This is a genomic window from Mycobacterium asiaticum, from assembly GCF_001673315.1.
GTDB lineage: Bacteria > Actinomycetota > Actinomycetes > Mycobacteriales > Mycobacteriaceae > Mycobacterium > Mycobacterium asiaticum_B.
Window position 1 is genome coordinate 57,672 of the sequence record NZ_LZLQ01000024.1, and the last position, 113,146, is coordinate 170,817.

The 113,146-nt window shown below is 64.4% G+C and carries 117 protein-coding genes, 2 pseudogenes and 1 riboswitch (1 of these 120 running past the window's edge); of the genes and pseudogenes, 56 read left to right on the forward strand and 63 right to left on the reverse strand.

The window, feature by feature from the left end; translation table 11 throughout:
* Positions 1-297: 297 nt before the first annotated feature.
* The 3 genes from A5636_RS04000 to A5636_RS04010 form a co-directional block, all read right to left on the reverse strand.
* Complete coding sequence (locus tag A5636_RS04000; RefSeq protein ID WP_065157401.1) at positions 298-1,302, reverse strand: glutathione S-transferase family protein; 1,005 nt, start codon at positions 1,300-1,302, stop codon at positions 298-300.
* Between the two features lie 9 nt (positions 1,303-1,311).
* Positions 1,312-3,258: an acyl-CoA dehydrogenase family protein gene (locus A5636_RS04005; RefSeq protein ID WP_065157402.1), complete on the reverse strand. Its 1,947-nt coding sequence runs from the start codon at positions 3,256-3,258 to the stop codon at positions 1,312-1,314.
* An 80-nt stretch (positions 3,259-3,338) separates the two neighbouring features.
* Positions 3,339-3,758 (reverse strand): cold-shock protein, encoded by a 420-nt coding sequence (locus A5636_RS04010; RefSeq protein WP_065157539.1) that lies wholly within the window; start codon positions 3,756-3,758, stop codon positions 3,339-3,341.
* A gap of 161 nt (positions 3,759-3,919) precedes the next feature.
* On the opposite strand from A5636_RS04010, the gene A5636_RS04015 reads away from it, so the two are divergent.
* The 4 genes from A5636_RS04015 (at position 3,920) to A5636_RS04030 (ending at position 7,109) form a co-directional block, all read left to right on the forward strand.
* Complete coding sequence (locus A5636_RS04015) at positions 3,920-4,321, forward strand: YccF domain-containing protein (RefSeq protein ID WP_065157403.1); 402 nt, start codon at positions 3,920-3,922, stop codon at positions 4,319-4,321.
* On the forward strand, positions 4,318-5,397 hold the full coding sequence (gene moaA / locus A5636_RS04020) for a GTP 3',8-cyclase MoaA (protein ID WP_065157404.1): 1,080 nt from the start codon (positions 4,318-4,320) through the stop codon (positions 5,395-5,397). Before A5636_RS04015 ends, moaA begins: the two co-directional genes overlap by 4 nt.
* Positions 5,390-5,665, forward strand: coding sequence for a MoaD/ThiS family protein (locus A5636_RS04025; protein ID WP_065157405.1), 276 nt, complete (start codon positions 5,390-5,392; stop codon positions 5,663-5,665). Before moaA ends, A5636_RS04025 begins: the two co-directional genes overlap by 8 nt.
* Positions 5,666-5,903: 238 nt before the next feature.
* Positions 5,904-6,086, forward strand: a riboswitch (cyclic di-AMP (ydaO/yuaA leader).
* Positions 6,087-6,095: 9 nt separating this feature from the next.
* The gene (locus tag A5636_RS04030) at positions 6,096-7,109 is read left to right on the forward strand and encodes a transglycosylase family protein (RefSeq protein ID WP_065157406.1); all 1,014 of its coding nucleotides are present in this window, start codon (positions 6,096-6,098) and stop codon (positions 7,107-7,109) included.
* 24 nt (positions 7,110-7,133) lie between these two features.
* On the opposite strand, the gene A5636_RS04035 is transcribed toward A5636_RS04030, so the two are convergent.
* The 4 genes from A5636_RS04035 to A5636_RS04050 are packed head-to-tail and all read right to left on the reverse strand — an operon-like array spanning position 7,134 to position 8,739.
* Complete coding sequence (locus A5636_RS04035) at positions 7,134-7,559, reverse strand: molybdenum cofactor biosynthesis protein MoaE (RefSeq protein ID WP_065157407.1); 426 nt, start codon at positions 7,557-7,559, stop codon at positions 7,134-7,136.
* On the reverse strand, positions 7,556-8,035 hold the full coding sequence (locus tag A5636_RS04040; protein ID WP_065157408.1) for a MogA/MoaB family molybdenum cofactor biosynthesis protein: 480 nt from the start codon (positions 8,033-8,035) through the stop codon (positions 7,556-7,558). Before A5636_RS04040 ends, A5636_RS04035 begins: the two co-directional genes overlap by 4 nt.
* Positions 8,032-8,535 carry a cyclic pyranopterin monophosphate synthase MoaC gene (moaC, locus tag A5636_RS04045; protein ID WP_081287591.1) on the reverse strand — a complete coding sequence of 168 codons (504 nt, stop codon included), beginning with the start codon at positions 8,533-8,535 and terminating at the stop codon, positions 8,032-8,034. The genes A5636_RS04040 and moaC overlap by 4 nt, the downstream gene beginning before the upstream one ends.
* Before the next feature lie 9 nt (positions 8,536-8,544).
* Complete coding sequence (locus A5636_RS04050) at positions 8,545-8,739, reverse strand: hypothetical protein (protein ID WP_065157410.1); 195 nt, start codon at positions 8,737-8,739, stop codon at positions 8,545-8,547.
* Between the two features lie 63 nt (positions 8,740-8,802).
* Here A5636_RS04050 and A5636_RS04055 point away from each other — a divergent pair, with 63 nt between their 5' ends.
* On the forward strand, positions 8,803-11,058 hold the full coding sequence (locus A5636_RS04055; RefSeq protein WP_065157411.1) for a helicase-associated domain-containing protein: 2,256 nt from the start codon (positions 8,803-8,805) through the stop codon (positions 11,056-11,058).
* Positions 11,059-11,076: 18 nt separating this feature from the next.
* Positions 11,077-12,726, forward strand: a complete 1,650-nt coding sequence (locus A5636_RS04060; RefSeq protein ID WP_065157412.1) for a DNA repair helicase XPB — start codon at positions 11,077-11,079, stop codon at positions 12,724-12,726.
* A 77-nt stretch (positions 12,727-12,803) separates the two neighbouring features.
* Here A5636_RS04060 and A5636_RS04065 read toward each other — a convergent pair whose 3' ends face one another.
* The 3 genes from A5636_RS04065 to A5636_RS04075 all read right to left on the reverse strand — a co-directional run bounded on the left by A5636_RS04065 (position 12,804) and on the right by A5636_RS04075 (position 15,626).
* Positions 12,804-13,949, reverse strand: coding sequence for a thiolase family protein (locus tag A5636_RS04065; RefSeq protein WP_065157413.1), 1,146 nt, complete (start codon positions 13,947-13,949; stop codon positions 12,804-12,806).
* Between the two features lies 1 nt (position 13,950).
* Positions 13,951-14,376, reverse strand: a complete 426-nt coding sequence (locus tag A5636_RS04070; RefSeq protein ID WP_065157414.1) for a Zn-ribbon domain-containing OB-fold protein — start codon at positions 14,374-14,376, stop codon at positions 13,951-13,953.
* A gap of 266 nt (positions 14,377-14,642) precedes the next feature.
* Complete coding sequence (locus tag A5636_RS04075) at positions 14,643-15,626, reverse strand: LLM class F420-dependent oxidoreductase (protein WP_065157415.1); 984 nt, start codon at positions 15,624-15,626, stop codon at positions 14,643-14,645.
* A 134-nt stretch (positions 15,627-15,760) separates the two neighbouring features.
* Here A5636_RS04075 and A5636_RS04080 point away from each other — a divergent pair, with 134 nt between their 5' ends.
* Positions 15,761-16,624, forward strand: coding sequence for an LLM class F420-dependent oxidoreductase (locus A5636_RS04080; protein ID WP_065157540.1), 864 nt, complete (start codon positions 15,761-15,763; stop codon positions 16,622-16,624).
* Between the two features lie 62 nt (positions 16,625-16,686).
* Here A5636_RS04080 and A5636_RS04085 read toward each other — a convergent pair whose 3' ends face one another.
* Positions 16,687-18,831 (reverse strand): 3-hydroxyacyl-CoA dehydrogenase NAD-binding domain-containing protein, encoded by a 2,145-nt coding sequence (locus A5636_RS04085; RefSeq protein WP_065157416.1) that lies wholly within the window; start codon positions 18,829-18,831, stop codon positions 16,687-16,689.
* Between the two features lie 17 nt (positions 18,832-18,848).
* A complete protein-coding gene (locus A5636_RS04090) occupies positions 18,849-20,060 on the reverse strand; it encodes an acetyl-CoA C-acetyltransferase (protein WP_065157417.1) in 1,212 nt (403 codons plus the stop codon).
* A 214-nt stretch (positions 20,061-20,274) separates the two neighbouring features.
* Between A5636_RS04090 and A5636_RS04095 the strand changes: the two genes are divergently transcribed.
* Positions 20,275-21,441, forward strand: coding sequence for a pyridoxal phosphate-dependent aminotransferase (locus A5636_RS04095; protein ID WP_065157418.1), 1,167 nt, complete (start codon positions 20,275-20,277; stop codon positions 21,439-21,441).
* On the opposite strand, the gene A5636_RS04100 is transcribed toward A5636_RS04095, so the two are convergent.
* From A5636_RS04100 to A5636_RS04120, 5 genes are all read right to left on the reverse strand, one after another.
* The gene (locus A5636_RS04100) at positions 21,438-21,872 is read right to left on the reverse strand and encodes an SRPBCC family protein (RefSeq protein WP_065157419.1); all 435 of its coding nucleotides are present in this window, start codon (positions 21,870-21,872) and stop codon (positions 21,438-21,440) included. The two genes, A5636_RS04095 and A5636_RS04100, sit on opposite strands and share 4 nt — an antisense overlap.
* A 63-nt stretch (positions 21,873-21,935) precedes the next feature.
* Positions 21,936-22,307 carry a hypothetical protein gene (locus tag A5636_RS04105; RefSeq protein ID WP_253900489.1) on the reverse strand — a complete coding sequence of 124 codons (372 nt, stop codon included), beginning with the start codon at positions 22,305-22,307 and terminating at the stop codon, positions 21,936-21,938.
* A gap of 36 nt (positions 22,308-22,343) precedes the next feature.
* A complete protein-coding gene (locus A5636_RS04110; protein ID WP_065157420.1) occupies positions 22,344-22,802 on the reverse strand; it encodes an SRPBCC family protein in 459 nt (152 codons plus the stop codon).
* Between the two features lie 56 nt (positions 22,803-22,858).
* Complete coding sequence (locus tag A5636_RS04115) at positions 22,859-23,938, reverse strand: CaiB/BaiF CoA transferase family protein (RefSeq protein ID WP_065157421.1); 1,080 nt, start codon at positions 23,936-23,938, stop codon at positions 22,859-22,861.
* 4 nt (positions 23,939-23,942) lie between these two features.
* The gene (locus A5636_RS04120) at positions 23,943-24,386 is read right to left on the reverse strand and encodes an SRPBCC family protein (RefSeq protein ID WP_065157542.1); all 444 of its coding nucleotides are present in this window, start codon (positions 24,384-24,386) and stop codon (positions 23,943-23,945) included.
* A gap of 83 nt (positions 24,387-24,469) precedes the next feature.
* Here A5636_RS04120 and A5636_RS04125 point away from each other — a divergent pair, with 83 nt between their 5' ends.
* A complete protein-coding gene (locus tag A5636_RS04125) occupies positions 24,470-26,146 on the forward strand; it encodes an alpha-keto acid decarboxylase family protein (RefSeq protein ID WP_065157422.1) in 1,677 nt (558 codons plus the stop codon).
* Here A5636_RS04125 and A5636_RS04130 read toward each other — a convergent pair.
* From A5636_RS04130 to A5636_RS04155, 6 genes are all read right to left on the reverse strand, one after another.
* The gene (locus tag A5636_RS04130) at positions 26,143-26,355 is read right to left on the reverse strand and encodes a (2Fe-2S)-binding protein (protein WP_065157423.1); all 213 of its coding nucleotides are present in this window, start codon (positions 26,353-26,355) and stop codon (positions 26,143-26,145) included. The two genes, A5636_RS04125 and A5636_RS04130, sit on opposite strands and share 4 nt — an antisense overlap.
* A gap of 12 nt (positions 26,356-26,367) precedes the next feature.
* Complete coding sequence (locus A5636_RS04135; protein ID WP_065157424.1) at positions 26,368-27,000, reverse strand: fatty-acid--CoA ligase; 633 nt, start codon at positions 26,998-27,000, stop codon at positions 26,368-26,370.
* Positions 27,001-27,101: 101 nt separating this feature from the next.
* On the reverse strand, positions 27,102-27,902 hold the full coding sequence (locus tag A5636_RS04140) for a hypothetical protein (RefSeq protein WP_065157425.1): 801 nt from the start codon (positions 27,900-27,902) through the stop codon (positions 27,102-27,104).
* 341 nt (positions 27,903-28,243) lie between these two features.
* Positions 28,244-29,647, reverse strand: coding sequence for a FadD3 family acyl-CoA ligase (locus A5636_RS04145; protein ID WP_065157426.1), 1,404 nt, complete (start codon positions 29,645-29,647; stop codon positions 28,244-28,246).
* A gap of 89 nt (positions 29,648-29,736) precedes the next feature.
* Positions 29,737-30,927, reverse strand: coding sequence for an amidohydrolase family protein (locus A5636_RS04150; protein ID WP_065157427.1), 1,191 nt, complete (start codon positions 30,925-30,927; stop codon positions 29,737-29,739).
* Between the two features lie 178 nt (positions 30,928-31,105).
* Positions 31,106-31,525, reverse strand: a complete 420-nt coding sequence (locus A5636_RS04155) for a lipoprotein LpqH (protein ID WP_065157428.1) — start codon at positions 31,523-31,525, stop codon at positions 31,106-31,108.
* A gap of 107 nt (positions 31,526-31,632) precedes the next feature.
* Here A5636_RS04155 and A5636_RS04160 point away from each other — a divergent pair, with 107 nt between their 5' ends.
* Positions 31,633-32,388, forward strand: a complete 756-nt coding sequence (locus A5636_RS04160) for an enoyl-CoA hydratase/isomerase family protein (RefSeq protein ID WP_065157429.1) — start codon at positions 31,633-31,635, stop codon at positions 32,386-32,388.
* Complete coding sequence (locus A5636_RS04165; protein WP_065157430.1) at positions 32,388-32,807, forward strand: hypothetical protein; 420 nt, start codon at positions 32,388-32,390, stop codon at positions 32,805-32,807. The genes A5636_RS04160 and A5636_RS04165 overlap by 1 nt, the downstream gene beginning before the upstream one ends.
* Here A5636_RS04165 and A5636_RS04170 read toward each other — a convergent pair.
* The gene (locus A5636_RS04170; protein WP_065157431.1) at positions 32,723-33,424 is read right to left on the reverse strand and encodes a TetR/AcrR family transcriptional regulator; all 702 of its coding nucleotides are present in this window, start codon (positions 33,422-33,424) and stop codon (positions 32,723-32,725) included. The genes A5636_RS04165 and A5636_RS04170 overlap by 85 nt on opposite strands.
* A gap of 207 nt (positions 33,425-33,631) precedes the next feature.
* Between A5636_RS04170 and A5636_RS04175 the strand changes: the two genes are divergently transcribed.
* Positions 33,632-34,933, forward strand: coding sequence for a cytochrome P450 (locus tag A5636_RS04175; protein ID WP_065157432.1), 1,302 nt, complete (start codon positions 33,632-33,634; stop codon positions 34,931-34,933).
* Here the strand turns inward: A5636_RS04175 and A5636_RS04180 are convergent.
* Genes A5636_RS04180 through A5636_RS04195 form a run of 4 tightly spaced genes read right to left on the reverse strand, consistent with a single transcriptional unit; the run spans position 34,926 to position 37,382 of the window.
* Positions 34,926-35,204: a cytochrome C oxidase subunit IV family protein gene (locus A5636_RS04180; protein ID WP_065157433.1), complete on the reverse strand. Its 279-nt coding sequence runs from the start codon at positions 35,202-35,204 to the stop codon at positions 34,926-34,928. The genes A5636_RS04175 and A5636_RS04180 overlap by 8 nt on opposite strands.
* Entirely contained in the window at positions 35,201-35,788 is a 588-nt protein-coding gene (locus A5636_RS04185) for a cytochrome c oxidase subunit 3 family protein (RefSeq protein ID WP_065157434.1), read from the reverse strand. The genes A5636_RS04180 and A5636_RS04185 overlap by 4 nt, the downstream gene beginning before the upstream one ends.
* Positions 35,785-36,615 (reverse strand): hypothetical protein, encoded by an 831-nt coding sequence (locus tag A5636_RS04190; RefSeq protein ID WP_437339799.1) that lies wholly within the window; start codon positions 36,613-36,615, stop codon positions 35,785-35,787. The genes A5636_RS04185 and A5636_RS04190 overlap by 4 nt, the downstream gene beginning before the upstream one ends.
* 5 nt (positions 36,616-36,620) lie before the next feature.
* Positions 36,621-37,382, reverse strand: a complete 762-nt coding sequence (locus tag A5636_RS04195) for a hypothetical protein (RefSeq protein WP_065157543.1) — start codon at positions 37,380-37,382, stop codon at positions 36,621-36,623.
* 174 nt (positions 37,383-37,556) lie between these two features.
* Here A5636_RS04195 and A5636_RS04200 point away from each other — a divergent pair, with 174 nt between their 5' ends.
* Positions 37,557-38,105, forward strand: a complete 549-nt coding sequence (locus A5636_RS04200; RefSeq protein WP_065157544.1) for a TetR/AcrR family transcriptional regulator — start codon at positions 37,557-37,559, stop codon at positions 38,103-38,105.
* Between the two features lie 53 nt (positions 38,106-38,158).
* Here the strand turns inward: A5636_RS04200 and A5636_RS04205 are convergent, their stop codons facing one another.
* Entirely contained in the window at positions 38,159-38,554 is a 396-nt protein-coding gene (locus tag A5636_RS04205; RefSeq protein ID WP_437339795.1) for a hypothetical protein, read from the reverse strand.
* A 209-nt stretch (positions 38,555-38,763) separates the two neighbouring features.
* Between A5636_RS04205 and A5636_RS04210 the strand changes: the two genes are divergently transcribed.
* The 3 genes from A5636_RS04210 (at position 38,764) to A5636_RS04220 (ending at position 40,923) form a co-directional block, all read left to right on the forward strand.
* Entirely contained in the window at positions 38,764-39,633 is an 870-nt protein-coding gene (locus A5636_RS04210; protein ID WP_065157437.1) for a hypothetical protein, read from the forward strand.
* Positions 39,630-40,280: a hypothetical protein gene (locus A5636_RS04215; protein ID WP_253900490.1), complete on the forward strand. Its 651-nt coding sequence runs from the start codon at positions 39,630-39,632 to the stop codon at positions 40,278-40,280. The genes A5636_RS04210 and A5636_RS04215 overlap by 4 nt, the downstream gene beginning before the upstream one ends.
* Positions 40,281-40,401: 121 nt before the next feature.
* On the forward strand, positions 40,402-40,923 hold the full coding sequence (locus A5636_RS04220) for a hypothetical protein (RefSeq protein WP_065157438.1): 522 nt from the start codon (positions 40,402-40,404) through the stop codon (positions 40,921-40,923).
* Positions 40,924-40,995: 72 nt separating this feature from the next.
* Here the strand turns inward: A5636_RS04220 and A5636_RS04225 are convergent, their stop codons facing one another.
* The 9 genes from A5636_RS04225 to A5636_RS04265 form a co-directional block, all read right to left on the reverse strand.
* Complete coding sequence (locus A5636_RS04225) at positions 40,996-42,801, reverse strand: MCE family protein (RefSeq protein WP_065157439.1); 1,806 nt, start codon at positions 42,799-42,801, stop codon at positions 40,996-40,998.
* Positions 42,802-44,145, reverse strand: a complete 1,344-nt coding sequence (locus A5636_RS04230; RefSeq protein WP_065157440.1) for an MCE family protein — start codon at positions 44,143-44,145, stop codon at positions 42,802-42,804.
* Positions 44,142-45,566, reverse strand: a complete 1,425-nt coding sequence (locus tag A5636_RS04235; protein WP_065157441.1) for an MCE family protein — start codon at positions 45,564-45,566, stop codon at positions 44,142-44,144. Before A5636_RS04235 ends, A5636_RS04230 begins: the two co-directional genes overlap by 4 nt.
* Positions 45,563-46,681: an MCE family protein gene (locus A5636_RS04240; RefSeq protein WP_065157546.1), complete on the reverse strand. Its 1,119-nt coding sequence runs from the start codon at positions 46,679-46,681 to the stop codon at positions 45,563-45,565. The genes A5636_RS04235 and A5636_RS04240 overlap by 4 nt, the downstream gene beginning before the upstream one ends.
* Complete coding sequence (locus A5636_RS04245; RefSeq protein WP_065157442.1) at positions 46,681-47,703, reverse strand: MCE family protein; 1,023 nt, start codon at positions 47,701-47,703, stop codon at positions 46,681-46,683. Before A5636_RS04245 ends, A5636_RS04240 begins: the two co-directional genes overlap by 1 nt.
* On the reverse strand, positions 47,700-48,959 hold the full coding sequence (locus A5636_RS04250) for an MCE family protein (protein WP_065157443.1): 1,260 nt from the start codon (positions 48,957-48,959) through the stop codon (positions 47,700-47,702). Before A5636_RS04250 ends, A5636_RS04245 begins: the two co-directional genes overlap by 4 nt.
* A 30-nt stretch (positions 48,960-48,989) precedes the next feature.
* A complete protein-coding gene (locus tag A5636_RS04255; protein ID WP_065157547.1) occupies positions 48,990-49,835 on the reverse strand; it encodes an MlaE family ABC transporter permease in 846 nt (281 codons plus the stop codon).
* A gap of 12 nt (positions 49,836-49,847) precedes the next feature.
* Entirely contained in the window at positions 49,848-50,657 is an 810-nt protein-coding gene (locus tag A5636_RS04260) for an MlaE family ABC transporter permease (protein ID WP_065157444.1), read from the reverse strand.
* A gap of 329 nt (positions 50,658-50,986) precedes the next feature.
* Positions 50,987-52,192, reverse strand: coding sequence for a CaiB/BaiF CoA transferase family protein (locus tag A5636_RS04265; protein ID WP_065157445.1), 1,206 nt, complete (start codon positions 52,190-52,192; stop codon positions 50,987-50,989).
* A gap of 369 nt (positions 52,193-52,561) precedes the next feature.
* On the opposite strand from A5636_RS04265, the gene A5636_RS04270 reads away from it, so the two are divergent.
* The 6 genes from A5636_RS04270 to A5636_RS04295 all read left to right on the forward strand — a co-directional run bounded on the left by A5636_RS04270 (position 52,562) and on the right by A5636_RS04295 (position 57,367).
* Complete coding sequence (locus A5636_RS04270; protein ID WP_065157446.1) at positions 52,562-53,263, forward strand: SDR family NAD(P)-dependent oxidoreductase; 702 nt, start codon at positions 52,562-52,564, stop codon at positions 53,261-53,263.
* A 15-nt stretch (positions 53,264-53,278) separates the two neighbouring features.
* Positions 53,279-53,473 carry a ferredoxin gene (locus tag A5636_RS04275; protein WP_065157447.1) on the forward strand — a complete coding sequence of 65 codons (195 nt, stop codon included), beginning with the start codon at positions 53,279-53,281 and terminating at the stop codon, positions 53,471-53,473.
* 20 nt (positions 53,474-53,493) lie between these two features.
* Entirely contained in the window at positions 53,494-54,873 is a 1,380-nt protein-coding gene (locus A5636_RS04280) for a cytochrome P450 (protein ID WP_065157448.1), read from the forward strand.
* A 127-nt stretch (positions 54,874-55,000) separates the two neighbouring features.
* A complete protein-coding gene (locus A5636_RS04285; protein ID WP_065157449.1) occupies positions 55,001-55,456 on the forward strand; it encodes a hypothetical protein in 456 nt (151 codons plus the stop codon).
* 397 nt (positions 55,457-55,853) lie between these two features.
* On the forward strand, positions 55,854-56,711 hold the full coding sequence (locus A5636_RS04290) for a hypothetical protein (RefSeq protein ID WP_065157549.1): 858 nt from the start codon (positions 55,854-55,856) through the stop codon (positions 56,709-56,711).
* A 35-nt stretch (positions 56,712-56,746) separates the two neighbouring features.
* On the forward strand, positions 56,747-57,367 hold the full coding sequence (locus A5636_RS04295) for a hypothetical protein (protein ID WP_437339800.1): 621 nt from the start codon (positions 56,747-56,749) through the stop codon (positions 57,365-57,367).
* A gap of 49 nt (positions 57,368-57,416) precedes the next feature.
* On the opposite strand, the gene A5636_RS04300 is transcribed toward A5636_RS04295, so the two are convergent.
* Positions 57,417-58,592, reverse strand: coding sequence for an acyl-CoA dehydrogenase family protein (locus A5636_RS04300; protein ID WP_065157450.1), 1,176 nt, complete (start codon positions 58,590-58,592; stop codon positions 57,417-57,419).
* Positions 58,576-59,574 (reverse strand): acyl-CoA dehydrogenase family protein, encoded by a 999-nt coding sequence (locus A5636_RS04305; protein WP_065157451.1) that lies wholly within the window; start codon positions 59,572-59,574, stop codon positions 58,576-58,578. Before A5636_RS04305 ends, A5636_RS04300 begins: the two co-directional genes overlap by 17 nt.
* Before the next feature lie 102 nt (positions 59,575-59,676).
* Between A5636_RS04305 and A5636_RS04310 the strand changes: the two genes are divergently transcribed.
* The 11 genes and pseudogenes from A5636_RS04310 to A5636_RS04360 all read left to right on the forward strand — a co-directional run bounded on the left by A5636_RS04310 (position 59,677) and on the right by A5636_RS04360 (position 69,263).
* Positions 59,677-60,177, forward strand: a complete 501-nt coding sequence (locus A5636_RS04310; RefSeq protein WP_065157550.1) for a nuclear transport factor 2 family protein — start codon at positions 59,677-59,679, stop codon at positions 60,175-60,177.
* A complete protein-coding gene (locus A5636_RS04315; protein WP_065157452.1) occupies positions 60,174-61,274 on the forward strand; it encodes an NAD-dependent epimerase/dehydratase family protein in 1,101 nt (366 codons plus the stop codon). The genes A5636_RS04310 and A5636_RS04315 overlap by 4 nt, the downstream gene beginning before the upstream one ends.
* Positions 61,271-62,260, forward strand: coding sequence for an NAD-dependent epimerase/dehydratase family protein (locus A5636_RS04320; protein WP_065157453.1), 990 nt, complete (start codon positions 61,271-61,273; stop codon positions 62,258-62,260). Before A5636_RS04315 ends, A5636_RS04320 begins: the two co-directional genes overlap by 4 nt.
* Before the next feature lie 12 nt (positions 62,261-62,272).
* On the forward strand, positions 62,273-63,400 hold the full coding sequence (locus A5636_RS04325; RefSeq protein ID WP_065157454.1) for a phosphotransferase: 1,128 nt from the start codon (positions 62,273-62,275) through the stop codon (positions 63,398-63,400).
* Positions 63,401-63,526: 126 nt separating this feature from the next.
* A complete protein-coding gene (locus A5636_RS04330) occupies positions 63,527-63,967 on the forward strand; it encodes a DUF4189 domain-containing protein (protein ID WP_065157455.1) in 441 nt (146 codons plus the stop codon).
* A gap of 232 nt (positions 63,968-64,199) precedes the next feature.
* Positions 64,200-64,580, forward strand: coding sequence for a carboxymuconolactone decarboxylase family protein (locus tag A5636_RS04335; RefSeq protein WP_065157456.1), 381 nt, complete (start codon positions 64,200-64,202; stop codon positions 64,578-64,580).
* 7 nt (positions 64,581-64,587) lie between these two features.
* Positions 64,588-65,496, forward strand: a pseudogene (locus A5636_RS04340) (NAD(P)-dependent oxidoreductase); the annotation flags it as partial.
* A gap of 232 nt (positions 65,497-65,728) precedes the next feature.
* Positions 65,729-66,811 carry an amidohydrolase family protein gene (locus A5636_RS04345; protein WP_065157551.1) on the forward strand — a complete coding sequence of 361 codons (1,083 nt, stop codon included), beginning with the start codon at positions 65,729-65,731 and terminating at the stop codon, positions 66,809-66,811.
* Between the two features lie 16 nt (positions 66,812-66,827).
* A complete protein-coding gene (locus A5636_RS04350; RefSeq protein WP_065157458.1) occupies positions 66,828-67,973 on the forward strand; it encodes an amidohydrolase family protein in 1,146 nt (381 codons plus the stop codon).
* 1 nt (position 67,974) lies between these two features.
* Positions 67,975-68,379, forward strand: coding sequence for a Rieske (2Fe-2S) protein (locus A5636_RS04355; protein ID WP_065157459.1), 405 nt, complete (start codon positions 67,975-67,977; stop codon positions 68,377-68,379).
* A gap of 17 nt (positions 68,380-68,396) precedes the next feature.
* Complete coding sequence (locus tag A5636_RS04360) at positions 68,397-69,263, forward strand: alpha/beta fold hydrolase (protein ID WP_065157552.1); 867 nt, start codon at positions 68,397-68,399, stop codon at positions 69,261-69,263.
* Between the two features lie 17 nt (positions 69,264-69,280).
* On the opposite strand, the gene A5636_RS04365 is transcribed toward A5636_RS04360, so the two are convergent.
* Positions 69,281-69,766 (reverse strand): hypothetical protein, encoded by a 486-nt coding sequence (locus A5636_RS04365; protein WP_065157460.1) that lies wholly within the window; start codon positions 69,764-69,766, stop codon positions 69,281-69,283.
* 33 nt (positions 69,767-69,799) lie between these two features.
* Between A5636_RS04365 and A5636_RS04370 the strand changes: the two genes are divergently transcribed.
* Genes A5636_RS04370 through A5636_RS04385 form a run of 4 tightly spaced genes read left to right on the forward strand, consistent with a single transcriptional unit; the run spans position 69,800 to position 73,128 of the window.
* Positions 69,800-71,089, forward strand: a complete 1,290-nt coding sequence (locus A5636_RS04370) for an NADH-ubiquinone oxidoreductase-F iron-sulfur binding region domain-containing protein (protein ID WP_065157461.1) — start codon at positions 69,800-69,802, stop codon at positions 71,087-71,089.
* Positions 71,090-71,096: 7 nt separating this feature from the next.
* On the forward strand, positions 71,097-71,393 hold the full coding sequence (locus A5636_RS04375) for a ferredoxin (protein WP_065157553.1): 297 nt from the start codon (positions 71,097-71,099) through the stop codon (positions 71,391-71,393).
* Positions 71,390-72,175 carry an SDR family NAD(P)-dependent oxidoreductase gene (locus A5636_RS04380; RefSeq protein ID WP_065157554.1) on the forward strand — a complete coding sequence of 262 codons (786 nt, stop codon included), beginning with the start codon at positions 71,390-71,392 and terminating at the stop codon, positions 72,173-72,175. Before A5636_RS04375 ends, A5636_RS04380 begins: the two co-directional genes overlap by 4 nt.
* Positions 72,163-73,128 (forward strand): phosphotransferase family protein, encoded by a 966-nt coding sequence (locus A5636_RS04385; protein ID WP_065157462.1) that lies wholly within the window; start codon positions 72,163-72,165, stop codon positions 73,126-73,128. The genes A5636_RS04380 and A5636_RS04385 overlap by 13 nt, the downstream gene beginning before the upstream one ends.
* Here the strand turns inward: A5636_RS04385 and A5636_RS04390 are convergent.
* Both A5636_RS04390 and A5636_RS04395 read right to left on the reverse strand, forming a co-directional pair.
* Positions 73,125-74,423, reverse strand: a complete 1,299-nt coding sequence (locus tag A5636_RS04390; protein ID WP_065157463.1) for an acyl-CoA dehydrogenase family protein — start codon at positions 74,421-74,423, stop codon at positions 73,125-73,127. The two genes, A5636_RS04385 and A5636_RS04390, sit on opposite strands and share 4 nt — an antisense overlap.
* A gap of 91 nt (positions 74,424-74,514) precedes the next feature.
* The gene (locus A5636_RS04395; RefSeq protein WP_065157464.1) at positions 74,515-75,300 is read right to left on the reverse strand and encodes an enoyl-CoA hydratase/isomerase family protein; all 786 of its coding nucleotides are present in this window, start codon (positions 75,298-75,300) and stop codon (positions 74,515-74,517) included.
* A gap of 69 nt (positions 75,301-75,369) precedes the next feature.
* Here A5636_RS04395 and A5636_RS04400 point away from each other — a divergent pair, with 69 nt between their 5' ends.
* From A5636_RS04400 to A5636_RS04420, 6 genes are all read left to right on the forward strand, one after another.
* A complete protein-coding gene (locus A5636_RS04400) occupies positions 75,370-77,064 on the forward strand; it encodes a thiolase C-terminal domain-containing protein (protein WP_172827151.1) in 1,695 nt (564 codons plus the stop codon).
* Positions 77,061-77,189: a hypothetical protein gene (locus A5636_RS27535; protein ID WP_301336678.1), complete on the forward strand. Its 129-nt coding sequence runs from the start codon at positions 77,061-77,063 to the stop codon at positions 77,187-77,189. Before A5636_RS04400 ends, A5636_RS27535 begins: the two co-directional genes overlap by 4 nt.
* The gene (locus A5636_RS04405) at positions 77,186-78,079 is read left to right on the forward strand and encodes an alpha/beta hydrolase (RefSeq protein WP_065157466.1); all 894 of its coding nucleotides are present in this window, start codon (positions 77,186-77,188) and stop codon (positions 78,077-78,079) included. Before A5636_RS27535 ends, A5636_RS04405 begins: the two co-directional genes overlap by 4 nt.
* Positions 78,079-78,891 (forward strand): NAD(P)-dependent oxidoreductase, encoded by an 813-nt coding sequence (locus A5636_RS04410; protein WP_065157467.1) that lies wholly within the window; start codon positions 78,079-78,081, stop codon positions 78,889-78,891. Before A5636_RS04405 ends, A5636_RS04410 begins: the two co-directional genes overlap by 1 nt.
* Before the next feature lie 108 nt (positions 78,892-78,999).
* Positions 79,000-80,208 (forward strand): cytochrome P450, encoded by a 1,209-nt coding sequence (locus A5636_RS04415; RefSeq protein WP_065157468.1) that lies wholly within the window; start codon positions 79,000-79,002, stop codon positions 80,206-80,208.
* A 2-nt stretch (positions 80,209-80,210) separates the two neighbouring features.
* The gene (locus A5636_RS04420) at positions 80,211-80,408 is read left to right on the forward strand and encodes a ferredoxin (RefSeq protein ID WP_065157469.1); all 198 of its coding nucleotides are present in this window, start codon (positions 80,211-80,213) and stop codon (positions 80,406-80,408) included.
* An 8-nt stretch (positions 80,409-80,416) separates the two neighbouring features.
* Here A5636_RS04420 and A5636_RS04425 read toward each other — a convergent pair whose 3' ends face one another.
* The 8 genes from A5636_RS04425 to A5636_RS04460 all read right to left on the reverse strand — a co-directional run bounded on the left by A5636_RS04425 (position 80,417) and on the right by A5636_RS04460 (position 87,416).
* Positions 80,417-80,722: a DUF1330 domain-containing protein gene (locus A5636_RS04425; protein WP_065157470.1), complete on the reverse strand. Its 306-nt coding sequence runs from the start codon at positions 80,720-80,722 to the stop codon at positions 80,417-80,419.
* Between the two features lie 25 nt (positions 80,723-80,747).
* Positions 80,748-80,936: a ferredoxin gene (locus A5636_RS04430; protein WP_065157471.1), complete on the reverse strand. Its 189-nt coding sequence runs from the start codon at positions 80,934-80,936 to the stop codon at positions 80,748-80,750.
* Positions 80,933-82,207, reverse strand: coding sequence for a cytochrome P450 (locus A5636_RS04435; RefSeq protein ID WP_065157472.1), 1,275 nt, complete (start codon positions 82,205-82,207; stop codon positions 80,933-80,935). Before A5636_RS04435 ends, A5636_RS04430 begins: the two co-directional genes overlap by 4 nt.
* 184 nt (positions 82,208-82,391) lie before the next feature.
* Positions 82,392-82,895 (reverse strand): hypothetical protein, encoded by a 504-nt coding sequence (locus A5636_RS04440; protein ID WP_065157473.1) that lies wholly within the window; start codon positions 82,893-82,895, stop codon positions 82,392-82,394.
* A gap of 62 nt (positions 82,896-82,957) precedes the next feature.
* Complete coding sequence (locus tag A5636_RS04445) at positions 82,958-83,563, reverse strand: TetR/AcrR family transcriptional regulator (RefSeq protein WP_065157474.1); 606 nt, start codon at positions 83,561-83,563, stop codon at positions 82,958-82,960.
* Between the two features lie 91 nt (positions 83,564-83,654).
* Positions 83,655-84,806 carry a thiolase family protein gene (locus tag A5636_RS04450; RefSeq protein ID WP_065157475.1) on the reverse strand — a complete coding sequence of 384 codons (1,152 nt, stop codon included), beginning with the start codon at positions 84,804-84,806 and terminating at the stop codon, positions 83,655-83,657.
* 42 nt (positions 84,807-84,848) lie between these two features.
* A complete protein-coding gene (locus tag A5636_RS04455) occupies positions 84,849-86,015 on the reverse strand; it encodes an acyl-CoA dehydrogenase family protein (protein WP_065157555.1) in 1,167 nt (388 codons plus the stop codon).
* A 102-nt stretch (positions 86,016-86,117) separates the two neighbouring features.
* On the reverse strand, positions 86,118-87,416 hold the full coding sequence (locus A5636_RS04460; RefSeq protein ID WP_065157476.1) for an amidohydrolase family protein: 1,299 nt from the start codon (positions 87,414-87,416) through the stop codon (positions 86,118-86,120).
* Between the two features lie 372 nt (positions 87,417-87,788).
* Here A5636_RS04460 and A5636_RS04465 point away from each other — a divergent pair, with 372 nt between their 5' ends.
* From A5636_RS04465 to A5636_RS04495, 7 genes are read left to right on the forward strand one after another with little or no spacing between them, the layout of a single operon-like run.
* Positions 87,789-88,349 carry a carboxymuconolactone decarboxylase family protein gene (locus A5636_RS04465; protein ID WP_065157477.1) on the forward strand — a complete coding sequence of 187 codons (561 nt, stop codon included), beginning with the start codon at positions 87,789-87,791 and terminating at the stop codon, positions 88,347-88,349.
* A 2-nt stretch (positions 88,350-88,351) separates the two neighbouring features.
* Positions 88,352-89,641 (forward strand): aromatic ring-hydroxylating oxygenase subunit alpha, encoded by a 1,290-nt coding sequence (locus A5636_RS04470; protein ID WP_065157478.1) that lies wholly within the window; start codon positions 88,352-88,354, stop codon positions 89,639-89,641.
* Positions 89,616-89,939 (forward strand): hypothetical protein, encoded by a 324-nt coding sequence (locus tag A5636_RS04475; protein ID WP_065157479.1) that lies wholly within the window; start codon positions 89,616-89,618, stop codon positions 89,937-89,939. Before A5636_RS04470 ends, A5636_RS04475 begins: the two co-directional genes overlap by 26 nt.
* Positions 89,940-89,941: 2 nt before the next feature.
* On the forward strand, positions 89,942-91,210 hold the full coding sequence (locus tag A5636_RS04480) for an amidohydrolase family protein (RefSeq protein ID WP_437339801.1): 1,269 nt from the start codon (positions 89,942-89,944) through the stop codon (positions 91,208-91,210).
* A complete protein-coding gene (locus A5636_RS04485) occupies positions 91,182-91,616 on the forward strand; it encodes a nuclear transport factor 2 family protein (protein WP_065157480.1) in 435 nt (144 codons plus the stop codon). The genes A5636_RS04480 and A5636_RS04485 overlap by 29 nt, the downstream gene beginning before the upstream one ends.
* Entirely contained in the window at positions 91,613-92,710 is a 1,098-nt protein-coding gene (locus A5636_RS04490; RefSeq protein ID WP_065157481.1) for an acyl-CoA dehydrogenase family protein, read from the forward strand. The genes A5636_RS04485 and A5636_RS04490 overlap by 4 nt, the downstream gene beginning before the upstream one ends.
* Before the next feature lie 53 nt (positions 92,711-92,763).
* Positions 92,764-93,507 (forward strand): acyl-CoA dehydrogenase family protein, encoded by a 744-nt coding sequence (locus A5636_RS04495; RefSeq protein WP_081287602.1) that lies wholly within the window; start codon positions 92,764-92,766, stop codon positions 93,505-93,507.
* Positions 93,508-93,583: 76 nt separating this feature from the next.
* On the opposite strand, the gene A5636_RS27815 is transcribed toward A5636_RS04495, so the two are convergent.
* The gene (locus tag A5636_RS27815) at positions 93,584-94,108 is read right to left on the reverse strand and encodes an acyl-CoA dehydrogenase family protein (protein WP_437339802.1); all 525 of its coding nucleotides are present in this window, start codon (positions 94,106-94,108) and stop codon (positions 93,584-93,586) included.
* Positions 94,106-94,759: pseudogene (locus A5636_RS27820) on the reverse strand (acyl-CoA dehydrogenase family protein); the annotation flags it as partial. The pseudogene A5636_RS27820 and the gene A5636_RS27815, both read right to left, overlap by 3 nt.
* Before the next feature lie 271 nt (positions 94,760-95,030).
* On the opposite strand from A5636_RS27820, the gene A5636_RS04505 reads away from it, so the two are divergent.
* From A5636_RS04505 to A5636_RS04520, 4 genes are all read left to right on the forward strand, one after another.
* Entirely contained in the window at positions 95,031-95,684 is a 654-nt protein-coding gene (locus tag A5636_RS04505) for a TetR/AcrR family transcriptional regulator (RefSeq protein WP_065157484.1), read from the forward strand.
* Positions 95,685-95,927: 243 nt separating this feature from the next.
* Positions 95,928-97,130 carry a cytochrome P450 gene (locus tag A5636_RS04510; protein ID WP_065157485.1) on the forward strand — a complete coding sequence of 401 codons (1,203 nt, stop codon included), beginning with the start codon at positions 95,928-95,930 and terminating at the stop codon, positions 97,128-97,130.
* Between the two features lie 19 nt (positions 97,131-97,149).
* A complete protein-coding gene (locus A5636_RS04515; RefSeq protein WP_065157486.1) occupies positions 97,150-98,001 on the forward strand; it encodes a mycofactocin-coupled SDR family oxidoreductase in 852 nt (283 codons plus the stop codon).
* A gap of 10 nt (positions 98,002-98,011) precedes the next feature.
* Entirely contained in the window at positions 98,012-98,848 is an 837-nt protein-coding gene (locus A5636_RS04520; protein WP_065157487.1) for an SDR family NAD(P)-dependent oxidoreductase, read from the forward strand.
* 21 nt (positions 98,849-98,869) lie between these two features.
* Here A5636_RS04520 and A5636_RS04525 read toward each other — a convergent pair whose 3' ends face one another.
* The 10 genes from A5636_RS04525 to A5636_RS04570 all read right to left on the reverse strand — a co-directional run bounded on the left by A5636_RS04525 (position 98,870) and on the right by A5636_RS04570 (position 109,594).
* On the reverse strand, positions 98,870-99,673 hold the full coding sequence (locus tag A5636_RS04525; RefSeq protein WP_065157488.1) for an SDR family NAD(P)-dependent oxidoreductase: 804 nt from the start codon (positions 99,671-99,673) through the stop codon (positions 98,870-98,872).
* 31 nt (positions 99,674-99,704) lie between these two features.
* A complete protein-coding gene (locus A5636_RS04530) occupies positions 99,705-102,146 on the reverse strand; it encodes a CaiB/BaiF CoA transferase family protein (RefSeq protein ID WP_065157489.1) in 2,442 nt (813 codons plus the stop codon).
* Positions 102,086-103,054 carry an enoyl-CoA hydratase/isomerase family protein gene (locus A5636_RS04535; RefSeq protein WP_065157490.1) on the reverse strand — a complete coding sequence of 323 codons (969 nt, stop codon included), beginning with the start codon at positions 103,052-103,054 and terminating at the stop codon, positions 102,086-102,088. Before A5636_RS04535 ends, A5636_RS04530 begins: the two co-directional genes overlap by 61 nt.
* Positions 103,055-103,057: 3 nt before the next feature.
* Entirely contained in the window at positions 103,058-104,176 is a 1,119-nt protein-coding gene (locus A5636_RS04540) for a M24 family metallopeptidase (RefSeq protein WP_065157491.1), read from the reverse strand.
* Complete coding sequence (locus tag A5636_RS04545) at positions 104,166-105,335, reverse strand: M24 family metallopeptidase (RefSeq protein ID WP_155763589.1); 1,170 nt, start codon at positions 105,333-105,335, stop codon at positions 104,166-104,168. The genes A5636_RS04540 and A5636_RS04545 overlap by 11 nt, the downstream gene beginning before the upstream one ends.
* Positions 105,336-105,391: 56 nt before the next feature.
* Positions 105,392-106,558: an amidohydrolase family protein gene (locus A5636_RS04550; protein WP_065157493.1), complete on the reverse strand. Its 1,167-nt coding sequence runs from the start codon at positions 106,556-106,558 to the stop codon at positions 105,392-105,394.
* Positions 106,559-106,594: 36 nt separating this feature from the next.
* Complete coding sequence (locus A5636_RS04555) at positions 106,595-107,833, reverse strand: cytochrome P450 (RefSeq protein ID WP_065157557.1); 1,239 nt, start codon at positions 107,831-107,833, stop codon at positions 106,595-106,597.
* Between the two features lie 2 nt (positions 107,834-107,835).
* Positions 107,836-108,030, reverse strand: a complete 195-nt coding sequence (locus tag A5636_RS04560) for a ferredoxin (protein WP_065157494.1) — start codon at positions 108,028-108,030, stop codon at positions 107,836-107,838.
* Positions 108,027-108,698: a helix-turn-helix domain-containing protein gene (locus A5636_RS04565; RefSeq protein WP_065157495.1), complete on the reverse strand. Its 672-nt coding sequence runs from the start codon at positions 108,696-108,698 to the stop codon at positions 108,027-108,029. Before A5636_RS04565 ends, A5636_RS04560 begins: the two co-directional genes overlap by 4 nt.
* Before the next feature lie 89 nt (positions 108,699-108,787).
* Entirely contained in the window at positions 108,788-109,594 is an 807-nt protein-coding gene (locus tag A5636_RS04570; RefSeq protein ID WP_065157496.1) for an SDR family NAD(P)-dependent oxidoreductase, read from the reverse strand.
* A gap of 92 nt (positions 109,595-109,686) precedes the next feature.
* Here A5636_RS04570 and A5636_RS04575 point away from each other — a divergent pair, with 92 nt between their 5' ends.
* Both A5636_RS04575 and A5636_RS04580 read left to right on the forward strand, forming a co-directional pair.
* Positions 109,687-112,464 (forward strand): helix-turn-helix transcriptional regulator, encoded by a 2,778-nt coding sequence (locus A5636_RS04575; RefSeq protein ID WP_253900496.1) that lies wholly within the window; start codon positions 109,687-109,689, stop codon positions 112,462-112,464.
* An 88-nt stretch (positions 112,465-112,552) separates the two neighbouring features.
* Positions 112,553-113,146: the 5' portion of an SDR family oxidoreductase gene (locus A5636_RS04580; RefSeq protein WP_065157497.1), read on the forward strand. Its footprint extends 174 nt past the window's final position; the window shows 594 of its 768 coding nt (coding positions 1-594); its start codon is at positions 112,553-112,555; its stop codon lies off the right edge, out of view.

Genomic DNA, 113,146 nt, shown 5'->3' on the forward strand with positions numbered 1-113,146 from the left:
GCCTCGGGCCTGAACACGCCGAGAGTGCATTCAGGGCTTTGCCTGTGCGCTCAGGGCTTTGCCTGTGCGCTCAGGGCTTTGTCTGTGCATTCACGGCTTTGCCTGTGCGCTCAGGGCTTTGTCTGTGCATTCACGGCTCTGTCTGTGCGCTCACGGCTTTGCCTGTGCGCTCACGGCTCTGTCTGTGCATTCACGGCTTTGCCTGTGCGTCCTGGGTGGGAAAATCACTGATTTCGCGGCCGTATCTGCACTCTCAACGCCCAGGGCGCACACTAGGTACGCGTGGCGCAGAGGCCGCTACGCGCCGTGACCGGCCGGCACCCGCTCCCCTTCGGGAGTGGGTCCGGGCGGGGTACCATCGCCAAACGGTCTGCCGCCCAACTCCTCCCGCCCATGTGCGGACAACCAGCCCGACAGGTCCGGCCCCTTCGGAACGATCCCGGTGGGGTTGATGTCGGCGTGCACGATGTAGTAGTGCTGCTTTATCTGCACGAAGTCGGTGGTGTCCCCAAAACCCGGGGTCTGGAACAAGTCTCGGGCATACGCCCACAGCATCGGCATCTCGGACAGCTTGGTGCGATTGCATTTGAAGTGCCCGTGATACACCGGATCGAAGCGTGCGAGCGTGGTGAACAACCGCACATCCGCCTCGGTAATGGTGTCCCCCACCAGGAAACGCTGGTTGGCCAGCCGATCGCTCACCCAGTCCAGTGCGGTGAACAACCGGTCATAGGCCGCCTCGTACGCTTCCTGTGAACCGGCGAAGCCGCAACGGTAGACCCCGTTGTTGATCTCGGTGTAGATCCGGGTGCTCACCTCGTCGATCTCGTCGCGCAACTCTTCGGGATACAACTGCGGCGCACCGTCGCGGTGGTAGGCGGTCCACTCGGTGGAGAAGTCGAGCGTTATCTGGGCGAAGTCGTTGGTAACCACTGCCCCACTCGGGACATCGACGATCGCCGGGACAGTGATGCCCTTTTTGTAGTCCGGGAAGCGCTTGAAGAACGCGTCTTGCAACCGCGGGATCTTGAGCACCGGGTCCACGCCACCGGGATCGAGGTCGAAGGTCCAGCTGCGCTGGTCGTGGGTTGGGCCGCAAAATCCAATGGAAAGAACAGATTCCAGGCCTAGCAAGCGGCGAACGATGATGGTGCGATTCGCCCATGGACATGCCCGGGCGACAATCAACCGGTAGCGGTCCGGCTCCACCGGGTAACCGTCTCGCCCGTCCGCGGTGATCCGGGTGGTGATGTAGTTGGTGTCGCGATTGAATTCGCCCGTTCCGGCAACATAAGAGCCCATTACTCCGCCTCAGAGGTTGGATGCGGTCGGTTGTGAAGAGGTGAACCGACGGGCCAGGTTCGACTCGGTAGACGGACCAGGTTCCCACGGCGCAATCCATGGCCCAGTCCCCTCCGACTGGTCGATTATTCCGTCTTCCAGCCAGCTGTAGCGACCGTCCAGCACGTCGTTCGTCAGCCGCACATCGCCGCTGTCGGTGTTGGTCCACAACTCCTCGAACAGCGCTTCAACTCGCAAAGTCGCTTGCTGGCAGAACAATTCGGCTAGTTCGTAGGCTTGCTGACCGACCACGGGATCAGCTGTGCGTTGCGCCTCCGCGCGAACGCATACCGCAGCCATTGCGAACAATTCGGCGCCGACGTCGACAATGCGGCCGAGGAAACCCTGCTTCTGCTCCAGCTTGGCCTGCCAGCGTGCCATCCCATAGAAGGTGTTGCGGGCCAACTTTCGGCTGGAGCGTTCGACGAACCGCAAATGCGATGCCAGCGGACCGAACTCACGGTACGAAGTCGGCCGTTGGCCCTCACCGAAGACCAACTTGGGCAACCACTTTGCGTAGAAGCCGCTGGCACCCACTGCGGCAGCGGCCTTCTGCCGCAAGTCGGCGTCCGCCTTGGCGAGGTCACCGGCGGCATTCAAGTGCGCGTCCACCGCCTCCCGGGCAATGAGCAACCGCATGATCTCGCTGGCACCTTCGAAGATGCGGTTGATCCGCAGGTCGCGCAGGCACTGCTCAACCGGCGCCGCGCGTTCCCCGCGCGCCGCCAGCGACTCCGCCGTCTCGTACCCGCGGCCGCCGCGGATCTGCATCAGATCATCGGCTATGACGCAGGCCATCTCGCTGCACCACAGCTTGGCCAGCGCCGCTTCGATCCGAATGTCGTTGCGGCCCTCGTCGGCCATCTGCCCCGACAATTCGACCACCGCATCCAGGGCGTAAGTGGTCGCGGCCATGAATGCGATCTTGCGGGCCACCGCCTCGTGCTTGCCGACCGGCTTGCCCCACTGCACGCGTTCACTGGACCACTCGCGCGCAATCTTCAACGACCATTTGGCCGATCCCGTCACCATCGCGGGTAACGCCAGCCGCCCAACGTTGAGGGTGGTCAACGCGATCCGCAGACCGTCGCCTTCACGGCCGATCAGATTCTCGGCGGGAACGCGCACCCGATGCATCCTGGTCACGCCGTTCTCGATGCCGCGCAGCCCCATGAACTGGTTACGCCGCTCCACGGTGATCCCGGGTGAATCGGCTTCCACGACAAAGGCACTGATGCCCCCTCGATGTCCGTCGCTCTTGGGAACGCGGGCCATCACCACCAGCAGGTCGGCGACCACCCCATTGGTGGTCCACAGCTTCACGCCTTCAAGTTCGTAGGCCTGGCCGTCGTCGACGGGTGTCGCGGTGGATCCCAGCCGCGCCGGGTCGGATCCCACGTCCGGCTCGGTGAGCAGGAACGCCGAGACCGCCCCGGCTGCACACCGCGGCAGGAACTTCCGCTTCTGCTCCTCGCTCCCGGCCAACTTGAGCGGCTCGGGTACCCCGATCGACTGGTGCGCCGACAGCAACGCCCCAAGGCTGGGGTGCACGCTCGACACCAGCATCAGCGCGCGGTTGTACGCGACCTGCGACATGCCGAGGCCGCCGTACTCCGTCGGGATCTTCATGCCGAAGCAACCCAGTTCGGCTAAGCCCTTGACGTATTCATCGGGAATCCGTGCCTCGCGCTCGATCACGCTGCCTTCGACGCCACCGAGAAAGTCCTTCAGTTTCTGCAGAAACTCCCGGGTGCGTGTCTCATCGGCGGCTGCCGGCGTGGGGAAGGGGTGGATCAGCTCCAACGGGAAGCGGCCGAGAAACAATTCCTTGGCAAAAGATGGCTTATCCCAACCGCTTTCGCGGGATTCCTCCGCGACGGCTCTGGCCTGTTCCTCGGTGACCTCTTGCTGTGCCATTTGCCGCCGCCTCCTTGCTGACGCATCCCGATGTGACCGGAATACCCGCTGGGCGTGAGGATACGCCGGCAACTGCGCGCCTAAGCGTCGAACTCCCGGGCCACGGCCTTCACTACTTCGCTGATTTGGCGCGCCGTCTTGCGATCCGGGTAACGACCCTTGCGAAGTTCCGGCTGCACGGTGCTTTCCAGCAGCGTGATCATGTCCTCGACCATGCCGTGCAGTTCGTCGGGACTGTGCTTGTGCTCGGCCGGCGCCTGGCGGGAGGCCTCGCGGCGAGTCCGGACAAGGCTCGGCGGCGGATCGATCAGCTTGAGGCTCAATGCCTGTGGACCCCGCCGGCCGGAAGCGATGCCGAACTCGACCCGCTGTCCCGCTTTGAGACCTTCGACACCCTCGGGCAACGCCGACGAGCGGACGTAAACGTCTTCGCCGTCCTCCTGCGACAGGAAGCCAAACCCCTTTTCGGAGTCGTACCACTTCACTTTGCCGGTCGGCACTGCTCTCACCTGCTTGTCTGACGGATCACCGGTACACAACATAAAACGCGTCCCGCATGCGCAGGACGCGATGACGATCTCAGATCCTACTCGGGTGGTCGTCGACCGAGCACCCCGGTTTAACCGCGGATCGGTACGCTGGTCTTACCGCTGGAGGAGATATGCGCCTGATTCTGAATGTCATCTGGCTAGTCTTCGGTGGCCTCTGGTTGGCCCTCGGATACCTGCTGGCTGCTCTCGTCTGCTTCGTGCTGGTCATCACCATTCCATTCGGGTTCGCGTCGCTGCGCATAGCGTCGTACGCGCTGTGGCCATTCGGCCGAACGATCGTGGAGAAGCCAGGTGCCGGGACCGGCGCCTTGGTCGGCAACGTGATCTGGGTGATTCTGTTTGGGGTGTGGCTGGCGATAGGGCATCTGGCGAGTGCGTTGGCGATGGCCGTCACGATCATCGGAATTCCGCTGGCGCTGGCCAACCTCAAATTGATTCCGGTGTCGCTGCTGCCGCTCGGCAGGGAGATCGTTCCGGTCGCCTCCCCGGGTAGGTACGGGGTCTCGGCATGACACTGACCCCGCTGGGTTTACCGAAGATGCCCCGCCCGCAGCAGGATGCTGAGGCTTCGCCGGCCCCCGGCAGCGGACCGCTGATCGATACCTACGGCCGGGTGGCCACTGATCTGCGGGTGTCCCTCACCGACCGCTGCAATCTGCGGTGCACCTACTGCATGCCGGAACAGGGCTTGGACTGGCTACCGAAAGACAAACTGCTCACGCGCGAGGAGCTGGCAAGGCTGATCCGCATCGCCGTCACCCGACTGGGAGTCACCAGCGTGCGGTTCACCGGCGGCGAGCCGCTGCTGGTTCCCCACCTCGAAGAGGTGGTCGCGACGACCGCAGGTCTCACCCCCCGTCCGGAGATCTCGCTGACCACCAACGGGGTGGGATTGGCACAACGTGCGGCCGCGCTGGCCGCAGCGGGCCTGGACCGCGTCAACGTGTCATTGGACAGCGTGGACCCAGCCCGCTTCGCCGCCATCACTCGCAGAAATCGCCTCGACGAGGTTCTGGCGGGGCTGACGGCTGCCAAAGAGGCCGGCCTCGGGCCGGTGAAGGTGAATGCCGTCCTGGACCCTACGACCGGCCGCGACGACGTCGTCGAGTTGTTGCGGTACTGCCTCGAGCTGGGGTACCAGCTGCGGGTCATCGAGCAAATGCCGCTCGACGCCAGCCATCAGTGGCGTCGCGGCGCAACGTTGACCGCCGACGACGTGCTGGCCGCGGTGCGGCCGCATTTCCGGCTCCGGCCCGACCCGACTCCTCGCGGATCGGCGCCGGCCGAGCTGTGGCTGGTCGACACCGGACCGAATACACCGGCCGGGAAATTCGGCGTCATCGCTTCGGTCTCGCACGCCTTCTGCGCCGCTTGTGACCGCACGCGGCTGACTGCCGACGGGCAGATCCGCAGCTGCCTGTTCGCCACCGAGGAAACCGATCTGCGCGGTCTGCTGCGCGGCGAGGCCGTCGACCAAGCCATCGAGGCGGCGTGGCGCGTCGCCATGTGGGGTAAGCCCGCCGGCCACGGCATCAACGACCCCGGGTTCGTCCAACCCGCCCGACCGATGAGCGCCATCGGTGGCTGAGACGTCGGGCACGGACCAGATCGCGGTGACGGTGCGCTACTTCGCCGCTGCTCGCGCGGCCGCGGGCACCGAGTCGGAAACGCTCACATTACGAAGCGGCACCACAGTCGCCGAATTGGTTAAGGAACTCGCCAACCGGGGTAGCCAGCTCGCAACGGTCTTGAGTCGATGCTCTTATCTGCGGGACGGGATTGCCGTCCGAGATGAGACGTCGGTGTTATCCGCCGGCAACACGGTTGACGTACTCCCGCCCTTTGCCGGCGGCTAAAACTGTGACATATCTCACGTAACGGAAAGATAACAACCCGGCCACGCTCCGATTTCGGGTGCTATGAGCTGGGCAAACGCTGGCCGTTCCTGGCATTTTGCCCGGGCGCTGTGACCAAAACGCCCGTTTCGCATAGAGGTGACGAGACCGCCCGAACCCGCTAGCGTCTCGGGGGGTTCGTCAACACAACCCGAATGACGAGTCCTCCCTTACCTATAACGCGCCTAGCTCCATCCGATAGGTAGGGATTCCGACCCGCGGATGGAGGCGGGGGACCCACCAGGTCCGCCGAGTTCGGACCGGGGCCTTCTGGCTCCTTGGGGTGAAGCCGCCGTTGTGTCAACGGAGACCGATGCGGCCGGGTGACCTCTTCCACCCGAACCCGACAGCTGACCTCGCAGGCGTGTACACGAGAGGAATTCTTCAGCGTATGAGCGGACGTCACCGTAAGCCCACTACCTCGAGCGTCAGCGTCGCCAAGGTCGCCTTCACCGGCGCCGTGCTCGGCGGCGGCAGCATCGCCATGGCCGCCCAGGCAGCCGCCGCAACCGACCAGGAATGGGATCGGGTTGCTGCGTGCGAGTCCGGCGGCAACTGGTCGATCAACACCGGTAACGGCTTCTACGGCGGCGTTCAGTTCGCAGCCGGCACCTGGGCGTCGCACGGCGGCAAGGAGTTCGCGCCGTCCGCCCAGATGGCCACCAAGGACCAGCAGATAGCGATCGCAGAGCGAGTGCTGGCCAGTCAGGGCCGCGGCGCCTGGCCGGTGTGCGGCACCGGCCTGTCGAGCCCGTCGCCCCGCAACGTACTTCCCGCGCCGGCCGGCCTCAACGCGCCGCTGGATGCGCCCGGGCTGAACGGGGAACTGGCCCCGCCGCCCGCAGACGTGCCGCCGCCCGCCGAAGCGCCCGCCCCCGAGGTGCAACTGGCCGGAAACGACCTGCCCGCGCCCGCCGAGTTGGCTCCGGCTCCTGTCGGGTTGCCTCCTGCTCCCGAGGAGCTGGCACCCGCTCCGGTCGAGTTGCCGCCCGCTCCCGAGCAGCTGGCACCCGCTCCGGTCGAGTTGCCGCCCGCTCCCGAGCAGCTGGCACCCGCTCCGGTTGAGTTGCCGCCCGCTCCCGAGGAGCTGGCACCCGCTCCGGTCGAGTTGCCGCCCGCGCCGGCCGAACTCCCTGCGCCGGCCGAACTCGCGCCTGCGCCGGCCGAGCCCGCTCCGGCACCCGGCGACATTGCGCCCGCTCCTGAGGTCGCCCCACCGGTCGTTGATGCTGGCTTCCAGCCGGGCGAGTTGCCGGCGCCGGCACCGGCTGAGGTGCCCGACCCCGTGACCATCCACGAGGTCTCGACCGTCGGCTACACCCAGCAGCTGTGGCAGGCAATCGTTGACCAGGGTGTTGCCGGCAACGACGCGCTCGACGCGTTCGCCCAAGGCCCGATCAGCTGAGGTGGCGGCCTGAGCCCACCGGGTTCAGGCCGAACCCACCCACTCTTCGTCCCCGTCTTCGAAGAATTGGTGCTTCCACACCGGTAGCCGTTCTTTGATGGTGTCTACCAGCTGTGCACAGGTAGCGAACGCCGCCTGGCGATGGTCGGCCGCCACCGCGGCCACCAGCGCCGCCTCGCCGATGTGCAGCACCCCGACGCGGTGGCTGGCGGCGACTGCCCGCACACCGCTGGCCCGCTCGGCAACCTCGGCAACCACCTCGGCGAGCACCTGTTGCGCCGACGGGTGCGCAGAGTATTCGAGCCGCACTACCTGCCGTCCCCCGTCGTGATCGCGGATCACGCCGACAAAGCCGACCACGGCTCCGGCGGACTGGTGTCCGACCAGGGCCTCGTGTTCGTCCAGGGAGATCGGTTGCTCGGTCACTGCGGCGCGCAGGACCAGCGTCATCGTCGGTGGTCTTTCCCGGCGAGCTGATCCAGCGCGTGGTTGAGGACGTCGGCCAGTACCCCGAGGCCGTCGCGAACACCGCCGGGCGAGCCCGGCAGGTTGATGATCAGCGTCTGGCCGGCCACCCCGCAGACCCCGCGGGAGAGCACCGAGGTGGGCACCTTCGACTCGCCGGCGCGGCGTATGGCGTCAGCAAGCCCGGGAATGACGAAATCCAGCACGGCCACGGTCTGTTCCGGGGTGGTATCGGTGGGCGAGATACCGGTTCCACCGGAGGTGATCACGACGTCGACGCCGTCGTCGAGCGCGTCGTTCAACGCCTCACCGACTGGATTACCGTCGGCAACCACCTGCGGCTGTACGGGCAGGAACCCGTACTGCTCCAGCCATTCCGCGATCATCGGCCCGGTTTCGTCGGTGTAGGTACCACTCGCGGCGCGCGTGCTGGCGATGATGACTCGTGCGGTCCGACTCATGAGCGCACCCAGCTTCCGCTACGGCCGCCTTCTTTGCGAAGCACCCGGATGTCGTCGATGCGCGCGGCCGGGTCGACCGCCTTGATCATGTCGTACAGGGTGAGGGCCGCAACGCTCACGGCAGTCAACGCCTCCATCTCCACTCCCGTTCGGTCGGTGCTGCGCACCGTCGCTTCGATCTCGATAACTGACTCGCCGACGGAAAAGTCGACGTCCACTCCGGTGAGCGCCAACTGATGGCACAACGGGATGAGGTCGCTGGTGCGTTTGGCGGCCAGGATGCCGGCCACCCGGGCGGTGGCCAGGGCATCGCCCTTGGGCAGGCCGCCGCTGGATATCAGCGCCACTACCTCCGCGGAGGTGCGCAGGGCACCGGACGCGACGGCGGTGCGTCGCGTGGTTCCTTTATCGGTGACGTCAACCATGTGCGCCGCCCCCCGGTCATCCAGGTGAGAGAGCGCGGTCCCCGGGCCTTTAGACGGCCCGGCCGCCCCGGACATGCCGACGACCTACCAGGTCGCGTCGGTCACCGGATGGACATAGGGCAGCTCATGAGCGGGCAATGGAAACACCACTTCGCCGAAGGGGGAGAGCGCACCCGTGCGGTCTGTCACGAGTTCGCTCACCGCGTGGTCGTCCGGGTCGGTGGTGGGCCAGCCGTTGTCCACGTACTTTGCTTTGCCTGTGTCAGCCACGCGATCCATTCTGACAGGTGCTGTTAACGTCCGCGGCGGAAGGTTGCCGGTCGCGCCTAGGCTTGATCAGCAATGACCGAACACTCCCCGGATATTCCGCTGGGGTCCTGGCTGGCCGACTTGCCTGACGAGCGGCTGATTCTGCTGCTGAAGCTGCGACCGGACCTCGCCCAGCCGCCGCCCGGCAGCATCGCGGCGCTGGCAGCGCGCGCCCAGGCGCGGCAGTCGGTGAAGGCTGCCACCGATGACCTCGACTTCCTGCGGCTCAGCGTGCTCGACGCACTGCTGGTCTTGCAGGCCGACGCCGAACCCGTTCCGGTCGCCAAACTGCTGACGCTGATTGGCGACAACGCCCCCCAGGATGACGTGGCCGCGGCGCTGGACGACCTTCGGGATCGCGCGCTGGTATGGGGTGAGAGCACGGTCCGCGTCGCCGCCGACGCCGGCACGGCACTGCCGTGGCATCCCGGCCAGGTCACGCTCGAGGACCGTACGCATACCGGGGACGAGATCGCCGCGATGATCGCGTCGGTCGACGACGCGCAGCGCGACGTGTTGGAGAAGCTGCTCGAAGGGTCGCCGATGGGGCGCACCCGCGACGCGGCCCCGGGAGCTCCGCCGGACCGGCCGGTGCCGCGGTTGTTGGCAACGGGTCTGCTGCGACGCATCGATGCCGACACCGTGATCCTGCCCCGCCATGTCGCACAAGTGCTACGCGGTGAGAACCCAGGCCCGCGGCAACTCACCGAACCCAACCCGACCATCTCGACCACCAAACCCGCGGATGTCGACGCGGCGGCCGCCGGTGCGGTCATCGATCTGCTGCGCCAGGTCGACGTCCTGCTGGAGAACCTCGGTACCGCACCGGTGGCTGAGCTGCGCAGCGGCGGGTTAGGAGTTCGTGATCTCAAACGACTCGCGAAGGTGACCGGCATCGACGAGCCGCGGCTCGGGCTGGTACTCGAGCTTGCGGCCGCGGCCGGACTGATCGCCAGTGGCACCCCAGAACCCGAACCCTCCCACGGCGACGGGCCCTACTGGGCGCCGACGGCAACGGCCGACCGGTTCACCACGCTCGGCGCCGCTGACCGCTGGTACCTATTGGTCAGCACCTGGCTCGACCTGCCGGGCCGACCGGCGCTGATCGGCACCCGCGGCCCTGACGCCAAACCCTATGGAGCGCTATCCGATTCACTGTTTTCCACTGCCGCGCCGTTGGACCGGCGCCTACTCTTGAACATGTTGGCCGGATTGCCACCGGGCGCCGGGGTAGATGCGACGAGCGCATCCGCCGCCTTGATCTGGCGCCGCCCGCGCTGGGCGCGACGGCTCCAGCCGGAACCGGTCGCCGACCTGCTCTCCGAGAGCCACGCGCTAGGTCTGGTGGGGCGCGGAGCGATCAGCACGCCCGGTCGCGCCCTGCTCGAAGACGATGTCGACGCGGACGCTGTCGTCGACGCGATGACGCGGGCACTACCCAAACCGATAGACCACTTCCTGGTGCAAGCCGACCTGACTGTCGTGGTGCCCGGACCGCTGGAGCGAGACCTCGCCGATGAACTGGCCGCCGTTGCCACTGTGGAATCGGCCGGTGCGGCAATGGTTTACCGGGTCAGCGAGCAGTCGATCCGGCATGCGCTGGACATCGGCAAGACCCGCGACTGGATGCATGCATTCTTCGCCGGTCACTCGAAAACACCGGTACCGCAAGGACTCACGTATCTCATCGACGACGTCGCCCGACGCCACGGCCAACTGCGGATCGGCATGGCCGCCTCCTTCGTGCGCTGCGAAGATCCAGCGTTGCTGGCCCAGGCGATCGCAGCGCCGGCGGCCGAACAGCTACACCTGCGCGCGGTCGCACCGACGGTGGCGGTGTCGCCGTCCTCGATCGCCGACGTGCTCCTGGCGTTGCGCTCGGCCGGCTTCGCGCCGGCCGCCGAGGACTCCACCGGGGCGATCGTGGACATACGCAACCGTGGCGCCCGAGTGCCCGTGCCGCAGCAACGACGGCCGTACCGGCCGGTATCGCGCCCCAACAGCGAGACCCTCCATGCCGTGGTCTCGGTGCTGCGCAAGGTGACCGCCGCGCCGTTCGGGAACAATCGCGTCGATCCCGCCGTTGCAATCTCGTTGCTGCAACAGGCCGCCAAGGACCAGGAGACGGTGCTGATCGGCTACCTCGACGCCGCGGGGGTCGCCACTCAGCGAGTAGTGTCCCCGGTCGTCGTCAAAGGTGGTCAGTTGGTGGGCTTTGATTCGGCGTCGGGGCGGCTGCGGGACTTCGCGATTCACCGCATCACGTCGGTGATGGCGGCAGATGAATAATGAGGGAGGAGTCGCGTTATGTCTGACGGGCCGCTGATCGTGCAGTCGGATAAGACCGTGCTGCTCGAAGTGGACCATGAACTGGCCGGGGCAGCGCGCGCTGCCATCGCACCGTTCGCCGAACTGGAACGCGCCCCTGAGCACGTGCACACCTACCGCATCACGCCACTGGCACTGTGGAATGCGCGCGCCGCGGGCCACGATGCCGAGCAGGTGGTCGACGCCCTGGTCAGCTTCTCCCGTTACGCCGTCCCGCAACCGTTACTGGTCGACATCGTCGACACCATGGCCCGCTACGGGCGGCTGCAACTGGTCAAGCATCCCGCGCACGGCCTGACGTTAATTAGCCTGGACCGCGCGGTCCTCGAGGAAGTGCTGCGCAACAAGAAGATCGCCCCGATGCTGGGTGCGCGCATCGACGACGACACCGTCGTGGTGCATCCCAGCGAGCGTGGTCGGGTCAAGCAGATGCTGCTCAAGATCGGTTGGCCTGCAGAGGATTTCGCTGGCTATGTGAACGGCGAGGCGCACCCGATCAGCCTGCAGCCCGACGGGTGGGAACTGCGCGACTACCAGCAATTGGCCACCGACTCGTTCTGGGCCGGCGGATCCGGGGTGGTGGTGCTCCCCTGCGGCGCCGGTAAGACCCTCGTCGGCGCGGCTGCCATGGCCAAAGCCCAAGCCACGACGCTGATCCTGGTCACCAACATTGTCGCCGCGCGGCAGTGGAAGCGTGAGTTGGTGGCGCGTACATCGTTGTCCGAGGACGAGATCGGCGAATACTCCGGTGAGCGCAAAGAGATCCGGCCCGTCACCATTTCGACATACCAGATGGTCACCCGGCGCACCAAGGGCGAGTACCGGCATCTGGAACTGTTCGATAGCCGCGACTGGGGTCTGATCATCTACGACGAGGTGCACCTGCTGCCTGCGCCCGTGTTCCGGATGACCGCCGACCTCCAATCCAAGCGGCGACTCGGCCTGACCGCCACGCTTATTCGCGAAGACGGCCGCGAGGGCGACGTCTTTTCGCTGATCGGTCCCAAACGCTATGACGCACCGTGGAAGGACATCGAAGCGCAAGGCTGGATCGCCCCGGCCGAGTGTGTGGAAGTACGCGTCACGATGACCGACAGCGAGCGGATGATGTATGCCACCGCCGAACCGGAGGAACGCTACCGGCTGTGTTCGACGGTGCACACCAAAATTGCGGTGGTGCAGTCGATTCTGAAGAATCACCCCGGTGAGCAAACGCTGGTGATCGGCGCCTACCTCGATCAGCTCGACGAGCTGGGTTCCGAGTTGAATGCGCCGGTGATCCAGGGCGCCACCAAGACCCAGGAACGCGAAGCGCTCTTCGACGCCTTCCGCCGCGGCGAGATCTCCACCCTGGTGGTGTCCAAGGTTGCCAATTTCTCTATTGACCTCCCGGAAGCCTCTGTGGCAGTGCAGGTTTCGGGCACATTCGGCTCCCGCCAGGAAGAGGCTCAGCGGTTGGGCCGGTTGTTGCGCCCGAAGGCCGATGGCGGCGGCGCCATCTTTTATTCGGTGGTCGCACGCGACAGCCTGGACGCCGAATACGCCGCACACCGGCAACGCTTCCTGGCCGAGCAGGGCTATGGCTACATTATTCGCGACGCCGACGACCTGCTGGGTCCCGCTATCTAGCGCTGTGCCCGCGAGCAGACGCAGACTCGCACATAATCCCTTTGGTTTGTGCGACTCTGCGTCTGCTCACGCTGGAATTACAGCGACAAGATCGTCGCGGACGCGGTGCCCGGCGCACCGTAGACCTGGGCCAAGCCGACCCGCGGGTTGCCTGGCACCTGGCGCTCGCCGGCCTCCCCACGCAATTGACGCACCAACTCGTGCATCTGGCGCAGCCCCGACGCGCCGATCGGTTCACCGTTGGCGATCAGCCCGCCATCGGTGTTAACCGGCATCGAGCCGTGGATCTCGGTGGCGCCGTCGGCCAGCAGCTTCTCCTGCTCGCCGTCGGCGCACAGGCCCGTCTCTGCCATATGGATGACCTCGTTGCCGGCGTCGGTGTCCTGCAACTGTGCCACGTCGACGTCCTCGGGTCCGATACCCGCGGCTTCGTAAGCGGCCTTGGCGGCGTACACCGTCGGGGAGACATCCTGGTCCAACGGTGCGAAGGTGGCGTGTACCTCGTAGGCGCCGTAGCGGCGGGTCCGGATCTCGCAGGCACGCACGTAGACGGGCTTGTCGGTGAACTTGTGCGCAATGTCGGCCCGGCACATGACAACCGCCGCGGCACCTTCATCGGGTGCGCAGAACATGTACTGCGTCAGGGGGTAATTGAGCACGGCCGAGTTGAGGATCTCCTCCTCGGAAATCGCTTTGCGCCGGAACGCATTCGGGTTCAACGCACCGTTGCGGAAATTCTTGGCGGCCACCTTGGCCAAGGTGGCCTGAGAAATGTTGTGGTCGTACAGATACTTGTTGGCCTTCATGCCGAAGAATTTGGTGGTGACGAACTGACCGTTCTGGGCATACCACTGCGGCAGGGCAAGCTTGGCCGGGTCGTCGGTGAAGGCCCCGCGGGGGTGCTTGTCCAGGCCGATGGCGATGCCCAGGTCGTACTTGCCCAGCCGGATGGTGTCGGCCGTCTGCTGGATGGCACTCGCGGCGGTCGCACAGGCATTGAACACATTGGTGAAGGTGATGCCCGTCAACCCGACCAGGCGGGTGACCGCGTCGGGATTGGACACCTCGTGGCTTCCGCCGAAGCCGAACTGAATGTCCTTCCACTGCACTCCGGCATCGGTGAGGGCGGACTGGATGGCCTCGGCACCCATCTGCATCGCCGTCTTGTCGAACCTGCCGAATGGGTGCAGGCCCACGCCGATGATGGCCACATCGTTCGTCATCTCAAGCCCCCTCGGCGACGGGCTCGAAGGCGAAGGTCAGGATTTCGTTGCCGTCTTCGTCCGTCGTCAGCGGAACGAACGTCAGGCCAACCTCCTGGCCGAATTGCAACTTGGCCGGATCGTTCTCGGTCAACCGTCCTTCGACGCGGATGACGTCACCCAACTGCACCAGGCCAACGCCGAACGGTACGAAGTCCTTTCCGGTCGGACCCGCGTAAGGGGCTCCGGGCGGGAATCCCTGGGTGGTCCACGCCACCAGGCTGCCTTGTCGCGGCAACAACACCTCGCTCATCTCGCTGAGGCTGCAGCGCGGACACCACTGCTGCACGGGGAACGTCGTGGCCCCGCAACTGCCGCAGCGACTACCGATCAGCTGCGGATTCTCGTCGGGCCAGGTCGAAATCTCAGGGGCCAGTGCCTTCTGCATCGAGGGTCCTCCATCAGATCGGAGAAAAATGCGACTCACCGAACGGTACAACAGCGTTCCAGAAAAGTGGAAATTACATTCTCGCTCTTGGTGCCGGGTGTCAGTTCTCGCTGCTTGACCGCGGGTTGACCGCTGCTTGACCGCTGGTTGACCGCGGTAGATCCGATGCCACCCGCTCGCCACACACGGCTCTGGACGCACACGGACCGGTCGACTTCGAAGGCATTTCGGAGGCATATCGGAGGCATATCGACCCGCCGCGGCCGCTAACTCAGCGCGGGAATCACTTCCCGCTCGAACAACTCGATGCCGGACCGGTCGTACGCGGCCTCCGGAAAGTAACAGATTGCGTAGTCGCAACCCAGGTCGCGGACCTTGGTCAGCCGTTCGATCACCTGTTCCGGCGTACCCGTGGCGGAATCCGGCACGCCGGCAACCATCGATTCGGCCACCGCCTCCGGCACGTAGCCGGCCATCCGATCGCGCACCCGCTGCAACCGGTCCTTGACCTCGGCCTCAGACGTGCCGACGACCGCGGTGAAGTTGGCCGACCGCACGATGGCGTCGAAGTCGGTGCCGAGGTTGCGGCAGTGCGCGGCAAGCACCTCGGATTTGTGGGCGAATGCCTCAGGCTCCGGGGTGAAATTGGTGTACTGCGCATACTGCGCAGCGATCCGCAGTGTCACCTTCTCCCCACCGCCGGCAATCCACAACGGAATACCGTTGTCTTGTAACGGCTTCGGGGCCACGATGGCACCATCGACCTGGTAGTGCTTGCCGTCGAAACTAACTTTCCCGTCGCGCCAGGCATCGCGCATGATCTGCACGCCTTCGTCCAGTCGCGCCAACCGCACACCGGCCGACGGGAAGCCGTAACCATAGGCGCGCCATTCGTGTTCGTACCAGCCGCCACCGATGCCCATTTGGATGCGCCCACCGGAGATGATGTCGGTGGTCGCCGCAACCTTGGCCAGGTAGACGGGATTGCGGTAACTCATGGCAGTACACATCTGGCCGAGTTTGATCCGCGAAGTGACCGCAGCGTAGGCCGCCATCAATGACCACGCCTCGTGGGTGGCTTCGTCGGTAGGCAGTGGAACGGTGTGGAAGTGGTCGTAGACCCACAGCGAATCCCAGGCGCTGCCGTCGGCGTAGGTGGCGAGGTCGCGCATTACCGCCCAATGCCGCTCAGGTTCGATGCCGACCAGATCCATTCGCCAGCCCTGCGGGATGAAGAGACCAAAGCGCATAGCGTGACTTTAACCCGCTGAGATTTCACCACTTCAGCTGCAATGGCTGGATGGCCGCCGGCCTCATGCAGTCACCCAGCAACACGCGTTTGGCAGAGTAGGACGTAAGTGCGCGAACGAGAGGAATGAACCGTATGGAATTGACCGGTGTCGGCGTGTGGAGTAGCCAGCTGCGCTACAGCGACGCATCCGAAGCCGCGGATGCTGCAGCGGAATTGGATGAGCTGGGCTTTACCGCGTTATGGATCCCCGATGTCGGCGGCCCGGTCTTCGATTCGGTGGGCAACCTGCTGGGCGCGACCAAACGCACGGTGATCGCCACCGGGATCCTTAATCTCTGGATGCATTCGGCTGAGGACGTGGCCGCCCAATATCAGGCGCTGACCGACGAGCACGGGGATCGATTCCTCCTCGGCATCGGAGTCAGCCACGCACCATTGATCGACTCCCGCGAACCCGGGCGTTACCGCAAGCCGCTGGCAGCTACCGCGTCGTATCTGGACGCGCTGGATGCCACCGAGCGGCCGGTACCCGTCGGCGATCGGGTGCTCGCCGCGCTAGGTCCAAAGATGTTGCAGTTGTCGGCGACCCGCGCCCGGGGCGCCCATCCCTACCTTGTTACCACCGAGCACACGGCCTCTGCCCGAACAACTTTGGGTGCGGGCCCATTGCTGTTGCCTGAGCAAACCGCCATCCTGACCGACGATGCCGACGAAGCTCGTCGCATCGGAACCGATTGGCTCCGTTCGTATCTGGCTCTGCCGAACTACGCCAATAACCTGCTGCGCAGCGGGTTCACCGAAGAGGATTTGCAACAGGTGAGCCAACGTGTCTTCGACGCGATCATCGCGTGGGGAGATGAGGACGCGATCCTGCGCCGGGTTGCCGAGCATCATGCAGCCGGCGCGGACCACGTCTGCGTGCAGGTGCTGACTGCAGACCCGCAGGAGTTCCCGCGCGAGCAGTGGCGCCGACTCGCCGCCGCACTGCCACAATGAGCAGTCGCAAAAGCCCCCGAAACCACGCTGTTTCGGGGGCTTTTGCGTCTACACGAGCTAGGTCAGCTCAATGAGTCCGGCGGCAGAAAGCGGTCGCCGTACTTCTCCGCCAGTTCACGGGCGCGGGCCACAAAGGCCTCCTTGCCCTTGCCGAGCGGACCTTCGTAACCCACGATGTACTGCGCGCTACCACCGGTCCAGGGCGGAAAACCGATGCCCATGATCGAGCCGATGTTGGCGTCGGCCGTCGACGTCAACACGTTCTCGTCGAGACACTTCTGGGTTTCCAGCGCCTCGGCGAACAACATCCGGTCGATCATGTCCTGCAGGGGCGGCTCCGAAGAGCCGGATTTGAACGTCTCCCGCAGTCCCGGCCACAATCCGGACCGCTTGCCGTCGGGGTACTCGTAGAACCCCGCACCCTTGAGGCGCCCCGACCGTTCCAGCTCGATCATCTTCTCCACCACGGCTTCTGCCGGGTGCGGCTCGTAGGTGCCGCCCGCGTCCTCGACACCCTTACGGGTCGCGAGCGCGATCTTGTGCATGAGCTCCAGGTTGAGTTCGTCGGACAGCTGCAACGGCGGGGCCGGGTAGCCGGCCTGCGAACCGGCCTGTTCGATGCTGGCCGGCTCCACACCCTCACCGAGCATCGCCAGCGCCTCGTTGACGAAGGTGCCGATGACGCGAGAGGTGAAGAAGCCGCGGCTGTCGTTGACCACGATCGGTGTCTTGCCGATAGCCAGCGTGTAGTCGAACACCCGAGCCAACGCCTCATCGGATGTCTTCTCGCCCCGGATGATTTCCACCAGCGGCATCTTGTCGACCGGCGAGAAGAAGTGAATTCCGACGAAGTCCTCCTGCCGCTTGACACCGGTCGCCAAACCAGTGATCGGCAGCGTCGAGGTGTTCGAACCCAGCAGCGCGTTGGGCTCCACGATGTCCTCGATCTCCTGGAACACCTTGTGCTTGAGTTCCTGGTTCTCGAACACCGCCTCGATGACGAAGTCCACGCCCTTGAGGTCAGCCGGGTCGGCCGCCGGGGTGATGCGCGCCAGCAGGGCGTCGCTCTTCTCCTGGGAGGTGCGGCCACGCTCGAGCGCCTTGGCCTCCAGCTTTTCCGAGTAGCCCTTACCCTTCTGGGCCGCTTCGATGCTGACGTCTTTGAGCACCACGTCGTAACCGGCCTTGGCCGAGACGTAGGCGATGCCCGCACCCATCATGCCCGCACCGAGTACACCGATCTTGTTGATCTTGACCGGCTCGATGCCGTCGGGGCGCGACCCGCCGTTGTTGATGGTCTGCAGGTCGAAGAAGAACGCCTGGATCATGTTCTTGGCAACCTGGCCGGTGACCAGCGTGGTGAAGTAACGGCTCTCGATGCGACTGGCGGTGTCGAAGTCCACCTGGGCGCCCTCGACCGCGGCAGACAGAATGGCCCTCGGTGCCGGCATCGGCGCGCCCTTGATCTGCTTGCGCAGCAACGCCGGGAACGACGGCAAGATCGACGCCAACCCCGGCGACGACGGAGTGCCGCCGGGCATCTTGTAACCCTTCTTGTCCCAGGGCTGTTCGTGCGCATCGGGGTTCGCCTTGATCCACTCCTTGGCGGCGGGCACCAATTCCTCGACCGTCGGCAGCACCTCGTCGATCAGGCCGAGTTCTTTAGCCTTGGCCGGCTTGAACCGGGTGCCCTGCGACAAGACGTTCATGAAAGCGTTCTGGATGCCGAACATGCGCACCGAGCGGGTGACACCGCCGGCCCCCGGCAGCAGGCCCAATGTCGCCTCGGGGAAACCGAACTGCGACCCCTTGACGTCTGCGGCGATGCGGTGATGGCAGGCCAGCGCGATCTCCAGGCCGCCGCCGAGAGCGGCACCGTTGAGTGCCGCCACGACCGGTTTGCCCAAGGTCTCCAGCGTGCGCAACTGCTTCTTGACGTTCTCGACCAAATCGAAGGCTTCGCCGGCATTCTCCGGTCCGATCTGGACCATGCTCTTGACGTCGCCGCCGGCGAAGAAGGTCTTCTTGGCGCTGGTGATCACCACGCCGGTGATCGAATCCTTTTCGGCGACAAGACGATCGACAGTCTTGCCCATCGACTCGATGTAGGCCTCGTTCATGACGTTCGCCGACCCGGACGGGTCGTCCAGCGTCAGGGTGACGATACCGTCGTCGTCCTTGTCCCACTGAATGGTGTTGTCGGCCATTATTGTTCGAAACCCTCTCAGACTCGTTCTACGATCGTCGCGACACCCATGCCGCCGCCAATACACAGCGTCACCAACGCACGCCGGGCGTTACGCCGCTCCAGCTCGTCGACCATGGTGCCGAGAATCATTGCGCCGGTAGCGCCCAACGGGTGACCCATGGCAATGGCACCGCCATTGACGTTGAGCTTCTCGTCGGGGATGTTCAGGTCCTTCTGGAACTTCAGCACCACCGATGCGAAGGCCTCGTTAAGCTCGAACAGGTCGATGTCGTCGACGGTCAGACCGGCGCGGTCCAGCACCTTTTTGGTGGCCGGGGTGGGTCCGGTCAGCATGATCACCGGGTCGGCGCCACTGGTCGCGGTTGCCACGATGCGGGCCCGCGGGGTGGCGTTGATGGCCTGCCCCGCCTTTTCCGACCCGATCATCACCAGCGCCGCGCCGTCGACGATCCCGGAGGAGTTACCACCGGTGTGGACGTGGTTGATCTTCTCGACGTAGTGGTATTTCTGCAGCGCCACGTCGTCGAAGCCGCCCATGGCCGCGAGTGCCTCGAAGGCCGGCTTCAACTTGCCCAGGCCCTCCTTGGTGGTGTCGGGCCGCATGTGCTCGTCGTGGTCCAGGATCAGCAGACCGTTCTGGTCGCGGACCGGCACGACCGACTTGGCGAAGTAGCCGCCCGACCACGCCTCGGCGGCCTTCTGCTGGCTGCGCAGCGCGTAGTTGTCCACGTCGTCGCGCGAGAAGCCCTCGATGGTGGCGATCAAGTCGGCGCCGATGCCCTGCGGGACGAACATCACCTCGTAGTTGGTGGCCGGGTCCAGGCCCATGGCGCCGCCATCGGATCCCATCGGCACCCGGCTCATCGACTCGACGCCACCGGCCAACACCAGGTCGTCCCAGCCCGAGCGAACCTTCTGGGCAGCGGTGTTGACGGCTTCAAGGCCGGAGGCGCAGAACCGGTTCAACTGCACGCCGCCGGAGGTGACCGGCATACCCGAGGCCAGCACCGCGGCGCGGGCGATGTCGCCGCCCTGATCGCCGACCGGCGAGACACAGCCCAGGATGACGTCGCTGATCAGGTTCTCGTCGAGGTCGGGATTGCGCTTGCGCAGCTCCTCGATCAGGCCCACGACCAGGCTCAATGGCTTGACTTCGTTCAGCGAGCCGTTGCGTTGCTTACCGCGGGGCGTACGGATGGCCTCATAGATGAAGGCTTCTTCGGACATGTCGATTCGATTTCCTCTTCAAAAGGGAGTGTTTGGATCCGCCTACAGACTAGGTCCAGTAGGAGCACCCTAACAGGGCGCCCCCGGCCAACCTGTTGGTTGGGAGGGATCAGCAGGTCAGGGAGCGCCGCGCGTGACATTGTCGTCGCAGTGGGAGTCGAGCGTGACAGGACAGTCACGGCCGGCGCGATAGGCGCGCTTAAGCTCGACTCCCATGACGGTGCCGAGGCTGCAGCCCTACGCGACCACGGTATTCGCCGAGATGTCGTCACTGGCGGCACGGATCGGCGCGGTGAACCTCGGGCAAGGCTTTCCCGACGAGGACGGACCGCCGGAAATGCTGCGCGCCGCCCAAGAGGCCATCGCCGAAGGCGTCAACCAGTACCCTCCCGGCCTGGGCATGGCTCCGCTGCGTCAAGCCATTGCCGCCCAGCGCCGCCGGAAGTTCGGCATTGAGTACGACCCCGACACCGAGGTGCTGGTCACCGTCGGCGCCACCGAGGCGATCGCCGGCGCGGTCCTCGGCCTCGTCGAGCCTGGCTCCGAGGTCCTGCTGATCGAACCGTTCTACGACTCCTATTCACCGGTGGTCGCCATGGCCGGCGCACATCGCGTCGCGGTACCGCTGGTCCCGCACGGCCGGGGTTTCGCGCTGGACGCCGACGCGCTGCGCCGCGCGGTCACGCCCCGGACGCGCGCACTGATCGTCAACTCGCCGCACAATCCCACCGGCGCCGTGCTCAGCACGGCCGAACTCCGAGCCATCGCCGAGATCGCGGTGGACGCGGATCTGCTCGTCATCACCGACGAGGTCTATGAGCATCTGGTGTACGACGGCCACACCCACCAACCGCTGGCCGGTTTCGACGGCATGGCCGAGCGCACCCTGACCATCTCGAGCGCGGCGAAAATGTTCAACTGCACCGGCTGGAAGATCGGATGGGCTTGTGGCCCTGCGGAACTCATCACCGGGGTGCGTGCCGCCAAGCAGTACTTGAGTTACGTCGGCGGGGCCCCGTTCCAGCCTGCGGTCGCCTTGGCGTTGAACACCCAGGAACAGTGGGTGGCGAAGCTGCGCGACTCGCTACAGGCGCGACGCGATCGGCTGGCCAACGGCCTGATCGAGATCGGTTTCGACGTGCACGACAGTCATGGCACCTACTTCCTCTGCGCCGATCCGCGCCCATTGGGATACGACGACAGCACCGCGTTCTGTGCGACACTTCCGGAGAAAGTCGGTGTAGCCGCAATTCCGATGTCGGCGTTCTGCGACCCGACAGCCCAGCACGCCGATGTATGGAATCACCTGGTGCGCTTCACCTTCTGCAAGCGCGAGGACACCCTGGACGAAGCCCTGCGGCGACTGAGCGCGCTGCGCTAGGCCCCCATCACGCGATTCCGCAGACCTTCCAGCGCGGCGTTGAGGATCTTCTTCCGCGCCAATTTGACCCAGAATTCGGGCAGCGGCGCCAACGGTTCGACGGTGATGGTGAATCGCACCCGGGTCCTGTTCTCACCCACCCGGGTCAGGTTGTATTCGCCATGCTGGCCGTGTTGCTGGGCAGTTCTTTTCGCATCCCAGAGCATCCAGTCCGGACCCCAGTGATATTCCAGCAATTCGGTGTCGACGATGCCCGTCACTTTGATCGTGACCTTGACATGGTGGGGGCGGCCATCAGGGTAGGTGTCGATCACCTCGGCGCGTTTGTGCACCGAGGACCAGGACGGCACCGAGTCCATGTCGGCAAGCGCGTCGATTATCACCTCGGGCGAAGCGTCGATGACAATTTCGGACGATGCTTGAATGGCCATTGCTAATAAGTTAGCAATGCGGTCACGTCCCGGACCACGACGAAACGCCAGGGCCCGGCGAGCTCAGAGCAAGCTTGACGGAACCGCGAGGGTGAGCACCACCAGCATCAACGCCAGCAAGAACCATCCGACGCCCTGCCAGACCCACCAGCGTCCCCCCATCCGCCAGACGCGGTAGGTGCGGACGAACGCGGCGATGCCGCCCAGCAACAAAATCAGCGGTGAGCCGAGCGCTATGGCGTTGCGCCGCAACGCACCGCAGTGCTCCAGCGAATGATCCCCGGACCCGGACTTGCAGCTGCCGGCCCACATGACGGTCAGCAACAGCACCAACATCGCGAGGCCGACCACGGCGGCGCCGAATCGCACGGCGGTCGCGAAGGTTTTCTCGTCCCGGGGCCCGGGCGGGCCCGCCATCGTCGGAGTATCGCTCATGCCCAAGTCGTCTACCCCCCGGCGGACGAACTAATCTCAGCTGCCCGGATCGGCAGCAGGGTCGCCGTCCTCTACCAACTTGCGCAACCCTTCGGTTGCCGCCTCCAACGCTGCCTTGCTGGCGCGCTTGACGATGAACGCGGGGATAGGACCGGCGGGTTCGACGGTGATGTCGAATCGCACCCGGGATTTGTCGACACCTTCAGCCTTGACGGTGTATTCGATGTGCTGCCCGTGTTGCTGGAAGGTGTCCTTGGCATCCCAGACCACCCAGTCGGGTCCCCAGTGGTATTCCAGGATCTCGTTGTCGACAATCCCGAGGATCTTGACCGTCGCCTTCACGTGGTGCGGACGGCCGTCGGGATAGCAGTCGAGCACTTCGACCTTCTTGTGCACCGGAGAGAGCTGAGGCAGCGCGTCGACATCACGCAACGCCGCCATGACCTTCTCCGGCGGCGCGTCGATCACAATCTCCCGCGATGCTTGAACGGCCATCCAGGCCAAGCTAGCAACGCCGTCCCGGTTGCGGGCGGTGTTGCGTCAATTACTCGTTACCAGCCGATTTCGTGCAGCGGCGTGGTGGTGGCGGGAGGCCGGCCGACCGGGTCACTCGGTGTGCGGGAGAACCGCGGCGCGGGCGCGGCCTGTTGGACGCCGTGCGCGGTGATCACGGTGGACCGCCCGGTCAGGTGCGCGTCGAGCGCGGCTTCCGACCAAGTCAATACCGGTGTCACGCATGCGTCGGTCCCCGCGAAGATCTCGGTCCACTCGTCGCGTGTCCGGCCGGCGAATTTCTCGGTGAACATCGCGCGCATGCGCGGAAAAGCTGACTGGTCATGCTGATTCGGCACATCGTCTTCTGACAGGCCGAGCCCGGCTAACAGTGCCTTGAAGAATTGCGGCTCGATGGCGCCGACCGCCATGTACTTGCCGTCGGAGGTCTCATAACAGCGGTAGAACGGAGCGCCGCCGTCCAGCAGAAACGATTCACGCTCATCGCGCAGGGCGCCCGTCGCCTTCATCGTCCACATCATCTGGGCCAGGACGCTGACCCCGTCCACCATCGCGGCGTCGATCACCTGACCCAACCCCGAGCGCTCCCGCTCGTACAGCGCGGCGACGATGCCCAGCAACACCAGCATCGACCCGCCACCGAAATCGGCGACGAGATTCAGCGGCGGCGTAGGGGGTCGGTCGCGATAGCCCAGCGACGACATCGCGCCGGTCTGCGACAGGTAGTTGATGTCGTGTCCTGCCGTCGAGGCAAGCGGCCCGTCCTGGCCCCAGCCGGTGATGCGGGCATAGATCAGCCGAGGATTGACGGCGGCGCACTCTTGCGGGCCGATGCCCAGGCGCTCGCACGTTCCGGGCCGAAAGCAGTCCACCAGCACGTCGGCCTTGGCGGCCAGGTCCAGCAGTACCTGAGGTTGCGTCTTTACGTCCAGGTCGACCACCCGCTTGCCGCGGTGCAGTAGATCGCGGTCCTCGGCGGGCATCTGCAGCCCGCCGGGCCGGCGCACCCGGACTACGTCCGCGCCCATGTCGGCCAGCACCATGCCGGCGTGCGGGCCGGGTCCGATGCCGCCGAGTTCGATGACCTTGACCCCGGCCAGCGGTCCCCCGCGAGCCACAGCGCTACTTGCCCTTTTTGACCTTCAGCACCCGGTTGCGTAGTTCTTTGGTCGCAGAGTCAATGGTGCCCTTGACGGCGCGCTTGAGTACGAAACCGGGTAGCGGGACATTCGGGTCGACGGTGATCTCCATCTTCACCAGCGTCTCGTCGCCCTTGGGCACCAAGGAATACTTTCCGTCCTGCGATTTCTGTTGCCCCGAACTGACCAGCGTCCAGGTCACTTCGTTACCGCTCCAGGTGTAGGCCACCACCTGCTCGTCGGTGATGCCCGCGGTCCGCACCTTCATCTTTACTTTGCTCGGGCGTCCGTCGGCTCCGGTCTCGAGGATCTCGGCGCTCTGATGCGGCTCGGACCAGTCGGGCATCGCCTCGAAATCAGCGATGACATCCAGGATCTCCTCGGGACTGGCTTCGATGACGATGTCGCGGGATTCTTTGATTGCCATGGCCCGCACGATATCGAACCAGTGCCCCGGCGGGGAATAGTCATGTTGCCGAAACATCCTCTGCGGGGCGTACCGTCGTTTCCGTGACTGATCCCGCTTACACCGTCGGCGATTATCTCCTTGACCGCCTCGCCGAACTCGGCGTGACAGAGATCTTTGGTGTTCCCGGCGACTACAACCTCGCGTTTCTCGATCACATCGTCGCGCACCCGAAGCTGCGCTGGGTCGGCAACGCTAACGAACTCAACGCCGGCTACGCCGCTGACGGCTATGGACGGCTACGCGGATTGTCCGCTGTGGTAACGACATTCGGCGTAGGCGAACTCTCGGCCGCCAATGCGATTGCGGGCAGCTACGCCGAACACGTGCCCGTCGTACATATCGTCGGTGGCCCGTCCAAGGATGCCCAAGCCACCCGCCGGGCACTGCATCACTCGCTGGGTGACGGCGACTTCGAGCATTTCTACCGGATCAGTCGCGAAATCACCTGCGCCCAAGCCAATCTCATGCCGGCCACGGCATGCCGGGAGATAGACCGGGTGCTCGAGGAGGTGCGCGAGCAGAAGCGTCCCGGATATATTCTGATGTCGGCCGATGTGGCGCGCTTTCCCACCGAACCGCCGGCGGCGCCGCTGCGCAGCTATTCCGGCGGCACCAGCCCACGGGCCTTGGCGCTGTTCACCGAGGCGGCCGCAAAATTGATCGCCGACCACCAATTGACGGTGCTGGCCGACTTGTTGGTGCATCGCCTGCAGGCGGTCGAGGAACTCGAATCGCTGTTGGCGGCCGATGTGGTGCCGCACGCGACGCTGGTATGGGGCAAGAGTCTGCTCGACGAGAGTTCACCCAACTTCCTCGGCATCTACGCGGGAGCGGCCAGTGCCGAGCGGGTCCGCGCCGCGATCGAGCAGGCGCCGGTGCTGGTGACCGCCGGGGTGGTGTTCACCGATATGGTCAGCGGCTTCTTCAGTCAGCGAATCGACCCAGCCTGCACCATCGACATCGGTCAGTATCAGAGCAGCGTGGGTGACGCGGTATTCGCGCCTCTGGAGATGGGTGCCGCTCTGACGGCGCTCGCCACGATCCTCACCGAACGGGGCATCAGGTCGTCGGCCGTTGCGCCGCCCCCCATCGAGCCGCCGGCCCCCGAACCAGCCCGCGACGAGCCGCTCACGCAGCAGATGTTGTGGGACCGGTTGTGCTCAGCGCTAACCCCGGGAAATGTGGTGCTGGCCGACCAGGGGACGTCGTTCTACGGCATGGCCGATCACGTGCTGCCGCACGGGGTTACCTTCATCGGCCAGCCGCTCTGGGGCTCAATCGGTTACACGTTGCCCGCCGCCTTCGGCGCGGCGGTGGCTCATCCGGAACGCCGGACCGTCCTGCTGATCGGAGACGGGGCAGCACAACTCACCATCCAGGAACTCGGCAGCTTCTCCCGGGAGGGGTTGTCCCCGGTCATCGTGGTGGTCAATAACGACGGTTACACCGTCGAACGCGCCATCCACGGCGAGACGGCTCCGTACAACGACATCGTGGCGTGGCAGTGGACCGATATGCCGAACACGCTCGGAGTGGTCGATCACCTGACGTTTCGGGCGCAGAACTACGGCGAACTCGACGACGCGCTGACCGCCGCCGCCGCGCATCAGGACCGGATGGTGTTTGTCGAGGTCGTGCTGCCCCGACTGGAAATCCCTTACCTGTTAGGACAACTCGTCGGATCCATGTCGCCGCCCGGCGACAGCGACCGGCGCTAGTCCGGCTGGCAACGACCCGCCGCGGGTTCAGCCGAGGTAGCCGCGCCGTGTTCAGCCGAAGCGATGATCGCGCGCACCGTGCGTCGGCACCGCCCGCAGTCGTCGCCGGCTCCGCAGGTGGAAGCAACCTGCTTGCACGTCGTAGCCCCGGCCGCAACGGCGTCGGCCACCGCTTGGCTGGTGATGCCGTTACACAGGCACACGAACATCGAATGATCCGCTTACTCTGCTGTTTCGATCCGCATCATGTCGAAGTAGCGTCCGACGAACAGCGGTGGGTAGGCGCCCGTCCCAGCCCCGCCCGTCATCCACTGGGCCGTGGCATCCGGATGGTCGATCCATTGCCGCGCACCCTCTTCGTCCGGGAACTCCTGCAGGATCAGCACCTCGTGGGAATCGTCGAAAGCCTGGAATACCCACGTTTTTCGGATCCCCGCCGCCGCGAACCGGTCCATGGCGAAGCCGACCTCCGCGGTCAACGTCGACACGTCCTGCACTGAGGCGAATGCGGCCAGCACCACTCCGGGTGCCTTCGGTACCGCGGGTGGGGTGGTGACGAACCTCTCGACGATCTCGCCGGCGAATACCGCCGGAATGTCGTCGACGCCGGCCTCGTCGAACCAGTCGAAGAAAACACGCGACTGCAACAGTTCCACAATCGGCTCGCGGCTGTGCACACCGATCATCACCAGGACGCGGCCATAGTCGTGCGTGGAGAGGTAGACCAATACGTGGTGGGCGCCGATGTCGGCGAGGGCCGCCTTGTTGCGTTCCAGCAGCGGCCACACCCGCGTCGGGTCCGGGATTCGGTAGTCCGACGCGATCACCATCGAGTGAATGTCGCCGTTACTCATTGGCGCCGCTCCTCCTCATCGCTGCGCTCTGCATCGTCACCGGCGCGACTCATTGGCGCCGCTCCTCCTCATCGCTGCGCTCTGCATCGTCACCGGCGGGGTCACTGGATGAACTCGACTCTCGACATCTTGAGCTGCCCGCCCTCGCGAGTGACCGTCACGATGAGCCGGTACTTACGTGGATCCTGTTTGACTCCGGCCGCATTGGTGACTTCCGAGGTGCTGGCGACCAATACCACCGCAGAGTTGGCAGTCACCGAATCTAAGTCGACCGCGGAGGCGCGAACGCTGCCGTGCGAAATCACCTTTGACTCTCGAAGGGTGTCGGTGAAGTCTTCGGCAGACTTGAGGAAGTCGTCTTTGAATGTTCCGGTGGAGATTTCGAGGATTCGCTGCACGCCTTCTTTGGCATGCTCGTAGTCCAGCGACGTCAGGGTCACCACAGCCTTGCGCGCGGCCGCCGCGTATTCCGCTACCCGCTGGCGCTCCAGGACGGCGTTCTTATGCAGCACCATCATCTCCACGCCGGCTCCGATCGCAGCAAGAGACACCATGACGGCGAGCACCGAGGCAACCAGGAACAACCTCGGTCGGATCAGCAGGCCGCGCCCGCGAGCGGGCGGGGCGACAGGCCACAATTCGGCACCCTGGCCGGCTAATCCATCCGCATCAGCGTCAACTGAGCGGGTGTCCACGACTGCAGTGACCGCCTCTTCGGTGGCGGGCCCTCGGGTTTGATTGTCGGCTTCCTCCGAAGTGACGGCCTCGGCCTCGCGACGCGCGCGGATCGCTCGGGCGCGGGCGGCAGCGGCGCGGGCTTCGGCTTCGGCGGCCTCAGCTTCGACTTGAAACGTCAGCGCCCGACTTCCGGCGGCCGTCGAGGGCGCGGGGCGTCTTTTCACCGGAACTGATTCCGTCCCGGGAACATCGAACGAAACTGCTCGCCGCCCAACCAAACTCCCCTACCGCTTGCCCGTCGGGCGAAGATCCCGTTGTCCGTTGACCGACGCCATTCGAGAAGCGACGGGCGTCGCCATGGGCTCACCCTACTCGTCGCAGCCAACGATGTGCGATCGAATGGTGCGTACCACCCGTCGCGCCGGCGGCCTTGGAAAGTGTCTTGTACTTTCCACCAGACCAAGCCCCTTTCTGCGCCTCCTCGTTAGCCAAAAACCATCGCGCGCGGGGGAAGTAATGCCATTCACGCGTGCACCTGGGGTGCACGCATCCGCCTACACTCGCGCTAGATAAGCAGGTCTTTCACCACCTTGCCAGTGGCATTGAGCGGCAATGCCTCAAGAAATTCCACCGACCGCGGCACCTTGAATCCCGCCATCCGCTGCCGGCACCAGTCGATCAATTCCGCCGCATCGACGGGACCCTTCCGGACCACGAACGCCTTGCCCACTTGCCCGAGTCGCTCGTCGGGCACGCCTATCACGGCAGCCTGCGCGACGGCCTCGTGTCCGATCAATAGGCCCTCGATCTCCGCCGGATAGGCGTTGAAGCCGCCGACGATGAACATGTCCTTCTTGCGCCCGACGATGCGCAGGCGGCCCGCGTCGTTGAAGGTGCCCAGATCTCCCGTATGAAGCCAGCCGTCGCTGTCGATCGCTTCGGCGGTGGCGGCAGGGTCATCGAGATAGCCCTGCATGACCCCGTAGCCGCGCACCAACACTTCGCCGTCGTCGGCAATGCGGACCTCGACGCCGGCACAGGGCAGACCGGCGGTGGTAGCCACATCCTCGAACGAATCACCAGGCCTGGACAGGGTCACGTTGCCGGCCTCGGTGAGGCCGTAACCGGTCATCAACGTCTGGAACGGCAGCTCGTCATGGATGCGCCGGACCAGTTCGACGGGGATGTCGGCGGCACCGGTTACCCCGGCCCGCAACGTCGCCAGTCTGGCCTTGTCGGCGACCGTCAGCAGCGAATGATAGAGCGTCGGCGGGCCCGGAAGCATCGTGATACGTTCGCGTTCAACGAGATTCACCACCGCTTCGACGTCGAAGACCGCCAACGGCAACATCGTCGCGCCTCGCAAGAAGGACGTGACAAGTCCAGCTTTCAGCCCGAAGGTGTGAAAGTAGGGATTGATCTGTAAGTAACGGTCACCCTGACGGAGGTCGGCAAGCGTCGCCCACTCCTCATACATCCGCAACGTCTGGCCGTGGCTCATCATCGCGCCTTTGGGACGACCGGTCGTGCCCGAGGTGAAGATGATGTCCGAGATGTCAGCGGCGCTCACCGAACGCTCGAACGGCGAGCCGCTGGAAAGAAAGTCGGACTTGAGGTCGATGACCGGGGTCCCCGCCGGTACCGAGTAGTCCTGGCCGAGGAATCCCGACTGGACCAGAACAGCCTTCACCCCGCTGCGGGCGATGATGTCGTTGGCCTCGGCACTTTTGAATCGGGTGTTGACCGGCACCAGTACGCCACCGGCGACGAGCAGACCGAATGCCGCGACGATCCACTCCGCCGAGTTGGGCGCCCAAATGGCCACCCGGTCCCCTTTGTCGATCCCGAGGTCCGCAAAAGCACCTGCAGCACAACGGATTCGGTTGACAAGCTCGCCGAATGTGTAGCGCAGCGGACCGTCCACAACTGCTTCCGCGTCGCCGAAACGGTCCGCCGCGCTCAAGACCATCTCCGGGATGGTCTGCCACGGGAAGGGATCCGGCCTAATTGCCCGCCTCCCCCTCAGACCGCTGCGCGGTCTGCATCTTCACCGGCGCGCTACACCGTGACGAGTCGACCGAGGTTGCCGCCCATGATCTTTGCCTGGTCCTCGACGGACAGGTGCGACAGCGCGTTGATGTAGAACGTCGGCTCGGCAAGCCCTTCGGGGTGCGGCCAGTCCGACCCGTACAACACCTGGTCCACACCGACGAGATCGACCAGATCGTCGATCCCATCCTCGAAGAAGGGGCTGACGTGAATACGACTCTTGACCATCTCGACTGGGTCGCTCGGGAACGCTTCCGGGGCTTTCCGGAATACCTCTGCCAGACCGTCCAGCAACGGGGTCATCCACTTCGAACCCGCCTCGACGATCGCGACCTTCAGCTTCGGGAAGCGGTACAGCGCACCGTGGATCACCCACGAGCCCACCGCGTCCTGGATCGGCCGCCACTCGTTGAGGATGCCCATCGCATTGGTTTGGAACGGCAGCATTTCCTGTTCGGCGCCGTCCCACTCGGAGGTGTACCGGGAGTAGCCGCTGTCGCTGGAGTGCATGCCGACCAAGAGGTCGTACTCGACGACCCGCTCCCAGAACGGGTCGAACTCCGGCACCGCGAACGATCGGGGGCCGCGGAACCCGGGGACCGGAGCCGGGCGGATCAGGATGGCGCGGGCGCCACGCTTGACCGCCCATTCCAGCTCCTCGATCGCCTTCTCGACGATCGGCAGGGTGATGACCGGGGTGGTGAAAATGCGGTTCTCGTAGTTGAAACCCCATACCTCGTGGAGCCACTCATTCAGCGCATGGACCAGGACGTGGATGGCGACCGGGTCATCACGCAACCGCTCCTCGAGCAGGCTGGCCAGAGTCGGGAACATCAGGGTGCGGTCCAGACCCAGCTCGTTCATCTTTTCCAGCCGGGGGCCGGGTTCGAAGAACGCCGGGATCGCGCGCATCGGTTCACCGAACAACTCGCGCTTGCTCTTGCCCTCCGGGTTGCCGTACTTGAAGTACTCCTCCCAGGCACCGGGCCGTGCTACGACCTCGAAGGTGGGGTTGGGAATGTAGTTGCTGATCTGGCCCCGGATGGCAATCTTGGTGCGCCCGTTGACCTGCACGTACTGAATGTGGTTCTGGTACTCCTTGGGCAGGAACTTGGTGAGCGCCTCCGGCGGCTCGTAGAGGTGGTTATCCGCGTCAAAGATCGGAAACGGAACATCTTCCCGATGCGACAACTGCCCCATGAAATCCTCCTTCGCATTTTGTGAGAATACTATTCTCTTGCCCAGACATTAGCAATGCGCGCTGGCGCCGAGGGGCGCGGCCCGGTCACGCAACGAGCAGCGCGCCATGCCTGGTCCGTACGCGGCCGGGCAGACCAATCGGTCGGTCGGTCAATCGGTGACCCAAAAGGTCAAAAGGTCAGCACTTTGCGCTTATCTTGAACTCCGCAGTCGCCGGTTCGGCCGGATTCGCAGTCCTCGAGCCAGCCGCAACACCAGTGATCAGATAACTGTTGCCGTCGAAGCGGGTGTTGGCGGCATCGCCGGCGCCTTGGGAATACATGCCGTCGAAGCCGCCCACATTGTGGATGCGGGCGGACTCGGCCACTGCCCGCGGCCCGCGTCCATCCACGACAACGGTGGCCCCGGAAAGCTTGTGGCCAATGTGAATGGTCCGGTACCACTGCACCTGGGTGCAGCTCACGACATCGAATTTCGCTTGCACTCCGTTGACCGTGACGGATGCGCTGCTAGCGAGCGGGGTCTGCTGCGGTGATGCGCAACCTCCCAGCGCGCCGGCACCGAGCACGGCAAAGGCAGCCACGATAGGGCAACGCATCGGACCACCTCCATCCACCTTCGGAAGTCTTCGGCCTGCAGCGATGATGCTATTCTCCCAATTAGAGAATGCCAATATCGGGTGTCTTCGACCAAGGAGCAATCGCCATGGTGGGCCTGGAGGTCGACGAGTCCGGCACCGGCGTCGCGGTCCTCACCATCGATCGCCCCCACGCACGCAACGCAATCTCGTTGGACACCATGCGGGAGCTGGAAGAAGCGATCGATGCCGCCGCGGGAGCTCGAACCCTAGTCATTACGGGCGCCGGAGATCGGGCGTTCGTATCAGGGGGCGACCTAAAGGAGCTCAGCGCGCTTCGGACCGAGGAAGACGCCTCGGCGATGGCCAAACGGATGCGGTCGGTCTGCGATCAGCTTGCCAACTTCCCGGCTCCTGTGATCGCCGCGCTGAATGGCCACGCCTTCGGGGGCGGTGCCGAAGTCGCCGTCGCCGCCGACATTCGGGTGGCCGCCGACGACATCAAAATCGCCTTCAACCAGGTGGCGCTGGAAATCATGCCCGCCTGGGGCGGGGCTGAACGACTGGCCGCACTCGTGGGAAAGGGCCGGGCGCTGCTGCTGGCGGGCAGTGGGACCGCCCTCGACGCCGTCGAGGCCGAGCGGATTGGCCTGGTGGATCGAGTGCTGCCCCGCTCGTCGTTCGACGAGGGTTGGCGATCGATCGCGAAGTCGCTGGCCCGTTACCCGGCAACGGAAATTAAGCGCGTAATCAGCGGAGTTTCGCCCGACGAGGCGATAGCATCTTTTGCGCGGCTCTGGGTTGCAGACGCACACTGGTTGGCCGCGGAGAAGGTAACGAACCGCACGGCCAGTCCGCGCCCTGACGGTCGAGGAGCGACGTGATGTCCAGGTTGTTGAGCGCGATCTTGGTCGCATTCCTGGCAGGTGGGGCGGGCTCGTTCTTAAGCGCCGGACGGGCACACGCCGATGATCCGATCATGCATCACGTCAAATACACGATCACGGCAAAAAATCCGATCTACGCCAACATTTATTACATCGACCAAGAACCGGCGATTTTCGCTGATTACAGCCACGATCCGTACCGCTTCACTCCCAACGTCCAGGCGGATGTTGCCCCGGGCAAACCATGGAGCTTCGAACTGAATTTAGCCAAACCCGAATACTGGGCGATGGTCGTCGTTAACACCGGCACCGAGCCGGGCACGCCGGAGTTTCACTGCGACCTGTCGGTGGACGGGGCCGTCGTCGTGTCCAAGGACGGGCCCAGGGGCGTGCTCTGCTCCATCCGGAACTGGTGAACCACCCAGGTCGGCGGGATGTCCGCAATCGGCTGCGGCTCCCCCTCCAGCCGGCGCAGTTGATCCTCGACGAATTCCAGCGTCTCGGGGTGACCGCCCGATATACCCATCGCCTGCTCGAGCACCAGGAACCGGGACAAGCTGGTCATCAGCACGGTGAACACCACCGGCGGAACGAAGTCGGTATCCACCTCATAACGACGCAGCGCAGCCGCCACCACCCGGCGTTGTTCCTCGCGAAAGCGTTCTGCGTAGTACGCGATTTCGGCTCGCATCTCCTTGCGGTGATTGGCCAGCGCCATGAACTCCATCGAGATGCGGGTGAAAGCGGGATCGGTTCCGAATCTCCACAGGGCCCACAACGGCTGCGGCAACTGCAGCAGCCGCGCCTGCGCCAGCAACCCCTCCTCGGCGCGCCGCCGAAAGACCTCCAGGAAAAGCTCCTCCATTTTGCGGAAGTAGTAGTGGACCAGCTGAGGCTTGAGTCCGGCCTGCTGAGCCAGCCGTCGCGACGTCACCGCGGCGTAGCCCTCTTCAATCATCAACTGTTCGGCCGCGTCGAGCAGCAAGCCGCGATTCTTCGCGTCCGGCGCCCCGATCCTGCGGGCCGATGTCATGCCGATACCCCGTGCTCTCTGAATTCCCCTAGCGGTCAGGCCGATCGTAGCCACTGGCATCGGTCCGGCGCGTGATCTTGACCATGACAATATTGCCATGCTAAGCAGGTGCTCAGCAGACTTTGCTAGTTCGGGCGACGCCAGCTTTCGTCGCCGACTGACCATTTGGCGACACGGTTCTGGGGCCGGCTTCGGGAGGAATGCACGATGAGCAGTACCTACGACACCATTGACTTCTTCACGGATCCGTCGCTGGTACCCGACCCGTACGCTTACTTCGATTACCTGCGCGACCAAGGTCCGGTCCTGCGGCTTCCCCATTACGGGGTCGTCGCAGTCACCGGTTACGAAGAGGCGACGGCCGTCTATAAGGACACCGAGTCCTTCTCGAATTGCGTAGCGCTCGGCGGGCCCTTCCCGCCGCTGCCGTTTCAGCCCGATGGCGACGACATCAACCACCAGATCGACGAGCACCGGCATTGTTTCCCGATGTTCGAGCACATGGTCACGATGGATCCGCCGGACCACACCCGGGCGCGGTCGATCCTGAGCAGGCTGCTGACGCCGAGCCGGCTTAAGCAGAACGAGGAGTTCATGTGGCGCCTCGCCGACCGCCAGCTCGACGAATTCCTGGTCAACGGCAAGTGCGAGTTCATCAGCGAATATTCAAAGCCGTTCGCCACCTTGGTGATCGCCGACCTGCTCGGCGTCCCGGAAGAGGACCACAAGGAGTTCCGGGTGGTGTTAGGTGCCGACCGCCCGGGACGCGTCGGGGCGTTGGACCACGAGTCGGTGGGCGTCAATCCACTGGAATGGCTCGATGACAAGTTCTGCTCCTACATCGAGGACCGCCGCGCGCACCCGCGCGAGGATGTCCTGACCTCCCTGGCGACGGCCAAGTACCCCGACGGGTCGACGCCTGACGTCATCGACGTGGTCCGGTCGGCCACCTTCCTATTCGCCGCCGGCCAGGAGACAACGGCCAAGCTGCTCAGTGTCGCGCTGCAGGTGATCGCCGACCGTCCCGACATCCAGCAACAACTCCGCGACGATCGAAGCCTGATTCCAGGGTTCATCGAGGAATCGTTGCGCATGGAAAGTCCCGTCAAGAGCGACTCGCGACTGGCCCGCCGAACCACTCAGGTTGGCGGAGTGCACATTCCGGCCGGGACCGTGGTGATGCTGCTTCCAGGCGCGGCCAACCGCGATCCCCGCCGTTTCGACAACCCGCACGAGTTCCGCCTGGACCGCAAGAATGTGCGCGAGCACATGGCTTTCGCGCGCGGGGTGCACTCCTGCCCGGGTGGGCCGCTCGCTCGGGTAGAGGGCCGCGTCTCCATCGAACGCATCCTGGACCGGATGGCCGACATCTCGGTCGACGAGACCGAACACGGTCCGGCAGGCGCACGCCGCTGGTTGTATGAGCCCACCTATATTCTGCGCGGGCTCAACAACCTGCACCTCACGTTCACACCACAGGACCCCCCTCCTGGACGTCCTATCAGTTGATCGCCAGGCCGATGAAGTAGCTGCCGAACAACCCGGCCGCGATCAGCAGCACCCAGGCGTCGGTGAGCCGGCTCAGCAGCGCGGGCGCGTGCCGGACTTCCATGAACTCGCGAAATATGATGCGCACCTTGATAAGTGCGATGACGATCACGCTCGATGTCACAATCGCACTGGTGCTCGTTGCCGAGCGGTCCATCACCAGATAACCCGACGTGAGGGCGGCCAGCACCGCCCAGGCAACCAGTAGCCTCTTGTTGAACTTCACCGTCACCTCACCGCATACAGCAACGCAAAGATGAGCACCCAGAGGAAATCAACTGTGTGCCAATACGTTGCGCAGGTTTCGACGAGCACCTGGGATTCCCCAGACCCGCGGCGCGCGCCGCAGAGTCGATAAACGATGACGCCGAGGACAACGAACCCGATCAGCAGGTGAATGAAATGGATGCCGGTAAGAAAAAAGTAATACGCGAAGAAGTCGTCGCTGTCCGGGCCGTGCCCCTCAGAGACCAACCGGGTCCACTCAAACACCTTGCAGCACAGAAATACTGCGGCGAATGCGGCGGTGATGAGTACATCTCTTAGTGCTTCCCGATAGGCGCCGGCGCGGGACGACTGAACGCACCGCGCCACCGACCAGGAACTCAACAGCAAGACGAGGGTGTTAACAACGCCGGTACGCAGGTCCAAGTGTGTCTGCGAGTGCAGGAAGAGCTCGGGACTTCGGGTGCGGTAAAACAGGTAGAAGCCGAAATAACCTGTGAAGATCGATGTTTCGAACAACACGAAGGCCCACATGTCCGGCTGGCCCGGCACGAAAGGTGCGTCTTTGTTCTTGTCAGCGAGGTCGGTCATGACGCCGTCACCCGCTTCACAGGCCCGTCGGGCAGTACCCCGGTACCGAGGTCTTCCCGCCGAATCATCCTGAAAAGCATGACAACGAACGTGACCTGGTAGATGCCGAACACGACCATGTCCAGCCACCATGCGATTTGGCCGTTCCAGGCCAGTACGCCACGGCGGAAAATCCAGCAGGGTGCCACGACGACCTCGGTCAACGCATTGCACAGATTGAGATAGCCGAACCACTTTGGAAAGACTCGATTCTTGTCGATCAGAATCGCGACCATCCAGAGCAGCGACCCGATCAGGAACACGCCCATGGTTCCGTCGAACGATAGAAAGGCGAAGTCGTAGAGCCAACCCATCACCTGAGGATCTCGATCGGGCCGCAGCGTCCCGACGACCAACGCGATGCACAACAGCAGGAGGCCAGGCACCGCACTGAACGAGTAGATGAGTAGATACGAATACCCGAAGATGGGGCTGACCGACATGCGGCGCATCGAATACGCAATGAGAGCGTTGTTCACCGCGGTCATACCGGTGATTGCGAATACGACGCCCAAGCCGATCGGTATGCCGAGCTGGCGTTCGGAGAACCAGTGCGTCTGCGTCGCGAGGTCCCAGGTAGGTTGCGGCGGGGGCTGGGCTCGCGCCAACACGAAGACCATCGGAAAGAAGAGGTTGTAGAAGACGACGAGCGTCCACCAGGCCAGCCACAACTCACGCTTGGGGTTGTGCCGCAGGTGCCACGCGATTCGGCGATGCAATCCACCTGCGGGGGGCTCTGAAACAGGCCCGGAATCCAGTGGGGCCCCCGACTCCGGTGAAGTCGCCAACGTACTCATGCGCCGGCAAGTTCTGCTGTGCGGCTGTGGATCTCGGCGCGTTCTCGATACACCGCCCGCCCCAGTACGCCGCCCATCACTACGACCCAGACACCGATGGCGATGTTTTTCAACCAGAACGACAACGCGCCGTCCCACGCCAGCGGGCCTGTCAAGGAAACCCCGACGAACGACGCCGGCACGAGCGCTGCGGCAACCAGGAGGTTGAAGTAAGCCACCCAGCGGGCGAATACGGGCTGGGGCTGATCGTCGAAATAGATTGCCGCCGCCAGGATCACGCTCTGTCCGATCAAGAAGGGAACCACGACGGTGAAGGTGACCCAGGCGAAATCGTTGAGCAATTGGGTCAGCTCAGGACTGCGTTCCGGGCGGAAGGCGGCCAGCAGCCAGCAGACGTCGGCGATCAGGAAGAGGGTGGGTCCGCCTGCCGCGCAACCCAGCATCGCGTAGGAGAAGATCGGCGTGCGATGGGCCATCCTCCGGATCTGCATTGCGATGAGCGCCAGAATCGGAATCAGGCACACGCCGAACCAGTTGAAAAGAACCATGCTGTAGCGGATTTGGGGGGTGCGGGCCGGATCTCGATAGAACGCCGCAACCTGCTCCGCGGACATCGTGGGCGACATGGGCGGGCTGAACCCCGGGAACAGGAAGAATGCGGCGATCCAGATGACCACCGTCACGGGCAGTGTCCACAGCAAGATCAGTTCGCCGTCGATTCGTCTCGGTGAATGGCGCGCCGCGGCGGCCTCGGACATCAGCAACTCCCTCCGGTGGCATGCTCGCTCGGCCCGTCAGCCGAAAGTAGCCGATCGGCTAGGGGCGGTCAATAGCCGATCGGCTAGGCTCTCGGTGTGGCGTCCAAGCAGGCTGGGAGTCAGACCCGCAGCCGGTTCCGTTTCATTGCACGCAGTGCCGCACAGACGCGTGTCCTGGACGCGGCGCTGAAATTGATCGCGGAGCACGGAGTCGGCGGAACCTCGCTGCAGATGATCGCTGACGCGATCGGCGTCACTAAGGCAGCCGTCTATCACCAGTTCAAGACCAAGGAACAGATCGTCGTTGCCCTCACCGAACGCGAACTGGGCGGCCTGGAAGAGGCACTGGAGGCCGCCGAGGCCCATGAGGACTTTCCGCGAGCCCGAGAGTTGCTCCTGGGTCGGGTCATCGACCTCGCCATCGAGCGTCGCGGCGCGGCGAGCACGCTCCAATTCGATCCGGTCATTGTGCGGCTGCTCGCCGAGCAGGACGAGTTTCAACAGTTCATCGCGCGGCTCTACGGCGTGCTGGTCGACGACACGTCCGAGGACGCGCGGGTATCGGCCGCCGTGCTTTCGGGCGCCATCGCGGTCGGCGTCATGCACCCCTTGGTCGCAGACGTCGACGACGACACGCTGCGTTCGCAGCTGCGTCGCGTCATCCATCGGCTGATCGGTGCGACCGACGCGGCTGATGAGGTCAGTTCGGGTACCGGCAATTAGATGCCGGCGTGAACACCGCGCAATGCACGCGGTAGCTACGCAAAGTGGAAAGGCTAAGTGTCGGCGCGCACCCAGGTAGTGACGCCATCGTGAGCTATGCAAATGAGGAAAAGGCCATCGGGCGCCTGCGCGACGTAGTTCAGCCACTGGTGGCACTCGGCGCCCTCTTCCTTAACCCCCGCCATCGGAGGTGACCGGAACCATCGCGGCTCGTACCTTCTCGGGGAACCGCAGAACATCAGTCGCCCAGCTTCTGGCGCGGTGGGCATGCTGTCGGTACCAAAGGCGTAATAGGTGGTGTTGTCACACGGCGTGCCCAGAACCTGATGCCCCATGATGCCGGGGGTGCACTCGGGATAGTCGCAGACAGTCGGCCCGGCAAAGGACGGCGGCGCAGCCAGGAAACCGACACCAAGAAACGCAGCAAACAATGCCACGATGGATCGCACGCCATAAACTTTGCCACACCCGAAAGCTTCTGAAAAGCAAATTCTCCTGATCGGAGAACACGGCGAGCCAGCCGGCCGCTGACCGCGGGCAACCTCGAATACCACTTCGCTTCGCTGCCCGGCGCGGCCGGATTTCCGCACGACAGACGTCGAAGGCAGCTGCCCGATAAGGGCGTTCAGCTTATGTCAGAGTGATAAGCTCGTTCTCCGTGCGTGATCCAGATGGGCCTGACACCGACCACGGTGAGGACCCGGAGGGCGCGATGGATCCCGACGAACCACAGTCCAGTTCAGTAAGCGACTCTGGCGCTGAGGACATCTCGGAGGCGGACGCACAAGACGAAGTGGCGAAAGCTGAAGCACAGGCTGAGGCGGCTCGCGCACGCCTTGCCCGGCTGCGCCGGGTAGCCGAAGTCGACGCCCCGGAAGACGACGCGAAAGGCGACGCGGAAGACGGCCCAGCGGAAGACGGCGAAGCAGAAGACGACCGCGCGGCCTCCCGAGACGCGGCCGCCAAGGTTGAGCGGCGCCGCCCGAAATGGAGGGCACGGCCACTGGGGCTGCGGCGATCTCGGCGAACGCGGCGGAGCCGCCGACCCGGCCGGAAGGCGGTGGCAATCGGCGTCGGCGTCGCGCTTGCCGCGACCTCCCTCGGCGCCATCGGCTACATGCAGCAACAGCACCACACCATCGCGCACAAACGGCGACTCTCCCAGGACTATGCCGCGGCGGCCAGGCAGGCAGTCACCACGCTCATGTCTATTGACGCCAACCACGCCAAAGACGACATCCAGCGAATCATCGACGCTTCCACCGGCCCGCTCAAGAACCAAATCTCTGTGATGTCAAGCCTTATGCTCGAGCAGGCCCAGGAATCAAAGACCATCACCAAGGTGAATGTGGAGGCGGTCGCCGTGGAGTCGGTGACCGACAGTTCCGCGGTCGCGCTCATCGTGGCGAAATCCGAAGTGACCGAAGCGGATAACAAGAAACGGCCGCCGCAACTGTGGCGGCTCAGCATGGAGATCGTCCGCGACGGCAGTCAGTTCAAGATGTCGAAAGTCGACTTCCTGCAATGAATGTTGAGCAGGACTCGTCGGTCGACACCGCAGGAGCGCACGACGACAGCACGGACGACAGCCCGGAAGCCTCGGCTCCCGACGAGACGGGCGCACCCCTCTCGCCACAGCGACCGGCACGTTCCACCCCCCTGAAGGCTGTCGGTCGATGGACTCGCCGGTGCTTGGCCAAGTGGCGTTCGATACTCGCGACGGCGTTGGTCGTGGCCACCATCGGCGCTGCCGCCGGCCTGTTCTTCGTTCAGTACCGTCCGGATCAGCAGATGAGCGACGCCGCTGCGCGCCAAGCAGTTCAGGCGGCTTCGGACGGTGCCGTGGCGCTGCTGTCCTACTCCTTCGACACCCTTGACCGCGATTTCGCCTCCGCAAAGTCACGTCTGACCGGCAATTTCTTGGCTTACTACAGTAAGTTCAGCGAACAGATCGCGGCCGGGGCCATGCAGGGACAGCTGACGACCACCGCCAAGGTGATCCGGGCTGCCATTTCGGATTTACATCCCGGTTCGGCTGTCGTTCTGGTGTTCGTCAACCAGACCACCACGAGCAAGCGAAAGCCGGAACCCATTGAGGCCCATAGCAGCATCCTGGTCAGGCTGACGAAGATCAACGGTTCTTGGCTTATCGCAAACTTCGACCCCGTCGGGTGAGCGCGGCAATTTTTAGCTCCAATCGGCATTTTTTCGGGACTGGAGCGGTGTTAACCTCATTTCAGAAAGCCGTAATGGGCTTAACCTTGTCAGTCAATAATTGCGCGTCGAGGAGCACCTGATGCGTCCAGTTCGAACACTTCTCGCCGCAACCGCGATCGCTGCTGCCGTACTCGACGGTTTGGGCGCAGCAGCCACAGCCGGGGCAACGACCAAGGAAGAAGTGGCGGTCAACGGTACATTTCGCGTCACGTCGATCGGTGATTGGGCCCAGACCAATGACCAGTACTACGGCGAGCCAACGATCTACCAGACATGGACCATCAGCTCGTCATGTGTCACGTTTCAGGAATGCCACGGCACGGTGTCGAGCGACCAGGGCTGGAGCGCGCCTTTATACATGAATGACGGGGTCATGTGGAAGGTCAGACGCAATGTGCCGAATTGGGAGCACTGCGAGGACGGCACTGCCTATACCGGCGAGCAAACCTTCTACTTCTACCCGGTAGATACCAACGGTGAATATAAACTCGGGTCGCCGGTGATGGCCGGGAAGGACAAGACGTACGGTCCCAGCGGCGCCTGCGGGCAGAACCAGTGGCTCGACATCGCGATGCCGCTGCGGTTGGACCGCCTAGCCTGAAAGCACATTCTTAGTCGGTTCACGGCGGCGACCCACGAGCCGCTGTGCACTCGGTGCGTTGGCGATCGCCACCTAAGTGGGAATCATGTCCCGCCACGTCTTGGGCGCTTTCGCGGGCGCGAGATTCGCTTGCTCGTACAACTTTCCGTCCGGACCGACATATCGACCGGTATGCGAGTCGTAGTGAGCGATCGCGACTGACGGCGCCCATTTGCCTTTGCCGGCGCCATTATTGAACGAACTCGGCGCAGTCTGCCCGCCTGCACCGGTCCCCGCGTCGGGCGGAGCGACTTCCGCCGGAGCAGGTGGTGCGGACGGAGGAGGTGGTGCGGCCGGGGCAGGCGGTGACGGAAGCTCTCCGGGCAACGGGACGTCGAGTGGCGCTATCGGCGGAAGGTCAAGCGACATCCGCGATGAAGGAGCCCACATGGGCCTTGACGACGGCTCCGGTGGGACAGCTGCTCCCACCGTCCCCGGCGGTGCGGTTTCTCCTCGCGGTCCCGGCGGTGTGCCCCGCGGGACCGCCCCAGGTGGCAGCGGTGTTCCCTCGACCGGGGCGAAGATTCTCGCGTTGGGGTTGACCCGGTCATCGGGTGCGATGCCCTGGGCGAGCAGGTTTGGGTCGATCGGGGAAGGACCGAGAACGTGTTGGCGCATCGACAGCGGCATGAACGGCTGGTCGCTGTTACATATCTCGACGGTAGGCGCGCGTTTGCCCGGATGACCCATGCACGGATAGTTGCGGGCGCCGCGAACCGAGAGCGGGGAATCTTGCGGCAGTTTGCAATACAGCCCGTCCGGTGTGTCGATGTCGGTGAGATCGTCCGGGGATCGCCACTGGCTTTGGGGTACGAAACCGACCGTGCAAATGGGCGGATCGTCGATCGTCAGCGCGAAGTCGCCTTGAGCGGAACCCTCCGGATGGGATGTCGGTCCAGCCGCTTGCTCGATCGCAACCGCCGACGGCAGCAGCACCAGCAACTGCTCCAGTGAGGGGTGGTAGGTGATGCCGATCTGTCCGATGGTGGTCAGATTGGCCAGCAACACCGGCAGCGTCGGTTTGAGTTGATTGAGGAGGCGAGACGCCTCGTTGGCCGCGTCTGGACCCTCTCGCAGCAGGGTGCGAACGTTCGCATCGTCGTCGGCCAACACGCCTGAAATCCCCGCGAGACTGCGCGCCCACTGCCTGATTGAATCAGTGGTGCGTGCTTGCGAATCCAGTAACGGCCCAGTGTCTTCGGTGAGGGTTCGGGTGCGATCGACGACGCCGTTGGCGTCGCGCGAAAGTGTCGTTGTCGAGTCGAACAGCGACCCGAGATCGTAACCGGATCCATTGAAACCCCGGAAGGTCTCATCAAGCAATTGACCCAGTTTGGTCTTCGGGATGCTGCTGACCAGAGCATTGACCTGCTCCAGCATCGGCCCCACCGGCTGCGGAATCGTCGTGTCGCGCACCGCGATCACCGACCCGTCGTGCAGGTACGGCGCTGAATCGGTTCTGGGCCGTAAGTCCACGTACTGTTCGCCCACCGCCGAGACACTGAGCACATACGCGCCGCATTGATTGGAGGGACCAGGACGCTCCGGACACGCTGACAGGTCCGCCGGCACTTTGGGTGAAGTCCCAAGCGAGAGCGTCGCTTTCGCGCCGGTCGGCGTCAACTCCACCGCTGTGACTTTGCCGAGTTGGACTCCGCGGTAGGTCACGTTGGCGAACCGGTACAGGCCGCCGGCCGCCGGCAACTCCAGCGTCACCGTGATCCGCCCGATGCCCAGCAACATCGGCACTTGGATGTAGTAGAGCACCATCGCGATCACGCCGACGGTCCCGACGATCGCGAAAATCGCCAGCTGGATCCGAACGAAGCGGGTCAGCATCTATCCGTCACCTTCCGCTGGCAATGGTCCGGGACCCGGATTTGGAACCGGTGCCACAGATTGCGGGGGTCCTGGCACCGGCGCCGCAGCCGGCGGGGGCCCGGGCAAGGGCGCTGCAGCCGGCGGGGGCCCAGGCAACTGCCCTCCGCCCGGAAGTGGCCCGGGCAACGCTGGCGAATATGGCGCCGGTCCTGGCAGCGGAGGCAGCGGAAGGGCATCGGGATCGATCCACGGCGGCCGCAATGCGGAATGCAACGGATCGAGTGTGTACCGCAAGTAGTACGGCTCGCCGGGCATCGGTACCAACGGCTGATCCAGCTGCCCAAAACGGGTCCCCAACATCAGTCCTCGTTTGAGCCGTGGAATCGTGAGGTCCAACTGGACGTGCAGGTTGAAGTAGTCGCCGCGAACCGCACGGTCGACGAAGTTCTGGGTGAACGGGAACACGAAACCCGCCGCGATCGCCGTGCCGAGCTCCGGCCCGACGTCGGCGAGCGCACGGATGGTCGGCTCCAAGTTCTGCAGATTCTTGACCAGGTCGGCCTGGGTGTCGTTGATCAGCCGGGTGGCGGTGTTGCTGAAGGCGCGAAGCTTGTCCAGCGCGGTCGTCAGGCGCGGCCGCTCTCTGATCAGTACGTCGAGCGCAGGCGGTACCTTGCGCAGCGCCTCGCTGAGAACGTCACGTTGCCCGGCGAAGGTGGCGGAAAGCCGGTTCAGCGCTTCGATGGAGTCCACGATGTTGTTCCGCTGTTCGTCGAGTGTTCCGACGAACGTGTCGAGGCGGGTGAGGAGATCCCGCAGGGTGCCCGCGCGGCCCGACACGGCAACCGAGAAATTGTGGATGACCTCGCCGATCTGTCCCAGTCCCCCGCCGTTGACAACTGCCCCCAGCGACGACAGCGTCTGCTCTGTCGAGGGGTAGGCCGATGACCGGCTCAGCGGGATTTTGGCTCCCGGCTGCAACCGTCCGGTCCCCGATTGACCGAGCGGGGTATTGAGTTCCAGATGCATCGACCCCAACAGGCTGGTCTGACCGACGGCCGCTACGACATTGGCAGGGACCACGACATCGCGCTGCACTGAAATCTCGACGTCGGCGTGCCAGCCTTTCACCTTCATCGCGCCGACGCTGCCGACTACGACATCGTTGATCATCACCGGCGAATTCGACTCCATCGTCCCGACATTCGGGATTTCGACGTGGTAGATGACGGCCCCGGGGCCGCGTCCCACTGCGCCGGGCAGAGGTAGTGAATTCAGGCCGTGGAATGCGCACCCGGTCGCCGTCAACGCCACGCAACCGCCTACGGCCAGCACCCGCCGAGCCCGAACCCGGCCGATCATTGTTGCGGCCCTTCGGCAGGAAGCAGCATGCCCGAAACGCCGGGCGGTGGCGGTGGCGCTTGCATCGGTGTCGACGGCGGGGGCGGTAACGGCATCGCCAGGCCCGGTATGCGCGGTGGTGGCTCAGCACCCGGCGCACCTACGGGATCACCCGGCAGGCCGGTGTAGGCCGACACGGCAGGCGGAATCTCTGGTGCTGCGGGCTTCGGGCCCTCGCCACCGGGCGCCAGGCGCGGTTCGGTGTACAGGATCTTCGAGGGGTCCACCGACTTCTGTATGAAGATGTTGATAGGGATCGGCAGATTATTGAAGTTGAGCAGCCGCAACCCGGGACCGAGAAACAGGGAGCACAGCTTGCCCGATTCGGTCGAGGTGACGTTCTCGAGGGCGCCGATTTGTGAGCAGCCCGGAATCGGCAACGGAAGCAGCAAACCGGAAAACGTGGGGTTCGCGAAGTTCATGATCCCGAACCCGCCCACGATGGTTCCGGTGTCGGCGTTGTAGTCGTTGAAGAAGTTGCCCAGCGCGTTGGGTGCACCGTGCAGAATGTTCTCCAGGGCCATGTGCTGATCCACCAGAATCTGCGTGACGTCGGCCAAGCGGGCGACCTGCTCGCTGGTCTGGTTGCGAGAGCCGGCGATGAACCGCTGCACCTCGCCGACCGCCGTCGACAGGTCGGTCAGCGCCGCGTCCAGGTCGGATTTGCTGTCGTTGACCACGCTGGTGAGCGTGGCGAGCCGGTCGTTGAACTGCACCATCTGGACGTTGCTGTCACGGAGCGCGGTGACGAAGGTCTGCAGGTTCTTGATGATGTCGACGATGTTGCCGCTGCCGTTGGCGAGTATCCGGCCCACTCCGGACAATTGGGCCAGCGCCTGCCGCAGCTTGTCGCCGTTGCCATCGAGGGCGTTGGCGGCGCTGTCGATGAACCGGCCCACCGAAGTGCCCGATACGCCGCTGCGGGGTCCCAGATCCGTTGCCAGCCGCATCAATTGGGTTTTGACTTCGTCCCACTCAACGGGTACCGCAGTGCGGTTGACCGGGATCACGGCGCCGTCCGCCATGACCGGGCCACTGGTCCGGTAAGCGGGGGTGAGTTGTACATAACGTGCGGCCACCAGGTTCGAAGCGACGATAACCGCTTTCGCGTCCGCCGGAATGGGCACGCCGTGGTTGATCTCGAGGGTCATCTTGGTTTGTGACCCCTGCGGAGCTATGGACTTGATGGTGCCGACCTTGACACCCGAGACCCGCACCTCGTCACTCGGGTAAATCGCCGTGGCGGTAACGAAATACGCCGTAATCGTCTTCGGGCCGAAGAACGCATTACGGATGACCACGCCCACACCGGCGACGATGAGCCCCACCAGAACAACAGCAACCACCACGACCAGCCGGTGGCGCGGCATACGGGAGATCATTGCGATCCTCCAATCCTGCCGCCCAAGGTGCAGCCGGGGCACTCTGGCATGCCGTTGTACGGCCAGGGGAACAGTGACCGAGGAACCGTCGAGGGGGTGCCGGGACCGCGACCCGTGTCGAAGTTGCGGAATCCCCAGAGGTAGTCGAGGAACGGTTGGAAGAGTGGCGGCTGCAGGAGGTTCGGGACGAACGCTGAGTATGCGTACATGCTGGAGATGGCTTCGCCGACGGTGATCTGGAATTTTGCGAGACCCGGCAGCGCTTTGCTGATGCTGTCGCGGTTCCTCTGCAGCATGGCGGTCACCGAATTCAGCCGCTCCAGCGTCGGCGCCAATTTGCTTTCGTTCTCATGCACCAGTGCCGTCAGCTGCTTCGCTACCGCCGACGTGTTGGCCAGCAGGTCCACGATTTCTTGTCGGCGCGCCGCCAGGACTTGAAACAGATCGTCGGCGTTGAGAATGAGCTTGTTGACCTGCTGGCTGCGTTCGGACAGGACCCCGGTCACGTCGCTGGCACTCTTGAATAGCTCACCCAGGCTCTTGTTGCGGCCGTTGAGGGTTCGCGATAGCCGGGTGAGCGAGTCGAATGCCGGCCCCAATTTGGGTGCAATCTGGTCCAGCGTCGCCGCCAGTGTGTCCAACGACTGATTCAGCGTCGCGGTGCTGGTTTCACTGGTGTTGGTGGTTAAGTCGCTGACTGCTTCCGTCAACGAGTAGGGCGAGGATGTGCGCGACGCGGGTATGACGGCATTCGGGTGCATCGTGCCGCTGCCGGCGGACTCCAACGCCAGCATCCGTGCGCCCAGCAGCGTGTCGGTGCGGACGTGGGCGGTGGTCTCCGACCCGAGCAGGATATTGCCTTTAACCGCGAAGGTCACCAGGGCATCGCCGTTGCTTAACGACACATCCGACACCGTGCCCACCTTCAGCCCGGACACCGTCACCGGGTTCCCCGGCGCGAGGCCGCCGGCTTCTGTAAACACTGCCTTGTATCGCACCGCGGTCGCCCACGAGGTCAACCGGTCCGGTGCCAGGCCCACCAGTATGACGAGCACGATCAAGATCGCGCCGATGAATCCGGCCTTGACGAGCTCAGCTCCGCGATACTTGAGCATCAGGGTTCCGTGCACCTTCCAGCTTCTGACCTGAAGAACGGGGATATCACCGTCTTGCCCTGCAGATCCGTGCCACGGAGCTCCAACTGGCAGAGGTAATAGGGAATGGTTGCGCCCGCTACTCCGAGTCGCACAAGTTTGCGATAGTTCTTCGGCGCCTTCGCAATTGCGGTTTCGAGGCGGTCCCTATCGTCGTCGAGTATCGGCGCCAGCCGGCTCAACTGGTCTATGGTGCCGGACAGCGGCGGTCGCGCACTGCTCAGCAGATCGGCCAGCGAGGCGGTTCCGTTGTCCAACGCCTCGATGGCGGCCCCGATGGTGTCACGGTCATCCGACAGCCCGCTGACAAGCCGCTCCAGCCGATCGATTGTGCCGGAGAACTTGGCGCCGTCCCGGGAAATCGTGGCGACTACGGTGTTGAGGTTTTCGATCAGTTGCTGCACGGTGTCGTCGTTGTCGGCCAACGCGTTCGAGAACGACGTCGTCTTGGCGAACAACGAGTCTAAAGTTCCGCCCTGGCCCTGGAAGACCTGCAACAGCGCCGAGGTCAGCGTGTTGACGTCCTGTGCATTCAGGCCCTGGATAACAGGTTTCAATCCGCCGAGTAGGAGGTCGAGGTCAAGTGCCGGCGCGGTGCGGTCGACCGGAATCTGTGCGTCGGCCGACAGACGCCTGGTTGAGCCTGGGCCGTCGATGAGCTCCAGATAGCGATCACCGACCAGATTGAGATAGCGGACCGCTGCCCTGGTGCCCTCGGTGAGGACAATGGTGCGGTCGGCGTCGAATTCCACCACAACCTTTTTGTCCGGGCGCAGCGAAATATTGCTGACGGTGCCCACCCGGATCCCGGCGACCCGCACCGTCTGCCCCACCTTGAGACGCGACACGTCGTTGAACACAGCCGAATAACTTGTCGTCGAGCCGGTTTGATACTGCCCGAAAATGAAGAACAGGAAGGCAGTCAGCATCGACATCACGGCCCCGAAGATCGCGAATTTGATCAGCGTCGCGCGCGTTCTCATCCGGGCTGTCCGATCTGAGCGGAGTTGCGTGGCGGGCCCACGATCGGCCCATACAAAAGCTGCTTGAGGAGATCGGAGTTGATCAGCAGCTGCTGGTTTCCGTACACCACAGGGTTGGCACCGATATCTGTAATCAGTTGGGGTGGTGGGGTGTTGAACGGCAGCTGCGGAAGGCCGAGGCATCGCGGACCGCCCGTCGCCGCCACCTTGGGCAAGTTCACCGGGTATCGATAACGCTCGGCGCCCCACGTCAGACTGGCCGTGATGTTGATGCTCGGTTCCGACAACGGCGGACCGTGCGCTATGCGTATCAGCCCGCCGAGGCCGCAGGTGAACACCTCGTGGTACTGGCTGGTCAGATCGGTCGTCGGCACCAGCAGGTGCATGACAGTCGTCAGCGGTTGGCGGTTTGTCGACAAGACGTCGTTGCCGATGTCGGCAAGGCCGATCGCACTGATCAGCAATGCATCCAGGTTGTGCTGCTCGTCGACGATCGTCTTGCTGATCCGGTTTGCGTTCGCCACGGTTCGCACGAGATCAGGCGCCGCATCGGCATAGGCGTTGGACACGACTGGTAGCACCGCGAGGTCACGTTTCAACGCGGGAAGGCTCGGTTCCAGCCTGGCCAGAAAAGAATCCAGGTCGCTCAACGACTGACCAAGTTGTGGGCCACGTCCACTGAATGCTTTTGCCAGCGCGCCCAATGACTCGTTGAGCTTCGCCGGGTCGATCTGATCCAGCACCGAAACCAGTTGCTGGAACACCGTGTTGATCTCGACCATGACGTGCTGGCCGGCCAGGCGCTGGCCGGCATGTAGCCGCTGCGCCGAGGGCTCGGCGGGTTCTATCAGTTGGACGGACTTGGCCCCGAACACTGTCGAGGAAGCGATGTCGACGAGCACGTTGGCGGGAATGTATTTCAGCGCCGACGGGAACATCGCCAAGTGGATAGCGGCCTTGCCGTCCGGTAGCGCTTCTATCGAGTCGACCTTGCCCACTGGTACGCCGCGCAAGGTGACCCGCGCGTCCGGGTTCATGACCAGGCCCGCGCGTTGCGACACCACGGTCACGGGTACAGATTCGGTGAGTCCACCCTGGAATAACGTTATCGCGAGAGTGACTATCGCGGCGATCACCAAGATGGTGACAACACCCAGTAAGGGGCGGACATAGGTACGCGGCTTCGGCCGGCCTGAACCGTGCGACCGGCCGCGCGCGCTCGGCGCGCCGCGACCCGACGGTGCGTGCGTGGTCACGTCTTCACCTCCCCGTCATCCGCTAGCCCGCTATCCAGACAGATTGAAGTTGCCGTTGGCACCGTAGACCGACAGTGACACCAGCAGCGTCACGGATACGACGACGATCAGCGAGGTGCGGACCGCGTTGCCGGTTGCGGTACCGACACCGGATGGTCCACCCGATGCGAAATACCCGTAGTAGGTGTGGATCAACAGGATGGTCAGCGCCATCAGAGTGGCCTGTAAGAACGACCACAAAAGGTCGTACGGGTTCAGGAAGGTGTCGAAGTAGTGGCTATATAAGCCCGCTGACTGGCCGAGCAGAAACACGGTGGTGAACTGGCTGGCAACAAAAGACAAAGCCACCGCAATGGCGTACAACGGCGTAATCGCCATCATGCCGGCCACGATCCTGGTGCTCACCAGGTACGCGACGGGTCGGATCGCCATGGCTTCCAGCGCATCGACCTCTTCGTTGATTCGCATGGCACCCAATTGAGCGGTCACCCCGGCGCCGAACGTAGCCGCCAGACCGATTCCCGCGACCACCGGCGCAGCGATACGCACATTGATAAAAGCAGAGAGGAAGCCGGTCAGCGCCTCGATGCCGATGTTGCCCAGGGAGCTGTACCCCTGCACGGCCAGCGTGCCGCCGGTCGCCAGCGTCAGGAACCCGACGATCACGACGGTCCCGCCGATCATGGCCAACGTTCCTGCGCCCATGCTGATCTCGGCGATGAGACGGATCACTTCCCGCCGATAATGAGTGGCCGCAAAGGGAATGGCACCAAGCGCCTTGCCGTAAAACAAGGTGTGGTCGCCGAGACGCCCCATCAGAGCAACTGGCTTGTCCAGTTGTCTTGATAGTCGCGGATATACGGCCCTCAACGCCACCACTGTGTGCCCCTACTTCCCTGACACCTTGATGCCTATGGCCGTGACGACCACATTCACGACGAACAGGGACATGAACGCGTACACGACGGTTTCGTTGACGGCGTTGCCGACGGCCTTGGCGCCACCGCCGGATATCGACAACCCTCGGTAACAAGCCACGACACCTGCGATCAGACCGAAAAGTGCTGCCTTGACACAAGAAATGATGACTTCGGGCACACCAGTCAACAGCGTGATACCCGCAGCGAACGCGCCAGGATTGACGTCTTGAACGAAGACCGAAAAGATGTATCCGCCTAAGACACCGATGATGACCACCAGGCTATTCAGCAGCAACGCGACCAGCCCTGAGGCCAGCATGCGTGGCGTCACCAGGCGTTGCACCGGGTTGATGCCCAGTACCTCCATGGCATCGATTTCTTCGCGGATCGTCCGTGAACCCAAGTCCGCACACATCGCCGTGGCGCCCGCGCCGGCGACGATCAGCACCGTGACCAGCGGACCCACCTGAGTGACGGCACCGAAAGCCGCACCGGCGCCGGACAAGTCCGCGGCGCCCAATTCGCGCAACAGGATGTTCAGGATGAAGCTGACCAGGACGGTGAACGGGATAGCCACCAACAACGTCGGAGCCAGCGAGACACGGGCTACAAACCACGACTGTTCAATGAACTCTCGGCCCTGAAAGGGCCGACGGAACAGAAACCTGACGGCGTCGCGTGTCATCGCGAACAACGCGCCGACCGACTGCATCGGCCCAGCCAAACTGCTTGGCAACGAAATGCCAGGCGACCACCGATCGGTGCCCCCTTTTCCCATCGGCGTCAACCCCTTACGGCTTGGTGAGCTCTAGGCATCTCGCAACCATTTATACGAACCGCTTAGCCAATTGCCGTAGCTCAGCTTCCAAACGGCGTTCCTACTCACGCCACTCCTCCGTTCTGTTGCGTGAGTTGGCGCTTCCAGTCACGTCCGCTTCCGGGCGTCCATGTCTTGAGCGTTTGGCGATTATGACTCATATCACGTCCGGTGGGAACGGAAAACGGAGAACCGTTACAGAGATCGTTGGTCTCAAAAATACCGGCGAGTCCTGCGAGAAATCAGCAGTGGGATGGCGCATCTCGAGCATCGCGGCTTGCATCTGCTTTCTAAGTAACCGCACCGGCGGTCTTCAGTTCGATAATGCGATCCCAGTCGAGTCCGAGTTCCAACAGGATCTCATCGGTCTGCTCCGCGAATCCAGGCGCCGGGGAGGTCTGTGGTGCGGCGACGTCGAATTGCACCGGGTTGGCGACCAGTTCGAGTTCGCCTGCGCGCACAACATATTCGTTCGCCCGGATCTGCGGGTCTGCTGCTGCTTGCAACGTGTCCTGCACCGGGGCCCAGGGACCGGCGAGCGTCGCGAAACGTTCGCTCCACTCGGCAAGGGTGCGCGTCGCAATGACTTTGGTCAAGATCTCGACCGCTTCTGCTGTATTCGCAGCGATTTTCTCGGCGTCACTAAAGCGCGGGTCGTCTGCCAGTTCTGGGCGATCGATGTGCCGGCACACATCGGCCCAGAATTTGGTGGGCTGCATCATGACTAGGGATATATAGCGGTTGTCCGCGGTCGGGTACACGCCTACCAAAGGGTTGACCGGCGAGCCGTGGATGCCGGGCGGTGGCGACACCATCAGCTGCCCGAGATGATTCGTCAGCGCCACAGTGTGCCCCAACGACCACAATCCGCTACCCAGTAGTGACACATCGACGACGGACGGTTCGCCGGTGCGCTCGCGTTTGAGCAGCGCCGCCGCGATGCCGCCAGCGAGGTTGGTGCCCGAGATGGTGTCGCCATAGGCGGGCCCGGGCGGGTTGATCATGCCGTCGTAGCCCATCGGGGTGATGGTGGCGGCGGTCCCGGCCCGACACCAGAAGGCGGTCATGTCGTAGCCACCCTTGACGGACTCTGCGCCCCGCGGACCGAGCGCACTACCGCGGGCGTAGATGATTGTTGGGTTGACCTCGCGAATGTGCTCGACGTCAATGCCGAACTTCTGCCGGTGCTCGGGCAGGAAACTGGTCAGGAAGACGTCGGAGCGGCGGGTGAGCTCATAGAGCACTTCCTTGCCTTCGGGCACCGACATGTCCAGCCCCATGCTGCGCTTACCGCGGTTGGCGTGCTCGATGTTGGGATTGGGGTCGCCCTCCACGCGCAGCATTCCGGTCTGGCGCAGTCCGCGCTGCGGGTCCCCGGTGACCGCATGCTCGACTTTGACCACATCGGCGCCCCACTCGGCGAGTACCGCGCCCGCCGACGGCACGAAGCCGTACATGGCTACTTCCAGCACCCGCATGCCTTCCAGCGGTCTCATGCGGCCGCCGTGTGCTGCGCTGACATGGTGAGCCCCTTGGGTGTCGACCTCGTTGATACCAACGCTGATATCAACCCTGATAGCGATGTGGTGTCAGTCACGATAATTTCATTCTCATCCTGGGCGAATCTTACATTCGGGCGGCAGGAACTCAAGGCGGTAGTCAGACCTGATTGATCCGCGGAACAGCTGAGCGGTTGCACAGCGGTACCCCAGACACGCGCCAATTCCCTGGTTGCACGGGTTTTGTCATCCACTTGCAGCCGCCTTTAGCCTGAGAGTACGATTCTCATAATTGCAAGGAAGATTCTTTATCACCGAGACGGCGACGCACCGAAAGCTTTTCAAGCTGCTGCGCGAGGGGGCACAGTGAAGACCGCGGTGGTAACCGGCGGCGGATCGGGTATCGGACTCGCCGTCGTCAAGCGACTGCGCGCCGACGGTCTGAACGTCGCCGCGATCGATCTCAAACCATCCGATGACGACTTGGGCTTCACTGCCGACGTCACCGAACGCTCGCAGGTGGACGACGCGCTGTCGGCAATCCGAGACCGGTTTGGCCCGGTGACGATTCTGGTCAACGCCGCCGGACTGGACGGATTCAAGCGCTTCACCAACATCACCTTCGAGGACTGGCAGAAGGTGATCAACGTCAACCTCCATGGCGTATTCCACACCATCCAGGCGGTGCTGCCGGACATGGTGGAAGCCGGGTGGGGACGGATAGTCAATATCTCGTCGTCGAGCACCCATTCGGGCACCCCATATATGTCGCACTACGTGGCGGCGAAATCTGCCGTCAACGGACTCACCAAATCTTTGGCACTCGAGTATGGGCCAAGCGGCATCACCGTCAACGCGGTGCCACCGGGCTTTATCGACACGCCGATGCTGCGCAGCGCCGAGGCGAGTGGGTACCTCGGCGACATCGAGCAGAACATCGCCAAGACGCCGGTGCGCCGCATCGGCAAGCCAGAAGACATCGCCTCGGCATGTGCTTTTTTGATCTCCGAAGAGGCCGGCTACATCACCGGCCAGATCTTAGGGGTCAACGGCGGTAGAAACACCTGAACAAGGAGAGAAGCGATGAAAGTTCGGGTCGATTCCGAACGGTGCCAGGGTCACACGTTGTGCTCGATGATCGCGCCGGAGTCGTTTGAACTCAGCGAACTCGACGGCAGCTCGTCGGCAGTCAACGAAGTGGTACCAGAGGATCAGCAAGACAAGGTCAGAGAAGCCGCCCAGTCCTGCCCGGAGCAGGCCATCATCCTGACCGACTAAATGTCAAGGGAGACAGCGCTTTGAGTGTGGATGACAATGTGGATGGTGTAGCCCCCATCGAGGATGATCGCAAGAAAAACCGGTACCACTTCGATCGGCACGCCGCGGAGTACCGGTCGCAGTTCAAGTCGATCACCGAAGAGATGCACGGCAAGTGCCCGATCGCGTGGACAGATACCTACGGCGGGCACTGGGTAGCAGCCGGCAGCACCGAGGTATTCGAACTCGCGCGCTGCCCGGCCGTCTCCAACGATCATGACATTCATGGTGAACGGCGTGGCTACAAAGGCATTTCGATTCCGACGGCCAGTCGCGTGAGCGTTGTCCGGGGCGGCATCCTGGAAATGGACGATCCCGAACACCGCACCTACCGCACCGTGTTGAACCCTTATCTGTCCCCAGCGGCGGTAAAGCGCTGGATACCCTTCGTCGACGACGTCACCCGCGCCTGCCTGGATGAGAAGATCGAGTCCGGCAACATCGACTTCGTCGACGATCTTGCCAACATCGTGCCCGCCGTCCTGACACTGGCGATGCTGGGAATCCCGCTCAAGAAGTGGAAGATGTACAGCGAGCCGGTACATGCAGCCGTCTATACCCCCGAGCACTCCCCCGACATCGAACGCGTCACCGCGATGCACCGGGAGATGGGCCTCGACATGGTGAACACCATGCTCGAGGTCCGCGAAAACCCGCGGCCCGGCATTGTCAATGGACTGCTGCAGATGCGGATCGACGGCGAGCCGGCACCGGATTTGGAGATCCTCGGCAACCTGGGCCTGGTTATCGGCGGCGGGTTCGACACCACGACGGCATTGACCGCGCATTCACTGGAATGGCTTTCCGAGCACCCTGAAGAGCGAAAACACCTGCACAGCAACCTCGATGCGCTGCTCGATCCGGCCACCGAGGAGTTCCTGCGCTTCTTTACCCCTGCCTCCGGTGACGGCCGGACATTCTCCGACGATGTCGAAGTCAACGGGTACCAGTTCAAAGAGGGCGAGCGATTGTGGATCTCGTGGGCCATGGCTAATCGCGACCCGCTGGTATTCGCCGAACCAGACAAGGTCGTACTGGACCGTAAAGGCAACCGCCACTTCAGCTTCGGCATCGGGGTGCATCGCTGCGTCGGATCCAACGTGGCGCGCACGGTCTTCAAGTCGATGCTCACCGCGGTCTTGGACCGGATGCCGGACTATCAGTGCGATCCCGAGGGCGCGGTCCACTACGAGAGCATCGGTGTCATCCAAGGCATGCGCCATCTGCCGGCCACCTTCACCCCCGGCCGTAAAGTCGGTGCCGGCCTCGACGAGACACTGGATAAGCTGCAACGCATCTGCGAAGAGCAGGAATTGGCTCGGCCGGTCACCGAGCGCAAAGAAGCCGCGGTCATCGATTGAGTCGCGCTACCGTCGGACAGCAGCCCGCTGCCCACCCGATAGCGGGCCCGTTGACGGGGGCGATTTTTCAGAGTAGGCCTGTGCAGCGTGGCCGCGCTCTATATTCAATCGAACGCGCGCACTACAGATGGGAGGCGCACCGGTGAGGACTCTCGCAGTGACTCTTGCGCTTGCTTTTCTGGCCGGGGGGGCCGCGCTGACTCTTTCGCCGACCGCCCATTCGGACATGCTGGTTGGCAACTACACGGCGAACACCGACCGCGATCGCGGCCACAACTGGCTTTGGGCCGTTCGGCCCTGTCGCTCACGCGCACCGGCATGCCTGACCATCCAAGCGGTACCGCAACCCAACGGTCAGGCGGCGTGGTACCAGGCCGACGCCTACCTTTCTAATGGCCGCTACACCATGTCGGTCGATGTGCCGGATGGTGTCCGCTGCGTGGTCCAGTTCTTCCCTTCGCATGACGTCTATTCGTGGGACGCAGTCTCATTGAGTGGCGAATTGGTCACTACATACGACACCGGGTGTGGCGGCAGCCCAGGGGGCACCGACACTTACCCCTTTACGCTCGTGCGATGGTAGCCGCGAGCGCCTCAGCCTCCCGGGGTCGAATTCCCGTGCTAACTAGGTGCGCACGCGCCAGTTCGGCCGCTTCCTCGACGCTTATTTTTCGGCAGCGATTCTGATGCGGGAAATGCCAATACCAAGCACCGAGGGGTTCAGTCGATGACGAGGGTGACGGGCAGGAAGCGCAATGGGTGAGGGGAAACCACCGCCGGATCATTCGGCCACTTCGAAAGCCGACGCGATGGCGTTGCTCGAGGAAGCCGAAGCAGAGGCCGCCGAAGCCGAAGCCTTAGCCGCCGCCGCCCGGGCGCGTGCCCGCGCCGCCCGGTTACGGCGCGAAATGCTGGCAAGGCCCGAGACCGATGCCGGCAACGCCGTTGCCGTTGATGGTGCCGACGCCGACAGCGACGCCGTGGTCGATGCCAAGGCTGATACCGACGCCGACGCCGACGCCGATGCCGTTACCGACGCCGACGTCGAAGCCGAAGCCGAGGCCGACGCCGTTACCGAGGCCGATGCCGTAACCGAGGCCGATGCCGTTACCGACGTCGCGATTATCACTGACCCCACGGTCGAAACCACCAACGTCGAGGCCGACTCCGCTACAGCCGAAGAGGAGGCCGACGAGGCCGACGAGGACGAGGCCGCCGAAGACGAGGCCGCCGAAGACGACACCGCCGAAGACGAGGCCGCCGAAGACGAGGCCGCCGGAGACGACACCGACGAGGACGAGGCGGTCGCACCCGCGGCGCGGCTAACCCGATCGCCCCGGCGGCGACGCCGGTTGCCCTCCCTATCAACAACTTTCAAGGCGGTGGCGGTCATCCTCATCTGCGCGTTTGTCGCCGCCAGCGGATACATGCTGTGGTACGAACGTGACGCCACCAAACGGCAGGAGCGCGCCGCGAGCTTCGTCGCCGGGGCCAAGCAGGGCGTGATCAACATGACCTCACTGGACTTCAGTAGGGCCAAGGAAGACGTGCAGCGCCTGCTTGACAGCTCCACCGGCGAGTTCAAGGACGACTTCCAGCAGCGTGCAAAGGATTTCGTGTCGGTCGTCCAGCAGTCCAAGGTGGTCACCCAGGGAACGATCACCGCAACGGCGGTCGAATCCATGGGCGATCATTCCGCTTCGGTACTGGTCGCGGCGACATCGCGGATCACCAATGCCGCGGGCGCCAAGGACGAACCACGCGTGTGGCGGCTCCGGGTAACCGTGACTGAAGAAGGCGGACAGTACAAGATGTCAAAGTTGGAGTTCGTAGCGTGACCAGTGAAGGCCGCGAAAGCTTCGTATCCCGCGACATCGAACCCACCGAGACAGAGATTGTCGACGACGATGCGGACGAACCCGAGGTGGGCGAATCGGTGGCCGACCTGCCAGCAGCCGACGATCCCCAAGAAAGTAAACGCGGGCAGCGGAACAGGCCTCCCAGACTGCCCAAAGTGAAGGTCCTTACCGTAGCTCTGGTCCTGCTGCTGCTGACATCCGCCGGTGTGGCGACGTGGTTGTACTTTGCGCGTTATCAGCCACTCCGACAGACCGACCCCAGCGTCGCCCAGACCGTCGTCAAAGCGGCCTCCGAAGGAACAGTTGCGCTGCTCTCCTATTCACCCGAATCGCTGGACAAAGACTTTGCCAATGCCAAGTTGCACCTTTCCGGGGATTTCCTGTCGTACTACAACCAGTTCACCGAGCAAATCGTGGCTCCGGCGGCCAAGCAGAAGTCGCTGAAAACCACCGCGCACGTGATTCGGGCCGCCGTGTCGGAGTTGCACCCCGATTCCGCGGTGGTCCTGGTTTACGTCGACCAGAGCACCACGAGCAAGGACAAGCCCGATCCTTCGATGTCGGCCAGCAGCGTCCTGGTGAGCATGATCCGGTCGCATGGCACCTGGCTGATCACCAAGTTCGACCCGGTCTAGGAAAACTCGTCAGTATCGCCGCTGACGTCGACGGTGCACAGCACGAAACTCAGCTTCGCGGCAGGCCGAGCACTCTCTGGGCGATGATGTTGCGCTGAATTTCCGACGTGCCACCGGCGATGGTGCCGGAAAAGCTTCGCGCATAACGTTCGAACCAGCTCGAGTAGTAGTGGTCGAGGTTCATCGGTTCGTACGGCCCGGTCAGGGCAGGACTGATCAGCCCGTTGCCACCGGCGGACTCCAGCGCATGTTCGAAGGCGCGCAGTTCCGCCTCGGAACCCAGCAGCTTGAGCACCGAGATGGCGGCCACGTCATCCTCGCCGCGCGCCGCCCGGGCCAGAGCCACCGAACCCAGCAGGCGCAACGCCTGTTTGTCCATGACGGTGGTCGCGTAGCGATCGCGGTCTAACTCACTGGCCGGGCGGTAGTCGGCGATGACGTTGTCCAGCCGGTCGGCGAAGCCGAGCCACATCATGGTGCGCTCGTGGCCGAGGGATCCGTTGGCCACCCGCCAGCCCTGGTTCAGGTCGCCGACCAGGTTCTCCGCCGGCACCCTTACATCGGTGAAGAACACTTCGTTGAAGTCCAAGTCGTCGGCCGAGCAGATGGACGGAAACGGCCGGCGCACAACTCCTTCGGTATCGGTCGGGATCACCAGGACGCTGATGCCCTTGTGCTTGGGGGCGTCGGGATCGGTACGCACGAATGTGAGCAAGACGTCGGCGTCGTGCGCGCCCGAGGTCCACACCTTCTGCCCGTTGACCACGAAGTGATCGCCTTCAAGCACCGCGCGGGTACGCAACGACGCCAGGTCAGAACCCGCGCTCGGCTCGCTCATGCCCAGCGAAGCGGTGATCTCGGCGCGCAAGATCGGGACCGCCCACCGGTGCTTCTGTTCGTCAGTGCCGAACGACAACAGCGATGCCGCAACAATATTCACGCCCTGCGGATTGAAGCTGTGATAAATGCGCCGACGACCGAGCTCGGCGAGGTAGACGAACTGCTGCAGCACGGTGGCATTGCGGCCGCCGAATTCCGGTGGCTGACTGGGCAGTAGCCAGCCGTTGTCGAACAACAGCCGCTGCCAACGACGGGCCCACTGCGGCATGTGCGACACCGAACGCGGCCGCTCTTGCAGTTCGTCTGCGGGCGGCAGGTTTTCGTCGAGGAAGGCCGCGAACGCCGCGCGGAATTCCTCGACGTCGGAATCAAAAGTCAGCTGCACGGTACTCCTCGGCGATCTGGGCCCGGTGTTCTGCAGCGCCGCCCAGCATCAGCTCGCCCGCCTTGGCGCGTTTCAGCGCGAACTGCAGGTCGTTCTCCCAGGTGAAGCCCATTGCTCCGTGCAGCTGTAAACCGTGCCGGAACACCAGCGACTGGCATTCGCCCGCCGACGCTTTGGCCATCGCGGCGGCCAGCCGGCGACGCGGATCGTCGGCCGAGATGGTCAGGGCGGCGAAGTATGCCAGCGCCCGCGCGCGCTGTACTGCGACGTGCATGTCGGCGGCCTTGTGCTGGACGGCCTGGAAGGAGCCGATCGGCACGCCGAACTGGTGACGGCTGCGGACATGTTCGAGTGCCAGGTCCAGGATGCGCTGGCAAGCGCCGACCATCGTTACCGCCATGCCGGTCAGCGCGATATGACGCGCGCGTTCGGGATCGACGGCGAGGCGGTCACTTTCGGGCACCCGAACCTCCCGGAAAGAGACGTCAGCCACATGCAACACCGGATCGAATACCGATTCCCGCCGCACGGCCAGCTGTGCGGTATCGGTGAGGAAGACGCCGGCCTCGGTCACCACCGCGACGCGGTCGGCACGATCGCCGTCGAGCACGTGCCGGGCGGTGCCGTCGAGAACCCAGCCGTCGGCATCGCGGCGCGCGGAGACACCGCTGTACGCCGCCGTGCCGGACTGATTCGGGTCGAACCGTTCACCGGCCAGCGGCGCGAATTGGCTCATCGTCGCCAGGAACGGTGTGGGGTCGGTGGCGTGGCCCAGTTGCTCGAGCACTATCGCCAATTCCACCGCACTGGCCGGGCCGTTCAGCTCGGTCCAACCGAGCTCCACGTACAGCTTCCACAGCGGCTCGGTATCGACACCTTCTTCGGCCACGCCGCGCACCAGGGAAGGTGGGCACTGTTTGGTGACGACATCGCGCACCGTGTCCTGCCACAGCCGCTGATCAGCGTCGAACTCCAAAATCATGCGGGGCCGCCTCCCGTTCAAGAATATCTGGCGAGAATAACATTCTCTTTGACGGAAGTTGTAATCTCAAAACCGGCTATGACTTATACCGAAGGGGTCGTGATGCTGGATACCGCAGCAGCGCTGTGGGAGATCGAGGAGATCAAGCAACTGAAGGCCCGCTACTGCCGCTACTTGGACGCCAAACGCTGGGAGGACTGGCGGGGGCTCTTCGCCGATGACTTCGTCAGCGACACCTCAGCCTCCGGCGGCAAGGTGATTCAAGGCGCGGACGACTTCGTGTCGTATGTGCGCGGCGCGCTGGGCAAGGCGTCGCAGCCCACGGCCCATCAGGTGCATGCCCCGGAGATCACCCTCACTTCGGATACCACCGCGAGCGGAGTCTGGGCGTTGCATGACGTCGTCCGCCTGGGTCCGGGCGTCAACCTCGACGGGCGGGGGCACTACCACGAGACCTACGAGAAGGTCGACGGGCGATGGTTGATCAAGACCTCAACGTTGACCCGGTTGCGTGAGGACGTATTCAATTCGCTGTTCTCCGTGCGAATCTCACCTCGACTGCGGGACGCAGGATCCGCCCTGGCGCGCAGGCTCGGCCGGTGAACACCATCCTGGTCACCGGTGCCTTCGGGCAGGTGGGCAACCTGTGCGCGGAGATCCTGCTCAGCCGCGCCCATACCGTGGTCGCCATGGATTTGCCCGGCAAATCCTCCGCGGACCGAGCCGCCGCCCTAGCCGCAGCCTCCCATCCGGGCACCCTCATCCCCGAATACACCGACCTGTTGGACGCCGACGCGGTCGCCGCCGTCATGGCCCGCCATCGGCCGACCGCTATCGTCCACCTGGCCGCCCTCGTGTCCCCGCCCTCGTACCGGAACCCGTCCTTCGCGCGCAGAGTCAACGTGGACGGCACCGGCCACCTGGTCGCCGCGGCACAGGCGCTCAGTGACCCGCCGTTGTTTGTCTTCGCTTCCAGCGCTGCGGTTTACGGATCTCGCAACCCGTACCGTCACCCGGAACGGATCACCGGTGACACGCCGGTCAATCCGATCGATCAGTACGGCGAGGACAAGGCACTGGCCGAGGCTGTCATCCGCGAAAGCGGATTGCCGTATGCCTTACTGCGGCTGGCCGCGATCGTCTCGCCGGACGGCGCAGCGAACTTCGACGCCGACTACCTGAAGCTGGTGCGCGCCACTCCGGTCGACAACCGGATGCACGCCATCGACGCCCGGGATGTCGCGCTCGCCTTCGCCAATGCCGTGGACCGTCGCGACCGCATCGAAGGAAAGGTCCTGGTGATCGCCGGCAATGAGACCAACGTCCACCTGATGAGCGACCTGCAGGACGACATGATGGCCGCTGTCGGTCTCGGCCGTCTCGGCCCTTCGATCGGGCTGCCCGGCGATCCCGACGACGACCGCGGCTGGAGCTTCACCGGCTGGTTCGACACCACCGAATCGCAAGCGCTGCTGGACTATCAAGCACACGATTGGTCCCAGACGGTGAGCTGGGTCGGCGAATCGATGGGTCGGCCCCGGATTCTGCTGCGCGCGGCCGGGCCGATAGTCCGCCCGGCGCTGCGCGTGCTGCTGGCCCTGCAGCGCCGCGCCGAACACCGCGGTCCCTACGCCGACCCCTGGACATTCCTGTCCGGAAAATACGGGTCCGGCATGCTCGCGGAGGCGGCCCAAGCATGAAGAAACTAGTAATCGGCGCCAGCGGCTTTTTGGGCTCTCACGTGACCCGCCAACTCGTGGCAGCCGGTGAAGATGTCCGGGTGATGATCCGAAAGACCAGTGCGACAAAAGGATTCGACGATCTGCCAGTCGAACGTCATTACGGTGACATCTTTGACGATGCGGCGCTGGCGGCAGCCATGTCCGGCTGCGATGTTGTCTACTACTGCGTGGTCGACGCCCGGATGTGGCTGCGCGACCCGGCACCGCTGTTCCGCACCAACGTCGAGGGCCTGCGACATGTCCTGGACGTGGCACTTGAGGCACCGCTGCGAAAGTTCGTATTCACGAGCAGCACAGGCACATTGGCGATCAACCAGCACCGCCCGGTCACCGAGGAGGATCCGCACAACTGGAACGACGGTGGCCCCTACATCGAATCCCGCGTCGCCGCCGAGAACCTGGTCCTGCAGTACGCACGAGACCACGGGCTTCCGGCGGTCGCCCTATGCGTCTCGACCACGTACGGACCGCGCGATTGGGCACCGACGCCCCACGGCGGATTGCTGGCTCGCGTCGCAAACGGACGGTTCCCGTTCTATATGAACTTCTCCTCGGAGGTCGTGGGCATCGAAGACGCCGCCCGCGCAATGCTTCTGGCTGCCGACCACGGTCGCGACGGCCAGCGCTACATCATCTCCGACCGCTACATGAGCACCAAAGAGCTGCACGAGATCGCAGCACGCGCCGCTGGACGGCGCCCACCACGTTTCCCGAGCATCCCGATTCCGATGAGCGTGCTGTACGCCGTCTCGCGCACCAACGACGTCGCGGCCCGCCTGCTCAACCGCGACCTGCCGATGGCCTATGTCGGTGCCCGGATGGCCGAGCTGATGTCGCCGTTGGACCACAGCAAGGCCGAACGCGAACTGGGCTGGAAACCCGAACCCGTCGAAGAGTCCATCCGCCGGGCCGCGCAGTTCTTCACCGGCCAGTCGGTCGGATAAGCGCGCGCGGCGATGGAATGGGCTAGCTCACAAGCACTTTCGCTGGCTAAACTGACCGCACACCTGGGCCGAGGGTTCGGCCGGATGGCCGCCGACGCGCTGGCCGGAGGCCGCGAGCGCCTTCCGCGTACCGTCGGCGAACTCGACACGTCCGTCCTCTCGAAAGTCATGGGCAGCACCGTGACCGCGGTCCGTGTACTGGACAGTGACGCCGGAACATCCGCGCGGGCCCGCTTGAGCCTGGCCGGCGACGGGGTCCCCGACACCGTGTTCGTCAAGCTGGCGGCCCAGACCGCCGCGACCCGACTGATGGGGGAACTCGGCCGGCTCGGGAGCACCGAGGTTCGCTTCTACCGCGAGCTGGCTCCCGAACTCACCGGGCTCCCCCGCTCGTACGGTGCCGCGTTCAGCCCTCACACCGGGCGTTACCTGCTGGTCCTGGAAGCACTCCCCGCTGCCGCGTGCGAATTTCCGGACACCCTGCACCCGCTGTCCGTCGACCGGGCCAGTTTGGTGGTCGAATTGCTGGCCAAGCTGCACGCCGCCTTCTGGGAACGTCCGCCTGGTTGGCTCTACACCCCCTCGGCCGACGTCACTTCCATGCTGACCGGCAGGCTGATGAACGCCTCGGTCAAGCGTCTTGCCCAGCGCACCGACGTCCCGGCGGACACCCCAGACCGGCAAGGGCGCTTCATCGCCGACAACTATCGCGAGTTAGCCGCGCTGATCGACACTCCCCCGCACACGGTGATGCACGGTGACGCACATCCAGGCAACGTCTACTTCCGGGACGGCAGACCAGGCCTGCTGGACTGGCAGGCGGTGCGCCGCGGCCACCCCTCGCGCGAACTGGCGTACACGCTGATCACCAGTCTGACCCCAGAAGACCGCGGCTCCGCCGAACGCGACCTGCTCGACACCTATCGGCGGGCATTGGTCGCCGCCGGCGGGCCCGACCTCGACGGTGACGACTTGTGGCTGCGCTACCGCCAGGGCGCGTTGTATGCATATGTCGCCTCGCTGATCACCGCCGGGATGGGTGGAATGCAACTCGAAGGCATCGCCATGGAAGGCCTCCGGCGCGGCATTGCCGCTCTGGAAGAGCTGAATACCGTTGCGGCGCTCCGAAGTTCATTCTGATTTCGGATTGCGCCAGCGAAAAAACCCCAGTCGAAATATCGGGGTGAGCTGGTATCGTAGGGCGTACATGTTTCGTCGCTGTAAACATGTGCTCACACGTACCTGCTTCGAGAAAGGGTTCCCGCTATGACGACACGACAACGACGTCGCGTCGCGCTTACCTTGGCAAGTCTGTTAGCCGCCTGCGCAATGGCGTTCACGGTGGTTCATCCGGCGAGCGCCCGCACCCATCAGGCTCCGACGCCAGCGGCAGGAACCACTTTTCCGTCCGACGCGCCCACGAATCTGCCGCCGTTGCTCAAGCACTACGGCGCGTTCGCCTATAGCCCCGACGGGTCGTCGGGCGTGGCGCGGCGCCACAAGTCGAAGCTGGGAGCGCAGCAAGAAGCGCTGGAGCGCTGCGGGACGGACAGCTGCACGGTCGTCAGCACCTTCACCCACTGCGGGGCGGTCGCCCACGATGGCGCGAGTTACCACGGTGGCGTCGGCATGTCCCGCACCGCGGCCGAGGCACACGCCGTGTCCGAGCTGGGTGGCGGCTGGATCGTCACCTCGGTCTGCAACTAGCGACGCCAATCTCATTGCCCCACAGCGTGCGCCGTTTGCAGGCTCGACCCCGTTTGTCCGCCGCCACCCGCGTCCTGCGCCGACACTGACTCCACGCACACAACACACCGTCGAACGGGTACGTAGCGTCAACTCGGTGGAACTGACATCAATTCGTCGGCATCCAGCTCCCTGCGGACCCCATCACCGCCCTAAGCTGCTGGCTAGTGGTCAGTCGCGAAGGAGAACCGGATTGGACAGCGAGACGTACCAGCGAGGCAGACAAATCCGCTCCGAAGTGCTGGGCAAGGACTATGTCGACAAAGCCATCGCCGAAGCGGACGAATTCACCGGGCCATTGCAGGACCTCGTTACCGAGTACTGCTGGGGCGCGGTGTGGGGGCGCGACGGGCTGAGCCGTAAGACCCGCAGCATTTTGAATCTGGCAATGACGTCGGTGCTCAACCGGCCCCATGAATTGCGCACCCACCTCAAGGCGGCGCTGACCAACGGCGTCACGCGCGAGGAGATCCGCGAGATTTTCCTGCAGGTCGCGATCTACGCCGGCGTACCGGCCGCGGTCGACAGTTTCCGCACCGCGGGCGAAATCTTCGCCGAACTCGACAGAGACTAGACAGGGACTAGCTGTGCGGATCGGTTTCATCGGACTGGGACGCATGGGTTCGCCGATGGCCCGTCGGCTTGTCCAGGCGGGACATCAGGTCGTCGTGTTCGATACCTACCAACCCGCTGTAGAACGTGTGGTCGCGCTCGGGGCGCGTTCCGCATCTTCCCCGAAAGAGGTTGCCGACCGCGCCGACACGGTGCTGGCGAGTCTGCCGACGCCAGCCGTGTCGCTCGAGGTGGCGATGGGTCACACCGGGGTGATCGAAGGTTCGCAGGTCCAGCGATACATCGATCTGTCCACCGTGGGCGCGGCGACCGCGACGCAGATCCATGACCGACTGGCCGAACGCAATATCGCGGCTCTGGACAGCCCGGTCAGCGGCGGGGTCCGCGGCGCCGAACGAGGTGCCCTCGCGGTGATGGTGTCTGGCCCGCGCACCGAATTCGACATCGTCGAAACCGTGCTCGGGTCGCTGGGCAGGCCGCTCTTCGTGGGTGAGAAACCCGGCTCGGCACAGACCATGAAGCTCGCGAACAACATGCTGGCGGCCAACGTGCTGGTTGCCACGGCGGAAGTCGTCGTAATGGGCGTCAAGGCCGGCCTGGACTCGGCGGTGATGATCGAGGTCCTCAACGCTGGCTCGGGCGCCACGAGCGCCAGCCGGGACAAGTTTCCCCGGGCCATCCTGCCGCGCACCTTCGACTATGGATTCACTACGGAGCTGATGGTCAAGGACGTGCACCTGTACCTCGAGGAAGCCGGGGCGCTGGGCGTGCCGCACGAGATCGCCGACACCGTCGCGCGGCTCTGGGACGCTGCGGCCCGGCACCAGGGCTCCGACGCCGACTTCACAACGGTGATCCGACCCTTCGAAGATGCTGCCGGGGTGGTCGTGGAATCGACGGGAATCTCGGACGCCTGACGGACTCCGCGGCGATTCGTGCCCCGACTCCCGACAGGCGCGACAGTTACAAGAACCCCAGAGAATGTTATTATCCAGATTCAAGAACAACACTTGCATATAAACCTGAAAAGCGGCCATTACCAGTACAGATGACTAATCGAGATGCTTACCGGGAACCCATTGATGGACGGCCCGGCAGAATGTTAGGTTATCTATCATATGGCTCTGCCGCGGCCGGAAGGTGGCGCTCGTGATCGAACATTCAGACGGGGTGCGCACGCCGGTAATCGACGCAAGCGTGCACATCTTCTTCCCGTCCAACAAAGACCTGCGTAGCTTTCTCCGCGAGCCGTTCAAGAGTCGCGGGTTCCCCGACTACGAGATGGACTGGTACGGCGCGCCCGGCGGCGAGTACGCCCCGAACACCAAAGGCCCTGACCCTCGGTACCCCGGGTCCGATCCGGAATTCGTTGCGCACGAACTCTTTTCCAATCGCGGGGTCGACGTGGCGGTGCTGCATCCGATGGCGCGCGGCATCATGCCGGACCGGCACCTCGGCAGCGCATTGCATGCCGCCCACAACGAGATGATGGTGTCCCGTTGGCTGGAGTCAGACGACCGGTTCCGGGGCACCATCCGGGTGAACCCCGACGACATCACCGGCGCTCTGCGCGAGATCGAGAAGTGGCGCGGACATCCGCGGGTGGTACAGATCGGCGTCCCACTGCAGTCCCGTGAGCTCTACGGCAAACCGCAGTTCTGGCCGCTCTGGGAGGCGGCCGTCGATGCGAACCTGCCGGTCGCCGCGCACATCGAAGTCGGCTCGGGGATCGCCTACCCGCCGACACCGAACGGCAATACCCGCACCTACGAGCAGTACGTCAGCTTCATGGCGCTGAACTACGTGTATCACCTGATGAACATGATCGCCGAGGGCGTCTTCGAACGCTTCGACGGCTTGAAGTTCGTCTGGGGAGACGGCGCCGCGGACTTTCTGACGCCGTTCATCTGGCGGATGGACACCTTCGGGCGGCCCCACCTGGAACAGACACCCTGGGCGCCGCGCATTCCCAGTGACTACCTGCCTGGCCACGTGTATTTCGTGCAGGGCAGCCTCGACGGCCCCGGTGACGCCGAGTTCGCCGGCGAGTGGTTCAGCTTCACCGGCAAGGACGACATGGTGATGTTCGGATCCAGCTATCCGCACTGGCAGTGTGGTGACATCGCCAAGCTGCCCAGTGCACTGTCCGCCGAACAGCGCGAGAAGTTGTGCTGGCGAAACGCGGCTGAGCTGTACGGCATAGACATCGCCGTCGACTCAGGCGCACAGTAGAACAAGGGAGGTCGAAATGACACTGACCCACATACAGGAACGAGTCCCGCCCACCGAGCGCATCGCCGTGCGTTGTGTCGACTCGGATGTCCACCCGGTGCCCAAGCGCGGCGAGATCATCCAGTACATCCCGGAACCATGGCGCAGCAAGTACTTCCTCACCCGGACGGTGGGCGAGCAGATCTATTACGACGCTCCGGATTACGCGCACGCCTACGCGATGCGCGTGGACAGCTTCCCCCCGGACGGAGAGTTTCCCGGCAGCGACCCAGACATGGCGTTCCGGCAGCTGATCATGGAGGCCGGTTCAGATATCGCGATCCTGGAACCCGCCGCCTACCCGGCTCGAATCCCCGAAGCCCAGCACGCGATGTCGGTCGCCTTGAACGACTGGCAGGCCAACCATTGGCTGGACAGCCACAACAACTGGCATCAGCGGTGGCGCGGTTCGATCTGCGCCGCCATCGAAGACCCGGAAGCCACTGTGCAGGAGATCGAGCGCTGGGCCGGACATCCCTACATGGCGCAGATTCTGATCAAAGCCGAGCCGCGGCCGTCGTGGGGCCACCCCAAGTACGACCCGATCTGGGCGGCGGCCACCAAGCACGACATCGCCGTCAGCTGCCACCTGTCCCGCAGCCAGTTCGACGAACTGCCCATCCCGCCGGTGGGTTTCCCCAGCTATAACCACGACTTCATGGTGACCTATTCGCTGCTGGCGGCGAACCAGGTGATGAGCCTGGTTTTCGACGGTGTCTTCGACCGCTTCCCGAACTTGAAGATCGTGTTCGTCGAGCACGCGTTCACTTGGATACTTCCGCTGATGTGGCGCATGGATGCGATCTACGAAGCCCGCAAGTCCTGGGTGGAGATCAAGCGGAAGCCCTCAGAGTACGTCAAGGACCACATCAAGTTCACCACCCAGCCGCTGGACTATCCGGAGGACAAGACCGAGTTGCGCCGCGCCTTCGAGTGGATGGAGTGCGAGAAGATTCTGTTGTATTCCTCGGACTACCCGCACTGGACCTTTGACGACCCGCGATGGCTGGTCAAGCACTTGCCCAAAGCCGCGCGGGACGCGGTGATGTTCAAGAACGGCATCGCCACCTACCACCTGCCGGAGACCGTGCCGGTCCTCGAGGGCCAGACTCGGGTCCACTGAATTGGCAACGGAAGACCACGGGGCAGTCAAGCAGCCCCGCCTCGCTCAAGGCCGCGAACACGTCGTCGCCACCGTCGACGAAATCCCTCCGGGCACCCACAAACTGGTCCCGATCGGCCGACATGGTGTCGGCGTCTACAACGTCAACGGCACCTTCTACGCCATCGCGAATTATTGCCCCCACCAAGGCGGTCCGCTGTGCTCGGGGCGCGCCCGAGGATTCACTGTGGTCGACGAGAGCGCCGCCGGGGATGCCGTGATGGTCCGGGACCTGGAGTACATCTACTGCCCCTGGCACCAATGGGGTTTCGAGTTGGCGACCGGAACCACCGCGGTGAAGCCCGAGTGGAGCATCCGCACCTATCCGGTCCGGGTTATCGGTAACGACGTGTTGGTGATGGCATGAGCCGGCAGGAGAACTCCGTGTCCTCGATCGAGATCAACGGCGGCAACGTCGTCTACGAAATCCTGGGTGAGTCAGGCGATCTCATCGCGCTGACACCGGGCGGCCGGTTCAGCAAAGACATAGACGGCTTGCGTCCGCTGGCCGAAGCCCTGTCCGACGGCGGCTATCGGGTGCTGCTGTGGGACCGGCCCAATTGCGGTGCCTCCGATGTCCAGTTCTACGGGCAGAGCGAGTCGCACATGCGTGCCGAGACGCTGCACAAATTGGTCACCGGGCTAGGTTTCCAGCAATGCATCCTGGCCGGCGGCTCCGGTGGGGCAAGGGATTCCATGCTCACCACCATGCTCTATCCGGAAATGGTGACGAAGCTGGTGGTGTGGAACATCGTCGGCGGCATCTACGGCACCTTCGTGCTGGGCTCCTTCTACATCGTCCCGAGCATCCTCGCGGTTCGGGGCACCGGAATGGACGGGGTCATCAAGGTTTCGGAGTGGCGGGACCGCATTGCCGAGAACCCGGCCAACGAGCAGCGATTCCTCGATTTCGACAAGGACGACTTTCTCAAGGTGATGCTGCGCTGGCTCAACGCGTTCGTGTCCAAACCGGGCCAGACCATTCCGGGTGTCGAAGACGAGATGTTCGACCGCATCAAGGTTCCCACGTTGATCATCCGCGGCGGGGAGAACGACATGGATCACCCGAAACGAACCTCGCTGGAGGTCAACTGCCTGATCAAGGGATCGAAGCTGATCGACCCGCCGTGGCCCGAGGACGCCTGGGAGCGGGCATCCGAGGATCGCGCCGCGGGCCGGGTGTCGCACTTCAACATGTTCGACACCTGGGTGCAGGCAGCGCCGAAGATCCTGGAATTTCTGGGTTCGTGATGGGTCTCGTAACGCGGTCACCCCGTGCGGATGCGCACCTCGCAATTGAGCGACGCTTCGAGTGCGGTATGGATCCGGCTCTCCGGCACCCGGTCGAGGTCAGCCTCCCGCAGCGTGACGTAGACGATGTCATAGCCGTCGTCCCCGGGCTCCCGGACAATCTCGCCGGTGAGCCCGAACGCAGACAACACACCCTGCGCGTCGTCGTCCGTTCCCCTGCTCACGAAGGTCACCACGCCGACCGCCGGAGCGGTATTGAAAGCCTTGGCGCACAACTCGATCGACTTCTCTTTCGCGGATTCGACGGCAAATCCGACGCCGCCGCCGGCGATGAGCAGCTCGACGACGCGGCGACCGGGCGGGCGATTCTCGAGTTCGATGTCCACCACGCCGACGTCCGAGGCGCCGGTCAGATCCAGGAGTGCGGCCATGCCGTCGCGTAGTTGGTCTGGAGTGAGCTGGCCGGTCGGGTCCACATCAACCCGCACCACCGCCGTCCGCATGCCGGCAAGCCTATCCCCACGGCGGGTCTTGCCATGAAGACGGAGGCCGCATTCCGCACGGCGGTCTGGCCGGGGTGTGACGCGCGATTGTTGAACCAGGACGGTGATCGCGAGGACGGTGAACTGTATCGCGAGCGCGGCGGGTATCTGCCGCTGGTCGATCCCGATGAATTGCTGGGCGAGGTCGAAGCCGGCGGGCTGGTTGGTCGCGGCGGTGCCGCGTTTCCGCTGGGGATGAAGCTGCGCGCAGTACGCGACAACGGCCGGACGGCGGGCGGCGCGGTCGTCATCGCGAACGGTGAAGAGGGAGAACCGGCTTCGGTGAAGGACCGCTGGTTGCTGCGGCACCGCCCACACCTGGTCCTGGACGGATTACGGCTGGCCGCCAGAGTCGTGTCTGCCCGGCGCGCGTACGTCTATGTGTCCGACCCGGACTCGGCGCGCAGCGTCGAGGCCGCGCTAGCCGAAGCTGCACCGGACGATCTCAGTGTCGAGGTCTTCAGTGTCGAACCCGGATACGTGGCCGGTGAGGAGACCGCCGCGGTTCAGGCGATCAACGGCGGGCCGGCTAAACCGACCGACAAACCGCCACGGCCGTTCGAAGTGGGCGTGGGTGAGTTCCCCACGCTGATAAGCAATGTCGAAACCCTCGCGAACCTGCCGTACCTGCAGCGTCACGGCGCCCGGACATACCGGGCCCAGGGAACCGTGATGTCGCCGGGCACGTTCCTGGCCACCATCACCGGAGCCAACCGTCCGCCGGTGCTGTATGAATTGCCCCATGGGCTGCCCTTCACCGAAATGCTTGCCCTGCATGGAGTTTCCTCCGAGCAACTGCGAGGTGTCCTGATCGGCGGGTACTTCGCCGGCCTGCTGAACCGCAGCGTGCTGGATACCCGACTGGACCACGAGACGATGCGCGGCATCGGCAGCGGATTGGGTTGCGGTGCAATATCGTTGATCACCGATGAGTGCCCGGTCGCGGTCGCGGCGTCGGTACTGGCCTATTTCGACCGGGAGAACGCCGGCCAATGCGGATCCTGCTTCAACGGCACCGCGGCGATGGCCGCGGCCGCCGGGGCGCTGCGGGACTGTGTCGCGTCGCAGGAGGATGTCGACCGGCTGCGCCGTTGGTCGGTGGTGTTACGCGGGCGGGGGGCCTGCGGGACGCTGGACGCCGCCACGAATATCGCGGCGACCCTCCTCGACCAGTTCCCCGCGGAAGTCGCCCACCATCTCGACGGCGCCTGCGCGGACTGCGGCCACGGCGCATTTCATGCCGAGCGCCCTTACGAAGCCCTGGAATTGGCGAGGAGGCCGTGAGGTGACCATGAGGATCCGTCTGGACCGCACCATTTGCGACGGCTTCGGATTGTGCGCAAAGCATGCGCCGGGATATTTCTCGCTGGACGACTGGGGCTATGCGTCTCTGATCGGCGACGGCAACGTGCCCGACGAAGACCACGACCCGGTGATGCGGGCCCTGCTGGACTGCCCGGTGCACGCCATCGCCGAAGTCGGTGAACGCAAGCCGAGTGTCCCGCACCCGCAGCTGCACGACGACGAAGACCCCGCCGAGCACCTCAAGACGGAATCGAACGAAGCGCAGTGGGGCTTCACGCGTTGAGCGGGAGGTGTGCCGGCTTGACCGCTCTGGTCACCGGCAGCAGCCGGGGCCTCGGCAGGGCTATAGCCCAGCGGTTGGCCGGTGAGGGAGCCACCGTTGCGCTCACCGCTCGGACCCTGGAACCCGACCCGAAATACCGAGGCTCGCTGCGGGAAACGCTTGCCGAGATCACCGACGGTGGGGGTTCGGCTATCGCGGTCCAGGCCGACCTGTCCAAGACCGAGGACCGGGAACGACTCTTCGCTGAAGTCGTCGAAAGTATCGGCGCGCCAGACATTTTGGTCAACAACGCGGCGGTCACCTTCCTGCGGCCCCTGGACGAGTTTCCGGAGCGGCGGGCGCGCTTGATGATCGAGATGCATGTGCTGGCGCCGTTGCACCTGACACAGTTGGCCATTCCCGCGATGCGGGAACGGGGCCGTGGCTGGGTGCTGAATGTGACCTCGGTCGGCGGGGATCTCCCCGGCGGTCCGCCGTTCGACGACTTCGACAGGAGCGCAGGTTTCGGGATCTACGGCACCGTCAAGGCCGCGCTGAACCGGCTGACCAAAAGCCTTGCCGCAGAACTGTATGACGACGGCATCGCCGTCAACGCCGCAGCCCCGTCCAACCCGGTTGCGACCCCGGGCGCGGGCAGTCTCGATCTGGCCAAGACCGACACCGAAGACATTGAGTTGATCACTCAGACCGCGCTCGAGTTGTGCACCGGTGACCCGAAATCCCTGACCGGCCGCATCGCCCACACCCAACCGTTCCTTCGTGAGATCGGATGGTTGAGCTGAACGATCCCCTCGACCGGTTGCCTGGCCGTTTGAGCCGCATTGAGGGACTGCGTCCACTCACCGGTGGAGCTTCCAGCCTGACCTACACCGGACAGCTGGACGGCAGGCAGGTGGTGGTGAAGGTAGCCCCCGCCGGCATCGCACCGACGGGGCATCGCGACGTATTGCGCCAGAGCCGCATCATCAGGGCGCTGGCCGGCACGCCGGTGCCGGTCCCGGTAGTGCTGTGGGAGGATGCCGGCAATCCGCCCGAAGAGCCCCCGCTGTTCGTGATGTCCTGGGTCGAGGGGACTTCGCTCGAGCCACTGTTCGACCTCGACGGTGTGGACGAAAAAGCTATTGTGGCCGAACGCTTTCGGAATGCAGCCAAAACAATGGCACTGCTGCACCGGGTCCACCCGTCGACCGTCGGCCTGGCAACTGAGCCGGTCATCACCGCCGGGGCCGAGGTGCAGCGCTGGGTGCGCGCACTGGAAACGGTCGATCCCAGGTTGGCTCCCGGCTGGCCCGAGGTCGGCGCGGCGCTGACAGCGTCGGTGCCGGCACAGCTGGGTCCCGCCGTGGTGCACGGTGACTTCCGGCTGGGCAATCTACTCGCCGTTGAGGAACACATCACCGGCGTGATCGACTGGGAGATCTGGTCGGTGGGCGATCCGCGGGTCGACGCCGGATGGTTCTTGATCAATTGCGACCCGCACACCTATGAACGCGCGACCCCATATCTGGGTAGCACTCCCCCACCCGAGGAGTTGGCCGCAATCTACCAAGCCGCGGTCGGAATTCCGGTGCCCGATCTCGACTGGTTCCAGGCGCTGGCCTGTTTCAAATCAGTGGCGACCTGGTCACTGATCGTCAAGCACAACCGTCGGCGCTCAGCACCTGACGCCGATCTGGAGGCGATGTCGAAGACGCTGCCGCGCTTGCTCTCCCGTGCCCGGGAGCTGCTCTCCTAGGATCGTGCGATACCCGCGAGCTGCTTGGCGAACTTCTGTTCCGCGGCATCCCGCAACCGAAGCAGGTGCTCGGAGGGAAACAGGTCGGCGGCCGGCTTGTACTTCTTCAGCAACAACCGCGCCAGCACCGTCTTGTGCACCTCGGTGGGTCCATCCGCCAGCCCGAGCACAAACGATTCGACCAGGTGCTGCACAAACGGCATCTCGTGGGTAGTGCCCAACGAGCCGTGCAATTGCAGCGCACGCGCCGACACGTCATGCAGAACCTTCTGCATCATCGCCTTCACCGCCGAGATATCGGCTCGCACCGCCTGGTAGTCGTTGTGCTGGTCGATCTTCCACGCCGTCTGCAAGGTCAGCAGGCGGAACGCTTCGATCTCCATCCAGGAATCCGCGATCATCTCCTGGACGAGTTGCTTGTCGCCGAGCATCTGGCCCTGGGTGTGCCGGGAAACCGCTCGCTCACAGAGCATGTCGAAGATGCGGCGCACCAGGCCGACGGTACGCATAGCGTGATGGATGCGGCCACCGCCGAGCCGGGTCTGAGCCACCACGAAAGCGCCGCCGCGCGGACCGAGCATGTGATCGGCCGGCACGCGGACGTTTTCGTACCGCACATACCCTTCGCGGCCGCCGCCACCTAACGGCTGGTAACCCAGCCCCACGTCGCGCAGGACGTTGATGCCCGGTGTGCCGCCGGGTACCACGAACATCGAATGCCGTTCGTAGGGCGGTGCCTCCGGGTCGGTCACGGCCATCACGATCAAGAACGACGCCATCGAGGCGAAGGAGGAAAACCACTTCTCCCCGTTGATGATCCAGCTGTCGCCGTCCTGCACCGCCGCCGTCGTGAACACCTTCGGGTCGGCACCGCCCTGCGGCTCGGTCATCGAGAAGCACGACACGATCCGGTTGTCCAGCAGTGGCTCGAGGTAACGCTCCTTCAGCTCAGGTGTGCCGTACTGTGCCAGGATCTCGCTGTTGCCGGAATCCGGTGCCTGGGAACCGAACACAATCGGGGCGCATTCCGAGCGACCGAGGATCTCGTTGAGCAGTGCCAGTTTCAGCTGCCCGTAGCCGGGGCCGCCCAGGTGCGGACCCAGGTGGGTGGCCCACAGGCCGCGCTCCTTGACGATCCGCTGCAGCGGCGGGATCAACGCCTGCCGTACCGGATCGTTCAGGTCATGGGATTCCTTGACGAGCAGATCAACCGGCTCGCACTCCGAACGCACAAAGTCGTCCACCCAAGCCAGTTGCGCCGCCCATTGCGGGTCAGTCGAGAAGTCCCATCCCACTTGTGCATCCTTTCTTTCTCGCTGACTCTGCGTTCAGGGCGCGATTTCAGCAATAACCGCGCCCTGAGCGCAGAGTCAACGCCCGGCAAGCTCACTGCGACCACTTGCGCCGTAGCGCGGCGGCCTCCTCGGTGGCGTGCGTGAGCACCTGGTTGCGGTTCTCCAGCTCGATCGCCGGTCCAAGCCCCGCGGCATCCGTATTGACCTGCAGCGCACGCTTTGTCATGCGCACACCGAGCGGCGCGAGATCGGCAATCTGCCCAGCCATCTCCACCGCATGGTCGAAAAGCCGCTCCGGTTCCACGATCTGGCTCACCAACCCGCGGCGGTCTGCCTCCGCGGCAGACACCGTGCGCCCGCTGAGCATCCAGTCTGCGGCAACACTGGTCCCGACAATCCGCGGTAAGTGATAACTCATTCCCATTTCCGCGCCCGAAAGACCCAACAGGATGGCCGCATTGCCGAATGTTGCTGCCGTGGAGCAGATTCTGATGTCGGCCGCCAGACACAACGCCAGCCCCGCACCCACGCAAGGACCGTTCACCGCCGCAATGACCGGTTGCGGCAGATTGCGGATCGCCTGCGGTATCGAGGCCATCGCCTCCTGGAACCGCAACCGGTCGATGGCAGGGTCGGTGGCCGACGGCACGTCGGCCCCGAAGTCGCGCACGTCAATGCCCGAACAGAAGCCGCGCCCCGCACCGGTGATCACGATGGCGTTCACCGACGCGTCGGAGTCGGCGTCGGCCAGGGCGGCGAAGGCGTGCATGAACTCGGCCAGCATCGCGTCGTTGATCGCGTTCAGCCGTTCGGGGCGGTTTAGCCGGATCACCACGACACCGGGACGCGGCGCCTCCTGAACCAACGTCTCCGTCACATCAACCCGCTCGCCGGTGTTCGCTTCGTCCTTGTCCGCAGATGATAACGTAATTCTCGGATTCGCATAATGTGCCTACCGCGTAGGCCGCCCGACTCCGGAGGTGACGTGTCGACAGCACCGGGACGACCACTGCCGCTGGTCACCGATGAAAACGAATTCTTCTGGACGTCTGGCGCCGACGGGACATTGCGGTTCCAGGAATGTCAGGCCTGTGCCTCGTTGATCCATCCGCCCGCACCGGTGTGCCGCTACTGCCGCAGCCGCGAGATCGGCGTGCGAGCCGTCTCGGGCAATGCGACGCTGGCCGGGTTCACCGTCAACCACCGCTTCAGCCTGCCGGGCATGCCCGCGCCCTATGTGGTGGCGCAGGTGGCGATCGTGGAAGACCCGCGAATTCGGCTGACCACCAACATCATCGAGTCCGATCCTGAGCAACTCGAGCTCGGTCAGACCGTAGAAGTGGTGTTCGAACACATCGAGGACGTGTGGCTGCCGCTGTTCCGGCCAATCGCTGACGCCGAACCAGCCGAATTGCCCGACGACGAGATCGCACCGGAACGCTTCGGTGAATTCGTCCGACCGATGCTGACGACGGAGAAATTCGAAGACAAGGTCGCGTTGACCGGCATCGGCATGTCCAGGATCGGTCGTCGGCTGATGGCGCCGCCGCTGTCCCTGACCGTCGAAGCCTGCGAGGCGGCGGTTGCCGATGCCGGCTTGACGCTCGACGACATCGACGGCCTGTCCACCTACCCGGGCGGGGGCAACCTGGGTGGATTCGGCGAAGGCGGGGTGACCGCGCTGGAAGCGGCACTCGGCATCCGGCCGACCTGGCACAACGGTGGCATCGAGACCTTCGGTCCGGGCGGCTCGGTGATCGCCGCCATGCTCGCCGTCGCCGGTGGATTGGCGCGGCACGTGCTGTGTTTCCGGACGCTGTGGGAAGCCACCTTCAACGAGCTGATGAAGCAGGGCAAGATCGTGCCGTCCGGAGGCCGGACCGCCAGTTGGCAATGGCCGTTCGGTGCCACGTCAGCCGCGCACACCCTGGCGATGAACGCGCAACGCCACTTTCACCGATACGGCACCACGAAAGAGACGCTGGGCTGGATCGCGCTGAACCAGCGTGCCAACGCCGAGCTCAACCCCACGGCGGTCTATCGCTCCCCGATGACGATGGACGATTATCTGCAGGCGCGACCCATCACCACACCGTTCGGCCTCTACGACTGCGACGTGCCGTGTGACGGCGCCGTCGCCGTCATCGTCTCGTCGGTCGACGCCGCCCGCGATCTGGCCAAGCCGCCCGTACTGGTGGAGGCGGTGGGCACCCAGATCGTCGAGCGCATCGACTGGGACCAGAGCACCCTGACCCACGAGCCGCAGGTGTTGGGCCAGGCCGCCCACCTTTGGACTCGAACGTCGCTCAAACCGTCCGACGTGGACGTGGCGGAGCTTTACGACGGGTTCACCATGAATTGCCTGTCGTGGATCGAGGCGCTGGGATTCTGCGGGATCGGGGAAGCGCGGGAATTCCTCGACGGGGGTAAGAACATTGCCCGTGACGGCTCGATACCGCTCAACACGCACGGCGGACAGCTCTCGCACGGCCGAACCCACGGCATGGGACTGCTCCATGAGGCGGTGACCCAGCTGCGCGGTGAGGCCGGCGCACGGCAGGTCGCCGACGCCCGGGTCGGTGTGGTCAGCAGCGGCGGGCTCACACCCAGTGGCGCAATTCTGTTGCGGACAGACACATGAGCCCCGCCGGCGACGATGCAGAGCGCAGCGATGCCGAGGAGCGGCGCATGAACCCCGCCGGCGACGATGCAGAGCGCAGCGATGCGGAGGAGCGCGTCTCGCTTGCGGGGGCGAGCGGCGCATGAGTCCCCGCCCGCGGGTGGTGATTGTTGACGGCGTACCCATGTCGGGAGTCGTTGCGGCAGCCGAGGATCCGAAGGCCGTCATCCTGGCCATTCACGGCGGCGGGACCTCGGCCGTCTACTTCGATTGCCCGGGGCACCCGGAGCTGTCGTTGCTGCGACTTGGTCCCACCCTCGGGTTCACCATCATCGCGCTCGACCGGCCGGGTCACGGCAGTTCTGCGGCGTACCCAGAGGCCGTGGTGACCCCCGAGCAGCGCGTCGACCTCGCCTACGGCGCAGTGAAACGCATGCTGGGTGAGCAACCACGCGGCGCGGGATTGTTCCTGCTCGGCCACTCGGGCGGCTGCGAACTCGCCACACGGATGGCATGTGCCGAACCTGACGACCGCAGCACTGCCCTACTAGGCCTGGAACTGGGTGGTACCGGCAGGCGCTACCACGACGCCGCGAAGGAAATCATGAAGGCCGCGGCCGTCAAGGAGCGTCCACCCGGTACGCGCGAGCTGCTGTGGGAACCGATGCGGTTGTATCCGCCGGACATCCTGCGCGGGATCACGAACTCCTCTACCTCGCCGGCATACGAGCGGGACGTGGCCCTGAACTGGCCACACCGCTACTTCCCCGAACTGGCACCCCAGGTGCGGGTGCCGGTGCGGTTCACCCTCGGCGAGTACGACCGGGTATATCGAGGCGACGAAGACAGCCTGGCCGAAATTGCCGAGATGTTCTCGCAAGCACCGCGTTTCGTCAGCAATACGCAGTCCGAGGCCGGGCACAACCTCAGCCTTGGTCTGTCCGCCGCCGAATACCACCACAAAGTGCTCGCGTTCGTCGCGGAATGCGTGGCGGCGCGTTCGGCGGGTGACGACGCCGGCCGCGAGGCGGGTTGATGCGCGTCGGTTTCATCGGATTGGGCAGCCAAGGCGGCCCCATGGCGCTGCGGATCATCGCGGCCGGCTTCCCGACGAAGCTGTGGGCGCGCCGGCCCGCCACGCTCGAACCGTTCGCCGACACCGCGGCCCGATCCGCCGCCGCGCCGGCCGAACTGGCCGCTCAGAGCGATCTGGTCTGCCTGTGCGTAACTGGTGACGCCGACGTCGGGGAAGTCATCCGCGCGGGCGGGATGATGTCGGCAATGCAACCCGGCGGAGTGATCGCGGTGCACAGCACCGTACACCCCGACACCTGTCGCCGACTTGCGGAAGAGGCTGACCGGTATCGCATTTCGATCATCGACGCACCGGTCAGCGGCGGCGGCCCCGCGGCGTCGGCGGGCCGTTTGCTGGTGATGGTGGGCGGTGAGGCCGACGTGGTGGAACGCTGCCGACCGGTCTTCGAGAGCTTCTCCGATGCGATCGTTCACCTGGGCGCCGTGGGGTCCGGTCAGACCACCAAGCTGCTCAACAACCTGTTGTTCACGGCGAACCTCGGCACCGCCGCCGCCACGCTGGCACTGGCCCGCGACCTCGGTGTCGATCCCGAACGGCTCGCCGCGGTGGTCTCGCGCAGCAGCGGGAACAGCTTCGCGCTCAACTCTATTGGCGGAGTCGGCGGTTTGGAACGGCTTGCCGGCCTGGCCGGGACGTTGCTGCAGAAGGACGTCCGATTGCTGGCCGACGTCGCCGAACAGGCATCGGCTTCCGGCGGCGCGGTGCTCGCTGCGGCCGATGCCGCGCTGACCCTGATGAACGTGGCCAGATGAACCCGTCTTTCCCTTTTCGCCGCGCCCAGAAAACGCTACCGTTAGCGTTACAGTCCGGCGTTCAGCTGTAATGATCTCAGCCAGCAGCTCATCCGCGAGGAGCGTTCAATGACCACCACGTCCAAGGTCGTCTTCGATCCGTTTTCCGAAGACTTCTTCAACGGCGCCTGGGACACCTACCGGCGGATGCAGCAGGAAGCGCCGGTCTATTACAGCGAGGAGTACGACTTCTATGCGCTGACCCGCCACGAAGACGTGGCCGCCGGGCTGAAGAACTTCGAGCAGTATTCGTCGGCCTTCGGCATCGACCTCTCGATGGTGCGGACCGGAAAGCCACCGGAGCAGAAGTCGATCATCTTCATGGACCCGCCGGACCACCGGCACATGCGCAGTCTGCTGAACAAGGTCTTCACGCCCCGCGCCATCCAGGCCCAGCGGGAGATGGTGGGCAAGAAGATCGACAAGTACCTCAGCAGAGTCGATCCCGACCGGTTCGACGTGGTGCAGGACTTCTCCGGCCCGTTCCCGGTTGAGGTGATCACCACGATGCTGGGTGTGCCGGAAGAGCATGCCCAGCGCGTACGCCACCTGATCGACGAGTCACTGCACCGCGAGCCCGGGCAGGTCGAGACCGGCGAGAAGGGCATGCAGGCCAACATCGAAACCGGCATGTTGTACTACGGGATCCTGCAGCAGCGTCGCGCCGAACCGCAGGACGACCTCTTCACCAAGCTGATCGAGGCAGAGATCGCGCGCGAGGACGGGCAGATGTCCAAACTCGACGACATCGAGATAGCTGGTTTCGCAACCTTATTGGGCGGTGCGGGCGCCGAGACGGTGACCAAGCTGATCGGCAATGCACCGGTGGTCTTCGCGCGGTTCCCCGGCGAGTGGCAGAAGCTGCTGGACGATCCCAGCAAGATTCCCGCGGCCGTGGAGGAGCTGCTGCGCTACGAGGCGCCGTCCCAGTATCAGGTCAGGTGCTCGACGAAAGATGTCGAGTTGCACGGCATCACGATTCCGGCCATGAAACCGGTGTTCCTGATCAACGGCGCGGCCAACCGGGATCCCGCCGTGTGGACCGACCCGGACACCTTCAACATCGACCGCAACCGTCACGAAGCGCTGAACCTCAGCTTCGGCTATGGGATTCACAGCTGCCTGGGCGCGGCACTGGCCCGCATGGAAAGTGCCATCGCACTAGAAAAGTTGCTGGAATTCATGCCACGCTACGAGGTGGACTGGGCGGGTTGCAACCGGGTTCAGATGCAAAACGTCGCAGGCTGGAAGAACGTACCGGTGAGAGTGATTCGGTAGGTATGGCGATGAGAATTGAAGTGGATTGGGATCTTTGCGAAAGCAACGGCGTCTGCATGGGCATTGCCCCGGACGTCTTCCTACTCGGTGACGACGACATGCTCACCGTCCTGCAACCCGAAGTCACTCCGGAGAACGAGGAACTGGTGCGCGACGCCGTGCGGCAGTGCCCGCGGCAAGCGATCTCAATCAGCGAATAGCCGCTGCATCAGCTTCCGGCGGGCGGCATTTCGAACCCGGCCAGGATGACCGCATTGCAGTCGGCTGCGGCCTGGCGCAGCTTGGCCGCCTTCTGGTAGCCCTCGGAGTCATACCATGCCTGGGCGGCATCCACCGATTCGAATTCCAACACCACCGTCTGATCGCCGTGCCAAGTGCCTTCGAGGACTTTGGGTGCGGTGTCCACGGACAGGATGTTCACACCGCCCATCGCCGCTCCCGCGGCCTGCCCGTAAGCCCGCATGCCCTCCGGGTCCTTGATGGCTTCTGTGAGAATTACATATCCCTTGGCCACTGAATCTCCTTGCCTGCGTAGCTGTTCAGTTTTCCTTGATCGCTTGCTCAGGGCAGCACGCGATGGCTTCCCGGGTGGCGGCTTCGAATTCGGTTGGCACGTCGGAACTGATCGCCTCGGCGTACCCGTCGTCGGTCAAGCTGAAGACCTCCGGGCACAGCGTCAAACACATGCCGTGACCGCGGCACGTTCCGTCGTCGACCCAGACCTTCATACCGGCGTGAACTCCAGATGCAACTCGGTCAATCCGCGCAGGATGTAGGTCGGAACATACTGGTAGCGGCGGTCATTGGCCGGTCCGTGCGCCTGCTCGTCGATTTTGATGTCGGATGTTCGATCGAGAAGTCGCTCAATTGCGACCCGGGTTTCGGCCCGGGCCAGCGGCGCGCCGGGGCAGCTGTGAATTCCCCGGCCGAACGACAGATGCTGCCGGGCGTTCTTGCGGGCCGGGTCGAAGGTCGCGGGGTCCTCGAAGCGGCGCGGATCGCGATTGGCGGCGGCTTGCAGAATCATCACAGTGGTACCGGTCGGCAGGTCCACTCCACCGACATTGGCGGGCACCCGGTTCAGCCGGAAGTCACCCTTGACCGGACTTTCGATGCGCAACGACTCCTCGATGAAATTGGGAATCAGACTGCGGTCCGCACGCAACTGCTGCTGAATGTCGGGACGCTCGGCGAGTGTTTGCAGCGCGGCGCCCAGCAGGCGCACCGTGGTCTCTTGGCCGGCCGAGAAGACGTTGCTGGCGACGCGGGCGACGTCTTCGACCTCAGGGGTGGAGCCGTCGGGGTAGGTGGCTGTCGCCAGACCGGTCAGCACGTCGTCGCGGGGTGCGCTGCGGCGGTCCCGGATGTAGTCGGAGAACAAGCCGTACAAGAATTTCAGCGGGCTGTGCGCCAGCGCTTCTTTGCCCGTGCCGCCGACTCCGCCACCCGCGTGCTCGCGGATGCCTTTGACGAACTTGTCCCGATCTTCCATCGGCACCCCCAGCAGGTCGGCGATGACCAGCAGTGTGAACGGCCCGGCGAACCCTTTAATCCAGTCGCCACGGCCCGGCGGCAGGAATCCGTCCAGCACTTCGTCGGCCAGCAGCCACATTGCGTCCTCGTTCTCCTTGAGGCGCTTGGGCGTGATCAGACGCATCAGCAGCGAGCGGTGATTGGTGTGGGTTGGCGGGTCCAGGGTGGGCAGTTGGTCGCTGAACGGCAGTTCGTCACGGTGCTGCTCGATCAGCCCGGTGATGTCGTCCCCTTCAAGGGGCACGGGGAAGCCGGGGAAGGGGCCGGTCACCGAGATGCAGGACGACCACGTCTGAGCGTCATTCAGCACGGCGCAGGCTTCTTCCCAGCCGGTCACCATGGCGACCCCGTAGTGGTTCTCGCGCGTGACCGGACATTGCTGCCGCAGTGCTTCGTAGTACGGGTAGGGGTCCTCGACGAGCTGCTTGTCCTTGAAGAAGTCCAGCTGGGTGATGTCGTCTGCCATCGGGTCGTCAACTCCGTTCGAATCTCACCTAGCGAGAATGCGCCTCTCACAGATGAGCATTACATTTCCATAGGTCGTGGTGAACCGCAACGACGGCGGCGGTGCGCCGAGTGTGAATACCGCGACGCGACACGCCGGTTTGGCGTGGTGGGATTCACACTCGACCGGTGCAACGACGGCGGCGTCAGGCGGGGAGCAGATCGGCGGCCACGGAGTGGCCCGCCAACAGTCCGCTGCGAAAGGATTCGACGGGGCTGATCGCACTGACCCTCGACGTGGCCGCGGCCAACGCCTTTGCCTTGAAGGTCTGCGCGGCCATGCTGAGCCGGTGCTGTACCCGGCCCACGCTGTCGTCCAGTTCGGCCGGCCAGGTCTTGCCCCACAGCGTGACCTCGGTGACGCCGTGATCGAGCGCCTGCAACACCCCGGTGCGCACCCGCGGGTCCGACCCGAGCAGGTCCGCCGCGGCCGCCAGCGCCTGCGGACGGGGACGCGTTCCGACCGACGTCAATGCGCTCTCGAGATCGAGCGTCTTGGCGCCGAGGATGTGCAGGGGCCGGTCGTCGGGGTGGTCGGTGAGCAACACGGTGACATCCCAACCGGCCATCGCTCGATCGAAAAGCCATCCGCCGGCGAACCTCACCACGTCGACGACGCTGGACGCGACGACATCCAGGCGGTACCTCATGTCGGGTTCTAGGGCGCCTTGGGTGTCTAGGGCGCTCTGGGTGTCTAGGGCGCCTAGGGCCTCTAGGGCGTCCCGGGCGGGGAAAAGTCGCGCGCCAGCGTCTCCGCGTACTCCTTGAACACCTCGGCCAGCGGTATCGAAGGATCCAGCAACCATGTCATTTCCATTCCGTGGATGAAGGCGAGAATTTCCACTGCCTTGACGGCGGGGTCTATGTCGGTGCGATACCGCCCGGCGGCCTGACCGCGGCGGATGCCGTCGGCGACGATCTTGGTGGCGTCGCGCTGCCGGCTCACCAGGCGGTCGTGCAGGGGCGCATCGGGTGCGATGTTCTCCACCAAGAGCACGGTGAATGTGCCCAGAAGTTCCGGCGCCCTGCTGAACCGGTCCGCGACCTGCGCGATCTCCCCGAGCAGGTCGCCGCCGCGATCGGAGTGCGTGTCGTCGTCAGCGTCCCGGGCGTCCAGCACCGCGTGCAGCAATTGCTCTTTGGATTCGTAGTGGTGCAGCAGACCCGCCGGGGTCACTCCCGCCTCGCGGGCGATCTGGGCGAGAGTCGTGCTGCGCCAGCCGTTGCGCGACAGCAGCCGCTGCGCCACGGCAAGGATGCGCTGTTTGCGGTCCTCACCCTTGGCAAGCAGCGTCTCGTACGGCCTTACCTCGGGCACCGGATCCCCTCGTCGAACCGATCACAACCAACCTAGTGAATACACAGTAGGTTGGTTGACCGGCCGTGACAAGGGCTGGACCGGGGCTCTTTTAGTTCACCAACTCCACCAGCGTGGCGTTGGCCGTGCCACCGCCTTCACACATGGTCTGCAGTCCGAACCGGATGCCGTTGTCGCGCATGTGGTGGACCATGCGGGTCATCAGCACCGCGCCGGACGCGCCCAGCGGGTGTCCTAGCGCGATGGCACCACCCAACGGATTCACCCGTTCCGGGTCCGCGCCGGTCTCCGCGAGCCAGGCCAACGGCACCGGCGCGAATGCCTCGTTCACCTCGAACACGCCGACGTCGCCGATCCGCACACCGGACTTCGCGAGCACCTTTTCGGTCGCCGGTATGGGCCCGGTCAGCATCAGCACCGGATCCGCGCCGGTCACCGCGCCGGCGCGGTAGCGCACGATCGGTGTCAGATTCATTTCCAGCGCCAGTTCGGACGTGGTGACCAGCAGGGCGGCCGCCCCGTCGGAGATCTGCGACGAGTTGCCGGCGTGGATCACTCCGTCCTCGGTAAAGGCCGGCTTCAATCCAGCCAGTTTCTCCACGGTGGTTCCGCGGCGGATGCCCTCGTCCCGGTGCACCAACCCGGCCTCGTCGTCGGTGAACACCGGAACGATCTGCTCGGTGAAAGCACCCTTGTCCTGAGCCGCCGCGGCACGTTCGTGCGACAGCGCGGAGTATTCGTCGAGCCGCGTCCGGGACAACCCCCACTTCTTGGCGATCATCTCCGCCGACAGACCCTGGTTGAACGAGAAACCGTCATAGCGGGCAAGGACTTTCGGGCCGTACGGCATTCCGGTTGCCCTGGCCGCTCCCAGCGGAACCCGGCTCATCACCTCGACACCGCCGGCCACTACCACGTCCTGCTGACCCGACATCACCGCCTGCACGGCGAAATCGAGCGCCTGCTGACTGGAGCCGCACGCCCGGTTGACCGTGGTTCCCGGGATGCTCTCCGGCCAGCCCGCGGCCAGAACGGCGTAGCGGCCGATATTGCTGGACTGGTCGCCGACCTGGGATACGCAACCCCAGATCACATCGTCGATTCGCTCGGGGCTGACCCCCGTACGTTCCAGTAATTCGTTGAGGACGACGGCGGAGAGGTCGGCGGCGTGCATGCCCGACAACCCGCCGTTGCGCTTGCCGACCGCGGTACGCACCGCCTCGACGATGACCGTCTCACGCATGTGCTCGCTCCGATCCTTCTGGTTCGACGAACAACAAACTACCTAGTAGCTGCGGGGCAGTTTCAAGACGTGCGAACCGAGGAAGTTCAGGATCATCTCCTGGCTTACCGGCGCGATCTTCATCAGCCGCGCCTCGCGGAAGTACCGCGTGACGTGGTACTCCTCCGCGTAGCCCATGCCGCCGTGGGTTTGCAGGGCCCGGTCCGCCGCGGCGAACCCGGCATCGGCGCACAGGTACTTGGCCGTATTCGCTTCGCGCCCACAGGGTTTGCCGTTGTCGTAGAGCCAGGTGGCTTTCCGCAGCATCAGTTCGGCGGCGTCCAGGCGGGCCAACGAATCCGCTAGCGGGAACTGCAGGCCCTGGTTCATGCCGATAGGCCTGCCGAACACCTCACGCTCGTTGCCGTATTTCACCGCCTTTTCCAGCGCCACCCGGCCGATCCCGAGCGCCTCGGCCGCGATCAGCATTCGCTCGGGGTTCAAGCCGTCCAGAATGTACTGGAAACCCTTGCCCTCCTCGCCGATTCGATCCTCGACCGGGACTTCCAGGTTGTCGATGAACAATTCGTTGGAGCTGACGGCATTGCGGCCCATCTTGTTGATCGGCCGGATGTCGACTCGGCTGCGGTCGAGGTCGGTGAGGAAAAGGGTCATGCCGTCGGTCTTCTTGGTGACCTCGTCATAACTCTGGGTGCGGGTCAGCAGCAGGATCTTGTCGGACTCCAGCGCTTTGGAGATCCAGACCTTGCGGCCGTTGACGACATAGCGGTCACCGTCGCGTTTCGCGAAGGTGGTGATCCGGGATGTGTCGAGACCGGCACCGGGTTCGGTGACCCCGAAGCACACGTGGATCTCACCCGTCGCCACTCGGGGCAAGGTGCGGGCTTTCATTTCCTCCGACCCGTGCACCACCACGGGCTGCATGCCGAAGATCGTCAGATGAATCGAGCTGGCGGCGTTCATCGCGCCGCCGGACTTGGCCACTTCCTCGAGCAGGATGGTCGCTTCGGTGATGCCCAGGCCGTGTCCGCCGTACTCGGTGGGAATCGTCATCCCCAGCCAGCCACCGTCGGCGATGGCACGGTAGAACTCAGTTGGAAACTCGTGCGCCTGGTCTTTTTCCATCCAGTAGTGGTCGTCGAACCTCGATGCCAGTTCCGCGACTGAGCGGCGGATGAGTTCCTGGTCTTCGGTCAGCTCGAAATTCATGCCGCCCATGGGCACCTCCTACTAACGCGAGCAGACGCACACTCGCACGATTGCGGGCTCAACTAGTGCGACTTTGCGTCTGCTCGCCGGGGACGAGACCGCTCAGTCCTTGTTGCCGGAAAGGGCTTTCGCGTTGGCGGCGAAGTCCGCGAAGGACGAGCCGCCTCGGCTGTCCTTGTCGTGGCCGGCAGCCTTGATGGAAACGTCGTGTCCCTCTGCAGCTTTGCGCAGCGCACCGACGGTGGCCTGTTCGCGGGAAATGTGAGTGAAGGGATCGAACGAGTACCAGCGCATGGCGTTTTCGTGGGTCATCTTGTTGATCTCGTCGTCCGGAACATTGTTGATAGACAACACGTCCCACAGCTCCTCCGGCGCGCCCGGCCACATCGAGTCGCTGTGCGGGTAGTCGGCTTCCCAACAGATGTTGTCGATGCCGATCATGTTGCGCAGCGCCACACCGACCTTGTCGCTGATGAAACAGGTCAGGAAGTGCTCGCGGAACACCTCGCTGGGCAACTTGCCCTTGAAGTCCTGGTGTGTCCAGGTGGAATGCATCTCATAGGTGCGGTCGGCGCGCTCGAGGAAGTAGGGAATCCAGCCGGTTCCACCCTCGGACAGCGCGATCTTGAGGTCCGGGTACTCCTTGATGGGCCGTGACCACAACAGGTCCGCGGCGGCCTGCACGATGTTCATCGGCTGCAACGTGATCATCACGTCCATCGGCGCGTCGGGCGCGGTGATGGCCAGCCGGCCCGAGGAGCCGATGTGCACATTCATCACAGTGTCGGTGTCACACAACGCCTCCCACAACGGATTCCAGTACTCGTTGTGGAAACTGGGATAGCCCATCGCGGCCGGATTCTCGGTGAACGTCAGCGCGTGCACGCCCTTCTTCGCGACCCGGCGCACCTCGGCGGCGCATGCCTCGGCATCCCAGATCACCGGGATTGCCATGGGGATGAACCGCGCGGGGTACGCGCCGCACCACTCCTCGATGTGCCAGTCGTTGTAGGCCTGCACCAACGCGATGGAAAACTCGGGGTCGTCGGTGGCGAACAGCCGGCCGGCGAAGCCCGGGAAGGACGGGAAGCAGATCGAAGCAAGGATGCCACCAGCGTTCATGTCCTTGACACGCTCGTCCACGTTGTAGCAACCCGGCCGGATCTCGTCGAGCCCCGTTGGCTCGATGCCGTACTCCTCCTTCGGCCGTCCGGCGACGGCGTTGAGGGCGACGTTCGGGATCACCGTGTCCCGGAACTTCCACATGTCCGAACCGTCGGCATTGTGCACCAACCGCGGTGCGTCGTCGATGTACTTCTTGGACAGGTGGTTCTTGAACATGTTCGGCGGCTCGACGGTGTGGTCGTCCACGCTGATCAGGATCATGTCCTCTTTGTTCACGACGCTTCCCTTCTAATCCCCGTCCGACCCAACCGATCGCACGGGTCAATCCGAACGCGCGGGTGCACGACGGCCCCCGACCAGCACAACCAAGCCCCGCATGCGCCAACTCTCTATACGTTGAAAACTAGCTTCTCGCGCAGAGAGAATCAACATCCAGGTTGGCCGGGCGGCCGTCGGAAAGCGTCGGCAAGCGCCCGACGACTAGGGATTTTGCCGTTTCAGAACGATGCTCGCCCCGTCGCCGCCACAGGCCCGCACCCACCTGGTCCGGTTCCGCTCGCACCAGGATTGACCATCCGATCAATATGTGTGAGTCTATTGGTTAGAAATGAGAATATGATTCTCATTGACCGAGAGGAACCCCGTGCGATGCGCGTGCCGCCACTGCCCGCCGACCAGTGGGACGAGTCTGTCGAACAGGCGTTGGCCGTCATGTTGCCCGCGGAACGCCGCAATCCCGGCGACGCCTCGAACGTGCTCACCACGCTGGTCAACCATCCCGAGCTGACCAAGGCATTCTTGAAGTTCAACGTGCATCTGCTTTTCACCTCGACCCTGCCGCCACGCATCCGCGAACTGGCCATCCTGCGGGTCGCAAACCGTCGTGAATGCGCCTACGAGTGGACTCACCACGTGAACCTGGCCAAGCGGGAAGGCGTCACTGACGCGGAGGTGGACGCAGCCCGTCAGCCCAAAGTCGCCGACACCGACTTCGACGAGTTCGAGCGCGCGGTCCTTACCGGTGTCGACGAGTTGGACGAGCAGTCCCGGTTGTCCGACGAGACCTGGGCTGTGCTCGGCAAGTGCCTCGACACCCGCCAGCGGATGGACTACGTGTTCACGGTCGGCTCCTACATGATGCTGGCCATGGCGCTCAACACTTTTGGCGTACAGCTCGAAACAACCACCGAACCCGAAGAGGAGAGGTAAGAGTGGCCCATTTCCCGAAGCCAGCGGCTGGAAGCTGGACAGAGAACTATCCCGACCTGGGCACGGAGCCGGTTGACTACACCGACTCGATCGACCCGGCATTCTTCGAGGCCGAGCGCGACGCGATCTTCAAGCGCACCTGGCTCAATGTCGGTCGTGTCGACCGCCTACCGCGCACAGGCAGCTACTTCACCAAGGAGCTGCCGTCGGCGGGCAAGGGCATGTCGGTGATCATCGTCAAGACCAAGGACGGGTCGGTCAAGGCGTATCACAACGTCTGCCGGCACCGCGGAAACAAGTTGGTGTGGAACGACTTCCCGCACGAGGAAACCTCCGGTACCTGCCGCCAGTTCACCTGCAAATACCACGCGTGGCGGTACAACCTCGACGGTGACCTGACGTTCATACAGCAGGAGGACGAATTCTTCGACGTCGACAAGGACCAATATGGTCTCGTCGGAGTTCGCTGCGAGTTGTGGGAAGGGTTCATCTTCATCAACTTCGACCAACACGCCAAGCCGCTCCTGGATTACCTCGGACCGCTGGCGAAAGGGATCGAAGGCTACCCGTTCGGGGAGATGACCGAAACCTATTCGTACCGAGCTGAAGTGGGCAGCAACTGGAAGCTGTTCATGGACGCCTTCGCGGAGTTCTACCACGCACCGGTGCTGCACCAAGGCCAGTACACCAAGGAAGAAGCGGCCAAGATTGCCAAGTACGGCTTCGAGGCGCTGTATTACGAGATGGCCAGTCCGCACGCGATGATCTCCACCTGGGGCGGCCAGGCGCCGCCGGCCGACATGTCGATGGTCAAGCCCATGGATCAGGCGTTGCGCAGCGGCCTCTTCGGCCCCTGGGACAAGCCGGACATCATTGCCAACTTCGGCGAACTACCCCCGGGAATCAACCCGAAGAAGGTCAAGCAGTGGGGTATCGACGAGTGGCATTTCTATCCGAACTTCATGCTGCTGATCTGGGAACCCGGCTGGTTCCTCACCTATCACTACTGGCCGACGGCCGTCGACAAGCACATCTTCGAGGCGACGCTGTACTTTGTGCCACCGCGTAACGCACGCGAACGGCTGGCGCAGGAACTGGCCGCGGTGACATTCAAGGAGTACGCGCTGCAGGACGCCAACACGCTGGAAGCGACACAGACCATGATCGGCACCAGGGTCGTCAGCGACTTTCTGTTGTGTGATCAAGAGATCATGCTTCGCCACCTGCACAAGGTAACCAACGACTTTGTAGAGGAGCACCGGAACAATGGCGCTACCGCCTCAATTCGCTGACCTGGAACCCTATTTGGAGTGGGATCTGGCTACCGAGCCCGAGCGCTACGCCAAGCGCCTGGCCTCCACGATGGCCGAGATGCAAGCCTTCTACGAAGTGGCATTCCCCCGACTCAGCGACGTCATCGAGTACGTTGACAACTACCCGCTCGACGACTTGCCCGAGGACGCGCGCACACTGATGCACCTGATGCAGTCACTGGTCATGGTCTCGTTCCCTGTCGAGGCGTGGAAGCAACCGCGGGTCCCCGACAGTGGCGCGGCTTGGGTGGAGTTGATCCGGGAGCCGGTGATCTGACATTGTCCGACGCTCCTCGCGCAAGCGGCTCATCGCAGCTGACCCTCAAGGCCGCAGGGCTGTTCGACGTCGACGCCGGAGAGATCGTCCGGCCGGGTGTGCTGCGAATCGAGGGTGACCGCATCGTCGGAGTCGGTTCGGGCCCATCGGGGCCGGAAGATTCGGTGCTCGATCTGGGCGAAGCAATCCTGTTGCCCGGGTTGATGGACATGGAGGTCAACCTGCTCATGGGTGGGCGTGGCGAAAAGCCGGGCCTGTCCCAGGTGCAGGACGATCCGCCGACCCGGGTGCTGCGCGCCGTGGGTAATGCCCGCCGCACCCTGCGGGCCGGGTTCACCACCGTGCGCAATCTCGGGTTGTTCGTCAAGACCGGCGGGTACCTGCTCGACGTCGCGCTGGGCAAGGCGATTGACGCAGGGTGGATCGACGGGCCGCGCATTGTGCCTGCCGGACATGCGATCACGCCTACCGGCGGCCACCTGGACCCAACGATGTTCGCCGCCTTCGCGCCGCACGCGCTGGAGTTGACCGTCGAGGAGGGAATCGCCAACGGGGTCGACGAGATCCGGAAGGCCGTTCGCTACCAGATCAAGCATGGTGCCCAACTGATCAAGGTCTGCTGCTCGGGTGGGGTGATGTCACTGACGGGACCACCTGGCGCGCAACACTATTCGGACGAAGAGTTGCGTGCGATCGTTGACGAGGCACATCGGCGGGGCCTGCGGGTCGCCGCGCACACCCATGGCGCCGAGGCTGTCAAGCATGCGGTCGCGGCCGGCATCGACTGCATCGAGCACGGTTTTCTGATCGACGACGAAGCGATCGCCTCGATGGTCGAGCACGAGACATTCCTGGTCAGCACCCGGCGCCTTGCGGAGGGCATGGACGTCTCACACGCCCCGCCCGAACTGCAGGCCAAGGCCGCCGAGATGTTTCCGAAATCACGCACCTCGATCCTGGCCGCCTACAAGGCCGGCGTGAAGATCGCGGTCGGCACCGACGCACCCGCAATCCCGCACGGCCGCAACGCCGATGAACTTGTCACGCTGGTGGAATGGGGACTACCGCCGCTGGCGGTGCTCCGGGCAGCCACGGTGACCGCAGCCGAGCTGATCAACTCCCCCGACCGCGGACGTCTCGCCGAGGGATTTCTAGCCGACATCATCGCGGTGCCGGGAAACCCATTGGAAGACATCACCGTCACCCGAAACGTCAGCTTCGTCATGAAAGGCGGCAAGGTCTATGTCAACAACTGTGCCAAGCAGAACTGACGACCTGGTCGAAATCCAGCAGTTGCTGGCCCGGTACGCCGTGACAATCACCCAGGGCGATATCGACGGCCTGATCGGCGTGTTCACACCGGACGGCACCTACAGCGCATTCGGCGACACCTACACCCTGGACCGGTTTCCCGAGTTGGTGGCCGCCGCGCCCAAGGGGCTGTTCATGACCGGAACCGCGCTGGTGGAACAACTCGATGGTGATTCGGCGAGCGGCACCCAGCCGTTGTGCTTCATCGAACACTCCGCGCATGACATGCGGATCGGCTACTACCGTGACACCTACGCACGGACTGCCGCCGGGTGGCGACTGAAAACCCGTGCCATGACCTTCATTCGGCGTAGCGGAGTTCACGACTCGGGCCGTCCGCACGCAGTGGGCCGTCCCACGCCGTGAACGTCGAGCAGTTCCGGGCGGAGCTGTGCACCTGGCTCGACGAGCACGACCTGACACCAGAGCCGGACCATACGCTGGCAGGGCACATGCGGCAGCTCGCGCGCGTGCACGCCGCGCTCTACCAGGCAGACTGGATGCGCTACGGCTGGCCGGCCGAGGCCGGCGGATTGGGCGGGCCTGCGTTGTTGCGCGCCCTCGTCGGCGAGGAAGTGGTGGGCCGCCGACTGGCCGAACCGGGTCCGTACTCGATGGTCGAAGTACTGGCCCCCACCATGATCGATTACGCGCCAGCGGAACTCGCCGCGGATATGGTGCCGCGGTTGCTCAGCGGCCAGGAAACGTGGTGCCAGGGTTTCTCCGAACCCGGATCGGGCAGCGATCTGGCTTCGTTGTCGACCCGCGCTGTGCCACGCGGTGACGACTGGATCGTCAACGGGCAGAAGGTGTGGACCAGTTACGCCCAGTTCGCCACGCGCTGCATCCTGCTCACCCGAACCGCACCCGGATACGACGGCATCACCGCATTTTTCGTCGACATGGACACTCCGGGTATCACGGTCCGGCCGCTTCGTACCATGCACGGCGTCGATGAGTTCTGCGAGGTGTATTACGACGACGTGGTGATTCCGTCCAGCCGGATGCTCGGCAGTCCCGGGGACGGTTGGCGCTTGGCGATGGACCTGCTGCCCTATGAGCGGTCCACCTGCTTCTGGCAACGGATCGCCTACCTGTATTCGCGCTTCGATGCGCTCATCGCCGAAGCGGCCGCCAAGGACCAGGCGGACGAATCCTCATTGGGGGCAGCATATCTCGCGCTGCACACGCTGCGCTGCCGGTCTCGTGCCACCCAACACCGGCTACGTGACGGGGCACGGTTGGGACCGGACACTTCGATCGACAAGGTACTGCTGGCCGGCGCAGAGCAGCGGCTCTACGACACCGTCCACGACCTGCTGCCCGCAACCCTCGAACTCGACGACACAGCCTGGCGGCCGGAATACCTGTACTCGCGCGCCGCAACCATCTATGGCGGCACAGCGGAGATCCAACGCAACATCATCGCCCGCCGGCTGCTGGACCTCGGGAAGGAGTGAGCGTGACCGATTCCGATGAGCTGCAACTCATCGCGGGTTCACTACGCACCGCCATGACCGGCACTGCCGGCGCCAAGCTCGACGCTGCGCTCACCGAACTCGGATGGCTCGACATGCTCGACGAGATCCCGCAGGCCGCAATTCGTTTGGTGTTCGGATCTCTGGGTGAGACCGGGGCACATGCACCGGTGCTCAATGACGTCGTACTGCGCGCCGCCGGCAAGCCCGGCGGGGGCACGCTGGCGTTGCCGGTTGCGGGCGGTTCGTGGGTGGTATGGGAACGCACCGACGAACCCACATCCGCACTTGATGAAGAGCTGCCGATCCGGCGGACGGCAGCGGGTGAGCCGGTGCCGTTGGGACAAGGGCGTGTCGCGCTGGGCTGGTGGCTGGTTGGCACCGGCCGGGCAATGCTGTCCTTGGCGCGACAGCATGCGCTGGATCGGGTGCAGTTCGGCCGTCCCCTGGCCTCATTTCAGGCGGTCCGCCACCGGCTCGCAGAGACGCTGGTTGCCCTCGAGGGTGCCGAAGCCACGCTGCAGGCCGCCGCCGATCAACCTGACGAACTGGCCTGTCTACTCGCCAAAGCCGCTGCAGGGCAGGCAGCATTGACTGCCGCGCGGCACTGCCAACAGGTCCTCGGCGGTATCGGCTTTACCGCCGAACACCCGCTGCACCGCCACATCAAGCGTGCGCTGGTGCTCGACGGGCTGCTGGGCAGCTCGCGCGAGCTGACCCGTGAAGCCGGATCGATCCTGCGCGCCAAGGGTTTTGCCCCGCGGCTTGCCCACCTTTGACGCCGAGTGTGAAATTCACGACGCGACACGCGGGCCTACCGTCGCGAGATGCACACTCGCGGCGCCCTTTTGGTCGCTAGTTGCGGGGCAAGCCCAGTATTCGCTCGGCGATGATGTTGCGTTGGATCTCTGAGGTTCCCCCGGCTATGGTGCCGGCGAAGCTGCGCGCGTACCGATCGAACCAACTGCCGTAGTAGTCATCAAGATTCAGCGGCGCGAACGGCGCGGTGATCGCCGGGTGAACGAGACCGTCGGCCCCCTTGGCATTCAACGCGTCCTCGGCGGCACGCTGCAATGCTTCTGACCCGAGGAGCTTGAGAACTGACTGCGCCGGCACGTCCTCTTCCCCGCGCGCCGCACGGGCCGTCGCCGCGGAGCCCAGCAGTCGCATCGCTCGCGCGTCCATCACCAGGGTGGCGTAGCGATCCCGCTCCAGCACACCGTTTGGCGTGTAATCGGTTGTGAGCTGGTCCAAAAGGTTCGCGTAGTCCAACCACAACATCGCGCGTTCGTGGCCCAGGGAACCGTGTGCCACTCGCCAGCCGCCGTCGAGTTCGCCCACCAGATTCTCGGCCGGCACGCGCGCGTCGGTGAAGAACACCTCGTTGAATTCGACGTCGTCGTGATCGCACACCGACGGGAACGGCCGGCACACCACCCCGGGCGTGTCCGTCGGGATCAGCAATACGCTGATGCCCTTGTGCTTTGGCACATCGGTGTTGGTGCGCACGAACGTCAGCAACACATCGGCATCGTGGGCGCCTGATGTCCACACCTTTTGTCCGTTCACCACGAAGTGGTCGCCATCGAGCACCGCGCGCGTCTTGAGCGACGCCAGGTCCGATCCGGCGCCGGGTTCACTCATCCCGAGCGATGCGGTGATCTCGGCCCGCAGAATCGGTACCGCCCAACGCTGCTGCTGTTCGGCTGTTCCGAACGACAACAACGATGCCGCGATGATGCCGACACCCTGCGGATTGAAGCTGCGGTAGATCCGGCGCCGGGCCATCTCGTCGGCGTGCACGTATTGCTGCAGCAGCGAAGCGTTGCGGCCCCCGAATTCAGGCGGATTGCCCGGTAGTAGCCAACCGTTGTCGAACAGCAGGCGTTGCCAACGAGCGGCCCACTCCGGGAGATGGGAACACGACCGCGGTCGTGCGATCCCCTCGGCCTCGTCGGGCAGATGCTGTTCGAGGAATGCGATGAATTCGGCGCGAAATGCCTCGACGTCGGCATCGAAGGTCAGCTGCACAGGACTCCTCGGGGCTTATCGGGCTTATCGGGCTTATCGGGCTTATCGGGCTTATCGGGCTTATCGGGCTGGCGGGGCTTATCGGGCTGGCCAAGGTTCGCTCTCACGAATCGACTTCCCAAACACGCGTCTAAGAGAATAGTATTCTCGCCGTGAGGAAGTTACAATCTCCAAGACATCGTCCGTGAGGAGGTCGAGCACCGCGATGGCACGACGTTCTCCGGTACAGTCCAACCATGTTCTCTCCTCGCGGCAATCTCCTGAGCCGCCCGTGACGAACCCCAGCGAAGAACCGGCCTGGAAACAGCGGGCCGTCGAGCGATCCATCAAGACCGCGAAATTGCGGGCAGCACAGCGCGTTCAGCGTTTTCTGGACGCCGCGCAAGCCATCATCATCGAGAAGGGCAGCACGGACTTTACCGTCCAAGAGGTCGTGGACCGGTCGCGCCAGTCGCTACGCAGCTTCTACCTGCAATTCGACGGTAAGCACGAACTTCTGCTCGCGTTGTTCGAAGACGCGTTGAGCAGGTCCGCGGATCAGATCCGCGCCGCCACCGAAAGTCACACCGATCCGCTGGAACGGCTCAAGGTCGCCGTCGAATTGCTCTACGAGGCTTCGAGGCCCGACCCCGCCGCAAAGCGGCCGCTCTTTACCGACTTCGCGCCCCGTTTGCTGGTAACGCACCCGGCCGAGGTCAAGATCGCACACGCCCCGCTCCTGGCATTGCTCACCGAGTTGATGGAGGCCGCGGGCGAAGCCGGCAAGTTGCGTGGCGACGTCAATCCAAAGCGGGTGGCGGCCATGACGATGCAGACGGTGATGTTCATCGCGCAGTCCAGCGGGGGGTCCGATGACGCGACGGTCCACCCGATCGGGGCCGACGAGGTCTGGGACTTCTGCTCGCGCGGATTTGCCGGCAAGTAATTCAGCCTTCGTTTGTCGCATGAGCGAATATCGCACGCTCTCATCGTTATGAGAATGCTATTCTCTGATTGAAAGAATTAGAAATAGCCAAAATGGATTCCACGTTGACACTCGTTGGTGGGTGATGACAGAGTTCTAAAGGCGGCTTCTAGAGGCGGCTTCGACAAGCGGCTTCTAAAGGCGGCTTCGTCGCGCTCCTCTGCCGAACGGGGTAGCGCGTTACCGGCGAGAGGGCAATTACCCGTGACAGTCAGCGCAGCCAACGACGTCTATTTCGACCCGTACGACATCGAGCTCAACGCCGACCCCTATCCCATGTTCCGGCGACTGCGCGAAGAGATGCCGCTCTACTACAACGAGCAGCACGACTTCTATGCACTGAGCCGCTTCACCGACGTCAACAACGCGATCGTCGACTACCAGACCTTCAGTTCAGCCAGAGGCGCAATCCTCGAACTCATCCGGGCCAACATCGACATGCCGCCCGGGGTACTCATCTTCGAGGATCCACCGGTCCACGACATCTACCGTAAGTTGTTGTCGCGCATGTTCACTCCGCGCAAGATCAATGCGCTGGAGCCCAAGATCCGCGAGTTCTGTGCGCGCAGCTTGGATCCGCTGATCGGGACCGGCCGATTCGACTTCGTCAACGACCTCGGCGCACAGATGCCGATGCGGGTGATCGGCATGCTGCTCGGCGTCCCCGAGGAAGACCAAGAGGCCGCACGCGATTTCGCGAATGCCCAGATGCGCACCGAAGCCGGCAAGCCGATGGAGTTCTCCGCCGAGGCCATGCTGAACGGCGAGTTCTTCGGCCAGTACATCGACTGGCGCGCCGAGCACCCGTCCGACGACATCATGACCGAATTGCTCAATGCCGAGTTCGAGGACGAGACGGGTGTCATCCGCCGCATGCGCCGCGACGAACTGCTCACCTATGTCACCGTGGTGTCGGGAGCGGGCAACGAGACCACTACCCGCCTGATCGGGTGGGCGGGCAAGGTGCTCGCCGAACATCCCGATCAGCGGCGCGCCTTGGTCGAGAACCCGGCCTTGATCCCGGCCGCTGTAGAGGAACTCCTGCGGTACGAGCCGCCGGCACCGCACGTGGCGAGGTACGTCACCCGCGACGTCGAGTACTACGGACAGCGCGTGCCCGAAGGCAGCGTCATGATGATGCTGATCGGAGCGGCTAACCGGGACCACCGCCAATTCCCGCCGGACGGAGACGTTTTCGACATCCGCCGCGAGCCGCATCAGCACCTGACGTTCAGCGTGGGAACCCACTACTGCCTGGGCTCGGCGTTGGCCCGACTGGAGGGCCGGATCGCGCTCGAGGAGATCTTGAAGCGCTTCCCCGACTGGGATGTCGACCTTACCGACGCCAAGCTGTCCCCCACGTCCACGGTGCGGGGTTGGGAATCCATGCCGGCAATTCTCGGCTGAATCAGGAAACGAGGTAACAATGACGGAAGACGGCAAAGGGCGGGTTGCAGGAAAAGTCGCCTTCGTGACTGGTGCCGCACTCGGTCAGGGCCGCAGTCACGCGGTTCGATTGGCCCAAGAAGGTGCCGACATCATCGCCATCGACGTATGTAAACGAGTCGTGGAGACCAGTCCGATTCCGGCGGCGACACCAGAGGATCTGGCCGAGACCGCCGATCTGGTCAAGAGCTACAACCGGCAGATCTATACCGCCGAAGTCGATGTCCGAGACTATGACGGCTTAAAGGCGGCGGTGGATGCCGGCGTCGACCAGTTGGGCCGACTGGACATCATTGTTGCCAACGCCGGCATCGGCAACGGTGGCGACACGTTGGATCAATGCAGCGAACACGACTGGCAGGAAATGCTCGACGTGAACCTGTCCGGCGTCTGGAAAACGGTCAAAGCCGGTGTGCCCCACCTTCTTGCCGGCGGGCGCGGAGGTTCGATCATCCTGACCAGTTCGGTCGGCGGGCTGAAGGCGTATCCGCATTGCGGCAACTACGTTGCGGCCAAACACGGTGTAGTCGGCTTGATGCGCTCATTCGCAGTCGAATTGGGGCAGAAGATGATTCGGGTGAACTCGGTGCACCCCACGCATGTCAGCACCGGGATGATCATGAACGAGGGAACGTGGAAGATGTTCCGCCCGGATCTGGAGAATCCGGGTCCCGACGACATGGCGCCGATCTGTCAGATGTTCCACACGTTGCCTGTGCCGTGGGTTGACGCGCAGGACATCAGCAATGCGGTGCTGTTCCTCGCCTCCGACGAAGCCCGGTACATCACCGGTGTCACCCTTCCCGTCGACGCTGGGAGTTGCCTGAAATAGGGTTGCGCCTATGGAAGGTTTCGACGGCCGCGGCGCGGTCATCACCGGCGGCGCGAGTGGCATCGGCTTGGCCACCGCCAAAGAGCTCGCTCGCCGCGGCGCCAAGGTTGTCCTTTCCGACATCGACAAACCGGGTCTGGACGGGGCAGTTGCCCAGTTGCGCAGTGACGGATTCGAGGCACACGGTGTCGCATGCGACGTCCGTCATCTCGATGACGTCACCAATCTCGCGGCCGAGTCGTTTCAGCTGCTCGGCCGCGTCGACGTGCTTTTCAGCAACGCCGGCGTCGGCATAGCCGGCCCCATTGCGCAGATGACACATGAGGATTGGCGCTGGGTGATCGATATCGACCTGTGGGGCAACATCCACGCGGTCGAGGCGTTCCTGCCGCGGTTGCTCGAGCAGAACACCGGCGGTCATATCGCGTTCACCGCGTCCTTCGCCGGGCTGGTGCCCAACGCCGGACTGGGCACCTACGGCGTTGCCAAGTACGGCGTCGTGGCTCTGGCCGAGACATTGGCACGCGAGGTCCGGGCCAACGGCATCGGGGTTTCGGTGCTGTGCCCGATGGTGATCGAGACCAGGCTGGTGGCCAACTCCGAACGCATCCGCGGCGCGGACGGCGGACTGACCGCAGCACCCGAACTGAGTGGTGATCTGAGTGCGCTCCCGGCCCAGGACGATGCGCTGACCGTTGACGACGTCGCTCGCCTGACCGCCGACGCGATCCTGGCGAACCGCCTGTATGTGCTGCCGCACGAGGCATCCCGCGCGTCCATCCGCCGCCGGTTCGAACGCATCGACCGGACTTTCGACGAACAGGCAGCCGAAGGCTGGCGCTACTGAGTTGCGCGAGCGGACGACCGGTTACGGTCCCAGCTGGTATCCGCCGGTCTCCGGGTGGTGGTACCAGCCGCCCGCGGCGTGTGTTCCACCGTCGACGTGGATGGTCTGGCCGGTGATGTAGGTGGACATGTCGGAAGCGAGAAACACTGCGGTGCTGGCAGTTTCGTCGACATGGCCGGGCCGTCCCCACGGAACGACGGCACCCATCGCGGCACTGGCGTCCGCACCGCCGAGGGCGGCCAGACCTTCGGTCATGGTGATGTCAGGGGCTATCGCGTTGACCCGGATGCCGTAGGGTGCCAACTCGAGTGCGGCGGTCTTGGTGTAGTTGATGACGCCTGCCTTGGCGGCGGCGTATGCCGCGTATCCGGGCGCCGCCCGCACCCCTTCGATCGAGGTGACCGCCATGATGCTGCCTGGCTGCCCGGCGGTCACCATGAGCCGCGCCACCCGCTGAGTGCACAGCAGCACGTGCCTCAGGTTCGCCCGATATAGTGCGTCCCAACCGTTTTCGCTGGTCTCCAGCAGTGGGGACGAAAACACGCCACCGGCATTGTTGACCAGGATCGTCGGCGTGCCCAGCTCGGTCACCGTGCGCGCCAGAGCGGCGTCGACCTGGCTGCTGTCCCGCACGTCGGCGGTGATTCCCAGTGCGCCAATCGATTGCGCAGCAGTCGCACAGGTGTCGGGATCGCGCTCCCAGATGGCCACCCGCGCACCGAAAGCCGCGAACCCGGCCGCGATGCCGCGTCCGATACCGGCGCCGCCGCCGGTGACCACCGCGACGCGGCCGGTGAGCAGGATGTCTTTGGGATCGATGCTCACCGCTCACCCCCGCGGACAAACACGCGGCTGATCATCCCGGCGAGCAGCCGATCACTCCGTCTGCCTCCAATTCGGCGATCTCCGCGTCGGTTACGCCCAATTCCGCCAGCAGCTCATGGTTATGTTGTCCGAGCAGCGGCGCGGGCTGGGTATGGAACCGGCAGGGACCGCCGGACATCCGCATGGGCACGGTGCTGAGCCTAGCCGTGCCGCACACCGGATGATCGACCGTCTCGAAAAAGCCACGCGAAAACAGTTGTGCAATCTCCGTCTGCCGGTGCGGCTGCAGGACCTTGGCCACCGGCACCCCCGCGTCCCAGAGGACCGTGACGATCTGCTCCGCGGTCCGGTCTGCACACCACGCGGCCAGGTGTTCGTCAATGCTGTCCTGGTGCGCACGGCGGCCAGCCGCTGTGGTCAATGTCGGATCCACCGCCCACGGAGGTGATCCAAGAGCGTCACGCAACTGGCCCCACTGCTGGTCGGTTGCCACCGCGATCGCGACCCAACTGTCGAGTCGCCCGAATTCGTCGATCTCGTTGGTGCGGTACAGATTCTGCGGAGTCGCGGTAGGCCCGCGATTGCCTGCTCGCTGCAACAGCGCGCCGTACGCGGAGTACTCGATGACCTGCTCCGCCGCGATGTTCAGGGCCGCGTCGACCATGGCCGCTTCCACCAGCACCCCTTGCCCGGTCCGGCGGCGATGCTCAAGAGCGAGCAGCAGCGCGTTGAGTGCGTGCACCCCCGCGTTGGAATCGCCAACGGAGTACGGCTCGAACGGTGTGCGATCGGGGTAGCCGGTCAGCCAGCTCAACCCGGAAGCGGACTCGATGACGTAGGCGAAGGCCGGGTTGTCACGCCACGGCCCGTCGAGACCGAAGCCAGGCATGCGCAACACCACCGCGTCGGACCGGATGCGCTGTATCGCAGCGAAATCCAGACCGATTGAATCCAGCACGCGGGGCGTGAAGTTCTCCGCGACCACGTCGCAGGTGGCGATGAGCCGGTGCAGCAACTCGCGCCCGCGCGGGCTCTGCAAGTCCAGCGTGAGACCCTTCTTGTTGGTGTTGAGGGCGGCGAAGATCGGCGATTTCTCCCACCACTGCTCCTCGGTGGCCGGTATACCGGCGATGAGCCGGGTTCCGTCCGGGCGCCGGGTGGATTCCACGTGTATCACCTCGGCGCCGAGCATGGCCAGGAAGTGGGTGCAAGACGGTCCGGCCCAGAAGGTCGTCATGTCCAGGACCCGAATACCCTGCAGCGGCAACTGCTGTGCTGGCCGGTCCGGCGTGCGACGGGCGGGCAATTCGGTGGCCCGGTAGAGGGCGGTATGTTCACCGAGCCGGGGCGGCGGGCCGGGTTCCTGGAGCTGTGCGGGCTTCATCCGATAGGGATGGCGGGGCTGCTGAAAACCATCCCGGGGATTGCGCATGAATGAGCCGCGCTCCTGAAAGTGGTCCAGTGCAGCGACATTTGCCCCGTTGGCGACGGGGGCGTTGGGTATCCGGAAGGCGGTGGCCAGCTCGCGGATCTCGTCGGCCGGATTGCCGCGCACCCATTCGTAGATTTCATCGGCATGGATATTGGCCTGCTCGGTGATGGTCAACGCCGAGTTCTCGTCGATCCATTCCGGATGCCCCACCATCGCGCACAGGTCGAACCATTGCTGGGCGGTTCCACACCCGAGGTCCACCAGGCCGTCCTGGGCTGCGGCCACCCCGGGGACGGTGGGCCGTCTGGTGTCCCGCCACGGACGTCCGAGCATCTCGAAGTAGGTGACGGGATAGTAAGTGAGGCCGAGGATTTGCGTCTCCAGCATGGACAGGTCGATCAGCTGGCCGCAGTGGAGGTTGCGTGCGGCGAGCATGGCGGCACTGGTGTAGGCACCCGCCAGATACTCACCGACCTGACCGCCGACGAACACCGGCGCCCGGTCTGCCACGCCGCGTCCCAACCCGATGATGCCGCCAGACCAGGCCTGCAGGGTGAATTCGGTTGCCGCGCGGTGCCGCCACGGGCCGTCCAGGCCGAACGGTGTGATCGATGCGACGACGAGGTGGGGATGGCGGTGCAAGATCCCGTGTGGGGTGAACAACTCAGCCACAGCCGACCCGGCCGACCACACCACGGCGTCCGCGGCGGCCAGCAGTCGGTTCACCAGCTGGGCATCGTCAGCGTCGGCTGGGTCGACGACGACGCTGTGCTTCGACCCCGCCAGAAAGCTGAACAACGCACCGTCCGCACCGGGAGCCACCGGTACCCCCGACGCCGTCCAGGTTCGTAGCGAATCGCCCTCTGGTGGTTCGACTTTGATGACTTCCGCACCACCGTCGGCGAGTAGTTTCGTGCAGTACGCACCCGCGATGCCGGTGGACAGGTCAATGACGGTGTAGCCGGACAGCGGTGGCGCCACTAGGGCTTTTTCTTCCGCTTGGCGTCCTTGGGCGGTCGCGCCTTCTTGCTCAGACGCCATTCCGGGGGGAACTTGCGGTCGTTATCGTTGACCGCGTCACCAAGACCTCGATCGATGGCGGTGTCGAGGGAGAAGTCGTCCGCATCCGCCCGCACCGCGCCACCGGCGGACTCGAAGAAGCCGCTGAGCACACTGCCCATGTACTCACCCTGGAACTGTTTCATGATTTCGAAGAACGTCTTCTGCATGAAAACCGTGTCAGTAGGGCGATTACGGGCACAAGCCAGTGCATACTTCGCCACCTCGGCTTCGAGTTTCGCTCGGGGCACCACGCTGTTGAGGAAATTGCAGTCATACATCTCGGCAGCGGTGAATGCCCGCCCGGTGTAGACCATTTCCTGGAATTTGCGGATACCCATAGTCTGCGCCCACCACCACATTCGTGGTCCCCACCCGTAGTAGCGAAACGACGGATGACCAAAGAGGGCGTCGTCGCTGGCGATCACCAGGTCGGCGTCCGCCGCTTGGTAGAAGTGCCACCCGTAGCAGTAACCCTTGACCTCCAAGATGCTGATCTTCTTGAAATCCTGCAGGCCGCGGATGCCCGAATTGGGGTTGGCATACCACTGCCCAACCGATGCCCCATGGCGGAAGGATCCCTTTGGCGGGTAGGTTATTTCGTCGGGGCCGACGCGAAATTCGGCGAGCAGCGGGCCTGGGTCGGGAGAATCTTTGGCCCGCATGAACTCTTCGAGGTCCGCGCCTGATCCCAGGTTGTCGCCTGCACCGCGGATCACCACGACCTTGACCTTGTCGTCGAGGCTGGCGCGGTGCAGCAAGTCGGCGTAGCGCTGCCGTGCAGCGATCGTCGGCGCGTTCAGATACTCCGGGCGGTCGAAGGTGATCGTGGCGATCCGGGTTTTGGCGTCCTGGTCGTAGCGAATGATCTTCTCCGCCTTGACGGCCATCGGTCACCGCCGCCAGAAGGGACTTGCAGTCAACACCTCGGGTCCGTCGGCGGTGATCAAGACCGCTTCGCGTCCGAAGACCGCCCCGACGCCCGCCTCCCAGACGTAGCCCGTGACGGCAAGGACCATGCCGGGTTCGAGACGCTCGGCACCGGCGGTCCGGGGCAGGCTCGCGGAGATGACCGGTGGATCGAAGCCCATACCCAGTCCCCGGGCGACCGGCATCGGCGGTGCCGGTTCACCGGCCGCGGCATAGGCGGCCAGCAACTCACCGGCCCCGGCGTCCGGCTGACAGACGGCTAGCAGCAGGGACCACAAACGCTCCCAACGATCGAATAGCGCTGCGGCACCGGGGACATCGCCTACCGGCCAGGTACGGCCCACTTCGCCGATGTAACCACCGGCCACGACGCCGGCTGACAGCGCGACCAGATCACCGGCCTGCAGCTGACCTCCGTGGGTAGTGCGTCGCCAGGGGTGTTCGCGCGAAGTCGCCCACGCTACATCCTGATTGGACGGCGTGCTGACGCCTCCCGCGGCTAGTGCCTCCAGCAGCACGCCGGCTAGCATCTGTTCGCTTACTCCCGGCCGTAGTTCGGCTAAGGCAGCGGCTAACCCAGACTCGGCCACCGCGATCGATTCCCGCAGCGCGCCGATTTCCGCTTCTGTCTTGATACGCCGGGCCGCGCGCATCGCGAGTTCTCCGTCGACAAGCTCGGCAGCGGGGAACGCAGTGGGCAGCAACTGCGCGAAAACCGGTGAGAGCGCGTCGGTCCCGACGCGGCGGGCGGTGGCCGCACCGTCGATGCGTTGCAGCGCCGCGATGGTGTTCGCCGGATTCCAGGAGATGCCGTACAGGTTCTCGTGCGGAATATCCTCGGGCACCCCCTCGTCCCAGGTGCTGAGCAGGTGGATGGCACCCGTCGCGCGGACCAGCACACAGGTGGGGCCGAACGGCCGAGTGCCGGCGACCCACAACTGCGGCGCACCGGTGACGTAACGGACGTTTGCCTGCCGTCCCAGCACCAGCACATCCAGGTCGTGCTCGGCCATCTGCGCCAATGCGCGCTCGCGTCGTCCACCGCGCAGGGCGCGGGCGTCGGCCAGAACCTCAGTTGACATAAGGGTCATAGGGGTAGTCGGTCAAGCGTGTCGAACCTTCCTCGGTGATCACCAGGACTTCTTCGCTGCGGTAGCCACCGGTGCCGTCTTCCCACACCACCGGCTCGAGCACCAGCACCATGCCTTGCTGAAGGATGAAGTTCTCGTCGAACTGTGCGCCGAGATCCGTTCCTATCATCGGCATTTCGGCGGCGTTGACGCCGATGCCGTGGCCCAGATAGAAGTGCGGCAACCACGGCCGGGTGCCGCCGTTGGCGTCAATGGCCGCCCGGCCGAGGTCGGCGGCGGTTGCGCCGGCGCGGGCCACACCCAGCACAGCATTCATGATCTCGCGCCACTTCTCGAACTGCGCCTGTTGTCGCGGCGAGGGGTCCTGTCCGACAATCCAGGTCCGGCCGAAATCCGAGCAGTAACCCTGGTAGGTGATGCTGACGTCGGTCCACAGCACGTCGCCCTTGGCCAGTTCGCGTTCCGTGCTCAACAGCGGTAACGCCAGGTCTCCGTGGGTGGTCCAGACGCCGTCGGCCTTGGTCTGCGGCATCACCTGCCAGATCGGTTCGAGCATGCTGGCCATTGCCCCCAACTCGAAAGCCCGGCGCAGGAAGCGGGCCGACAGGTCGATCTGGCGGATGCCGGGCACAAGTGAGCGGTGAACTTCGACCATCGCCTCGTCGGTTATCCGGATGGCGGCGCGGATACAGGCCAGTTCATCCGGTGTCTTGATCACTTTGGCGGCGCTGATCACAGCTGCGGCGTCGGTGGGAACGCCGTTGGGGAACAACGTGTTCCGGGCACGCGACATCGCTCCGGTGAATTCGTCTACCGCCACCGACGATCCGGCCGGCACCAGGTCGGCCAGTAGTCGGCCGAAATCGTCTACCCCTTCGTCGAATTCGAGGTAGACAGGACCGTGCAGGTGATCGGCCGGCAGGCCCGATTCCTGCGCGGCGCCCTCACGGAACGGCAGAAACAAATGCGGCCAGGGGTCGTCGGCCAGTACGACGGCCACCGGACGTTCGACGTACGATACCCCGGCATCTCCCAGCGGCCAGCTCGAACCGGTGGCGTAGACCACAGCATTGTTGCCCAGCAGGACCAGGGCGTCGACCCCGCGCTCGGCCATGGCGGTCCGTAGTCGTGCTCCGGTTTCCCGGCGCATCCGGGATAGGTCCGGGTGCTCCGGGATGGTCAGCCCCGTCGCGTCGGCAAATATGGTCACAGGCCCAGGAATTCGCGGATGTTGCCGCTCACGACCCGAGCGGCCCGCTCCGGACCGACCGCGTCCACGACAGCGGCAAGTGACTTCTCGGAGTACCCGTAGGTGCTCTCGTTGTGTGGGTAGTCCGAGGACCACATGACCTTGTCGACGCCGATCCGGTCGATCAGCTCCAAGCCCAGTGGGTCGACCATGAACGACGCACTCATGTGGGTGTCCCAGTAGTACCGGACGTCGTGCTGCAACGGCCGGTTGAACATGTGCTGATAAGAAGCCACGAGGTGCTCGGCATCCTGCAGCGCCCACGGCACCCAGGCGATCCCACCCTCGAACCAGCCGACCCGCAGACCGGGGTGCTGATCGAGGATGCCACCGAAGATGTACTTGGAGAACGTTTCCCGGAAGCCGTCGATGTTGATCATCATGCCGACCACCACGCTGTTGAACTCGCATGGGCTCTTGGGCGGCGTCTCACCGATGTGGTGGGTGACGGGGATGCCCGCGGCCTCGATCTCGTCCCACACGGCGCTCATTGTCGTGCTTGCGTAGTCGATCGGGTTACCGTCGTCGTCCTTGCCCGGGTTCAGCGGCATCAGAAACGTTTTGAGCCCCAGCGCTTTCAACTCGGCAAGTGTATTGCGGGTGCCGACCGGGTCCCACCAGTTGATCAGACCGGCGCCATAGAAGTGGCCGTTGGAGCGTTCCTGGAGTTCCGCGATGTACTCGTTGTAGATGCGGAAGGTGAGCTCACGGAGTTTCTTGTCCGGGTAGTGGAACAGCGCCAGCACCGCGTTGGGAAATGCCAGTTCTTTGTCCACACCGTCTTCACGCAGTTCCTGAATCCGGGCGTCGATGTTGGTGCTGGCGGCCCCGGGCAGGTCGTCGTATTGCATCAGCACCGCGCTGAAATCCCCCGGCAGGAACGACTGTCCCTTACGGCCGACCTGATACGCGCCGTCCTCATACCAGATGCGCGGGGCCTTGTCCTTCAGGTCTTCGGGGAAGCGCTCGTAGAAGATGTCCGCGGCGAGAGAGATGTGGTTGTCGGCGGAGAAGACCTCGGTGCCGGCCGGCAGACCGACATTGCTGCCGATGGCATGCCCACGTCGGTCTTTCGGTGCGCCAAACCCTTTCGGCGGATACAGAGTGCTGGATGGTGTCGTCATCGTTGACCTTTCACATACTTCTCGGTGGGCTGAGGCTTACCAGGTGACCGGCAACTCGTAGACGCCGTAGGCGAGGCGATCGTGTTTGAAGGGGATGTCTTGGAGCGGGACGGCCAATTCCAGGGAGGGCACGCGCTGGAACAGCGTGCGGAACACGATCTGCATCTCCGCGCGGGCCAGTTGCTGTCCTACGCACTGGTGCCTGCCGTAGCCGAAGGCCACATTGCGGTCCGCACCCGAGCGGTGCAGATACAGGCGCTCTGGCTCGGTGAATGCTTGTGCATCCCAGTTGGCCGGCGCCAGATCGATGATGATGCCTTCGCCCGCGCGGATCACTTCACCGGCGATCACGATGTCTTCCACGGCCACCCGGCGCTGACCGTTCTGGATGATGCTGAGATAGCGCAACAATTCCTCGACCGCGTTGGCGACGATCTTGGGGTCCTCGGCATCACGGATGGCGGGCACCTGGTCCGGATTCTCCAGCAGGGCAAGCACTCCGAGCCCGAGCATGTTCGCGGTGGTCTCGTGCCCCGCAATCAGCAAGCCGGTACCGAGCTGGGCTGCTTCCTTGACGGTGAGTTCCCCGGCCTTGACCCGCTCGGCCAGATCGGAGACCGCGTCCTCGGCCGGATTCTCCATCTTCGTTTCGACCAACTGGCATAGGTACTTGTGCAGACTCATCGCGCCTTTGACGGTGTCCTCGCCGGTCGCATAACGGGCCAGCCCGACATTGGCGTGGTGCTGGAACATTTCGGCGTCCTCGTAGGGCACCCCGAGCAGCTGACTGATCACCAGTGATGGCACCGGCAACGCCAGTGCGGTGACGATATCTGCCGGTTTCGGCCCGGCCAGCATCGCGTCGATGTGCTCGTCGGTGATCTGCTGAATCGCCGGCCGCAGGCCTTCCACCCGCCGAAAAGTGAACGGCTTGGACAACATCCGGCGGAATCTGGTGTGTTCCTCACCGTCGGAGGTGAACACCGACCGCGGGCGCTTGTGAACGGTCGACAGCATGCCCTGGTTCCAGTGCGGGAACCCGGGCACCCGGTCGTCGACGCTGACCCGGGAATCCGAGAACAGCTCGCGGCACTGCTCATAGCCGGTGATGAGCCAGGGCGTGCTGCCGTCCCAGATGCGCACCCGGGACAGCGGTTTGACCTCGGCCAGGGCCATCACGTCCGGCGGGGGGGCGAACGGGCAGCCGGCCGCGCGTGGCATCGGATATTCCGGGATACCGGTGTCGGTGGTGCTATCCGTGAGTGTGTCGGACACGTTCACTCCTCGATGTGGATCGCCAGCGCCGGGCAGAAGAGGGCCGCTTTGCGGGCCCCCTCGGCCTGGTCGGCGGGTGGGCTCGGGTTGAGCAGGACGACGACGCCGTCCTCGTCACGCTGGTCGAAAACCTCGGGCGCGTTCATCACACAGTTCCCGGACGAAGCGCAAGTATCTTGATTGACAGTAATTTTCATCTAACTGCCTCTTCATCCGCAGCGGTGACGGGTGCCAGCCACAGTCCGACGATCGCATCGATCAGTCCGGTGGCGGCGGCCCGCCAGGACGGCCTGGGCATCGGGGTGCCCTCTGCCAGCGCCCGTTCCAGATCGGCACAGGTATGCATCAACAGGTTGCGCGCCATGATGTTTCGCTCAAATCGGATATCGACGGGCAGGTCAGGCAGGCAACGGCTGATCCCGTCGATCACCTGAACCAGAGACGACGAACTCAGCGCGTCCTTTACGACGATGTTCTGGTAGGCGGGATCGGTCATCGCCTGGGCGGCGAATCTGGCATACCAGGTGGGATTGCCGAGCGCTTCCAGATGATCGGTCAGCGGCCGGACGAGACAGCCGACCCAATCACGCATTTCGGCAGCGGCCGGCAACGCGGCCACCATCTGCTCGCGCAAGTGCTCGATGGGGCCCCGATGCTTGTGCTCGATAGCGCGCACCAGGTCGGCTTTGGTGCCGAAGTGATAGCCCACGGCGGCGTTGTTGCCTTGCCCGGCCGCCTCGCTGACCTGCCGGTTGGACACCGCGAAGACGCCGTGCTCGGCGAACAGCCGCTCGGCTGCGACCAGGATCGCCTCCTGCGTTGAGCTGGCCCGTTCGCTGCGCACGACCCGGCCGACAGTGGTCATACCGGCCAGTCAACGCTTCGGCGCCGATTAAGTCAAGCGACTGATTTAATTCGGCGCGGTCTTCGCCCGATGCGGTCATTACCGTGCGGTCATTCCCGCTTGCGCGGCCGGATCACTTTGCCTGCCACCGTTCCGCCGTCCACCGGCAGCACGATGCCGGTGACGTAGCGCGATCGATCGGTGGCCAGATACAGTGCGGCCTCGGCGACGTCGTCGGGAGTACCTTCGCGTTTCAGCGGTCGGTCGTCGCGCATCCCCTGACGAATCCGGGATTCGAATCGTTCGAGTTCCTCCGGATTCAGGTCCCCGGCAGCCGACGCCAGGATCGGCGTCGGTATGTTGCCGGGCGCGATCGCGTTGACGCGAATCTCGTGCGATGCCAGCTCGATTGCCGCCGACTTGGTGAATTGGATGACCGCCGCCTTGGACGCACGGTAGGTCATCACACCGCCCCCGGCCTGGATCCCGCCGATGGACGTCAGATTGATGATTGATCCCCCACCGTTGGCCGCCATGTGCCGCGCGGCATCGCGAGTGCCGGCCATGACCCCAAGTACGTTGACTGCCATCACGCGGTGGAAATCGGCGAAATCGTCGTCGAGCAAGCGCCGCAGGGGCGCGGAGACCCCGGCGTTGTTCACCATGACGTGCAGTGCGCCGAATTTGTCCACAGCCGTCGCCACCAGCGCTCCGACCTGGTCGGGATCGGAAACGTCGGTGCGATGGAAGACGGCGTTCGGGCCCAACTCGTCCGCCAACCCCTGGCCCCCGTCGGCCTGGACATCGGCAATGACGACCCGCGCGCCCTCGGCGACGAATCGTTTCGCTATCCCGCGGCCGAGACCCGAAGCCGCACCGGTGACGATGGCGACCTTGTCCGCCAGTTCATTGAGCACCCGTCGAGTTAATCGGCGTTGACCACATTAAGTCAAGCAGTTGATTTAACACAGCAAGAAAGCTGCTCGGTAAGGTCAACCCGCAGGTGATCATCGATCGAGCTCTTCGTCTACAGGGTCGGCGCGCGGAATGCGCATCCCTGGAACGTTTGCTGTCCTTGGCCCGGTCGGGCCAGAGCCAGGTACTGGTGCTCAGCGGCGAAGCCGGGATAGGCAAGACGGCGTTGCTGGATTTCATGGCGGAACGAGCTGCGGGTTTCCGAACCGCGCGGATCGCTGGCGTGGAGTCCGAGATGGAGCTTGCGTTCGCCGCTCTGCATCAACTCTGCGGACCATTGCAGGACTGCATCGGTGGACTGCCCGCCCCACAGCGGGACGCACTGGAAATCGCCTTCGGCCGCAGCGCCGGACCCGCCCCCGATCGCTTCCTGGTCGGACTGGCCGCGCTCAGCCTGATCGGAGCGGCCGCCGAGCGTCAGCCGCTGCTCTTTCTGGTGGACGATGCGCAGTGGATCGATCGGGTGTCGGCCCAGACGTTGGCGTTCGTTGCCCGCCGACTGGTTGCCGAGCCGGTGGCCATCGTCTTCGCGGCACGCGAGGGATTGCGCGAGCAGTTGGCCGGACTCCCAGAGCTGGTCCTGGCTGGACTCAATGCCAGTGAGGCACGAGCACTGCTGGATTCGGTGATCCTGGGCCGGTTGGACAATCAGGTTCGCGACCGTATCGTCGCCGAAACCCGCGGCAATCCACTGGCCCTGCTGGAGCTGCCGAAGGGTCTGACCGCCGATGAGTTGGCCGGCGGCTTCGGGCCCCCGGACGCGCAGCCGCTCATCGGGCAGATCGAACAGACTTTCCTGCGCCGCATCGAGCGATTGTCCGATCACACCCAGCGGCTACTACTCACCGCCGCGGCCGAACCGGTCGGAGACTCGGCGCTGTTGATGCGCGCCGCCGCACGGTTGGGACTGCCCGAGGACGCGGCGGCCGGAGCAGAAGAGGAGGGACTGATCGACGTCGGGACCCGGGTGCGGTTCCGCCACCCGCTGGTCCGTTCGGCCGCCTACCGGGCGGCGGGTCTGATGGAGCGTCGACGTGCCCATCGAGCCCTGGCGGACGCCACCGACGGCGATGCCGATCCGGATCGCCGTGCCTGGCACCTCGCGTTGGCCGCGAGCGGGCCGGACGAGTCCGTCGCGGTGCAGCTCGAGCTGTCCGCAGAGCGCGCGCAGGCACGAGGTGGGGTGGCTGCGGCGGCCGCCTTTCTGGAGCGCGCGACCCGGCTGACCGCTGACCCGACGCTTCGCGCGACCCGGGCGCTGACCGCCGCCCAGGCCAAACGCGATGCGGCAGCATTCGACGCCGCCGACGAACTGCTGAGCATCGCGGAGTCGGGAGCGGCGTCGCTGACCGCTCTGCAGCGGGCGCAGCTCACCCGGTTGCGCGCCCAGATCGCCTTCGCCAGGAGCCGCAGTGGTGATCCCGACGCGCCGACCGTCTCGGATTCAGCTGTCGGGCTGCTCGACGCCGCCCGGCAACTCGCCGCGCTCGACAATGCCCAGTCGCGGGAGACCTACCTGGAAGCGGTAGGTGCGGCATTGTTCGGTGGGCGTCTGTGCCCGCACGGCGGTATCCGGATGACGGCCGCGGCCGCGCGCACCGCACCGTCGGGACCGCATCCCGTGCGGGCGGTCGACCTGCTGCTGGAAGGTATCGCGATCCGGGCCACCGACGGCCACTCGGCGAGCGTGGCGACGCTGCGCGAGGCCCTGACGCTCATCCGGGCGGACGCTGAGCGGGGCAGCGACGACATCATGCGGTGGTTCTGGCAGGCATTCCCGATCGTGCAGGAATCCGCGGCGCACGAACTATGGGACGACGAGGTCTGGCATCAACTGGCCAGCCACGCGGTGCGGATGGCCCGTGAAGCCGGAGCGCTGGCCGTCCTGCCGCTTGCCCTGGTGTACCGCGCCGGTGTGCATGTCCAGGCCGGAGAGTTCACCGCCGCGGCGGTTCTGATCGAGGAGGCCGACGCGATCACGTCGGCCACCGGTTACGCCCCGGTGAAGTACCACTCGGTGTTGCTGGCCGCTTTGCGCGGAGGCGAATCCGATGCCTTGCGCCTCATCGAGTCAGCGCGGCACGACGGCGTCGCCCGCGGCGAAGGCCGGGTGATCGGCCTGACAAGTTTTGCCACCGCGGTCCTGTACAACGGCCTTGGCCGCTACGAGGAGGCCTACACCGCCGCGCGGCGGGCATGCGAGGACGACGACCTGGGCCTGTTCGGTTGGTGCCTGATCGAACTGATCGAATCCGCTGCCCGCAGCGGCGAGCAAGGCGTCGCAGCCCGCGCCCTGGCCCAACTCGAAGAGCGTGTTGCCAACAGCCAAACAGATTGGGCTGCAGGTGTATTGGCGCGATCCCGCGCGTTGCTCTCCGATGATCGCGGGGCCGAAAACTACTATCGGGAAGCGATCGACAGACTGGGCAACACCAGGATCGCCGTCCATCTCGCCCGAGCGCATCTGCTCTACGGCGAGTGGCTGCGCCGCTGCAACCGCCGCGTCGACGCCCGCGACCAGTTGCACACCGCGCTCCAGATGTTCAGCCGAATGGGCGCCGCGGGGTTCGCCGAACGGAGCCGGCGCGAACTTCTGGTGACCGGGCAGAAGGTGAGCAAAGGCGCGGCGGCTCCGACTACCGAGTTGACCGCGCAGGAGGCGCAGATCGCCAAACTGGCGGGCGACGGCCTCACCAACCCGGAAATCGCCGCACAACTATTCATCAGCACGCACACCGTGGAATGGCACCTGCGGAAGGTGTTCGCCAAGTTAGGCATAAAGTCGCGCCGGCAACTGCGTCCTACGGATTGACTACGGACTTTCAAGGGTTCGCCCGACCCCCTGGCCACGCCATGCTGAAGGTGCCAGTTCATCGGGAGAGACTTGGAAAGGCGTGGCAATGAAAATTCTGGTCGTAGGTGGCACCGGGCTGATTGGATCGCAGGTGGTCGCCAACCTCACCGAGCAGGGACATGAGGCCGTTTCGGCGTCGCCAAGCTCGGGTGTCAACAGTCTGACCGGTGAGGGCGTCGCCGAAGCGATGGCCGGCGTCGACGTGGTTGTCGACGTGTCCAACTCACCGTCCTGGACCGACGAGGATGTGCTGAACTTCTTCACCACCTCGACTCGCAATCTCCTCGAGGCCGAGCGTGCCGCCGGCGTGCGCAACCACGTCGCGCTGTCGATCGTGGGTGTGCACCGGGCCGGCGACAGTGGCTACATGCGGGGCAAGATCGCCCAGGAGCAGGTGATCACCGAATCCGGTGCGCCGTACACGATCGTGCGGGCGACTCAATTCTTCGAATTCGTCGACGGCATTGCCGATTCGCTGGCTGACGGCGACACGGTCCGGGCACCGCACGGTGCGTTTCAGCCCATCGCCGCCTCGGACGTCGCGGTGGCCGTGACCCGTGCGGCGACCGACGAACCGGTCAATGGGATCGTCAACATCGCCGGTCCGGAAAAGCTGGGGATGGACGACTTCATCCGCAAC

Excerpts from the sequence above, each read along its gene's own strand:
- A5636_RS04000 (WP_065157401.1), bottom strand. The coding sequence starts at position 1,302 with ATGGGCTCTTATGTTGCCGGAACGGGCGAATTCAATCGCGACACCAAC.
- A5636_RS04005 (WP_065157402.1), bottom strand. The coding sequence starts at position 3,258 with ATGGCACAGCAAGAGGTCACCGAGGAACAGGCCAGAGCCGTCGCGGAG.
- A5636_RS04015 (WP_065157403.1), top strand. The coding sequence starts at position 3,920 with ATGCGCCTGATTCTGAATGTCATCTGGCTAGTCTTCGGTGGCCTCTGG.
- moaA (WP_065157404.1), top strand. The coding sequence starts at position 4,318 with ATGACACTGACCCCGCTGGGTTTACCGAAGATGCCCCGCCCGCAGCAG.
- A5636_RS04030 (WP_065157406.1), top strand. The coding sequence starts at position 6,096 with ATGAGCGGACGTCACCGTAAGCCCACTACCTCGAGCGTCAGCGTCGCC.
- A5636_RS04035 (WP_065157407.1), bottom strand. The coding sequence starts at position 7,559 with ATGACGCTGGTCCTGCGCGCCGCAGTGACCGAGCAACCGATCTCCCTG.
- A5636_RS04040 (WP_065157408.1), bottom strand. The coding sequence starts at position 8,035 with ATGAGTCGGACCGCACGAGTCATCATCGCCAGCACGCGCGCCGCGAGT.
- moaC (WP_081287591.1), bottom strand. The coding sequence starts at position 8,535 with ATGTCCGGGGCGGCCGGGCCGTCTAAAGGCCCGGGGACCGCGCTCTCT.
- A5636_RS04050 (WP_065157410.1), bottom strand. The coding sequence starts at position 8,739 with ATGGATCGCGTGGCTGACACAGGCAAAGCAAAGTACGTGGACAACGGC.
- A5636_RS04055 (WP_065157411.1), top strand. The coding sequence starts at position 8,803 with ATGACCGAACACTCCCCGGATATTCCGCTGGGGTCCTGGCTGGCCGAC.
- A5636_RS04060 (WP_065157412.1), top strand. The coding sequence starts at position 11,077 with ATGTCTGACGGGCCGCTGATCGTGCAGTCGGATAAGACCGTGCTGCTC.
- A5636_RS04065 (WP_065157413.1), bottom strand. The coding sequence starts at position 13,949 with ATGACGAACGATGTGGCCATCATCGGCGTGGGCCTGCACCCATTCGGC.
- A5636_RS04070 (WP_065157414.1), bottom strand. The coding sequence starts at position 14,376 with ATGCAGAAGGCACTGGCCCCTGAGATTTCGACCTGGCCCGACGAGAAT.
- A5636_RS04075 (WP_065157415.1), bottom strand. The coding sequence starts at position 15,626 with ATGCGCTTTGGTCTCTTCATCCCGCAGGGCTGGCGAATGGATCTGGTC.
- A5636_RS04080 (WP_065157540.1), top strand. The coding sequence starts at position 15,761 with ATGGAATTGACCGGTGTCGGCGTGTGGAGTAGCCAGCTGCGCTACAGC.
- A5636_RS04085 (WP_065157416.1), bottom strand. The coding sequence starts at position 18,831 with ATGGCCGACAACACCATTCAGTGGGACAAGGACGACGACGGTATCGTC.
- A5636_RS04090 (WP_065157417.1), bottom strand. The coding sequence starts at position 20,060 with ATGTCCGAAGAAGCCTTCATCTATGAGGCCATCCGTACGCCCCGCGGT.
- A5636_RS04095 (WP_065157418.1), top strand. The coding sequence starts at position 20,275 with ATGACGGTGCCGAGGCTGCAGCCCTACGCGACCACGGTATTCGCCGAG.
- A5636_RS04100 (WP_065157419.1), bottom strand. The coding sequence starts at position 21,872 with ATGGCCATTCAAGCATCGTCCGAAATTGTCATCGACGCTTCGCCCGAG.
- A5636_RS04105 (WP_253900489.1), bottom strand. The coding sequence starts at position 22,307 with ATGAGCGATACTCCGACGATGGCGGGCCCGCCCGGGCCCCGGGACGAG.
- A5636_RS04110 (WP_065157420.1), bottom strand. The coding sequence starts at position 22,802 with ATGGCCGTTCAAGCATCGCGGGAGATTGTGATCGACGCGCCGCCGGAG.
- A5636_RS04120 (WP_065157542.1), bottom strand. The coding sequence starts at position 24,386 with ATGGCAATCAAAGAATCCCGCGACATCGTCATCGAAGCCAGTCCCGAG.
- A5636_RS04130 (WP_065157423.1), bottom strand. The coding sequence starts at position 26,355 with ATGTTCGTGTGCCTGTGTAACGGCATCACCAGCCAAGCGGTGGCCGAC.
- A5636_RS04135 (WP_065157424.1), bottom strand. The coding sequence starts at position 27,000 with ATGAGTAACGGCGACATTCACTCGATGGTGATCGCGTCGGACTACCGA.
- A5636_RS04145 (WP_065157426.1), bottom strand. The coding sequence starts at position 29,647 with ATGGTCTTGAGCGCGGCGGACCGTTTCGGCGACGCGGAAGCAGTTGTG.
- A5636_RS04150 (WP_065157427.1), bottom strand. The coding sequence starts at position 30,927 with ATGGGGCAGTTGTCGCATCGGGAAGATGTTCCGTTTCCGATCTTTGAC.
- A5636_RS04155 (WP_065157428.1), bottom strand. The coding sequence starts at position 31,525 with ATGCGTTGCCCTATCGTGGCTGCCTTTGCCGTGCTCGGTGCCGGCGCG.
- A5636_RS04160 (WP_065157429.1), top strand. The coding sequence starts at position 31,633 with ATGGTGGGCCTGGAGGTCGACGAGTCCGGCACCGGCGTCGCGGTCCTC.
- A5636_RS04165 (WP_065157430.1), top strand. The coding sequence starts at position 32,388 with ATGTCCAGGTTGTTGAGCGCGATCTTGGTCGCATTCCTGGCAGGTGGG.
- A5636_RS04170 (WP_065157431.1), bottom strand. The coding sequence starts at position 33,424 with ATGACATCGGCCCGCAGGATCGGGGCGCCGGACGCGAAGAATCGCGGC.
- A5636_RS04175 (WP_065157432.1), top strand. The coding sequence starts at position 33,632 with ATGAGCAGTACCTACGACACCATTGACTTCTTCACGGATCCGTCGCTG.
- A5636_RS04185 (WP_065157434.1), bottom strand. The coding sequence starts at position 35,788 with ATGACCGACCTCGCTGACAAGAACAAAGACGCACCTTTCGTGCCGGGC.
- A5636_RS04195 (WP_065157543.1), bottom strand. The coding sequence starts at position 37,382 with ATGTCCGAGGCCGCCGCGGCGCGCCATTCACCGAGACGAATCGACGGC.
- A5636_RS04215 (WP_253900490.1), top strand. The coding sequence starts at position 39,630 with ATGAATGTTGAGCAGGACTCGTCGGTCGACACCGCAGGAGCGCACGAC.
- A5636_RS04220 (WP_065157438.1), top strand. The coding sequence starts at position 40,402 with ATGCGTCCAGTTCGAACACTTCTCGCCGCAACCGCGATCGCTGCTGCC.
- A5636_RS04225 (WP_065157439.1), bottom strand. The coding sequence starts at position 42,801 with ATGCTGACCCGCTTCGTTCGGATCCAGCTGGCGATTTTCGCGATCGTC.
- A5636_RS04230 (WP_065157440.1), bottom strand. The coding sequence starts at position 44,145 with ATGATCGGCCGGGTTCGGGCTCGGCGGGTGCTGGCCGTAGGCGGTTGC.
- A5636_RS04235 (WP_065157441.1), bottom strand. The coding sequence starts at position 45,566 with ATGATCTCCCGTATGCCGCGCCACCGGCTGGTCGTGGTGGTTGCTGTT.
- A5636_RS04240 (WP_065157546.1), bottom strand. The coding sequence starts at position 46,681 with ATGCTCAAGTATCGCGGAGCTGAGCTCGTCAAGGCCGGATTCATCGGC.
- A5636_RS04245 (WP_065157442.1), bottom strand. The coding sequence starts at position 47,703 with ATGAGAACGCGCGCGACGCTGATCAAATTCGCGATCTTCGGGGCCGTG.
- A5636_RS04260 (WP_065157444.1), bottom strand. The coding sequence starts at position 50,657 with ATGGGAAAAGGGGGCACCGATCGGTGGTCGCCTGGCATTTCGTTGCCA.
- A5636_RS04265 (WP_065157445.1), bottom strand. The coding sequence starts at position 52,192 with ATGAGACCGCTGGAAGGCATGCGGGTGCTGGAAGTAGCCATGTACGGC.
- A5636_RS04275 (WP_065157447.1), top strand. The coding sequence starts at position 53,279 with ATGAAAGTTCGGGTCGATTCCGAACGGTGCCAGGGTCACACGTTGTGC.
- A5636_RS04285 (WP_065157449.1), top strand. The coding sequence starts at position 55,001 with ATGGGAGGCGCACCGGTGAGGACTCTCGCAGTGACTCTTGCGCTTGCT.
- A5636_RS04305 (WP_065157451.1), bottom strand. The coding sequence starts at position 59,574 with ATGATTTTGGAGTTCGACGCTGATCAGCGGCTGTGGCAGGACACGGTG.
- A5636_RS04310 (WP_065157550.1), top strand. The coding sequence starts at position 59,677 with ATGCTGGATACCGCAGCAGCGCTGTGGGAGATCGAGGAGATCAAGCAA.
- A5636_RS04320 (WP_065157453.1), top strand. The coding sequence starts at position 61,271 with ATGAAGAAACTAGTAATCGGCGCCAGCGGCTTTTTGGGCTCTCACGTG.
- A5636_RS04325 (WP_065157454.1), top strand. The coding sequence starts at position 62,273 with ATGGAATGGGCTAGCTCACAAGCACTTTCGCTGGCTAAACTGACCGCA.
- A5636_RS04330 (WP_065157455.1), top strand. The coding sequence starts at position 63,527 with ATGACGACACGACAACGACGTCGCGTCGCGCTTACCTTGGCAAGTCTG.
- A5636_RS04350 (WP_065157458.1), top strand. The coding sequence starts at position 66,828 with ATGACACTGACCCACATACAGGAACGAGTCCCGCCCACCGAGCGCATC.
- A5636_RS04365 (WP_065157460.1), bottom strand. The coding sequence starts at position 69,766 with ATGCGGACGGCGGTGGTGCGGGTTGATGTGGACCCGACCGGCCAGCTC.
- A5636_RS04370 (WP_065157461.1), top strand. The coding sequence starts at position 69,800 with ATGAAGACGGAGGCCGCATTCCGCACGGCGGTCTGGCCGGGGTGTGAC.
- A5636_RS04375 (WP_065157553.1), top strand. The coding sequence starts at position 71,097 with ATGAGGATCCGTCTGGACCGCACCATTTGCGACGGCTTCGGATTGTGC.
- A5636_RS04385 (WP_065157462.1), top strand. The coding sequence starts at position 72,163 with ATGGTTGAGCTGAACGATCCCCTCGACCGGTTGCCTGGCCGTTTGAGC.
- A5636_RS04400 (WP_172827151.1), top strand. The coding sequence starts at position 75,370 with ATGTGCCTACCGCGTAGGCCGCCCGACTCCGGAGGTGACGTGTCGACA.
- A5636_RS27535 (WP_301336678.1), top strand. The coding sequence starts at position 77,061 with ATGAGCCCCGCCGGCGACGATGCAGAGCGCAGCGATGCCGAGGAGCGG.
- A5636_RS04405 (WP_065157466.1), top strand. The coding sequence starts at position 77,186 with ATGAGTCCCCGCCCGCGGGTGGTGATTGTTGACGGCGTACCCATGTCG.
- A5636_RS04410 (WP_065157467.1), top strand. The coding sequence starts at position 78,079 with ATGCGCGTCGGTTTCATCGGATTGGGCAGCCAAGGCGGCCCCATGGCG.
- A5636_RS04415 (WP_065157468.1), top strand. The coding sequence starts at position 79,000 with ATGACCACCACGTCCAAGGTCGTCTTCGATCCGTTTTCCGAAGACTTC.
- A5636_RS04420 (WP_065157469.1), top strand. The coding sequence starts at position 80,211 with ATGGCGATGAGAATTGAAGTGGATTGGGATCTTTGCGAAAGCAACGGC.
- A5636_RS04430 (WP_065157471.1), bottom strand. The coding sequence starts at position 80,936 with ATGAAGGTCTGGGTCGACGACGGAACGTGCCGCGGTCACGGCATGTGT.
- A5636_RS04435 (WP_065157472.1), bottom strand. The coding sequence starts at position 82,207 with ATGGCAGACGACATCACCCAGCTGGACTTCTTCAAGGACAAGCAGCTC.
- A5636_RS04440 (WP_065157473.1), bottom strand. The coding sequence starts at position 82,895 with ATGAGGTACCGCCTGGATGTCGTCGCGTCCAGCGTCGTCGACGTGGTG.
- A5636_RS04450 (WP_065157475.1), bottom strand. The coding sequence starts at position 84,806 with ATGCGTGAGACGGTCATCGTCGAGGCGGTGCGTACCGCGGTCGGCAAG.
- A5636_RS04455 (WP_065157555.1), bottom strand. The coding sequence starts at position 86,015 with ATGAATTTCGAGCTGACCGAAGACCAGGAACTCATCCGCCGCTCAGTC.
- A5636_RS04465 (WP_065157477.1), top strand. The coding sequence starts at position 87,789 with ATGCGCGTGCCGCCACTGCCCGCCGACCAGTGGGACGAGTCTGTCGAA.
- A5636_RS04475 (WP_065157479.1), top strand. The coding sequence starts at position 89,616 with ATGGCGCTACCGCCTCAATTCGCTGACCTGGAACCCTATTTGGAGTGG.
- A5636_RS04485 (WP_065157480.1), top strand. The coding sequence starts at position 91,182 with ATGTCAACAACTGTGCCAAGCAGAACTGACGACCTGGTCGAAATCCAG.
- A5636_RS04495 (WP_081287602.1), top strand. The coding sequence starts at position 92,764 with ATGACCGGCACTGCCGGCGCCAAGCTCGACGCTGCGCTCACCGAACTC.
- A5636_RS04515 (WP_065157486.1), top strand. The coding sequence starts at position 97,150 with ATGACGGAAGACGGCAAAGGGCGGGTTGCAGGAAAAGTCGCCTTCGTG.
- A5636_RS04520 (WP_065157487.1), top strand. The coding sequence starts at position 98,012 with ATGGAAGGTTTCGACGGCCGCGGCGCGGTCATCACCGGCGGCGCGAGT.
- A5636_RS04530 (WP_065157489.1), bottom strand. The coding sequence starts at position 102,146 with ATGGCGTCTGAGCAAGAAGGCGCGACCGCCCAAGGACGCCAAGCGGAA.
- A5636_RS04535 (WP_065157490.1), bottom strand. The coding sequence starts at position 103,054 with ATGGCCGTCAAGGCGGAGAAGATCATTCGCTACGACCAGGACGCCAAA.
- A5636_RS04540 (WP_065157491.1), bottom strand. The coding sequence starts at position 104,176 with ATGTCAACTGAGGTTCTGGCCGACGCCCGCGCCCTGCGCGGTGGACGA.
- A5636_RS04545 (WP_155763589.1), bottom strand. The coding sequence starts at position 105,335 with ATGCGCCGGGAAACCGGAGCACGACTACGGACCGCCATGGCCGAGCGC.
- A5636_RS04550 (WP_065157493.1), bottom strand. The coding sequence starts at position 106,558 with ATGACGACACCATCCAGCACTCTGTATCCGCCGAAAGGGTTTGGCGCA.
- A5636_RS04560 (WP_065157494.1), bottom strand. The coding sequence starts at position 108,030 with ATGAAAATTACTGTCAATCAAGATACTTGCGCTTCGTCCGGGAACTGT.
- A5636_RS04565 (WP_065157495.1), bottom strand. The coding sequence starts at position 108,698 with ATGACCACTGTCGGCCGGGTCGTGCGCAGCGAACGGGCCAGCTCAACG.